The organism is Acinetobacter johnsonii CIP 64.6 (assembly GCF_000368045.1).
GTDB classification, from domain to species: Bacteria; Pseudomonadota; Gammaproteobacteria; order Pseudomonadales; family Moraxellaceae; genus Acinetobacter; species Acinetobacter johnsonii.
The window spans coordinates 144204-244843 of sequence record NZ_KB849234.1 but is presented as its reverse complement, the minus strand read 5'-3'; the positions used below and the strand labels follow the sequence as shown (position 1 = coordinate 244843).

95 protein-coding genes, 1 tRNA gene and 2 pseudogenes are annotated in these 100640 nt (G+C 42.4%); 43 read left to right on the top strand and 55 right to left on the bottom strand.

What is annotated here, in order from left to right; all coding sequences use genetic code 11:
* Position 1: 1 nt before the first annotated feature.
* The 3 genes from F986_RS04550 to F986_RS04540 form a co-directional block, all read right to left on the bottom strand.
* Positions 2–77, bottom strand: a tRNA-Lys gene (locus tag F986_RS04550).
* Between the two features lie 130 nt (positions 78–207).
* Positions 208–2049, bottom strand: coding sequence for a long-chain-acyl-CoA synthetase (locus F986_RS04545; protein WP_004692579.1), 1842 nt, complete (start codon positions 2047–2049; stop codon positions 208–210).
* A 170-nt stretch (positions 2050–2219) separates the two neighbouring features.
* Positions 2220–5702 carry an Rne/Rng family ribonuclease gene (locus F986_RS04540; RefSeq protein WP_004692577.1) on the bottom strand — a complete coding sequence of 1161 codons (3483 nt, stop codon included), beginning with the start codon at positions 5700–5702 and terminating at the stop codon, positions 2220–2222.
* 757 nt (positions 5703–6459) lie between these two features.
* Between F986_RS04540 and F986_RS04535 the strand changes: the two genes are divergently transcribed.
* Both F986_RS04535 and F986_RS04530 read left to right on the top strand, forming a co-directional pair.
* On the top strand, positions 6460–7398 hold the full coding sequence (locus tag F986_RS04535; RefSeq protein ID WP_004692575.1) for an RluA family pseudouridine synthase: 939 nt from the start codon (positions 6460–6462) through the stop codon (positions 7396–7398).
* Between the two features lie 270 nt (positions 7399–7668).
* A complete protein-coding gene (locus F986_RS04530) occupies positions 7669–8337 on the top strand; it encodes an HAD-IA family hydrolase (protein ID WP_004692574.1) in 669 nt (222 codons plus the stop codon).
* Between the two features lie 258 nt (positions 8338–8595).
* Here F986_RS04530 and F986_RS04525 read toward each other — a convergent pair whose 3' ends face one another.
* Entirely contained in the window at positions 8596–9273 is a 678-nt protein-coding gene (locus F986_RS04525) for a DUF1345 domain-containing protein (protein WP_004692572.1), read from the bottom strand.
* A 325-nt stretch (positions 9274–9598) separates the two neighbouring features.
* A complete protein-coding gene (gene hcaR, locus F986_RS04520) occupies positions 9599–10498 on the bottom strand; it encodes a DNA-binding transcriptional regulator HcaR (protein WP_004692570.1) in 900 nt (299 codons plus the stop codon).
* Between the two features lie 319 nt (positions 10499–10817).
* Between hcaR and F986_RS04515 the strand changes: the two genes are divergently transcribed.
* The 3 genes from F986_RS04515 to katG all read left to right on the top strand — a co-directional run bounded on the left by F986_RS04515 (position 10818) and on the right by katG (position 15508).
* On the top strand, positions 10818–11756 hold the full coding sequence (locus tag F986_RS04515; RefSeq protein WP_004692568.1) for a cation diffusion facilitator family transporter: 939 nt from the start codon (positions 10818–10820) through the stop codon (positions 11754–11756).
* A 70-nt stretch (positions 11757–11826) separates the two neighbouring features.
* A complete protein-coding gene (locus tag F986_RS04510) occupies positions 11827–12882 on the top strand; it encodes an MBL fold metallo-hydrolase (RefSeq protein ID WP_004692567.1) in 1056 nt (351 codons plus the stop codon).
* Between the two features lie 433 nt (positions 12883–13315).
* Complete coding sequence (katG, locus tag F986_RS04505) at positions 13316–15508, top strand: catalase/peroxidase HPI (RefSeq protein ID WP_004692564.1); 2193 nt, start codon at positions 13316–13318, stop codon at positions 15506–15508.
* Between the two features lie 119 nt (positions 15509–15627).
* Here the strand turns inward: katG and F986_RS04500 are convergent, their stop codons facing one another.
* From F986_RS04500 to F986_RS04485, 4 genes are all read right to left on the bottom strand, one after another.
* The gene (locus tag F986_RS04500) at positions 15628–16029 is read right to left on the bottom strand and encodes an NF045616 family extracytoplasmic (lipo)protein (RefSeq protein WP_335343051.1); all 402 of its coding nucleotides are present in this window, start codon (positions 16027–16029) and stop codon (positions 15628–15630) included.
* Complete coding sequence (locus F986_RS04495) at positions 16026–16724, bottom strand: hypothetical protein (RefSeq protein ID WP_004692561.1); 699 nt, start codon at positions 16722–16724, stop codon at positions 16026–16028. Before F986_RS04495 ends, F986_RS04500 begins: the two co-directional genes overlap by 4 nt.
* Positions 16714–17238 carry a PAAR domain-containing protein gene (locus tag F986_RS04490; RefSeq protein WP_004692559.1) on the bottom strand — a complete coding sequence of 175 codons (525 nt, stop codon included), beginning with the start codon at positions 17236–17238 and terminating at the stop codon, positions 16714–16716. Before F986_RS04490 ends, F986_RS04495 begins: the two co-directional genes overlap by 11 nt.
* Before the next feature lie 194 nt (positions 17239–17432).
* The gene (locus tag F986_RS04485; RefSeq protein ID WP_004692557.1) at positions 17433–18053 is read right to left on the bottom strand and encodes a TetR/AcrR family transcriptional regulator; all 621 of its coding nucleotides are present in this window, start codon (positions 18051–18053) and stop codon (positions 17433–17435) included.
* A 78-nt stretch (positions 18054–18131) separates the two neighbouring features.
* Here F986_RS04485 and F986_RS04480 point away from each other — a divergent pair, with 78 nt between their 5' ends.
* Positions 18132–19784 (top strand): acyl-CoA dehydrogenase family protein, encoded by a 1653-nt coding sequence (locus F986_RS04480; RefSeq protein ID WP_004692556.1) that lies wholly within the window; start codon positions 18132–18134, stop codon positions 19782–19784.
* Positions 19785–19790: 6 nt separating this feature from the next.
* Here F986_RS04480 and F986_RS04475 read toward each other — a convergent pair whose 3' ends face one another.
* Both F986_RS04475 and F986_RS04470 read right to left on the bottom strand, forming a co-directional pair.
* Complete coding sequence (locus F986_RS04475; RefSeq protein ID WP_004692555.1) at positions 19791–20927, bottom strand: DUF389 domain-containing protein; 1137 nt, start codon at positions 20925–20927, stop codon at positions 19791–19793.
* 282 nt (positions 20928–21209) lie between these two features.
* Positions 21210–21662 carry an Lrp/AsnC family transcriptional regulator gene (locus F986_RS04470; protein WP_004692552.1) on the bottom strand — a complete coding sequence of 151 codons (453 nt, stop codon included), beginning with the start codon at positions 21660–21662 and terminating at the stop codon, positions 21210–21212.
* Between the two features lie 150 nt (positions 21663–21812).
* Between F986_RS04470 and F986_RS04465 the strand changes: the two genes are divergently transcribed.
* Entirely contained in the window at positions 21813–22427 is a 615-nt protein-coding gene (locus tag F986_RS04465) for a LysE family translocator (protein WP_004692551.1), read from the top strand.
* A gap of 189 nt (positions 22428–22616) precedes the next feature.
* Positions 22617–22805, top strand: a complete 189-nt coding sequence (locus F986_RS04460) for a DUF7230 family protein (RefSeq protein ID WP_004649914.1) — start codon at positions 22617–22619, stop codon at positions 22803–22805.
* A gap of 6 nt (positions 22806–22811) precedes the next feature.
* On the opposite strand, the gene ptsP is transcribed toward F986_RS04460, so the two are convergent.
* Positions 22812–25109 (bottom strand): phosphoenolpyruvate--protein phosphotransferase, encoded by a 2298-nt coding sequence (gene ptsP, locus F986_RS04455; protein WP_004692549.1) that lies wholly within the window; start codon positions 25107–25109, stop codon positions 22812–22814.
* Between the two features lie 81 nt (positions 25110–25190).
* The gene (locus F986_RS04450) at positions 25191–25673 is read right to left on the bottom strand and encodes an RNA pyrophosphohydrolase (RefSeq protein WP_004692547.1); all 483 of its coding nucleotides are present in this window, start codon (positions 25671–25673) and stop codon (positions 25191–25193) included.
* Positions 25674–25855: 182 nt separating this feature from the next.
* Between F986_RS04450 and F986_RS04445 the strand changes: the two genes are divergently transcribed.
* The 3 genes from F986_RS04445 to F986_RS04435 all read left to right on the top strand — a co-directional run bounded on the left by F986_RS04445 (position 25856) and on the right by F986_RS04435 (position 27542).
* Complete coding sequence (locus F986_RS04445) at positions 25856–26506, top strand: HAD family hydrolase (protein ID WP_004692545.1); 651 nt, start codon at positions 25856–25858, stop codon at positions 26504–26506.
* Positions 26507–26719: 213 nt separating this feature from the next.
* Positions 26720–26965, top strand: coding sequence for a DUF2789 family protein (locus tag F986_RS04440; protein WP_004692544.1), 246 nt, complete (start codon positions 26720–26722; stop codon positions 26963–26965).
* Between the two features lie 70 nt (positions 26966–27035).
* On the top strand, positions 27036–27542 hold the full coding sequence (locus tag F986_RS04435; protein WP_004692543.1) for a DUF2628 domain-containing protein: 507 nt from the start codon (positions 27036–27038) through the stop codon (positions 27540–27542).
* Positions 27543–27598: 56 nt separating this feature from the next.
* On the opposite strand, the gene F986_RS04430 is transcribed toward F986_RS04435, so the two are convergent.
* The gene (locus F986_RS04430; RefSeq protein ID WP_004692542.1) at positions 27599–28456 is read right to left on the bottom strand and encodes a LysR family transcriptional regulator; all 858 of its coding nucleotides are present in this window, start codon (positions 28454–28456) and stop codon (positions 27599–27601) included.
* Between the two features lie 159 nt (positions 28457–28615).
* Positions 28616–28852, bottom strand: coding sequence for a DUF2061 domain-containing protein (locus F986_RS04425; RefSeq protein ID WP_004692541.1), 237 nt, complete (start codon positions 28850–28852; stop codon positions 28616–28618).
* A 498-nt stretch (positions 28853–29350) separates the two neighbouring features.
* On the opposite strand from F986_RS04425, the gene leuC reads away from it, so the two are divergent.
* The 4 genes from leuC to leuB all read left to right on the top strand — a co-directional run bounded on the left by leuC (position 29351) and on the right by leuB (position 33233).
* On the top strand, positions 29351–30784 hold the full coding sequence (leuC, locus tag F986_RS04420) for a 3-isopropylmalate dehydratase large subunit (RefSeq protein WP_004692540.1): 1434 nt from the start codon (positions 29351–29353) through the stop codon (positions 30782–30784).
* A 21-nt stretch (positions 30785–30805) separates the two neighbouring features.
* Positions 30806–31456, top strand: a complete 651-nt coding sequence (leuD, locus tag F986_RS04415; RefSeq protein WP_004692538.1) for a 3-isopropylmalate dehydratase small subunit — start codon at positions 30806–30808, stop codon at positions 31454–31456.
* A 99-nt stretch (positions 31457–31555) separates the two neighbouring features.
* Positions 31556–32116: a hypothetical protein gene (locus F986_RS04410; RefSeq protein ID WP_004692537.1), complete on the top strand. Its 561-nt coding sequence runs from the start codon at positions 31556–31558 to the stop codon at positions 32114–32116.
* A gap of 37 nt (positions 32117–32153) precedes the next feature.
* A complete protein-coding gene (gene leuB / locus F986_RS04405) occupies positions 32154–33233 on the top strand; it encodes a 3-isopropylmalate dehydrogenase (RefSeq protein WP_004692535.1) in 1080 nt (359 codons plus the stop codon).
* A gap of 53 nt (positions 33234–33286) precedes the next feature.
* Here the strand turns inward: leuB and F986_RS04400 are convergent, their stop codons facing one another.
* The 3 genes from F986_RS04400 to infA all read right to left on the bottom strand — a co-directional run bounded on the left by F986_RS04400 (position 33287) and on the right by infA (position 34586).
* On the bottom strand, positions 33287–33643 hold the full coding sequence (locus F986_RS04400) for a hypothetical protein (protein WP_227555143.1): 357 nt from the start codon (positions 33641–33643) through the stop codon (positions 33287–33289).
* Between the two features lie 372 nt (positions 33644–34015).
* A complete protein-coding gene (locus F986_RS04395) occupies positions 34016–34222 on the bottom strand; it encodes a hypothetical protein (RefSeq protein WP_004692531.1) in 207 nt (68 codons plus the stop codon).
* Positions 34223–34364: 142 nt separating this feature from the next.
* Positions 34365–34586, bottom strand: coding sequence for a translation initiation factor IF-1 (gene infA / locus F986_RS04390; protein WP_004692529.1), 222 nt, complete (start codon positions 34584–34586; stop codon positions 34365–34367).
* Between the two features lie 230 nt (positions 34587–34816).
* On the opposite strand from infA, the gene F986_RS04385 reads away from it, so the two are divergent.
* Positions 34817–35824: an AraC family transcriptional regulator gene (locus F986_RS04385; RefSeq protein WP_004692528.1), complete on the top strand. Its 1008-nt coding sequence runs from the start codon at positions 34817–34819 to the stop codon at positions 35822–35824.
* Positions 35825–35911: 87 nt separating this feature from the next.
* On the opposite strand, the gene truA is transcribed toward F986_RS04385, so the two are convergent.
* The 5 genes from truA to asd form a co-directional block, all read right to left on the bottom strand.
* Entirely contained in the window at positions 35912–36709 is a 798-nt protein-coding gene (gene truA, locus F986_RS04380) for a tRNA pseudouridine(38-40) synthase TruA (RefSeq protein WP_004692527.1), read from the bottom strand.
* A gap of 12 nt (positions 36710–36721) precedes the next feature.
* Positions 36722–37690 (bottom strand): asparaginase, encoded by a 969-nt coding sequence (locus F986_RS04375; RefSeq protein ID WP_004692526.1) that lies wholly within the window; start codon positions 37688–37690, stop codon positions 36722–36724.
* Between the two features lie 49 nt (positions 37691–37739).
* Positions 37740–39044, bottom strand: coding sequence for a hypothetical protein (locus F986_RS04370; RefSeq protein ID WP_004692525.1), 1305 nt, complete (start codon positions 39042–39044; stop codon positions 37740–37742).
* Between the two features lie 65 nt (positions 39045–39109).
* Positions 39110–40477 (bottom strand): type IV pilus assembly protein FimV, encoded by a 1368-nt coding sequence (locus F986_RS04365; RefSeq protein WP_004692523.1) that lies wholly within the window; start codon positions 40475–40477, stop codon positions 39110–39112.
* 142 nt (positions 40478–40619) lie between these two features.
* Positions 40620–41738 (bottom strand): aspartate-semialdehyde dehydrogenase, encoded by a 1119-nt coding sequence (gene asd / locus F986_RS04360; protein ID WP_004692521.1) that lies wholly within the window; start codon positions 41736–41738, stop codon positions 40620–40622.
* Between the two features lie 185 nt (positions 41739–41923).
* Between asd and F986_RS04355 the strand changes: the two genes are divergently transcribed.
* On the top strand, positions 41924–43033 hold the full coding sequence (locus F986_RS04355) for an endonuclease/exonuclease/phosphatase family protein (RefSeq protein ID WP_004692519.1): 1110 nt from the start codon (positions 41924–41926) through the stop codon (positions 43031–43033).
* Positions 43034–43323: 290 nt separating this feature from the next.
* Here the strand turns inward: F986_RS04355 and F986_RS04350 are convergent, their stop codons facing one another.
* Positions 43324–44262: an LpxL/LpxP family acyltransferase gene (locus tag F986_RS04350; RefSeq protein ID WP_026056504.1), complete on the bottom strand. Its 939-nt coding sequence runs from the start codon at positions 44260–44262 to the stop codon at positions 43324–43326.
* Between the two features lie 249 nt (positions 44263–44511).
* Between F986_RS04350 and F986_RS04345 the strand changes: the two genes are divergently transcribed.
* Complete coding sequence (locus F986_RS04345) at positions 44512–44862, top strand: hypothetical protein (protein WP_004692516.1); 351 nt, start codon at positions 44512–44514, stop codon at positions 44860–44862.
* 52 nt (positions 44863–44914) lie between these two features.
* On the opposite strand, the gene F986_RS04340 is transcribed toward F986_RS04345, so the two are convergent.
* A complete protein-coding gene (locus tag F986_RS04340) occupies positions 44915–46810 on the bottom strand; it encodes an ATP-binding cassette domain-containing protein (RefSeq protein ID WP_004692515.1) in 1896 nt (631 codons plus the stop codon).
* Positions 46811–46845: 35 nt separating this feature from the next.
* On the opposite strand from F986_RS04340, the gene F986_RS04335 reads away from it, so the two are divergent.
* The 7 genes from F986_RS04335 to F986_RS04305 all read left to right on the top strand — a co-directional run bounded on the left by F986_RS04335 (position 46846) and on the right by F986_RS04305 (position 53495).
* Positions 46846–47091: a SlyX family protein gene (locus F986_RS04335; RefSeq protein WP_004692513.1), complete on the top strand. Its 246-nt coding sequence runs from the start codon at positions 46846–46848 to the stop codon at positions 47089–47091.
* A 177-nt stretch (positions 47092–47268) separates the two neighbouring features.
* Entirely contained in the window at positions 47269–48258 is a 990-nt protein-coding gene (locus F986_RS04330; RefSeq protein WP_004692511.1) for a hypothetical protein, read from the top strand.
* Between the two features lie 70 nt (positions 48259–48328).
* Positions 48329–48778 carry an ammonium transporter gene (locus F986_RS04325; protein WP_004692510.1) on the top strand — a complete coding sequence of 150 codons (450 nt, stop codon included), beginning with the start codon at positions 48329–48331 and terminating at the stop codon, positions 48776–48778.
* A gap of 36 nt (positions 48779–48814) precedes the next feature.
* Complete coding sequence (gene topA, locus F986_RS04320; protein WP_004692508.1) at positions 48815–51457, top strand: type I DNA topoisomerase; 2643 nt, start codon at positions 48815–48817, stop codon at positions 51455–51457.
* Positions 51458–51553: 96 nt separating this feature from the next.
* Positions 51554–52000, top strand: coding sequence for an NUDIX hydrolase (locus F986_RS04315; RefSeq protein ID WP_004692506.1), 447 nt, complete (start codon positions 51554–51556; stop codon positions 51998–52000).
* Between the two features lie 47 nt (positions 52001–52047).
* Positions 52048–52806, top strand: coding sequence for a hypothetical protein (locus F986_RS04310; protein WP_004692504.1), 759 nt, complete (start codon positions 52048–52050; stop codon positions 52804–52806).
* Positions 52807–52925: 119 nt separating this feature from the next.
* Positions 52926–53495: an HdeD family acid-resistance protein gene (locus F986_RS04305; RefSeq protein WP_004692502.1), complete on the top strand. Its 570-nt coding sequence runs from the start codon at positions 52926–52928 to the stop codon at positions 53493–53495.
* Positions 53496–53577: 82 nt separating this feature from the next.
* Here the strand turns inward: F986_RS04305 and F986_RS04300 are convergent, their stop codons facing one another.
* Complete coding sequence (locus tag F986_RS04300) at positions 53578–54027, bottom strand: carboxymuconolactone decarboxylase family protein (protein ID WP_004692501.1); 450 nt, start codon at positions 54025–54027, stop codon at positions 53578–53580.
* Between the two features lie 286 nt (positions 54028–54313).
* Positions 54314–55404, bottom strand: a protein-coding gene (locus F986_RS18205; RefSeq protein ID WP_100222788.1) for an IS4-like element ISAba1 family transposase whose coding sequence is annotated in 2 segments (ribosomal slippage) — positions 54314–54864 and positions 54864–55404 — 1092 coding nt in all. Because the reading frame shifts where the segments join, the coding sequence is not laid out codon by codon here.
* A 118-nt stretch (positions 55405–55522) separates the two neighbouring features.
* Here F986_RS18205 and F986_RS04285 point away from each other — a divergent pair.
* From F986_RS04285 to F986_RS04260, 6 genes and pseudogenes are all read left to right on the top strand, one after another.
* On the top strand, positions 55523–56668 hold the full coding sequence (locus F986_RS04285) for a glycerate kinase (RefSeq protein ID WP_004692497.1): 1146 nt from the start codon (positions 55523–55525) through the stop codon (positions 56666–56668).
* Positions 56669–56829: 161 nt separating this feature from the next.
* Entirely contained in the window at positions 56830–58818 is a 1989-nt protein-coding gene (locus F986_RS04280) for an ATP-dependent helicase (protein WP_004692491.1), read from the top strand.
* A 98-nt stretch (positions 58819–58916) separates the two neighbouring features.
* Positions 58917–59177 carry an RNA recognition motif domain-containing protein gene (locus tag F986_RS04275; RefSeq protein WP_004692489.1) on the top strand — a complete coding sequence of 87 codons (261 nt, stop codon included), beginning with the start codon at positions 58917–58919 and terminating at the stop codon, positions 59175–59177.
* Between the two features lie 78 nt (positions 59178–59255).
* Positions 59256–59579 (top strand): annotated as a pseudogene (locus tag F986_RS04270) (ASCH domain-containing protein).
* Between the two features lie 75 nt (positions 59580–59654).
* On the top strand, positions 59655–60158 hold the full coding sequence (locus F986_RS04265; RefSeq protein WP_004692488.1) for a DUF6586 family protein: 504 nt from the start codon (positions 59655–59657) through the stop codon (positions 60156–60158).
* A 105-nt stretch (positions 60159–60263) separates the two neighbouring features.
* Positions 60264–60542 carry a hypothetical protein gene (locus F986_RS04260; protein WP_004692486.1) on the top strand — a complete coding sequence of 93 codons (279 nt, stop codon included), beginning with the start codon at positions 60264–60266 and terminating at the stop codon, positions 60540–60542.
* A 57-nt stretch (positions 60543–60599) separates the two neighbouring features.
* Here the strand turns inward: F986_RS04260 and F986_RS04255 are convergent, their stop codons facing one another.
* From F986_RS04255 to F986_RS04240, 4 genes are all read right to left on the bottom strand, one after another.
* Positions 60600–62315, bottom strand: coding sequence for a cation:proton antiporter (locus F986_RS04255; RefSeq protein WP_004692484.1), 1716 nt, complete (start codon positions 62313–62315; stop codon positions 60600–60602).
* Positions 62316–62460: 145 nt separating this feature from the next.
* Positions 62461–62616, bottom strand: a complete 156-nt coding sequence (gene rpmG, locus F986_RS04250) for a 50S ribosomal protein L33 (RefSeq protein ID WP_003654787.1) — start codon at positions 62614–62616, stop codon at positions 62461–62463.
* A gap of 12 nt (positions 62617–62628) precedes the next feature.
* Entirely contained in the window at positions 62629–62865 is a 237-nt protein-coding gene (rpmB, locus tag F986_RS04245; RefSeq protein WP_000048256.1) for a 50S ribosomal protein L28, read from the bottom strand.
* Between the two features lie 159 nt (positions 62866–63024).
* Entirely contained in the window at positions 63025–64473 is a 1449-nt protein-coding gene (locus F986_RS04240) for a coniferyl aldehyde dehydrogenase (RefSeq protein ID WP_004692482.1), read from the bottom strand.
* A 116-nt stretch (positions 64474–64589) separates the two neighbouring features.
* On the opposite strand from F986_RS04240, the gene F986_RS04235 reads away from it, so the two are divergent.
* The 5 genes from F986_RS04235 to F986_RS04215 all read left to right on the top strand — a co-directional run bounded on the left by F986_RS04235 (position 64590) and on the right by F986_RS04215 (position 68259).
* Complete coding sequence (locus F986_RS04235) at positions 64590–65291, top strand: TetR/AcrR family transcriptional regulator (protein ID WP_017397115.1); 702 nt, start codon at positions 64590–64592, stop codon at positions 65289–65291.
* 71 nt (positions 65292–65362) lie between these two features.
* Positions 65363–66229 (top strand): formyltetrahydrofolate deformylase, encoded by an 867-nt coding sequence (purU, locus tag F986_RS04230; protein ID WP_004692478.1) that lies wholly within the window; start codon positions 65363–65365, stop codon positions 66227–66229.
* Positions 66230–66444: 215 nt separating this feature from the next.
* Positions 66445–67212 carry an energy transducer TonB gene (locus F986_RS04225; protein ID WP_004692476.1) on the top strand — a complete coding sequence of 256 codons (768 nt, stop codon included), beginning with the start codon at positions 66445–66447 and terminating at the stop codon, positions 67210–67212.
* A gap of 19 nt (positions 67213–67231) precedes the next feature.
* On the top strand, positions 67232–67855 hold the full coding sequence (locus F986_RS04220) for a MotA/TolQ/ExbB proton channel family protein (RefSeq protein ID WP_004692475.1): 624 nt from the start codon (positions 67232–67234) through the stop codon (positions 67853–67855).
* Complete coding sequence (locus F986_RS04215; protein ID WP_004692473.1) at positions 67855–68259, top strand: ExbD/TolR family protein; 405 nt, start codon at positions 67855–67857, stop codon at positions 68257–68259. The genes F986_RS04220 and F986_RS04215 overlap by 1 nt, the downstream gene beginning before the upstream one ends.
* A 57-nt stretch (positions 68260–68316) precedes the next feature.
* Here F986_RS04215 and msrA read toward each other — a convergent pair whose 3' ends face one another.
* The 5 genes from msrA to thyA all read right to left on the bottom strand — a co-directional run bounded on the left by msrA (position 68317) and on the right by thyA (position 72063).
* Positions 68317–68844 (bottom strand): peptide-methionine (S)-S-oxide reductase MsrA, encoded by a 528-nt coding sequence (gene msrA, locus F986_RS04210; protein WP_004692472.1) that lies wholly within the window; start codon positions 68842–68844, stop codon positions 68317–68319.
* Positions 68845–68958: 114 nt separating this feature from the next.
* Positions 68959–69417 carry an META domain-containing protein gene (locus tag F986_RS04205; RefSeq protein WP_004692470.1) on the bottom strand — a complete coding sequence of 153 codons (459 nt, stop codon included), beginning with the start codon at positions 69415–69417 and terminating at the stop codon, positions 68959–68961.
* A 95-nt stretch (positions 69418–69512) separates the two neighbouring features.
* Positions 69513–70565: an Lnb N-terminal periplasmic domain-containing protein gene (locus tag F986_RS04200; protein WP_017397118.1), complete on the bottom strand. Its 1053-nt coding sequence runs from the start codon at positions 70563–70565 to the stop codon at positions 69513–69515.
* Between the two features lie 26 nt (positions 70566–70591).
* Positions 70592–71104 carry a dihydrofolate reductase gene (locus tag F986_RS04195; protein ID WP_004692466.1) on the bottom strand — a complete coding sequence of 171 codons (513 nt, stop codon included), beginning with the start codon at positions 71102–71104 and terminating at the stop codon, positions 70592–70594.
* Positions 71105–71220: 116 nt separating this feature from the next.
* A complete protein-coding gene (gene thyA, locus F986_RS04190) occupies positions 71221–72063 on the bottom strand; it encodes a thymidylate synthase (RefSeq protein ID WP_004692464.1) in 843 nt (280 codons plus the stop codon).
* 526 nt (positions 72064–72589) lie between these two features.
* Here thyA and F986_RS04185 point away from each other — a divergent pair.
* Positions 72590–73099, top strand: a complete 510-nt coding sequence (locus F986_RS04185; RefSeq protein WP_004692463.1) for a hypothetical protein — start codon at positions 72590–72592, stop codon at positions 73097–73099.
* Positions 73100–73138: 39 nt separating this feature from the next.
* Here F986_RS04185 and F986_RS04180 read toward each other — a convergent pair whose 3' ends face one another.
* From F986_RS04180 to lgt, 3 genes are all read right to left on the bottom strand, one after another.
* On the bottom strand, positions 73139–73507 hold the full coding sequence (locus F986_RS04180) for a hypothetical protein (protein WP_004692461.1): 369 nt from the start codon (positions 73505–73507) through the stop codon (positions 73139–73141).
* A gap of 3 nt (positions 73508–73510) precedes the next feature.
* Entirely contained in the window at positions 73511–73894 is a 384-nt protein-coding gene (locus tag F986_RS04175) for an AzlD domain-containing protein (protein WP_004692459.1), read from the bottom strand.
* A 100-nt stretch (positions 73895–73994) separates the two neighbouring features.
* Complete coding sequence (gene lgt / locus F986_RS04170) at positions 73995–74807, bottom strand: prolipoprotein diacylglyceryl transferase (RefSeq protein ID WP_004692458.1); 813 nt, start codon at positions 74805–74807, stop codon at positions 73995–73997.
* A 93-nt stretch (positions 74808–74900) separates the two neighbouring features.
* Here lgt and F986_RS04165 point away from each other — a divergent pair, with 93 nt between their 5' ends.
* Positions 74901–75683, top strand: coding sequence for an NRDE family protein (locus F986_RS04165; protein WP_004692452.1), 783 nt, complete (start codon positions 74901–74903; stop codon positions 75681–75683).
* Positions 75684–75721: 38 nt separating this feature from the next.
* Here the strand turns inward: F986_RS04165 and F986_RS04160 are convergent, their stop codons facing one another.
* The 4 genes from F986_RS04160 to tatA form a co-directional block, all read right to left on the bottom strand.
* Positions 75722–77698 carry a PhoX family protein gene (locus F986_RS04160; RefSeq protein ID WP_004692450.1) on the bottom strand — a complete coding sequence of 659 codons (1977 nt, stop codon included), beginning with the start codon at positions 77696–77698 and terminating at the stop codon, positions 75722–75724.
* Positions 77699–77883: 185 nt separating this feature from the next.
* Complete coding sequence (gene tatC / locus F986_RS04155; RefSeq protein WP_004692449.1) at positions 77884–78660, bottom strand: twin-arginine translocase subunit TatC; 777 nt, start codon at positions 78658–78660, stop codon at positions 77884–77886.
* On the bottom strand, positions 78657–79079 hold the full coding sequence (gene tatB / locus F986_RS04150; RefSeq protein WP_004692447.1) for a Sec-independent protein translocase protein TatB: 423 nt from the start codon (positions 79077–79079) through the stop codon (positions 78657–78659). The genes tatC and tatB overlap by 4 nt, the downstream gene beginning before the upstream one ends.
* A 12-nt stretch (positions 79080–79091) precedes the next feature.
* Entirely contained in the window at positions 79092–79310 is a 219-nt protein-coding gene (tatA, locus tag F986_RS04145; protein WP_004692445.1) for a Sec-independent protein translocase subunit TatA, read from the bottom strand.
* A 159-nt stretch (positions 79311–79469) separates the two neighbouring features.
* Here tatA and F986_RS04140 point away from each other — a divergent pair, with 159 nt between their 5' ends.
* On the top strand, positions 79470–80354 hold the full coding sequence (locus F986_RS04140; protein ID WP_004692443.1) for an AEC family transporter: 885 nt from the start codon (positions 79470–79472) through the stop codon (positions 80352–80354).
* A 121-nt stretch (positions 80355–80475) separates the two neighbouring features.
* On the opposite strand, the gene rdgB is transcribed toward F986_RS04140, so the two are convergent.
* The 10 genes and pseudogenes from rdgB to F986_RS04090 all read right to left on the bottom strand — a co-directional run bounded on the left by rdgB (position 80476) and on the right by F986_RS04090 (position 93361).
* On the bottom strand, positions 80476–81102 hold the full coding sequence (gene rdgB, locus F986_RS04135) for an RdgB/HAM1 family non-canonical purine NTP pyrophosphatase (protein WP_004692441.1): 627 nt from the start codon (positions 81100–81102) through the stop codon (positions 80476–80478).
* Between the two features lie 104 nt (positions 81103–81206).
* Positions 81207–81797 carry a tetratricopeptide repeat protein gene (locus tag F986_RS04130; protein WP_004692440.1) on the bottom strand — a complete coding sequence of 197 codons (591 nt, stop codon included), beginning with the start codon at positions 81795–81797 and terminating at the stop codon, positions 81207–81209.
* Positions 81794–82387, bottom strand: coding sequence for a methionine biosynthesis protein MetW (metW, locus tag F986_RS04125; protein ID WP_004692438.1), 594 nt, complete (start codon positions 82385–82387; stop codon positions 81794–81796). The genes F986_RS04130 and metW overlap by 4 nt, the downstream gene beginning before the upstream one ends.
* Positions 82387–83544, bottom strand: coding sequence for a homoserine O-succinyltransferase MetX (gene metX / locus F986_RS04120; protein ID WP_004692437.1), 1158 nt, complete (start codon positions 83542–83544; stop codon positions 82387–82389). Before metX ends, metW begins: the two co-directional genes overlap by 1 nt.
* A 101-nt stretch (positions 83545–83645) precedes the next feature.
* Entirely contained in the window at positions 83646–85343 is a 1698-nt protein-coding gene (gene leuA / locus F986_RS04115; protein ID WP_004692435.1) for a 2-isopropylmalate synthase, read from the bottom strand.
* Between the two features lie 318 nt (positions 85344–85661).
* A pseudogene (locus F986_RS04110) lies at positions 85662–86427 on the bottom strand (IS5-like element ISAba31 family transposase).
* A 134-nt stretch (positions 86428–86561) separates the two neighbouring features.
* Positions 86562–87668, bottom strand: coding sequence for an alpha-hydroxy acid oxidase (locus tag F986_RS04105; RefSeq protein WP_004692434.1), 1107 nt, complete (start codon positions 87666–87668; stop codon positions 86562–86564).
* 49 nt (positions 87669–87717) lie between these two features.
* On the bottom strand, positions 87718–88401 hold the full coding sequence (locus F986_RS04100; RefSeq protein WP_004692433.1) for a Fe2+-dependent dioxygenase: 684 nt from the start codon (positions 88399–88401) through the stop codon (positions 87718–87720).
* Between the two features lie 115 nt (positions 88402–88516).
* Positions 88517–90847 carry a TonB-dependent receptor gene (locus F986_RS04095; RefSeq protein WP_004692431.1) on the bottom strand — a complete coding sequence of 777 codons (2331 nt, stop codon included), beginning with the start codon at positions 90845–90847 and terminating at the stop codon, positions 88517–88519.
* Positions 90848–91177: 330 nt separating this feature from the next.
* On the bottom strand, positions 91178–93361 hold the full coding sequence (locus tag F986_RS04090; protein ID WP_004692430.1) for a TonB-dependent receptor domain-containing protein: 2184 nt from the start codon (positions 93359–93361) through the stop codon (positions 91178–91180).
* Between the two features lie 273 nt (positions 93362–93634).
* Between F986_RS04090 and tig the strand changes: the two genes are divergently transcribed.
* From tig to F986_RS04070, 4 genes are all read left to right on the top strand, one after another.
* Positions 93635–94966, top strand: coding sequence for a trigger factor (tig, locus tag F986_RS04085; RefSeq protein WP_004692429.1), 1332 nt, complete (start codon positions 93635–93637; stop codon positions 94964–94966).
* Positions 94967–95159: 193 nt separating this feature from the next.
* Entirely contained in the window at positions 95160–95765 is a 606-nt protein-coding gene (clpP, locus tag F986_RS04080) for an ATP-dependent Clp endopeptidase proteolytic subunit ClpP (RefSeq protein ID WP_004692427.1), read from the top strand.
* A 28-nt stretch (positions 95766–95793) separates the two neighbouring features.
* Entirely contained in the window at positions 95794–97104 is a 1311-nt protein-coding gene (gene clpX / locus F986_RS04075) for an ATP-dependent protease ATP-binding subunit ClpX (RefSeq protein ID WP_004692425.1), read from the top strand.
* 158 nt (positions 97105–97262) lie between these two features.
* Positions 97263–97979 (top strand): DUF2846 domain-containing protein, encoded by a 717-nt coding sequence (locus F986_RS04070; RefSeq protein WP_004692424.1) that lies wholly within the window; start codon positions 97263–97265, stop codon positions 97977–97979.
* A gap of 5 nt (positions 97980–97984) precedes the next feature.
* Here the strand turns inward: F986_RS04070 and F986_RS04065 are convergent, their stop codons facing one another.
* Entirely contained in the window at positions 97985–98533 is a 549-nt protein-coding gene (locus F986_RS04065) for a DUF2059 domain-containing protein (protein WP_004692422.1), read from the bottom strand.
* A gap of 103 nt (positions 98534–98636) precedes the next feature.
* Positions 98637–100163, bottom strand: coding sequence for a fumarate hydratase (locus tag F986_RS04060; protein ID WP_004692421.1), 1527 nt, complete (start codon positions 100161–100163; stop codon positions 98637–98639).
* Positions 100164–100640 lie beyond the last annotated feature (477 nt).

Below are 100640 nucleotides of genomic sequence, written 5' to 3'. Positions count from 1 at the left end.
ATGGTGGGTCGTCCGCGATTCGAACGCGGGACCAACGGATTAAAAGTCCGCTGCTCTACCAGCTGAGCTAACGACCCATATCATTTGATGGAGCGTATTGTAGCAAGATATGCATCGAGCGCAAGTAAAAAATCGCAAACTTGTTGATGTTTGATTATAAATACAACAAATTTGCGATTAGGTAGCTAAAAAACAAGCAATTCGAGTTTAGAAGCGATATTGATAGGCTTGAATGTTATCAAAGACTTGTTGCGTTAAATCTGCATAGGCACTGCTGTTGGGTAACAGGACCAGCAAGCGTTCATCCGTTTTTTTCGGGTCAAAGGCTTGTTCTTTGAGCTTGTTCTTTTGGTATTTAAACGTTCCCGTAGTTTCAACTTGCTTTTGTACGCGTAAGAAAACGGGTACAGCATAGGCAGGCAGACATTTTTTAAAGCTCACGAGCATTTGAGCTAAATCCTGCTCATTCAGTTCAGCGCCATCTGCCAGTGTAATCGCAGCCATCCCCACACGACCATTGGTGTTTGGAATTTCAACCCCATAAACCACAGCTTCGGTGATTTTGTCATATTCACTAACCATGTTTTCAACTTCAGTCGTGGACACATTTTCGCCTTTCCAGCGGAAGGTATCGCCTAAGCGGTCGACGAATTGGGCATGACGGAAACCAATGTCGCGGACTAAGTCCCCTGTGTTGAAATAAGCATCGCCGGACTTGAAGACATCTTTAAGAATCACCGATTTATTTTTTTCAGGATCGGTATAGCCATCAAATGGAGAACGGCGAGTAATTTTACCAATCAATAAACCAACTTCGCCTTTTTTGACCTTGATACAGCCACCTTTGGCATCATAAACAGGCGCATTTTTTTCTTTATCAAACTGGATAATGGCATAAGGCGTAGGTGAAAAGCCGACAGTGTTGTCAAAGTTGAATACATTGCTAAAGCCGACATTGCCTTCACTCGATGCATAAAGCTCTAAAATTTCTTCAATACCAAACCGCTGTTTGAATTTGTCCCAAATATTCGGACGCATGCCATTGCCAATCATTTTGGTGACACGGTGGCCTTTTTCTAACGCTGAAGGTGATGCATCCATGAGGTAGCGACATAATTCACCGACATAGCCAATAGCTGAGGCATCAAACTTTTGCACATCTTTCCAAAAAGCAGAGGTGGAGTATTTACGGCGCAAAGCCAAGGTGCCCGCACCCGCAATCACGCCACACCAACACACCACAATGCCCGTTGCATGGTACAGCGGCAGGGTGACATACATCACATCGTCTTTGCCGAGGTTGAGTACGTGCCCGTAGGTTCCATAAGCCAACGTCCAGCGGCTATGTGTGAAAATAACGGCTTTAGGTAAACCGGTTGTGCCTGAGGTATAAATATAAAACAAGCCATCTTTACCCAGCACACTGTGTGTGGTTGGGGTATTGAACTTGGCAAAGGCATCAATTTTTTCAGCAAGATTACTGAAACCTTGTGGTGCAAGGCCTGCAACTTTTTGGGTTTCTTGGTCGGCAAACCAATAGAAACGATCCGCAGTGAGATTTAGATCATGGCGGATTTCATCAACTGCGGCACGACATTCTTCACCCACGATGACTGCGATGGGTTTGACCAGATTAATACTATGCGCCAGCACTTTACCGACTTGCGAGGTATTGACTAAAGCCGCAGTAACGCCAATTTTGGCAAGTGCAATCACGGTTGCAACCAATTCAGGACGGTTTTCAATCATCACTGTGATGACATCACCCTTTTTTGCCCCGATGGATAAAAAATAATGCCCGATTTGGTTTGCCCATTCGTTGAGGGCTTGGTAACTAAATTTTTGCTCTTCAAAAAGCAAGGCCATACCGTGAGGGTTGCGCTTCACTGCTTTTTCAAAAGCAATTCCGAGGCCTGCTGGAGTGTTTGGGGTACGTAAATATGCTTGCTTTAATCCACTGAGTAAGTTGGGAACTTTACTGATGAATTGAGGAAGTTTTGCTGCAACGTCAGTAATACCAATGAGGTCATGTGATGGGTGTTGGCTCATATGAATCCTAATTATTTTATGCAATCCAATGCGTTTGAATAGTGCTCAGTTTCTACACTTGTTCTTTTAATCGTTTCGGTCTAGTGCAATCAACCTAATCTGACGAAAATAACAAAAAAACCTAGCCACTGACATGACTAGGTTTTTAAAATTTACAACTCTAGGGTGAATTACGACTCAGTCGGGCTCGCTTTTTTCGGTGGACGACCACGTGGACGACGTGGGCGAACTGGCTTGTCCGAGTCTGATTTGTCTGACTCATCCGCAGCTATTTCCGCTACAGTTTCAGTTGCTTCTACTTTTTCAGCTTGCTTTGACGCTCTAGGTGCTTTGGCTTGAACTGGAGCAACAACAACTTTCACTTCTTCAACCGCAGCTACATCAGCCGAGCTTTTCACTTCACTGCTTTCAACGGCAATAAGTGCTTCGCTTTTTGTTACAAGAGCAGGCTCGTTTTCCTCTGGAGTTACAGCAGGCGCAGCTTCAGCAGCAGGTGTTTCTGCAACAATCGCTGTTTCAGGCGCTGACGACTCAGCAACAGGCGCTGTTTCGCGTGCTTGTTTGGCTTGTTCAGCAGCAAGTTTAGCTAAACGACGACGCTCACGCGGGTCATTTGCAACACGTTGTTCAGACACAGGTGCAGGCGGTGTCAGGTCCAGTACTGGAACTGGCTCTGCTTCAGGCTGAGCTTTTGTGATTTCAACATCACGCGTGACAGGTTTTTTCTCTGCTTCAACAGCAGGCGTTGTCACAGTTTTGCTTAACGTTGCTGCATACTCTTCAGTAAATTTCTGAAGGGCACGGTTGAAGGTTGGAATTAAACCAAACTGTTCAATCAGCACTGAACAGTCTTCACCATAGACATGGCGAATTAAGCTGCTGATGGTGTACTGACCTAAAGTTGGCACCTGTGAAGGCGTGAGTTTAGGTGCTTCAGTTTGCTGTGTGTGTGTAGCGCGTTGTTGGCGACGGCGTTGACGTGGGTCATTGCTGGCACGTTTTACGCTTTCACGTGGTTTTTGCTCTGCTTCTTGTTCAGCAGGTGCTGCTACAACTTCAGTTGCTTTCTCCTGCACCACTTTCTCAGCTTTTACTTCAACTTCTGGTTTCGCAACAGCCGCTTGCTGAGGCTTGGTTTCGGTTACAGTGTGTGTAGGCGGAGTTAATGCCACGATTTCACTTTGTGCTTGATCGACATTGACCACATGGGCTGTTGTGATCATTTCTTGACGCGGTGCTTCAATCAACTCAACTTTAACTTGAGGTTCTTGAACCACAACTGGCGCTGCTTCAGTCGCTTGCTCATTCAGTACGCTTGGGTCGCGGTGGCGATTTGGGCGTTCTGGACGAGGTTGGTTGCGACGGTCACGACGTGGCATTGCATTTTGCTGTTCGTTTTGAACATCAGTGTTTTGCTGTTGCTCACCGTGTTGGCGACGTGATGAACGCTTGTTATCACGTGGTTCCTGACGTTGCTGTTCACTGCGCTCTGGACGGTCTTGACGTTGTTGTTCAATGCGCTCAGAACGTTGTTCATGACGGTCTTGGCGTTGTGGTTCATTGCGTTCAGGACGTTGTTCATAACGATCTTGGCGCTGTTGATCTTGACGAGAGACCTGCACAATTTCTTCATGAACTTGGTTGTTATGTTGCGCATTTTGCTCACGTGACTCTTTGTGCTTATTAGGGCGCTTTTTGTTGTGGCGTGTGCCGCGTTCTTCTTTCTCTACATGCTTATCTTCACGGTGTTCAGATTTTGCATGAACAGGTGCAGAGCTCATGTAGACATTATTGCTTGGTGCAACTGGTGCCGCAGCAGGCGTACCAACTTGACCAAACTGACCACGGCTCACTGCACCACCATTCACCATTTGCTCAATGGCAGCAGCAGCATTATTTGCAGAACGTGATTGATCGACAGTCACAGCTTGTTTTTGTACAAACAAGTTTTCTAACCATGCACATGGGCTGCTTGAAGGAGCCGTTTGGGCAGGGGTTTGTTGCGCAACTTGTTGTTGTGGCGCGTTGTTACGAGGTTTTTTGTTGCCTTTTTCTTGTTGTGCAGGCGCAGGAGCGGCATGTTGATGCACATGATCTGCGCCATCTAAATGCCATTCTGATGACTCGTAACCCAACTCTTTTTCGCTTGAACGTGTTGCTTCTGTACGTTCATAGCTGGTTGGTGCAAAGCCTTCAGGGTTATACGAAATTTCGTAATGTGGGGTTTCTAAGTGTGGGTGCGGAAGCACAGTCACACGAACACCTGAGGTTTGTTCAAGGTAAACCAGCGTGTGACGCTTTTCATTCAATAAGAATGCTGCAATTTCAACAGGAACCTGTACTTGAACTTCACCATGACGTTCACGCAGCGCAATTTCTTCTACTTTACGCATGATTGAAAGCGATAATGAACGTAAGTCACGAACCATACCTGTGCCATGACAGCGCGGGCAGACATAACCTGTTGCTTCTTCAAGTGAAGGGCGTAGACGTTGACGGCTCATTTCCATCAAGCCAAAACGAGACAATTGACCGAATTGGATACGGGCACGGTCGCTTTGTGTTGCTTCGCGAAGTTTCGCCTCAACCATACGTTGGTTGCGGTCTTTGGTCATGTCGATAAAATCGATCACGACCAAACCACCAATGTCACGTAAACGTAGTTGACGTGCAATTTCTTCCGCTGCTTCAAGGTTGGTATTGAGCGCTGTATCTTCAACGTCGCTACCACGGGTTGATTTTGCAGAGTTGATGTCGATTGATACTAATGCTTCGGTTTGGTCAATAACGATTGAACCACCTGCAGGAAGTTTAACTTCACGTTCATAAGCTGTTTGAATTTGGCTTTCAATACCAAAATGCGCAAATAACGGTTCATTTAGCGTATAGGTTTTTAACTTGTCGATTTGACGAGGCATGACTGCTTTTACGAAGTTATAGGCTTCGTTATAGGCTTGCTCTGAATCAATTAAGATTTCAGCGACATCATCACGTAAATAATCGCGAATCGCACGCGTCACTACACCCGCTTCTTGATGCACCAACATTGGTGATGGACCAGAACTTGCTGTGTTTTGGATTTGAGCCCAAAGATCAAGTAAGTGCTGTAGGTCGAGTTGTAATTCTTCTTGAGAACGGCCAATACCTGCAGTACGTACAATCACGCTCATGCCACGAGGTACATTTAACGACGCCAACATTTCTTTCAATTCTTCACGTACTGAACCTGAAATTTGACGGCTAATACCACCACCTTTCGGGTTATTTGGCATAAGCACCAAATAGCGACCAGCTAAAGAAATGAAGGTAGAAAGGGCAGCGCCTTTGTTACCACGTTCTTCTTTTTCAACTTGAACCAAAAGCTCTGTGCCTTCAGTAATCAATTCGCGAATGTTTGAAGTTTGGCGTGGGTCTGCTTGGTAATATGAATTTGCGATTTCACGCATAGACAAGAAGCCTTGACGTCCCGCACCATATTCAACAAAGACGGCTTCTAAAGAAGGCTCAACGCGAGTCACGTGACCTTTATAGATATTAGATTTTTTTTGTTCACGGGTACGATTCTCTAAGTCAAAATCGTAAAGACGCTGCCCAGTGACAAGTGCAACGCGAATCTCTTCTGCATGTGTTGCATTAATCAACATACGTTTCATGGGTGTAACACCTAATAGTGATACACAGCAAACTATCGCTAAACACGTAGCGAACATCAAACATCACGGACCAATTTTGCTCAGATCTCAAATAAACCGATTGTGGTCTGAGTTTTATTACCTGCCTTTTTGATCGGCTTCGGTTTTGATTCACATATTGATGATGGCAATACGGCTTCAATCTTTAAACGATTAAAGTCTCCTGCGCGTTTCACTGGCGGACAAGCGGTGCATTGGATGTAAGTAACTTTCACTGTCACATTTGCTCGAAGAGCAACCCTTCTTTTTGGATAGGGTGTCTTGATACGGAATTATCATCGTACCTTTACAACTGAACAGATCCATATGCATCAACGCTGTGGCCTGAATACGACATCAGGGAGCGACTAATCTGATGTATATCAGTTTACGTTTAAAAACCAACCTTCGTTGGTCACATATTTTTTTGGGGCAAACTGATTTATGTGCAGATGCACAATTAAACCTAACAGTTTGCTGTTTTGCCGATATAATAAGCCTTCGGCGTCGGCATAATTCTTTTGGGACCGTTCCAAGCTGAGTTGAGTTATTTTCTTAACTATTCAATTTAAAATTGAAATGATTAAGCTTTTGACTCACTTATGGTGGTATCCGTGCGCTGACTATATCAAACCTTGTACCATCTGCCTATGGGCTAAGCTAGTCTTTCTTGTGTAAAGCACAGCCTAAATGGTCATTTTTTATTCAAATTACGTATTTTTTAGGTCGCAGTAACTGTATGAATTCTACCCAACAATGGCAAAACGTGACGTGGTTTGAAGTGGACGAGCATCAAGCAGGGCAACGGATTGATAACTTTTTATTTAGCCGTTTAAAAGGTGTGCCTAAAAGTCGTATTTATCGCCTGATTCGTGAAGGTCAGGTTCGCGTGAATAAAAAGCGTATAAAAGCAGAAACTAAGTTGTCTATTGGTGATCAGATTCGTGTGGCTCCGATTCGCTATGAACAAAAAGATGAGAATGCGGCACCTGTTTCTGACAAAGTAGCACAGAGTTTACTCAGCCGTGTGGTGTATGAAGATGAGGGCTTGATGGTCGTCAATAAACCATCTGGCATTGCCGTGCATGGCGGCAGTGGTGTGGCTTATGGTCTGATTGAAGGCTTACGTGCCGCGACAGGTAAAAAATACTTAGAACTGATTCATCGTATTGACCGTGATACCTCAGGTTTGGTGATGATTTCTAAAAAACGTAGTGTCTTAAAAAGTTTGCAAGACATGCTACGTGAACACAAAATTAAGAAAACTTACGCTGCTGTAGTCAAAGGTGTGGTGAGTTTAGACAAGCAGTTAATTGATGCGCCTTTGCACCGTTATGAACTGGCCAATGGTGAGCGTCGTGTGCGTGTGTCGAGTGAAGGTAAAGAGTCTAAAACACAGTGGAATGTGGCTGAGCGTTTTATGCATGCAACCTTAGTCTATGCATCGCCGCTTTCAGGGCGTACCCATCAAATTCGTGTGCATGGTTTAAGCATTGGTCATCCATTGGTAGGTGATGATAAGTATGGTCATGAAACAGAATATAAAGGGCCGAAGCCACGTCGTTTATGTCTACATGCAATGCGTTTAGACATCCCAGGTTATGCACCGATTGAAGCGCCTTTGCCTGAAGATATGCAGAGTATTGTGGCGCAGCTAAGAGCACAGAAGAAGGACTAAGTCTTTTCCCTTCCATTTTGGGAGAAGTGATAAAACCATGACTTTTATTGGTTGTGATTAATTTAAAAGGATGCTGTATTGGTCATCTTTGCTTTTCAAAGATGAAAAGTAACAAAAATCTTTTGTTGAGCTGATGGAAGTCCTGAACGCGCTTTAAGCACTGCTTTAAAGCGAAGTGCAAGTCAGCTCAACGGCGACATCCTTTTCGCCATCGTGTAGCAAATGCATCGTGTAAATTGACTTTATAAAAGTAAATATTGGAACCCCAGCATGAACAAACCTGTAGAACTGATTATCTTTGATTGGGATGGGACTTTATTTGATTCTGTGGGGCAGATTGTGGCGAGTTTATTGTTTGCCGCGCAGCAATTTGCACAACCTTTAACTGCTGATGCAGCAAAAAGTATTATTGGTTTAGGTTTGCCAGAAGTCGCGCAGCGATTATTTCCTCAAGTGCCTGAGTTACATACTGAGATTTTGCAATGCTATGCCGAGCATTATGTGGCGAACTCGAAAGGTGATGTCTGGTTCGACGGCGTAGCCGATATGTTGAATGGCTTACGTGAAACGGGTTTACAGTTGGCGGTGGCGACAGGTAAAAGTCGTAAAGGCTTAGATCGAGTATTAGCGCAAACACAGAGCCAAGCACTATTTGTGACAACGCGTGCTGCCAGTGAGACCAAATCTAAACCGCATCCTTTGATGTTGGAAGAGATTTTAGCTGAAACGGGTGTGTCTGCGGAAAGCGCGATTATGGTCGGTGATACCAGTTATGACCTAGAAATGGCGCGTAATATTGCCATGCCGAGAATCGGGGTGAGCTATGGGGTGCACACACCTGAAACGCTCAGACAATATCAACCTTTAGCCATCGCAGATGATGTGCCGAGCTTGCAGCAGCATTTATTACAATATGTTGACCTGAAACAAGTGATTTAACTTGAGTGGTCTAAATATATAACCTGTGGAAGATGGTCAGAGTGAGCCTGCCTGTTTTGGGTCGATCATCTTTAAAGCTTTTGTCTTTAGTATGTTTTAAGGCTGATGAACGGTTCATTTAATTGTTGGGTTTGTGATTTGAAAAAGCTCTTTGATGGGGCTTTTTTTTGTGATGTTGTCGCAGAAAGAACTTCAATCATCGCCTTTATATTGGATAGTTGTCATTTGTGAGGATGACCAAGAAATGAAAAAAAACGTTTAAAGCGTGATAAAACCCGCCGCGACATTGATGCTAATGGCGAGAATAGAGGTATTAAAACCATAAGCTAAAATAATGTGCAGAATATTGAGAATACGCATCGAACGTGAGGTAATGGAAACATCCGCGGTTTGCGCAGAAGTGCCAATCACATAACTAAAATATAAAAAGTCGGGATAGGTCGGTTGAGCCGTTTTGGGAAAGTCTAAGCCTGCATCTTGTTGGTCTGCGAGAGCCAGATAATAGTCATGTGCATAATGAATGGCAAACACGGTATGCATAAAGAACCATGCACTAATAATAGTGAGTAAGGACAGCGCCAAGTGCCCATATTTGATGGTTGGGTCATTCGGAAGATGAGTCAATTCTAATACAATCGCAATTAAGCACATGAGCAAAGTCAGGATGACCAACAGTAGAATGATCCATTTACTGGCATCTTGCTGTTGTGCATGTTGCAGAATGTGTCGATGGTCAACAGACCACAGGGTGGTCATAGTTTTGACTAAATAACTTGAGACGGCAATATTCCAACTGATCAATAAATTGGTCGACCAAGACCAGTCGGTAAATGTATTCAGCAGCGTATAAAAAACAGCAGTCAGCAAAAAACTAATGAAAAAGAAGGGGCGAAATTTCATTGCTGTTTTTAAACGCTGCAAAGTGGGCATCGGCATAATTTTCTCCTTCTGTGTTTTATTATTTTTTTTCGTGCAGCTAAAATCGCAGTGCCTATTTAAGTAAGAGTACCTACGTCTTTAGGATTAGTCTGTGTTCGGACTTCAGTTGTAGGGAACCTGACAAAAGCCTGTTTTTCTTAGCCTATCCTAGCTTAAAAAGAATGCAAAAGGAAAAAGCGAGAAGGCATCGACATCGCTTAAAAAAAGATGAAAATCTGCTTGTCATACAGCGTGTAGTTCTGTGAGAAAGGCGCGTAGCTATTTATTATTCAGAAAATAGTAGCGCGCCGAATAAGATGAGTAATGAGGACTCACTGCAGATTTATTCGCGGTTAATATCCAAATAAAATACCCGAGTCAGTAATTCTAAAAATCTAGTTACTGCTAGTGAGCTGTTATTTTTACGATAGTTCACATACAGATCCAAATACGGCAGCTCAACCTCAAGTGGACGAATTACCGTGTTATTCATGCTAAGTGGCGCAACATAACCAGGTAAAATTGTACAGCCGAGACCCAAGCCAATGGCGTTGATATTGAATAGGATGTTGTCAGCTTTTTGCACAATGTTAAATTCAATATTGTGGGCTTTGGCAAATTCCAAAATGGTCTGGTGCAAAGTCTGTGACTGCTCGGCTACGGGAATAATAAAATCAATGCCATTTAACGCTTTAACAGGAATTCGCTCGTATTGGGCCAAAGGATGGTCTTTCGGCAACAGGAAAATGAGTGGTTCACGCAGTACAAACTGGCTTTCGATTTCATCACTATGAACATTATTTCGTGTAAAGCTAATGTCCAACTCCCCTTTTTTCAGCAAACGCAGTTGCTCAGTATTGTTCATACTGAACAACTCAATTTTTAATTCTGGGTTTTGTACTCTTAAATTGGGCAGCACATAAGGAAAGATTTTCATTTCCGCAACAGGGACAAAACCAATGCGGAGCATCTGCTGTTTGGCCTGTGACACTTGGCGTGCCATAGCGACCGCTTTGTCTGCCTGAGCCAAGGTGAGACGTGCTTGTTCAAGGAAAACAGCACCTTCTTCCGTGAGTTCAACTTTTCGCTTGGTTCGATACAGTAACTGTACGCCGACATCTTCTTCAAGGTCTTTGATTTGCTGACTTAATGAGGGTTGAGCGGTATAAAGTTTCAGTGCTGCTTTACTAAAGTTCAGTTCTTCAGCAACAGTAATGAAATAGCGAAGGTGTCTAAGTTCCATATAAATAACCCACTGACTAATCCAAAAAATGTCTTACCATGACTGCGGTGAAGTATAATCGATAAACAATGATGCCGTGAAGATGATTCAATTATTTAGAAAATAAATGATCTTGGGTTGATTTTTGAGATTTTCGTATATGAAATAACAGGTTTAATAATTGCTAAAAGGTATTAGTTAAATATTGAAAATAGTTCATTCCAATCAACTGAAAATCGGGGGAGGTGAACTACATAAAAATACAGTTGCGTTTTGCCGAAATTGGATATGATAAAAAACATAAATATAATTTAATTGAACATACGGGCTAAAAATCGATATGGCAGATTCAAATAAACTGGTGGTCTATGCCGCGCTGTTGGGGAATTTAGCCATTGCGCTAGTAAAGTTTATTGCGGCTTATCTGACCAATAGCTCTGCTATGTTGAGTGAAGCGATTCACTCTGTTGTGGATACCTTAAACGAAATTTTACTGTTATATGGATTGAAGAAGTCAAATAAACCTGCCAATTTTAATCATCCTTTTGGCTACGGGCGAGAGCTATATTTTTGGGCCTTTATTGTATCTCTTATGGTCTTTGCCTTAGGGGCATTGGTGTCTATGTACAATGGGATCATGCACATTTTGCATCCTGAACCCATTTTAAACCCGACCATCAATTATGTTGTACTTGGCTTTGCATTTGTAAGTGAGGGGACTTCATGGTGTGTTGCTCTGAAAGTGTTTCGTAAGGCGAAAGGTCAGCAAGGTTATTTTGAGGCCTTTCGTCGCAGTAAAGACCCCACCACGTTTACAGTTTTGTTTGAAGACTCTGCTGCATTAATTGGTCTGTTGATTGCTTTTCTTGGTATTTATTTGGCACATCGTTTAAATATGCCTGCACTGGATGGGGTGGCATCTATTCTGATTGGGCTGGTTCTGGCGGTATCTGCTTTTCTACTGGCACGAGAAACCAAAGGTTTGCTTCTCGGGGAAACCGCAGACCTGCATGTACGGCAAAATATTTTAAAAATTGCCCAAGAGGATGAAGGTGTATTGTCGGCCAACGGTTTACTGACCGAGCAAATGGGCGCCAAACAGGTTTTAGCCTCATTGAGCGTGGAGTTTGAAGATCACCTCACTACCGATGAGATAGAAGCGTGCGTCAATCGCATTGAAGCAAAAATTAAACAAAATCATCCTGAGATTGTGGCACTCTTTGTTAAGCCGCAATCAAAAAAAGTGTGGTTAGAGCGAATGCAAGGACGCTTGGAATAGGTTAAGGTAGAGGTCAGTTTTCAAAACTGGTCCTGTTACTGGTGTATTGCAATAAAGATAACGACGTTAAATGAAGCCAAAATCAACTGAACTCCATTATCAAATTCCGACTGAAAATACCATGTCTCATACATGGCGGCAGCCCGAATTTCAGTTCCTACACTCCGACCATTATAACGGGACTCGCTTTGTCAATTCGGTTCATCGACCTGAGGGCCGTAGCCGAGGCGACTTGCTGAAATGGTTGATTAAGCGTAAATCCTCGACATGGAATGTGGATGTGGCGCAAGAGTATGCGCACTTTCATGCCGATAAAAAAAGCCTGCCGCAAGATCGGCCTCATGCCGATTTAAATGATTGGCAGGTGTGGTTTGTGGGGCATGCCACGGTATTACTGCAGATTGGACCCTATAACTTATTGACCGATCCTGTGTGGGCGGAACATGTCAGTCCGAAGCAAGGGCGGGGACCTCGCCGTGTTATGCCTGCTGGCATTGCCTTGGAAGATTTACCGACCATCCATGCAGTGCTTTTGAGCCACAACCACTATGACCATATGGATATTGCCAGTCTGAACTGGTTGTATGAGCGTTTCGCCATGCCCATTTATACAGGTTTGGGCAATGGATGGTATTTACCCAAGCACTTACAAGTATTGGAAATGGATTGGTGGCAGTCGGCGCGTCTGCATAATTTAAAACTGGTCTATACCCCAGCACAGCATGGTTCTGGCCGTGGGCTGCGTGATCAAAACCGTGCGTTATGGGGTGGGTTTAGTATTCACTGTGGCGCTGACTATGCTTATTTTGCAGGGGATACAGGTTATTCACCGCATTTTAAAGAGCTGCATCAACGTTTTGGCGCACCGCGAATTGCATTACTGCCCATCGGGGCGTATGAACCGCGTGAGCTGATGCGCTATATGCATATGAATCCGCAAGATGCCTTTCAAGCGCATAAAGACCTGCATGCCAAATGCTCGATGGCTATTCACTATCGCACTTTTCAGCTGACTGATGAAAGCCGAGAACAGCCTGAAATTGACTTAAAAGTGGCAATGAAAAATAGCTCGAAGCTGATGAATCCGTTTGTCTGTTTAAGAGAAGGTCGACGTTTATGCGTGTAGTTGATGCTTTATATGTAAGATCAGGTGATGGCTGGAAAAACAGTCATCACCAAGACCATAACGACATCACAAAATATCTTTCAAATAAAATCTAAAAACCGAAAGTACGCTTCTTTTGTTGTTTGATTTTACTCAATTTGAGCCGCGTTCATTACTTATGGGGGCGTCTCAGTTTTAATCGATGAACTCAATTGAAAATGCCCATCAACCTCGCATAAAAAGCCTTTCTTTTTGCTGTGTTTTCCTCGGATCTTATCTTGTTGAAAAATTAAAATTCTTTTTTTTTCTTAAATATTTACATGGAAGAATCCGATTATTTTTATTCGTAAAACTCGCTTTAGATTGTCATCAAAAGAGGCTATGTTAGAACAGTAATAATTACTTTAAACGGTTCATGATAATCATAATTTGATGATCAAATTTGGAGCTCGACATGACACAGAATATGCAAGCATCAGGCTGTCCATTTCACCAGAAAGATGGTGGACAAACGAGTTTAGCCAGCACCAATAATTCTGATTGGTGGCCGAATGCGCTCAATCTCGACATCCTGTCGCAACATGATAAAAAAACCAACCCGATGGATCCTGATTTTGACTATGCAGCTGCATTCAAATCATTGGATTTAGAAGCGGTGAAACAAGATCTCCGTGAACTCATCAACAGCAGCCAAGAATGGTGGCCATCTGACTATGGTAGTTACATTGGAATGTTTGTACGTACCGCATGGCACTTGGCGGGTTCTTACCGTAAACAAGATGGACGTGGCGGCGCTAACACAGGGAACCAACGTTTTGCACCCCTCAACAGTTGGCCTGATAACGTCAACACCGATAAAGGCCGTCGCCTACTATGGCCAATCAAACGTAAATATGGCAACAAAATTTCATGGGGCGATTTAATCGTTCTTGCTGGGACTGTAGCTTATGAAGAAGCGGGTCTGAAAACCTTTGGCTTTGGTGGTGGTCGTCTAGATATTTGGGCACCCGAAAAAGACATTTACTGGGGTGAAGAGCGTCAATGGCTGGCACCAACGGCAAACCGTTATGCCAATGACCAAGACCGTAAATCGCTTGAAAATCCATTAGCTGCGGTACAAATGGGCTTAATTTACGTCAATCCAGAAGGGGTTGATGGCGTCCAAGATCCCCTTCGTACTGCACAAGACATGCGTGTCACTTTTGACCGTATGGGAATGAATGATGAAGAAACCGTTGCACTCACTGCGGGTGGTCACACCGTAGGGAAAGCGCACGGGAATGGTAAAGCTCAAAACTTAGGGGCAGATGTCGAAAGCGCTGACGTAGAGTTTCAAGGTCTCGGTTGGCATAACTCTGAAGGTACAGGCAATGGCGCGAACACCATGGTCAGTGGTTTAGAAGGGGCTTGGACCACACACCCGACCAAATGGGATAACGAATTTTTCTATCTACTGTTCACTTATGAATGGGAAAAAACGACCAGTCCAGCGGGTGCGAAACAATGGGAACCGATTAACATCAAAGAGGAAGACAAACCTGTTGATGCACATAACCCGAATGTACGCCGCAACCCAATGATGACCGATGCTGATATGGCGCTGAAAATGGACCCTGAATACCGCAAAATTTCAGAGCGTTTTTATGCAGATCCAGCTTACTTGTCTGAAGTGTTTGCGCGTGCTTGGTACAAGCTCACTCACCGTGACATGGGACCAAAATCCCGCTACTTAGGTGCAGATGTACCGAATGATGATCTGATTTGGCAAGACCCAATTCCATCGGTCGATTATGTTTTGTCTGAAGCTGAAATTGAAGACTTAAAAGCGAAGTTGCTAAATAGCGGTTTAACTTCGGTTGAATTGATTAATACTGCTTGGGATAGTGCGCGGACTTTCCGTGGTTCCGACTACCGTGGTGGCGCCAATGGGGCGCGTATTCGTCTTGCACCACAAAAAGACTGGGTGGGCAATGAGCCTGAGCGTTTAGCCAAAGTTTTGGCGAAGCTTGAAGAAATTCAGGCGAGTCTGGCGAAAAAAGTCAGCATTGCAGACTTGATTGTATTGGGCGGTACGGCAGCTGTTGAAAAAGCGGCGCATGCTGCGGGTGTGAATATCAAAGTGCCATTTACAGCAGGGCGAGGCGATGCGACTCAAGAGCAAACAGATGTGTATTCTTTTGAGGATTTACTCCCTAAGCATGATGGTTTCCGTAATTGGGTCAAAGAAGATTACAGCATACAACCTGAAGAAATGTTGTTAGACCGTGCACAATTACTCGGTTTAACTGCACCAGAAATGACGGTTTTAGTCGGTGGTATGCGTGTGCTTGGTACTAACTATGCTGGGACAGCAGAAGGTGTGTTGACGGCTCGCGTGGGGGTATTGAGCAATGACTTCTTTGTGAACTTAACGGATATGAAATATAACTGGAAACCCGTGGGTAAAAACCGTTATGAAATTGTAGACCGTGCGACAGGGGCAACCCAATGGACGGCGACACGTGCCGACTTAGTTTTTGGTTCGAACTCGATTTTACGTTCATATGCAGAAGTTTATGCGCAAGATGACAACAAAGAGAAGTTTGTAAAAGACTTTGTTGCAGCTTGGGTGAAAGTAATGAATGCTGACCGTTTTGACGTCAAGTAGTTTAATTGAAATAAAAAACCGTCCTTTAGGACGGTTTTTTAGATTGCAATATATTGATATTATTAAATTTTGTATGGCGTGAATTATGTTAATTTTAAAGTGGATTAATGCGATAGGAGTTATTCACATGTGCTTTTTCCAGCCTCTACCTGTTTAATACTAATACCGCTGTTATTTTCTAAAATACAAATTTGAGAGTTAAATGACTTATTAATAGTGCTTAAAGTAATTGTATAAGCTAAATTTTTTTCTAACTTATCTAATGGGATAGCTATACAATTTTTTTCACTAATAGGTAAGTCTGTTTTTGAGTAAGATTTTTCATATTCACTTTGATATTCTTTAGAAAAGTCAATTTTTGCAAAATGAACTAGAAAATTATCTTTTCCATAATCTTTAGATTCATTCGTGAAAAGACATAAATTATCATTAATAATTTTTGTATTAAGATCTCGACTCTGCTGATTACAACCTATAAGCACCATTGCTACAAAACTATATATTATTTTTTTCATAATCACGATTTCGGTAATAAATTTTTATTTGAGGGGTTAAGTAAAAAATCTCTTAATATTTTCTCAACATAGCCTAATAATTGTAAACTTTTTTGATGATGATCCCGTTTGGGATTAACTTTTTGTAAATAACAAGCATCAAACCAAAACTCAATAATTCTACCTTGTTGTTCAAAGTTAAAATCTTGAAATTTTTTATTTAAATCTCGACCTCCTAAGTCCGTGTCATAGGCTTCTAACTCATTGTCCGAGTCAACAGAATTGACCTCCGAAGTATATCCTCCTTTACATAATTGTTTTATCCCAAGCCAACCAGTTGATGTCCCCATTTGATATTGCCAAACATGTACCATTTCATGAATAAACCAATGACGGTTTTCACCTGTAGCTTTGCTATAGTCAGGTGTTTTTAAGTAATCATCTTTCGGTAAATAGATTTCCCCAGCAGGCGTCATGGCATTACCTGTTTTTGTATGTATTAAGCCACCTAAATGTATCCAGACCTTAGAGTAATCAATTGCATCTTTAAAAATCAGGCGAGACATAGCTATTTCACCAGAAGTTAACTGTCTTTTACTTCCGACTTTAATAATAGTAGCAGCTTGATTTTTCATCTCTGCATCTATTTTTTGTAATTTAGAAGTTATACTCTTTAAAACAGTATTTTTAGGATTTCCTCTGCCTGTTACTCTATTCGCCATGTTCATGATCCTCTAAAATTATTCTTATTTCTAGTTCTTCTTCTGTTTCACTAGTAATAAAATGAGTAAACCCTTCTTTATCCGTTTTACCGTGGAAAGTTTCACCATTCATGTATATTTCATAACATACATTAGCTAAAGGTTCTCCTGTTAACTCATCCTGTAGTACAAATTTTTGTCCGTATTTAAAATTAGGTTCAGCTACAAAACTATTAGTATTATTAGATACAATTTTTGGACTACTAGCCCCACTACTCATCACAGCTAAATCAGAAATTTTTAAATATTTTGATCCACAACTAGAGGTATCACCAACAGCAACAATGCTTTTTCCACCCACGATCATAAAACCTTGATTAGAAGCTATTGCACGTGATTGAACTTTACATTTAGGGCAAAAATGAGTCATACCATCAAGATGTACTGCCTTACCTTCGACTAAAAAAGATGAGTCACCTAAAACAATGATTCCACCATGATCTGTTTTACAACCTACTGTGATTAATGCTTTCATTTATTTTTTATAATTTTTTAACGATATTGTTATTAAACCATAAGAATTAAATGATACAAAATTCCAAGGAATACCCTGAAATATTGATTCCATTTTAGATTATAGGGCTTACACGATCCTAATTTTAATATTGTTATATATATCAATTATTTAAAACTTAAATGTAAGCGCGAAAATGAATAGAACGCCTATTTTTATTCAAACTTAAGTTTTCCTAAACTTTGAACAATATCCTTTTCAAGTTCCTTCCACTCCTCAAACTCAGGCTCAACCAGCAAAGTCTGCGACACAAAGCCATAACACACTCGTTGCATATTTAAAGCCATATGCTTGAGCTGTTCATCATCTTGTATAGACGGCTCTAAAATGCTGCGCCACATTTGTACCATCATGGCATAGCTTTTACGGTAACTTTCAATATTTGAAATCTGCCGTTCCAGCAAAAAAGTCTGTGCCCAAAGAAACTGTCGAGCCTGAATCTGCTCAAGCTGAAAGTGAATAATCTGTTGTAAATAGCCCTCAAAACTCAATTTTGTGGATAACTCCATCAGGCTTTGTGCATAACTTTTTAGCTGCTCCGCATTAGTTTTCACATGCTGATGAATGGTCAATGCAACCAAATCTTCCTTCTTGGAAAAGTACTCATAAAAAGTACCTAAACCGACTCCGGCCACATCGGTAATTTCCCGAATGGTAATTTCGTGCGCATGGCGCTCATGCAAAAGCCGAACAAAACTTTCTTGCAAAGCCTCTTGGGTGAGTTTAGCTCTGGATTGGCGTGGCCTACGGCGGACTTGGATCTCAGGATTCTTCATAGCACAAAGCTGAACATGGCAGACTCAATTTTTCTCTATACTGAAATGAAAAGTACAGCATAACAAGAGCAAAGTGACATGAATACCGCATGGATGACCCATCAAATCAGTAATCAGTTCGATGAACTGGAAAATTACAACTTGTTTGAAACCGATACCGTTTTAAAAGAAATCCTGACTCGTTATGGCAGTCAGGATCAGGCAAGACTCACAGAGATGGGAAAAGCCGTTGGTTCAGCGGAATATTATGATTATGCCGAGCTCGCCAATAGGCATACGCCCATATTACATGCCTTTGATGCCCGTGGACGCCGTAAAGACTCTATCGAGTTTCATCCCGCATGGCATCAATGGATGGGATTAAATCGTCAGTTCGATACCCACGCACATCCGTTTAATCAGCCCAATTCACCCTCAAAATGGGTCGAATGGGCAGCGCGTTTTTATTTGGCAGGGCAGGTGGAGTGTGGGAATTTGTGCCCAAATTCGATGACCTTAGGCAGTATTCCACTGATTCAACGCGAACCTGAACTGTGGGCTAAAATCGGCGATAAGTTACTTTCGACAGAATACGATGAACGTGATGTACCGATTAGCCAGAAAAAATCGATTTGGCTAGGCATGGGCATGACTGAAAAGCAAGGTGGTTCAGATGTCCGTGCCAATGAAACCATTGCTGTACCAGTCGCTGAGTCGGGACGCGGTCAAGCCTATTTGCTCACAGGGCATAAATGGTTTTTCTCTGCACCGATGTGTGATGCGCATTTGGTGGTGGCAAAGACGGAACAAGATGGTTTGGCCTGTTTCTTTGTACCGCGCTGGCTGGAGGATGGCACCAAGAATCCGATCCATATCCAACGGCTAAAAGACAAAGTAGGCAATCGTAGTAACTCCAGCTCGGAAGTCGAATTTAAAGAGGCGTGGGGCATCATGATTGGGGAAGCTGGACGCGGTATTCCCACCATCATTGAAATGGCGAACTATACCCGTTTGACCTGTTCGGTGGGCAGTACTGCCATGCTTAGACAAGCCTTGGTGCAATGCATTGCCTATACCCATCAGCGTAAAGCCTTTGGTAAGCATTTGGCTGAACAACCACTGATGCGCGCTGTATTGGCAGATTTAGCCTTAGAAACGGAAGCAGCAACGCAACTCAGTTTTCATTTGGCACACTGCTATGAAACGGATGATGCACAGTCCGTGGCCTGGAGGCGCATTATGACCCCAGCATCAAAATTTTGGATATGTAAACGTGCGGTTGAGCTGACAGGGGAAATGATGGAGGTTTTTGGCGGCAATGGCTATGTCGACAACGGCATCATGGCGCGTATTTTTAAAGAAGCGCCAGTCAATACCATTTGGGAAGGCTCAGGCAATGTCATGTGTTTGGATGTGCTGCGTGCTATCAGCCGTGATGTAGAGTCGATTGAAATCCTGTTTCAAGATTTGGCCACCGCGGCTATGCAAGATGAACAGTTGAAACAAGAGCTGCAAAATCTATTTCAGTTGTTCCAGCAGACACCTGATGAACTACAATTTATGGGGCGCAGCTTGGTTAGTCGTTTAGTGATTTTGGCACAAGCAGTCCTGCTAAAACGGCATGCACCAAACTATGTGGCTGATGGCTTTATTCAAAGCCGTTATAGTCCATTTCATGGTCGTGTTGTCGGGATGCTTGAGATGAAACAACCCGACGTAGAACGACTGCTGCATAGAGCATTTGCAGCTTAAAGCTCATTATTGTACTGAAAGCTTCTGCGCTTCATCTTGTTCGAGTTTGACGTTGGGGCTGTCTTCAGCCTGAATAATATCAATCGGAATAAAGCGGACTTGAACAATGCTTGAGTTATCGTTCAAGTCTGGCAATAGCTTTTGATTGAGTGCTGCAATTTGCACTGGGCTAGGCGGAATATCTCCATGGATAGAGACACGGACTAAAGTGAAACCCTCTTTTTTATCGTATTGGATGGTATCAATAATATTATTATCGTGATTTAACGCCGTACTGATGATATTTTCATTGCCGCTCTCATACAGGCGAGCATGGAGCATAGAATAAAAGTTAAAGGAGAGATAAATCCCTAAAAATGCCAAGAACATTAGGCTAACAGCATTACGTTTGAGAAACTCTTTGACATTACTCTGCACTTCTTCGGTGGAACCCCGTCTAAAGCCTGCAATCCACAGGACTAAAGATGAGCTAATCTGAATGGCGAATATGTTGGTCACTGCCAGTAAAAATGCATTGGCTGAGTTTTTCCATTCCATATGCGCGAATAAAATCCCGCTGGCCACCAAGGGCGGAACTAAGGCCGTCGCAACGGCGACACCCACCACGGCCACAGATAGGCGAGGGGATACTGAGGCAAAAGCACCTGCGGCCCCCCCTGCTAAAGCGATCATCAAATCCAAAATGGTTGGCTGCGTGCGCGATAAAATTTCATTGGTCATAGGTAGGTCATAGTTCACCAGCCCTAAAATGATCCCAATGCTATAAATCATTGCAACGCCAAGTAACAAGGTCGACAACGCGGTTTTAAACAGCAGCCATCGGTTATCAATTAAAGCCAAGGCAATGCCTGAAATCGGCCCCAGCATCATGGCAACCAACATCGCGCCAATCACCACCGCAGCAGAGTTGGACAGCAGTCCATAGCCTGCAATAACGGCAGCCAAGGCATTCATAATAAAAAAGGTTTTGCTTGGCAGTGCATCCGCTTGGATGTTTAATCGGACTTTTTGGTGGTCAATTTTTTTGGAGTTTTCGCGCAAGGCCTGCTTATAACGAATTTTTTCTTTTAGAAACTCATACTTTTCTTGGTCTGGCGTATCTTTGACCACAATGGTTGCATCTTTGTCTTTTCCGAGTGGCATGGCGATGCTCTTATTTTGTCTGTGATTAAGATTTAATCTAGCGCTTTTATCAAGGGAAGCAAACAAAAAAATGGTGAGAAATAATATGATTCACGCTTCAATTTAAAATATGTTCTAGCCACTTTCTTTTTATTGAAGCGAGGCTTCTCGATTTTGTTGAACATCATTCATTAACAAGGACTTTTTAGCACCGAGCAGGACAGATTTTCTTGAAATCGCGAGGCCATTCAGAAAAAGACAGATCAATTACAGGTATTTAGCTGACCCTAGAGCATATTCTTGTTAGAACAAGACGCTACGATTGGAAATAATATTTTTCATCACCATGGTAGAGATGAGACGTTGCACATTTGGCAGTGCTGACAAGTGCTCATCATAGAGTTTTTGATAACTTTCTAAGTCATAGGTCACGACATGCAGCAAATAGTCGGGGTCACCAAAAAGTCGCTGCGCTTTCACAATTTGAGGAACCTTAAGAATCGCGTCTTCAAGACTTTGTACCGAATCTTTATCGCCATTTTTGAGCGTCACAAAAACAATGGTGGAGAAATTCAAGCCAAGCTGGGAGATATCCAACTGTGCGCGATAGCCTTTGATAATACCCGCATCTTCTAAAGCTTTGACTCTGCGGTGACAGGGAGAGAGGCTAAGCCCTACCTTATGCGCCAACTCCGTAACAGATAAACGACCATCAGCTTGTAGTTCAGCAAGAATCTTCTTATCAATTTTATCCATGTGGAAGAATCTCCCCTTTTTAGGCGTTATTGCACAAATATTTGAAAGCACATTTTAGAGCCTAAAGGATATCCTTTCAAAATTATTTGATACAGATCATGTTTTGATTGGATTAAACCCCAAAACGGTGATGGATAAGAGAGGAAAGGGATGTCATTGAATATTTTGATTGCATTTTGGGGTGTTTCGATCCTGTTTGTGATGACACCAGGTATCGATTGGGCTTATGCCATTTCGTCGGGGATACAGGGCAAAAGAGTTTTGTCTGCAGTGACCGGTTTATTAACAGGGCATTTGATGGCGGCACTGATTGTTGCTGCGGGTGTGGGCACATTGGTGACCAGTCAGCCCGTATTGCTTCAAGTGCTCACGGGTGTTGGGGCTGTTTATTTGCTGTGGATGGGGCTGAGCCTATCGATGCGTCCTGCAAGTATTAGCAGTGATCAGGTTGTCATTGCATCTTCAAAGTCATGGTACATTCGAGGCGTTTATTTAAGTGGCTTAAATCCAAAAGTCCTGCTGCTATTTTTAGCTTTATTGCCGCCCTTTATCGACCCGCAAGCGGCTTTGTCACCCACCTCTCAAATTGTTTTATTGGCGGGGATTCACCTCATGAGTTGTGCGGTCGTTTATTTCTTGGTTGGATTTAGTGCGCAAAAAGTTTTGGGCACACGTCCGCAGGCAGCTAGAGTGGTCAGTCGAGTGTCAGGGGCATTGATGATGTTGATGGCGATGATTTTATTGTTAGAACAGTTTTATGTCTAAGCGATATTTTAAGCATATGGATCAAAGGCAGTGCAAAATAAAGCATTGCTTTGACCTGAAACTGAATTGAAAAATAGCGCATGAGTTGGGGGACATAGGCCTAGCCAAAATCGCTTGTAATACGTTCAAAAAGGCGTAAAATTTCTACTGCATCATAAGCGAGATGATCACATCAATAAGGTGAAAAAAATGGCAAAGAAGAAAGCTGAGCCAAAAGTTGTGATTCACAACTTCGTGGCTAAACACATGCATGAAGTCAACCAAAGCCAAGTCTTTGTAGACCGAAAGAAAAATGCAAAACGAGGCTATGACAAGCACAAAAAAGGGAGGTATTCAGATGATTATCTCCCTTTTTTAATGCCTCTTCTTTGGGTTTAAAGACCTTTAAGCCGTCACAATACGTGTTGCGGATTTGACCATATCGGCCAAACCATGGGTTTTAAAATAATATTCCATCTGACTTTTCACAATGAGTGGATTACTCATTTTCAAGGCACGCTCTAACAATTCGACCGCATCTGGCATTGGGACATGACAAATGGCTTTGCGTACGCGCAGAATGTTGCTTGAGCTCATTGATAGGGTATTGAAGCCCATTGCCATCAGTAAGATCGCAGACAAAGGATCGCCCGCCATTTCCCCACAAATACTGACTGGTTTGTTGTACTTATGACACTCTTTGACTAAGCGGGTGAGTGCACGTAAAACCGCAGGGTGGAAATGTGAATAGACATTGGCAACCCGTGGATTATTACGGTCAACGGCCAGTAAGTATTGTGTCAAGTCGTTTGAACCCACCGAGAAAAAGTCAACCAACTCGGCAAATTCTTCAATCTGCAATAAGACACTTGGTACTTCGACCATGATCCCGATTTTCGGCTTGGTGATTTTAACCTGTTCTTCTTCTTGTACCGCGACCCAGTCACGCTCCAGTAAATACAACGCTTCTTCTACTTCGCTGACACTGGTTACCATCGGCAGTAAAATATGTAGGTTGTTGAGACCAATACTGGCTTTGAGCATGGCACGAATTTGTGAAGAAAAAATTTCAGGATGGTCAAGCGTAAAGCGAATGCCACGCCAGCCCAGCGCTGAGTTTTCTTCCTCAATTGAAAAATAAGGCAAGTCTTTATCGGCACCGATATCGAGGGTACGCATCACCACAGGTTTGTTGGCGAAGTGACTCAACTGTTGACGATAAATCGCACGCTGTTCTTCTTCACCTGGAAAGCGATCACGTAGCATGAACGGAATTTCAGAGCGATATAGACCAACGCCTTTGGCACCGCGTTGTACACCACGGACTACATCAATCATCAAGCCAGTATTGACGAACAGTTTGACTGCGACACCATCAGGGGTGATGGCATCTTTGGTTTCATACTGTTTTAAATCTTTGGCAATCAGGTCTTCTTCTTTTTGAATTTCTTTATAGCGACTACGTAAACGGCGAGGTGGATTAATAAACACACGCCCTTGGTGCGCATCGACGATCATTTCCACATCATCGAGGGTATTAATTGGCAGTTCAGTGACACCAACCACGGTTGGAATACCGAGTGCGCGCGCCACAATCACCATATGCGAGTTCATGGCGCCTTCGGTAGTGACGATGGCTGCAATTTTATCGACTGGCAGTTCAACCAAGGCTGCGGTTGAGATTTCTTCTCCAATCAGAATACTTTCATCAGTAAGTTCACGGTGGCTGGAGTCGGCTTCTTGCAAATAGGCCAAAATCCGTCGTCCGAGATCTTTTAAGTCAGCGGCACGTTCACGGAGATAGTCATCTTCCATCTGTTCAAACAGATCAATATGATTATCGATGACGATACGCACTGCACCTTGTGCCCAGTTCCCATCACGAATTTGTTCTTTAATTTCTGCTGGCAGCGCATTTTCATCCAACATACGTAAGAACACGCTAAACAGTGCACGCTCTTCCGCCATGAGGGCATCTTGCATTTTGTCATCAAGCGATTTGATTTCATCACGTACTGAGGTGAGGGCACGATCTAGCAGCTCTAATTCTTCACTGATGTCATCGGCTTCACGGTCAGGGACAGCGGCCAAATCCGCAGGGGGATAGAGAATGACGGCACGGCCTAAGGCAATCCCGCCTGAACCAGGTACCCCTTGGAAGGTTTTGTAGGCAGGTAAATTACTCGGTTTACGAAATACATCGATATTGCCCACTGCATGCGCATGCGCAATGACCCCTGAAAGCTGAGCGCAGAGCGTGACGAGGAAAGATTCCGCAGCTTCACTAAAGTCTTGCGACTCTTTGTTTTGCACCACGAGCACGCCCATCACTTTACGGCGGTACATGACTGGTACACCGAGGAACGAGTTATAAATTTCCTCACCTGTTTCAGGTAAGTACATAAAACGTTCATGTTTCGGTGCATTGTCAAGGTTGACGATTTCTTCACGTTGTCCCACCAGACCGACCAAGCCTTCACTGGTATGCAGTGAAACATGGCCGACCGAATCGGGGTTCAAACCTTTCGATGCCATCAATAAATAACGTTGATTGCGTTCGTCTAGTAAATAGATGGAACAAACGTCAACATGCATGGCTTCCGCCACATGGTTGACCATAATGTCGAGTGATTCATGCAAACTGGTGGACGCATTGATTTCTTGTACAATGCGTCGAAGGGTATCCAGTTGCATATTCGACATCGCGTCTACTCCAAAAATAATGTGCGTCCAACTTATTTATAACAAGAGATCCTTAAAAAATCTGTAGGACGTCTAGATTTTTTAAGGCTTTTTTTGAGGGAGCTGATTGCACAGCTCCACCATCGCTTTGCGGTATACATCGCGTTTAAAATTTACAACTTGTCCCAGCGGGTACCAATAACTGACCCACTGCCATTGGTCAAACTCAGGCGGATCAGACAAATTCAAACGAATGTTCTGAGCGGGAGCAGTGAGTTTGAGTAAAAACCACTTTTGTTTTTGTCCAATACATACGGGATCGGAATCTGTACGAATGTATCGGTGCGGCAAACGATAACGCAGCCAACCTTTAGTTTGCGCTACAATTTGGACGTGTTCGGGCAGTAAGCCAACTTCTTCTCTCAGCTCACGATAAAGTGCCTGTTCAGGGGTTTCTCCATATTGGATACCTCCTTGTGGAAATTGCCAAGCATTGTGTCCAATGCGTTTTGCCCATAAAACTTGTCCAAACTCGTTTGCCAAAATGATCCCGACATTGGGTCGGAAACCTTCCGAATCGATCATTTGGCTACCTAAATATTGTGTAATTTATGACTTTGCGATCGGGGATTTTTATTTCTGTATCCAACTCGAAAAAAGCAAAGTTTAAAAATGTTAAAATTGCTATGATCTTAACGAATTTCTATCGACTAGCGGAGATAGATTTACAAATTTTTTCTTAAATTTCAGTTTTTACGAGTATTTTCATGAAATTGGCGCTATTTGATCTCGATCACACCTTGTTAAACACCGATTCAGATCATTCTTGGGGAGAGTTTTTGGTGAATGAAGGCTTGGTCGACCCAGTTCGCCATCGCGCCATGAACGATAAATTTTATGAAGACTACAAAGCAGGGCAGCTCGACCCGATTGCCTATAATGAATTTGTGTTTGAATTTTTGACTCAACATGACAATGCCTACCTCACTGAACTGCATGAGCTGTTCATGCACAAAGTGATTCGCCCGCAAATGCGTCCTGAAGGTTTTGCAGCCATTGAAAAACACCGCGATGCTGGGCATGCTTTGGTCGGCATTACTGCAACCTCTGATTTTATTACGGCACCGATTTTCCGTGAGTTTGGGATTAGTGAAATTATTGCGACCAATGCTGAAGTGGTTGAGGGTAAATACACAGGCAAAGTGATCAATACACCATGCTATCAAAAAGGCAAATTGACGCGTTTAGATCAATGGCTTGCAGGGCGTGATGTCAGCGAGTCTTGGGCTTATTCGGATTCCATCAATGATCGCTTTTTACTTGAATATGCTGACCATGCCATTGCCGTCAATCCAGATGACCGCCTAGAAGCATTGGCTAAAGAGCAGGCATGGGAAATTCAAGACTGGTCGATTTAAGTATCTGTCGTTCGATATTGAAAAGGCTGCTTTCGTGCAGTCTTTTTTCTTTGAAAGTCATTGAGTCCGTAAAAATGGAAAGAGATCACAGCGATAATAAAATATCGGGCTATAGGTGGGCTGATCTTGGAAAATTAACTAAATATGCTATGTTGAATCTTAGCTAAAGCTATTTTGACTATGAAAAATTAGAACATCATCGTGGAGAAAAATATGAGTGTACGACCAAGAATGACCCATCTGTTTGAGCAACTCGGTTTAGACGCGAGTGAAGAGGCCATCGCCTTGTTTATTGTAACGCATCAGCTCAACGCACAAACCACGATTGTTGACGCAGAGTATTGGACTGAAGGGCAACGTCAGTTTTTGGCAGAAAAAATTAAATCGGATGGTGAATGGGCGATTATTGTAGATCAGCTGAATGAATCCCTGCATGAAGATTCACTCATCCAAAAATAAGTAGAACTCAAAGAGGCTGAGCGTCGAAGCTTTGCCTCTGTTTATAAAAATAAGATAAAAGTAGAAATTTATGTCTCTCGATCATCAAGCTTTTCCTGACTCTACGTCTTTAGAACATGTCGCTTCAGTTAATCAACTAGAACAAGATCGAGCCCTGTTTGTCGGTGCGAAATATGCGTCTTACTATCAAGCTCAATTTGAAAAAATCACACCAAAGAAACAATATGCAGGCTTTAATATTGCCGCCTTTTTATTAGGTGTGGTCTGGTTATTTTATCGAAAAATGTACAGTTATGGCTTTATGGCCATTGGTTTGATTGTGGTCATAGGAATGGTTGAAATACTTTTGGGGATTGAAAGTTCTGGTGCAAATATTGGCTTGGCCGTAGCCTTTGGAATGTTTGGGAATACCTTGTACAAGCATCATGTCGATCAGCAGATTGCCAAAGTTCGCCAATTTGGAAATAGCAACGTCAATACGGAATTAGAAAATCGTGGGGGTACAAATATCGTAGCAGGTTCGATCTTGCTGGTGATTTGGCTTGGGCTGGTTGCATTGGCTATAAGTGCTTCTTAATTCGCTCGCGCAAAATAAAAAATCATCCTTGTGGATGGTTTTTTATTTTGCAAAGCTTAGTTCATCATTGCAATCAGCTCTTGCACCGCACGAGATTGGGTTCTGCCCGGATGCCAAACCATACCGAGTTGACGGTTCATTTCGAACTTCACATTCAACTGCTGTAGGTCTTGGTTAATCATCGTTTTTGGAAGCACTGACCAACCCAGTCCAATCGATGCCAACATACGAATCGATTCGAGTGGATTATTACTCATGGTGATTTTAGGTTTCAGCCCTTGTTTTTCAAACTCTGCCAAGGTGATTTGGCTGGTATAGGTTTGTGATGCAGGCAATAAACTTGGGTATTGAATCAGGTCTTCGAGTTGTAGGTTTTGCATTTGTGCTAGCGGATGAAACGGCGCTGCTACAAAAACTAAAGGATCTTCCCAAATGGTGACGTACTGCAAACGTTCATCGAGTTTGGGTGGAAGCGTCAAAAAAGCCAATTCTAAGTCGCCAGCCAGTACTTTTTCATGCGCTTGCTCGGAGTCGACAAAGTGTACATCTAAGGTGACATTTGGAAAGCTTTGCACATAGCTACGCAAATGGCTCGGCAAGTGATGCAAACCAATATGGTGACTGGTGCCAATTTTGAGTTTGCCTTGGACCATGCCTTGTTCATGACTCAAGGTATGGTGAATGTCACCCAGTTCATTGAGCCAGTTTTTAACTTTAGGCAGCAGTGAATGCGCGGCATGTGTGGCTTGTACACCACGACCCGCAGACTCAAACAGTTTCACACCAAAATATTCTTCTAAACTATGAATACGTTTGGTTACAGCAGGTTGCGTAATGAAGAGCTGATCTGCGGCTAAAGAAATAGAGCCGGTTTCCATGACTTTTACAAAAGCTTCGAAGGCTGCAAGATTCATAAGGATAATCTAGTTATGAAAGTATAATTAAATTATAAAATAATTTTATATGAATTGCGATCTTTAAAATGAACGGGAGCTTATTGGATCTGGACTGAAATAAAAAAAGATCACTTGATGTGATCTTTTGAGAGTTGAGAGGGTGCTTGATATACAGGCTTAAGCGGGAATATTTTCTTCGGTGGTACGGTTCTTTTTCTCCCAAATACGTTCATGGAAAAAGAATGCAAAGGCTTGCACGGTTGGTTCTAATAAGCTGAGTGTGACCGCCATCCATAAGTTACCTGTGACAAAATAAGCCACAATCATGGCCACGGTAATGTGCATGATGTAATAGCTTAGGGTTTTTTTGAATATGCGCTGATTGTTCGCTACAAATTTCTGAATGTTCGCCATGATAAATACCCTCTCAATAATGCCTTTCATTTGTAAATAGTAATTATTATCATTAGTAAAGTCAAAATGAAATTTTGATTGCTCGTGATTGGGTTTTTGAATGAAAGGCTACGCAGTGATTTTTTGGGATGTTTGACTTGAGAAAACAAACTTCTGTAGATTTTACTCTTTAGTCTATGCATAGGTCGCTGTCTTATTGTTCACATCAATGAAGCGAGCCTTAAAAAGTATTGGTCTAACTAGGGAAGATAAACCTTGCATGGCTGAGCAGGGAAATATACTGCGAGGCCTACAATAGGTTGATAAATAGGCTATAACGCTTGAATTAAAACCAACGGTGAGGGCTTGTAATCAAAGGGATTGAAACAAAGAGGTATGAATTTAAAATAATTCCAAAAAGTTTTTAAATTAATAAAAATGATAAATTAGATTTATGTGAAATCGTCGCTATAATCGATTTTAATGAAAGAATTACCCAGTCCAGTGGAGTCAATCGACATGGCAGGCGAAAACCAACAAGCAAAAACATTGTATGACAAATTGTGGGATGACCACTTAGTAAAACAACGCGACGATGGCTCGGCTTTACTCTATATCGACCGTCATTTATTACATGAAGTGACTTCTCCGCAAGCCTTTGAAGGTTTACAACTTGCGGGTCGTAAACCATGGCGTTTAAGTGCGAATGTAGCAACTCCCGATCATAACGTTCCAACATCGACCAAAGAGCGTTCAGAGGGAATAGCAGGTATTGAAGATGATACTTCACGTATCCAAGTTCAAACCTTAGACGACAACTGTAAAACCTTTAATGTGGTGCAGTTCGACATTAATGATGTCCGTCAAGGTATTGCTCACGTGGTCGGGCCTGAGCAAGGTTTGACTTTACCGGGTATGACTGTGGTCTGTGGAGACTCTCATACGGCAACACATGGTGCATTCGGCTGTTTGGCGCACGGGATTGGTACATCTGAAGTGGAGCATGTATTGGCAACCCAGTGCTTGGTTCAAAAGAAGATGAAAAACATGTTGGTACGTGTTGATGGTCAATTGGGTCATGGTGTAACACCGAAAGATGTAGTTTTAGCCATCATCGGTAAAATTGGTACTGCGGGTGGTACAGGTCACGCGATCGAGTTTGGTGGTCAAGTGTTCCGTGATATGTCGATCGAAGGTCGTATGACGGTGTGTAATATGGCGATTGAAGGCGGCGCACGTGTGGGTATGGTCGCTGTCGATGACAAAACCATTGCCTATGTCAAAGACCGTCCATATGCACCACAGGGCGCACAGTGGGATGCAGCAGTGGCTTACTGGAACACTTTACATTCGGACGCAGACGCACATTTTGACACCGTGGTGGTGTTGCAAGGTGAAGAGATTGAGCCGCAAGTGTCTTGGGGCACATCGCCTGAAATGGTGATTCCAGTTTCTCAAGCGGTACCGACTTTAGAACAAGCCAAAGATGAAGTGCAACGCAATGATTGGACGCGTGCTTATAACTACATGGGTTTAACCGCAGGTCAGGCGTTGGCAGATATTCAGTTAGACCGTGTCTTTATTGGTTCATGTACCAACTCGCGCATTGAAGATATTCGTGCCGCAGCTGAAGTGGCTAAAGGCAAAAAAGTGGCAAGTACCATTAAACAAGCCATGGTGGTTCCAGGGTCTGGTTTAGTCAAAGCGCAAGCAGAAGCTGAAGGCTTAGACAAAGTTTTGATTGAAGCGGGCTTTGAATGGCGTGAGCCAGGTTGTTCAATGTGTTTAGCCATGAATGCAGACAAATTACAACCCGGTGAGCACTGTGCATCGACCTCTAACCGTAACTTCGAAGGTCGTCAGGGCAATGGTGGGCGTACGCATTTGGTGAGTCCAGCAATGGCAGCCGCAGCAGCGATTGCAGGTCACTTTGTCGATGTGCGTTCATTTTAATTCGGGCTTGGGAGCATAGACATGAAAAAATATACTGTTGAACAGGGTATCGTTGCACCTTTAGACCGTGCCAATGTCGATACAGACTTGATCATTCCAAAACAGTTTTTGAAATCCATTAAACGCACGGGTTTTGGTGAAAACTTATTTGATGAATTACGTTATTTAGATGAAGGTTTTTTGGGACAAGATAATTCAAAACGTCCTAAGAACCCTGATTTTGCATTGAATCAGCCACGTTACCAAGGTGCGAGCATCTTAATTTCTCGTGCGAACTTTGGTTGTGGTTCAAGCCGCGAACATGCGCCATGGGCATTGGAAGAATATGGTTTCCGTACTGTGATTGCGCCCAGCTATGCCGACATTTTCTTCAATAATAGTTTCAAAAATGGCATGTTACCTGTGATTTTGTCTGAAGAAATTGTTGATCAACTTTTCAAAGAATGTGCAGCAACAGAAGGCTATCAGCTGACGATTGATTTGGATGCGCAAGAAGTGCGTACACCATCGGGTGAAGCCTTCACATTTGAAGTCGATCCGTTTCGTAAGCACTGTTTGTTAAATGGTTTGGATGATATCGGTTTAACTTTACAGGTTGCAGATGACATCAAAGCCTATGAAGAAAAGACCAAAGCATCACGTCCGTGGGTGTTTGCTGAAATTCATGCTTAATTGAAAATTCGATGCATCTAGTGCTTGGGTCCATCTCTTGTTAATATCGAGCAAAAGAATTTTAAACGTTTTGCTACTGGTAAAGGTTGGGCTTGAACAATGTTGACGAGTTACAGTCGTATCGCTCTACTGGCTTTGGTGGGAACATTAACTGCCTGCCAAAGCATGAATACGGCAAGCATAAAGCGGATTCAGGATACCCCAGCGAGTAAAAATAATGCGCAGCTTTACTGTACTGGTACGGTGAACTGCGAATTTGAGCGATGGAATCAGATCAAAATTGTGGATGCAGACAATCATCGTGTCAGCCGTGAGGCCATTCGAGAGAAGGTCGTGCGTCTAAAACGAGATGATTTGAATGAAGCGAATGCCTTGTTTCTGTCAGTGCCAGCGGGGCAACATGAACTGGTGATTCGCTTCTATCCCGTTTCGGTCGATCGCGCTGAAACGCTGCATGTCATTCATCGTTTTAAGCCTGCGGAACGCTACACCTTTAGGATGTTCCGTGCGCGCAGTCGACATCAGGGAAGTTTGTTGAATATGTCTGCACCTGACCCTTTATGTGTCGATTTAAAGCAAAACCAAAGAACAATTCGTCGTTTTTGCAAACCTTACAATGTCTTAAATGGCTTGGGCGAGTTTGTAGAACAAAAACTTTAATCGTGTGAGTCAGAACTCACCAACAATGGAATATTTCATGTCTAAACATATTTTGATTTTGGCTGGTGACGGCATTGGTCCTGAAATTGTAAAAGCCGCAGAGCAGGTACTTACACGAGTCAATGATCAATTCAATTTAGGTTTAACGTGGGAACAGGGCCTACTCGGTGGGGCTGCCATTGATGCACACGGTTCACCTTATCCAGATGTGACCGCAGTACAAGCCAAAAATGCAGACGCGATTTTACTTGGTGCGGTGGGTGGTCCGAAGTGGGACAACATTGAGCGTTCGATTCGTCCAGAGCGTGGTTTGTTAAAAATTCGTAGTGAATTAAACTTATTCGCGAACTTACGTCCAGCTATTTTGTATCCGCAATTGGCAGATGCATCAAGCTTAAAGCCTGAAATTGTAGCGGGTCTTGATATTCTCATCGTTCGTGAATTAACTGGCGGGATTTACTTCGGTCAGCCACGGGGTATTCGTGAACTTGAGAATGGTGAAAAACAAGGTTTTAACACCGACGTTTATGCTGAGTCTGAAATTAAGCGTATTGCGAAAGTGGCTTTTGAAATGGCCAGTTTACGTGGTGGTAAAGTTTGTTCTGTTGATAAAGCCAACGTCCTTGAAGTGACTGAACTGTGGAAGCAAACCGTAACGGCAATGAAAGAAGCTGACTATCCAAACATTAACTTATCGCATATGTATGTCGATAATGCTGCAATGCAGTTGGTGCGTGCGCCTAAACAGTTTGACGTGATTGTGACAGGTAACTTATTTGGTGACATCTTGTCTGATGAAGCCGCGATGTTGACAGGTTCAATTGGGATGTTGCCATCAGCATCCTTAGATGAAAATGCGAAAGGGATGTATGAGCCATGTCATGGTTCGGCACCCGATATCGCAGGACAAAATATTGCCAATCCATTAGCCACTATTCTTTCGGTGGCGATGATGTTGCGTTATACCTTCCGTGAAGAAGCTGCTGCTCAAGCGATTGAAGATGCAGTAGGCAATGTCCTAGATCAAGGCTTACGTACCGCTGATATCATGTCTGAAGGCATGAGCAAAGTGGGTACTGCGGAAATGGGGCAGGCGGTTGTGGCTGCACTGAACTAAGCCAAAACAATTTGAAAACGCAGCTATTCGCTGCGTTTTTTTATGCCCAAAATTTAATAACCTTTACAGGCTTTACCTCGATATTGAATTGATTGCGCAATATTATCTTTTAACAAGAAGTGGACTTGGCACTCTAACTGAACATCATAAAATGGGGTATGTGTGGGAATAGGAATTGCGCCGACACTGCTGTCGCTACGCATAGTGGGCATAGGGGTTGGAATTTGAATCCGCCTGACAATGGTGTAACTCAGTTGGTTTGGTGTTTGAATCGGCGCACCTAAAGTTTCATAACCGAGTTGACGTAAGTCGAGTTCGCGCCGAATGCTCGATACATCTTGGCCGATATAATGTTCTAAATAGTCGGGGAGCGCAATTTTAGCGGGTGAAACGACGGTCTGGTGTTGCATTGGAGAGCTGCTGCAAGCTTGAAGCAGTAGAAAGCAGATGGAACTAAAAAAACTGACAATAAAGGGCTTCATGATCATCCCCTAAGCAGAGAAAGACCCTTTTAGTATTGTATATCTGAACGTTCGTTTGAGTATGTTTCGAGTAATTTGAGATAAACGGTATGTAGGTGACTCAACATAACGCAGCCGCTAACACGCTTTGCCGATGTAGTGAATAGATTCCACAAGATCATCATGCAGTCTGAACTCAATGTTGCATTTCATTTCAATATTCAGGCTACCGCTGGAAGGTGTCGGAATGGGCATACCCATACTGACACTGGTTCCAAGATTGGGGGTTACCATCGGAATAGGCATATTACGTAACAGAGTTTAGGTCAGTTTCTCTGGGGTATATACAGGAGCACCGAGCACTTTATAGCCCATGCTATTGAGGTTGAGTTGATTTTGAACTTGATGTGACGATTGTCCGATATAGTGTTGTAAGGTTTGCTTGAGCTGCGTTTGGCTTGTTGTGGCACAAGCAACACATAGCATTGGGAACAGTAAAATAGCGAGCTTCGTTGAAGTCGTCTTCATTATTGTTTTGGCGTATTAGGTTGTTATCTCATTTAATTATAGTTTGATTTTTGCTTGGAATATAGTTGATTCATAACGTTTTAGTCTAAGCGCAGACATTAAAAAAGCCACTTAAAAAGTGGCTTTTTCGCTTCGCTAAAACTTAGCGCGCACGATAAGTGATACGACCCTTAGACAAATCATAAGGTGTCATTTCTACTTTAACACTGTCGCCAGTCAAAATACGAATATAGTGTTTACGCATTTTACCAGAGATGTGAGCAATCACTTCATGACCGTTTTCTAAACGTACACGAAACATAGTATTAGGAAGCGTCTCGGTGACAACGCCTTCGAACTCGATGAGTTCCTCTTTATTGGCCATAGCCTACCTGAATGAATAAATTGGAAAGGCGCAAATTATAGTCAATTTTTTTGCATAAAACAAGACGGAATGGGCGGTTGCCTGATCATCTGTCAGTAAAATAAGCGAACAAGCGGAATAAATATTTTCAACAAAAAAACTGTATAAGTTGTTGTCAGTTCGGTCAATCGCAGTTAATCTAATTTTAATGTTTTATGTATAAATGAAGAACATACAAGGAAGGTTCTAGCGTGGGTCAGCTAACGGATGCATCGGTTGTATTGCGATTAGGCTACCAAGCGATTCGTCGTTCAGGGTTGCCAACAGAAGAAATTTTAACAAAGGCTGGTGTTGCATTAAATCAGATGGAAACCAATGAGCGTACGCCTTTGAGCGCACAATACGCTTTTTGGGTGGCGGCAGAAGAGGTGAGCCGCGATCCAGACATCGGCTTACATTTGGGTGAAAATCTACCTTTATACCGTGGCCAAGTGATTGAGCATTTATTTATTTCATCCGAAAACTTTGGTGAGGGTTTGAAACGCGCTTTGGCTTATCAGCGATTGATCAGTGATGCCTTTCATGCCAAGTTGGTGGTTGAAGATGACCGGTGTTATTTGACCAATGGGGAACAACCTTGGGCTGAAAATTTGGTCAATCGACATTTTTCTGAATGTGCAATGTCCGGTATTTTACGGTTCTTTAAATTTATTACTGAAGGGCGCTTTGAACCGATCTATATTGATTTTAACTTCAGTAAAGGCGCGTTTGATGATGAGTATTTCCGCGTATATGAGTGCCCGGTTAGTCTAGGGCAAAAAGAAACCCGCTTATATTTTGACCCAAGTATTTTGGCTTATCCGTTGTGGCAGGCGGAACCTGAATTATTACAACTGCATGAGCAGTTAGCGATTGAAAAACTTCAAGAATTAGCCCGCTATGATTTGGTGGGTGAAGTGCGTCGCGCGATAGGTTCAACCCTAGAAAGTGGCGAAACCACACTTGAAACAGTGGCTTCACAGCTCAGTATTACCCCAAGGCGTTTACGTACACAACTTAGTGAGGCGAATACCAGCTTCCAGCAAATTTTGTCCGATTATCGCTGCCGTTTGGCGAAAAAACTTTTGGCCAATACTGCTGAAAGTGTAGAGCGTATCGTGTATTTGACCGGCTTTTCTGAGCCAAGTACCTTCTATCGTGCATTTAAACGCTGGACCAATGAAACCCCAGTGGAATATCGCAAGCGTAAGCAGCGTTAAGAAATCCCTCCTAACCTCCCTTTATAAAAGGGAGGAATTTCTCCCCTCCTTTGAAAAAGCCGGTTAGGTGGAGGATCTAAAAATAAATTATTCAGGCATATTGAGCCAGTGCGGCCCAAGCGGCTGCTTAGGTAGCTCAAACTGCGCTGGATAGTCGGCATGAATGAAATATAGCCCATCAGGAGGGGCAGTAATACCTGCGGCTTTACGGTCTTCTGCTGCGAAAATAGCCTCAATATGCTCGACTTCATACATACCTTGACCAATTTCCAGTAAGCAGCCCATGATATTACGGACCATATGGTGCAAGAAGCCATCGGCCTGAATGTCGAGTACCAAATATGGTCCATGTTGAATTAAGCGACAATGGCTGACATGGCGCACAGGTTGATTGGATTGGCATGCGGCTGCACGGAAGCTTTCAAAATTATGCGTACCTTCGAACTTTTGCGCAGCTTGCATCATCTTTGCCACATCTAGTGCGTAATAAGCGTGTGTGACTTGTTTATGCATAAGAGCAGGACGTTGCGGGTAGTTATAGACCACATAGCGATAACGACGTGCCTGCGCTTTGAAACGTGCATGAAAGTCTTGATCCATCGCTTTGATCCACTGGATCGAGATATCTTTTGGCAGTTGGCTATTGCTACCCATCAACCAACCGCGCTCTGAACGAAGTGCCGAGCTATCAAAATGCGCCACCATATTGGTGGCATGGACGCCTGCATCGGTACGACCTGCACCATGTAAGCTAATCGGCTCATTGGCAATTTTAGAGAGTACTTGTTCAATCGTCTCTTGTACGCTGATCACACCTGTTTGTTGGGTTTGCCAACCACGATAGTGTGTTCCACAAAACTCAATGCCGATTGCAAAACGTTGCATATGTACCTCAAATTAACCCAAATCATGCCAATGGCTGAAGCGTGCTTCAGCGCTGGGGTATTGTAAATACATTTTGAGGGCTTTGGCATACAGATCTGCATGCCCGAGGCAATCACTAACAATTATTTTGGCCTGAGTTGTCCACGCGGCAACTGCATAGCGCTGATCAGTACGGCCGAAAGGAACTTGGGTGCTTAAGATAACAACACAGCCTTGTGCGTAAAATTCATCGAAAAGTGCTATCAACTCGGCATTCACAGCTAAATTACCCGTTCCAAAACCTTGCAAAATGAGGAAATGTGGTGGGGCTGTAAGCAGGTTTTTCAAATTCTGCAATTGTTGCGCTAAGGCAACAGGTTGCATCATCAGATTGAGGCAATTGAACTGGTGGGATTGTTCTACATCACCTGTTTGTACTATGTGTGTTTTTAAGCTATGTGGAATCGGCTGTTCAGCCATGACGCCTGTAAAAGCATCCAGTTCTGTGGTATGTCGTTTTAACGCGGTTTGCGCATGCAATACCTGTTGATGAAAAGCCAGATACACTCCGACAGGATGTTTCATCACCGCATCTAAGGCAAAATTCAAATTACTAATCGCATCGCTAAATTCACGCGTATCTGTACCTTGTACATTCAGCAATGGATATTGGCTACCCGTGAAAACCACACGTGCGGAGTCTGCGATAAAGTGTGCGGCGACAGCACTGGCATAGCTTAAGGTATCTGTGCCATGAATCACGACAAAATGCTGGAATTGTTGCAGTTGTAATTGTTGAATCTGCTGAATCAGCAATAACCAGTCTGCAGCCGTACAGGCGCTACTGTCTTTAATGACGGGTGCAATAAAACATTCAATGTCGAGATGAATCGGCAAGACATGTGTGAGCTTGGGAATAAAGTCTTCGGCAGGCATTGGTTGTAAGGGTTCGCCAATACAGCCAAAGGTTCCACCCATATAGATAAGCGCAATTTTTTTCATTATAAAAAAAGCAGTCGGTGATGACTGCTTTAGTTTAAAACGAAATGGCTTAGTATGCTATGCGACTCAGTAACTGTTCTACTTGCTGACGTTGTTCCGTAGAGTAACTTGGTTCTTGTTCAACCAAAATTTCACGTGCAGCTTCGAAAGCGCCGAGTTGAATGTATTGTTCAGCCAATTCAATGTTTAAGTGTATTTCATTGACTTCGTTCAGTTGAGGGAAAGACTGTACCAGAGGATCGCTTTGATCCACCGTATTGGCAGGTGCAGTAGACTCTAGACTAAAACTGAGGCTTGGCGTAACAACTGCTGGTGTTTCTTCTACTATCGCTTCACTTGAGCTAACCGTATCAAAAGAAAAAGCAGGGATGTCTTTTACTGCTTCAGCTGTGGATTCGCTTGAAAAATCAAATGTAAATTCAGGACGCTCATCTACAGCAGCCGGCGAAGTTTCTGCTTCTGGCGCTGTTGTAGGCGCTGTGTCGAGATTGAACGAAAAATCTAAAGGTTGGATGTCGGCTGCAGCAGTTTCTGCTGGTTGAGCCGGCGTGCTTTCTAAAGAGAGTGAACCGAAATCGAGCGGTTTAAGTTCTTCAGCAGGTTTGGCTGGTTCTGCCGTTGGCGTATTTAAACTAGAAATATCAAAATCTAAGCTTTGAACTTCGATGCTCGGTTCAGGTTGAGCTGTTGTTGTGGTGGTAAATGCTGAGGTATCAAAATCAAGCGGTTTAATGTCTTGAACCGGTTCAACAACAGAAGCCTGCACAGGAGCGGGCGCAGGATTATTTGATGACATCAGGGCATCAAAGTCCGCAGTATTGGTTGCTTCTACAGGTTTTGGTGCAGATGGCGTAATTTCAGTTGGTTTAAACTCAATCGTGTCACGGCTATTTTGATGTAATTGGTCGTAATCCGATTTTTTGGCTTCTGCTTGCGCCAAAATATCATCCAGTTCTAAAGAACGTAAATGATTCAGCAATTGGCTAATGGCAAACTCATCTTTTTGGAGCAAGTGAATATCGAGCAGCAGTAAATATAATTCGTGTTGTGAATTGTCTTTATTTAGGGCTTGGTTGATTTGTGCTTCAGCTGAGAAGAAATTGCGGTCGCGAATTTGACCTTCAATTCTATTACGTAGATCTGTGGCGAGTGGTGTCGTGGCTTTTTTAGCAACAACATCTTCAACGACTTGAGTTTGTTGCGGGGATTTTTTAGACGAACTGGTTTTTTTGGCTTTGTTTTTTGCAACAACCGCTTTTTGAGTTTTTGGTTCTGCTTCTTTACTCGCCTCACGCTTTTTTAAGACTATGGCAACAACCAATAGTAAGATAAATGGAATCACATAAATAAGCATGTTTTACCCCTTTTGAACTTGTCTTTGTGCAAGTTCATCCAAAATCAAATAATCAAAATAACACTTTAGTGTGTTGGCTTTTTCTCAGTTTGTTGTGCTTTCAATTGTTGTTGCAATTGTGCAAGACGAGCGTTTAGTAATTGAATTCTCTGATCTTTCTGATTAAGTGCCACTTCTAATTGTGTTACGTTTCTCTGTAATTTAACGGTTTTTTCACGGGATGTCATAACTTTTAATGACAACTCGTTTGATGTTTGATTCTTTTCTGTCGACTTCTTGGCAGAACCGTGGCTTGAATCTTGCTCTTTCTCTGCAACCAAACTCATCTCGGCTTGATTGAGGCGGTATTTCGCCTTGCCGGATTGCTGTGAACTTTGTTTTGGAAGTGATGAAACGGAGACTTTTTGTTCTGATTTTGCTGTTTGTAGACCCGTTAAATTGAGGTTAGCACCACGACGTAAGCGGTTTACGTCCCCTTGAATAAAGGCATGTTCATTCTTGGCTTTAATTTGTTGCATGACTTCACCGACAGGACGGTTTTCTTCAGCAGCAATACGCGATGCAATGCCCCATAGAGATTCATTCGACCGAACTACATGGGCACTTTGAGGTGCGGCTTGGCGTGCAGTAGTTGCAGGGGCAGCAGGTGCTGTTTTTGCTGTCGATGGACTAGTTTGTGGGCTGGCCTGTGCAGAAATGGGTGCATCTGATTTTTGAACTGAATCGGCATACTTTTGCACTAACGGATCTGCCGATTTTTTCGCTTGAGTAATCGGTTCAGCACGTGGAGTTGATGTTTGAGCAGCTGCTGCAATTTGTGTAGACGCTACTGAAATAACTTGCGTTGGCGCTGTAATAGCGGTCGCACTCATGCTTGGTGGGGTATGGTTATTGAGTTTGAGTGGTGTCGTGTTTGTCGTCGGCGCAGCTGTTGTTTTTAAGCTATTGAATTGTGTGCTAACAGGTAAGTTCAGCGCAATATCTTTTTCGTTGACAATCACCACCGGTTTTAAGGCTTTTTCATTATTATTCGTACGGGCTTGAAGTGCTGCCGAGCGTTTATTGGCTGTTTTAATATGTTGTAGCCGTGCCGCATTGCCTTCTTTGATTTTGACGACAATGTTCAGTTCCGCTTCAGTTAAAGGGCGTGAAGAAGTAATCGTAATCACACCTGTACTGGCGCTGGTACGACGGGTAAAAAAGTTCAGATTACTGGGCGGCTGATGCATGACACCAAGAGACATTAAATCTTCTGCGCTGGCTAGACTGGCTTGAATCGGAGCATTCGGATCGGCATCGTGAAAGTTCAATTCTGCATACAACAGTTCCCCAGGTGCAGATTGAATTTGAATAGGATCAACAGTGATCGCATTCACATTTTGCGAAGCAATAATGGCTAAAATGGCTATCTTTAATTTGTTATTTACGGTCATCTTAATCTTTAGCTCGGTCACAGATCGCAAAGCGAAAATTATAGATTAGCGAGTTGTGTGTTATTTGTAAAACGTTAACATTGAGGTTACAAAAAAAAAGCCGATCAAGTGTGATCGGCTTAATACTTTAGCGGGTAAATGCTTAAGTATTTTTGTAGTCAATCAGGATACGGAGCATACGACGTAAGGGTTCCGCAGCACCCCAAAGCAATTGATCACCGACAGTGAAAGCACCTAAGTACTCTTTGCCCATATTCAATTTGCGTAGACGACCAACAGGAACTGTTAATGTGCCTGTTACAGCCACAGGTGTTAAGTCCGTCATAGACGCTTCACGGGTATTTGGAACCACTTTTGCCCATTGGTTTGCGCTACGTAACATATCTTCGATTTCATCGAGAGGCACGTCTTTCTTCAGCTTTAATGTTAAAGCTTGAGAGTGACAACGCATCGCACCAATACGCACACAATGACCGTCAATCGGAACGATTTGCTGGTTGCCCAAGATCTTGTTGGTTTCAACTTGACCTTTCCATTCTTCTTTCGACTGACCGCTGTCTAATTGTTTGTCGATATAAGGAATGAGTGAGCCTGCTAATGGCACGCCAAAGTTTGCTGAAGGGAAACCTTCGCCACGTTGTAATTCCGCAATTTTAGAGTCGATATCTAGAATTGGAGAGCGTGGGTCATCTAACAAATCTTTGGTGTTGTTGTACAAATAGCCCATACCAGAGATGAGTTCACGCATATTTTGCGCACCAGCACCCGATGCTGCTTGATAAGTCATCGAGGTTGCCCATTCCACTAAATTGTTTTGGAATAAACCACCTAAGCCCATCAGCATCAGTGAAACTGTACAGTTACCGCCCACGAATGTTTTGGTGCCATTCACTAAACCATCTTTAATCACGTTCATGTTGACAGGGTCAAGCACGATAATGGCTTCATCTTCCATACGAAGTGTAGATGCCGCATCAATCCAATAGCCTGTCCAGTTTTCTGCTTTGAGCTTCGGGAAAACTTCTGAGGTATAGTCGCCACCTTGGCAGGTAATAATGACATCCATTTGCTTCAGACTGTTAATGTCTGATGCATCCATAAGTGCTGGGGCAGTTTTACCGCCAAACGCAGGCGCTTCACCGCCTGCATTACTGGTAGAGAAATAAAATGGCTCAAAATGAGCAAAATCATTCTCTTCAACCATACGTTGCATAAGGACGGAACCAACCATCCCGCGCCAACCGACCAGACCTACTTTCATGTCACTTTGCCTCGGTGCGTTAAAAATTAAAAGGGGATTCGAGTGTATCAAAAGAGCGCTTAACTGCAAGCACTACACAATGAAAACAGCAATTATATTGTGCAATATATCTTGTTTATGTTACATGCAAAATTGATATTAATTTATGAATCTACAAAAAATTAAGAATATAAGAGTGGGTATCTATGATCCGGGTTGAGTTGCTGGCATGTGTTGTGATTTGGTTAAGCTTCTGGTCACTGATTCCACGAGATGAATGGTGGTTTCGAGGCGCAGATTTTCCACGCTTACAGATTTTGGCATTGGGGTTGATTGCATTTATCTTGATGTTAGTTTGGGATGCTCCTTGGAATTGGGTGCGTGAAGTCATTTTGCTGGGGTTGATTGCGGCAGTGGCGTACCAACTCAAAATGGTGTTGCCTTATACCTTTATGTGGAAAAAGCAGGTCAAAACGGTTGCCAAAACAGAGTTACAGCCAGAATGCCAGATTTCTTTAATTGTGTCGAATGTACTAACGCCCAATACTCAATATCACTTATTGCTGCAACAGATTCATCAGCATCAACCGGATTTGATTTTGACTTTAGAGTCGGATGCACATTGGGAACAAGCCTTGAGTGTATTAGAAGATGACTATCCCTATCGGGTTGCAGTGCCTTTGGATAATCTGTATGGCATGCATTTGTACAGTCGTTTAGCGCTTAAAGATATTGACGTTAAGTTTATTTTGAGCGATGAAATTCCTTCGATTCATGCCACAGTCATCTTAAGGTCAGGACAGCCAGTGCAACTGTACTGCTTACACCCGAAACCGCCAAGTCCGACCGAAGCCAAAGACTCTACTTTACGTGATGCTGAATTATTGATAGTCGGGGATCAGATTAAAGATTTGGATGAAAGTTGCATTGTGATGGGGGATTTGAATGATGTGGCATGGTCGCGCACGACACGGCTTTTTCAACGGATCAGTGGGCTGCTAGACCCGCGAGTCGGACGACATTTTGTCAATACTTTTCATGCCGACTATCCTTTGTTGCGCTGGTCACTGGATCATGTTTTTCACAGTACGGATTTTGCCTTAGTGCAGATGCAGCGTTTACCACATATTGGTTCAGATCATTTCCCTGTATATGTGGTGCTACAAACAGGTCGGGTGTTTGAGCTGGCACAAGAAGAGCTGGAACAAACCGAAGCCGATGAGCAAGAAGCGCAAGAGGCGATTGAAGATGGAATTGAGAAAGCGGAACGAGAAGGTAAGCAGGTTACAGATAAAATTGCCAAAGATTACCAGTAAACATACGGGGTGCTCGGATTTCATCAGTGTAGGATATGGCTTACAGGGATTTGGGAATCTGACGAATGGTTAGTCATTTAGTATCCCCGTATTCTAGTCTCATCAGCAGATGGAGCGGGAATGGATCATCCCAGTATGGAAGTTGAAGCTGATGGAAATCATCATGGATATGATGTAGGTATGGAATGCCACCGAATAAAACAAGAATAACGTTGAAAGCACAACCTCATGTACCCGAGTTTTGCAGGACGCAGAACTCGGGTTCAACTTTTTAAGCAGCCCTTTTTTTGTTAAGAATAAATCTTGTCATAGCCTGCAGGGCGAGTTTTAAAGCGACGGTGGAACCACATATATTGAGTTGGAGCAATACGGAGTTGATTTTCAATAATTTGATTTACTCGTGTCGCATCATCGACTTCATCTTCACTGGGTAAGTTTTCCACCGCAGGTTCAATCAACACTTTGTATTGTGGGTTTTTAATATCCCCATCACGATAAAAATACAGAGGGATGGCTGCGGCTTTGGTCATTTTCAATAAGCGACGATGTGCTGTAACAGTCGCTGCGGGAACGCCAAAAAAAGGTGCCATAACACCTTGTTTTAAACCAAAGTCTTGATCTGGACTATACCAAATGGCATGGCCATTTTTTAAGTTGCGGACCAAACCACGCATGTCATCATGATCGATTTGATGTGCATAAATGGTGGAACGACAGCGGTAGATGAGCATATCCAGCAGTGTATTATTTTGTGGGCGATACACCACATCTGGTTCAAAATACTGCGCGCATAGATAACCACCCGCATCGAGCAAAGTAGAGTGGGTTCCTAAAAGCAGTGCACCTTTACCTTCTGCTTGTGCTTTTTGAATATGTTCTAAACCTTCAATACTGACACGGCCAGTAAACCACTTTGGGTTATACCACGCATTCAGCGTTTCAAAGACCCCCAGCATTTGATCGACAAAAACCAGACGCGCATTTTCAAGGACCTCTTGGGCCGACCATTCAGGGAAACACACTTCCAGATTACGAATGGTGGTTTTACGCCGCGACTTCAAATATTTAAAACTGAGGTTGCCTAAGAGGGTTGCCAGTCGGTGTTGAATTGCCCATGGGAGAATCGCCAATATCATGAGAAAGACGATACCAATCCAAACGCCCCAATATTTGGGATGCAGAAAAGACCACTGAAATTCACCGGGTTGATAGTCTGGCTTCGAACTCATAAATTGCGATAAAGGCTGAAAAGAGAATGTTTCGAGTTTAGCATGAAGCAAGAATGAAGATGCAATCTTCACCATGAACCTGTTGTACAGGACCTTCTCATATCAAGTTGTGATGGTTTTTATGAGGTGGGTGAAACTGTATTCATGCTCAGTGGAGAACGGGGTCTAAATATCTCGCAACATTTGTTTTGTTTTAATTTGGGTGAAATTCACAATACTAAGAAGAAAGATAAGAACAGAGGGATAAAAATGCTAAAAAACATTATCAGTTGCGGTGTGCTATTTATTGCTTTAACGGGCTGTGTCTATAGTCCATATGATGATTATAATCATTATTATCACGGGTTTGGTTGGACTGGGTATGCACCCTTTCCACTAGAAGACCATCGTCCACCACCTAATGGTCATGGCGGTGGACATCCAGAAGGGCAACATCCTGATCATATCCATCCAGGAGGAGGGCAGCCTGGTGGAGGTGGGTTGCATCCAGGAGGTAGTCATTCAGGTGGTGGCGGAACTCATCCTGGCGGGGGCGGGATACATTCAGGTGGAGGTGCTGGCGTACATCCTAGCGGAGGTGGGCATCGTCAGCCGCGTTAAATATAAAAAAACTCCGCATTGTGCGGAGTTTTTTTATGGAGTTTACGAAAAATTATTTGGTTAAATTTTCCAGTTCTTCCCAACGTTCCAGTTTTTCCAGCAATAGCTCATCAATTTCAGTCAAACGATTTGACAACGTCATCGCCTTGTCTGCATCTGAAATAAATAATGAACCATCTGCAAGTGAGGCATTGATTTCCGCTTGCTCTTTTTCCAGTGCTTCCATTTCGGCAGGCAGTTGTTCAAGTGCACGTTGATCTTTATAGCTGAGTTTGACTTTTTTAGCAGGTGCTGCGTTCGCTTCAGCTTTTGCCGCTGCTTTTTTCACAGCACTTTTTTGATCAACCGCAGTTTGGTCTGGTCGCTGTTGTAAGTAATCTTGGTAACCACCAATGTATTCATCGATATTGCCTTTACCATCGAACACCCAAGTTGAGGTTACTACGTTATCCATAAAGGCACGGTCATGCGAAATAAGCAGTAAAGTGCCTTTGTAGTCAGACAACATTTCTTCTAGCAGCTCTAGTGTCACCATATCCAAGTCATTGGTGGGTTCGTCCATCACGATTAAGTTCGATGGCTTAAGTAGTAACTTAGCTAAAAGAATACGGTTGCGCTCACCGCCTGAAAGGGCTTTGACTGGTGTACGCGCACGTTCTGGTGAGAACAAGAAATCTTGCAAATAGCTGTAAATGTGACGACGGTTACCATTCACATCGACATGGTCAGAACCTTCTGAAACGTTATCTTTGACAGATTTTTCAAGGTCGAGAGCATTACGTAATTGGTCGAAGTAAGCTACTTCCAATTGTGTGCCAGTTTTCACCGTACCCGTATGTTCTTGTTCGCCTAAAATGGCTTTAATGAGGGTGGTTTTACCGACACCGTTGTCACCAACAAGACCAATACGGTCACCACGTAACACTAATGCAGAGAAGTCTTTGATGATCGGCGCATCATGACCAAAGCGAACGCTTAAGTTCTCAATTTCAAAGACCACTTTACCTGAACGGCTAGCGTCTTGTGTCGCCATGCTGACTTTGCCTTGTTGTGAGCGACGGGCTTTTGATTGTTCACGTAGTTCTTTTAAGGCACGTACACGACCTTCGTTACGCGTACGACGCGCTTTAATGCCTTGGCGAATCCACACTTCTTCTTCAGCTAAACGTTTGTCAAACAGTGCATTCTGCTTTTCCTCGGCTTCCATTTGCTGTGCTTTCAGCTCGAGGTAACGTGAGTAGTTACCTTCATAGCTGCGTAGAGTGCCACGGTCGAGCTCTACAATACGAGTTGCAATACTGTCTACAAATGAACGGTCATGCGAGATGAACAGTAAAGTTAAATTATTTTGATCAAGTAAAAACTTCTCGAGCCATTCAATACTTTCAACGTCCAAATGGTTGGTTGGTTCGTCTAGCAATAGTACATCGGGTTGGGTAAGAAGCGCACGAGCAAGCAGCACACGACGCTTACGACCACCCGATAAATCGGCCAAATCGGCATCTGGGTCTAGGCCCATTTTACTTAAAATAGAATTGACTTTGGTTTCTAAAGCCCAGCCATCTAACTGATCTAGTTTGTGTTGCAAGTTACCCATGCGGTCACACGCTTCCATGTCTCCAAGTACACAAGCATCACTGGCTTCATGATAGGCTCTGAGTACATCCGCGGCTTCACCTGCGCCGTCTGCCACGATATCCGCCACTTTGCCTGAGTCCATCGGCACGTCTTGCGCCAACATGGAAATGGTGATGCCATTTTGTAGAGAAACTTCACCAGAATCGGGTAATAAACTTCCCTCGATCAGTTTAAGTAAAGTAGACTTACCTTCACCATTACGACCAATTAAACACACTCGTTCACCGCGCTCCAATGAAAAGTTCGCGCCGTCGAGCAAGGCAGGTCCACCAAACGCAAGTTGGACATCCCTTAAAGTAATATAGGCCATAATGTTTCCTGAAAAATCTCAAATGAGGACTTGAAGTGTCTAAACAACAAAATATTGATAATCAAGCGCCATTGTCCGCACCCATTGAAGATTTGCAAGTCCGAATTGCATTTTTAGATGATTTAGTTGAACAACTCAATGAGCAATTGGTGATTCAAGGGCTGGAAATTGCTGATTTAAAAAAACAAATGCAAATTTTGTATCAACGTGTTGAATCTTCAGATTTGTCCGATGGAATTGCGACATTTGACCCGATGGCTGATCGCCCGCCACATTATTAAGTTCATTTGCTGTCTGGGGCTAAAAAGCTGTGATGTGGGTTGTGGATATTGCTGAGTCGTGTCTCTTTTTTTGTTTTACCCAACTCAAAGCCCAATTTGACTGACGAAATCATTTGACCTTTGATGCAGTTCCTACTCTAATACCCGCTTTCTGGTGCATCCCATAAAAACTGTCCTATGACTCAAAAAGTTGTTCTTCTTGACCTTGAAAATAATGTTCCAACGGCTAAATTGTTGCGCGAGATTGTGGAGCATTATCCGACTTTGTATTTGTTTCATTGCCAAGGTCAATTTGAGTATGCATTGCAAGATTTGACGGAACTGGCTGCTTGGATCAGTAGTGGTCAAGTGGTGATTTTAGACACGCCCAAAGCCGAGCAAAAAGAGTTCGAATATGCCGTGGTGGTGGGGCAGTTAATGGCTTTGCTTGAGCCAGAGACGCAGGTTGAAATTATCTCTGCGGTCAATACAGCAGAAATACTTTTGGACTTAATGCAATCTTCGGATATTCAGAGCAATTTGATCCTCATTCAGTCTGAAGCTGTACCAAGTCAACGTCATCTTCCCAGTTTAGACAGCATCAAAAATCAGCCTTATTTAAAAATGGTCAAAAAATATTGTGATGCTTTGGGGAAAATGTCAGGTAAGCCGAACACATTGGACGGTCTAAAAAATTCAATAAGTAATATTTTGCAACTCGTGCCTGAAAAGACGCAGCGGGTGTTGGGGATGTTGATTAATCTCAAAATCATCAAACGCTATGATGAGCAGATTCGCTTTCGTAAAAAAGTGTTGAAGCAGTGGTTGGCACTGAATTTAGATGAACAAGACCCAATTTCACAGCCGCAAAGCATGCAGCAAGCGCTACAGCAACTGCAAAAAGACAGTGTCGCGGATAAGCTTGAACCAACTGTAGATACGCAGTCCGCGCAACAAGAGTTGTTTAAAAACTTTGCACAGATTGACCCTGTACAGCTTGAGGTCGCACGAAAACTGCGCGAGTTAAAAACCAATAAACCCAAAGATATCTATGCGCTCCGTGATTTGCTTGAGCAAATGTTTCCGAAGTCAGATGTGCGTATGTTACTGAAAGAGTTACTCGATAAAGGCTATATTTACTGGAATGGACATGAAGTTCTATATAGTCATGAAATGTTCTTAAATTAATTTTATCGTTCAAACTTGCGTTTTATATTGTGCTTATGCAACTCTAATAAAGGAATAAAAAGGTTGTGCTATGGAAAATACTGGAATTTGGGTTGTCGGATTTATCATCTTATTCATCCTCGGCTCGATTTTTGGACTTCGTGTAAGTCCAAGAGAAAAAGCTTTAGGTGAAATGCGTGATAAAGCGCGCAAGATGGGTTTACACCCGCGTTTAGTCGCAGCACCTGACTGGACGAAAATACCAATGGCTTCGGAAAACCGTGCCAGCATGGTGGCGTACTACAGCGTTCTGATTCCAGAAGCACGCCTACCTTTAATGCGTGCTCGCGTTGTTGATCAGCAGCTTGAGCTCATTACAGGTGATGACAAGTTTAAACATTTACCCATTGAATTAAAGGGTATTTATGCTATTGATATGCAAGCAAACTGCGTGGGACTCTATTGGGATGAGCATTCTGACTTAAGAGCAACCCAGTTAGATGCCATGAAAGCATATTTACAGTCTTTGGCTGAACTTTAATTTTACAGACCCATTGAAACAGGATTAACGGTTAATATGGCGAAAGCTCCTCGGTCCACATCCAAAAGTACTACAGCAGATTCTCCTGAGGCTGGGAAAAAGCGTGCTTTAGTGATTGTGGAGTCGCCTGCAAAAGCGAAAACAATCAATAAATATTTAGGCTCGAATTACATTGTGAAGTCGTCTGTGGGTCACGTGCGTGATTTACCTACAGGTGGTTCTAGTAAGACCGCAGAAAAGAAGCCAGCAACACGAACCAAACTGACCGATGCTCAGAAAGCTGAAAAAGCACAAAATGCACTGGTCAATCGTATGGGGGTTGATCCTGAGCATGACTGGAAAGCACATTATGAAGTGCTTCCAGGCAAAGAGCATGTGGTTGCTGAACTGAAAAAGCTTGCTTCGCAAGTTGACGAGGTCTATCTCGCAACGGACTTGGACCGTGAAGGGGAAGCGATTGCTTGGCATTTAAAAGAAGTGATTGGTGGGGATGACTCACGTTATCAACGTGTGGTGTTCAACGAAATTACCAAAAATGCCATCCAAGATGCATTCAAGCATCCAGCACGCCTTGATATCGATAAAGTTAATGCGCAACAAGCACGCCGCTTTTTAGACCGCGTCGTCGGCTTTATGATTTCGCCATTACTTTGGGAAAAAATTGCCCGTGGTTTATCGGCAGGTCGTGTTCAGTCTGTCGCAGTTAAACTGGTGGTTGAGCGTGAGCGTGAAATTCGTGCCTTTATTCCCGAAGAATACTGGCAAGTTTTTGCAGACACTAAGTCACAGACCGATGAGATTCGTTTAGAAGCCGTCAAACAAGCGGGTAAAGCCTTAAAGCTACGTAATAAAGCTGATACTGATGCTTTACTGAAGCTCATTAAAGACGCAGATTACAAAGTTTCAGCACGTGAAGATAAACCAACCAAGGTGAATCCGAGCGCGCCGTATATCACTTCGACTTTACAACAAGCGGCTAGCACACGTTTGGGTTTCTCTGTGAAGAAAACCATGATGTTGGCGCAGCGTTTGTATGAAGCGGGTTTTATTACCTATATGCGTACCGACTCGACCTTTTTGAGTGACGATGCGGTGAATATGGTACGTCATCATATTGAGACCGAGTTTGGTGCGAAATATCTGCCTGCTAAGCCGAACCGCTATGGTAACAAAGCGGGTGCACAAGAAGCCCACGAAGCGATTCGTCCATCGAATGTGGCGTTAAAAGGCGACAGCTTGGTGGGTGTGGAACGTGATGCACAACGTTTGTATGATTTGATCTGGCGTCAATTCGTCGCGTGTCAAATGACACCAGCCGAATACTTGTCATCGACTATTTTAGTGGATGCCAACGGTGTTGAGCTTAAAGCCAAAGGTCGTACCTTAGTCTTTGACGGTTTCACTAAAGTCCGTGGTCAAAACAAGTCAGATGATGATGTGTTATTGCCTGCCGTGAAAGTGGGTGAAATTCTGAAGCTTGAAAAATTAGATCCATCGCAACACTTTACCAAGCCACCTGCACGTTTTACTGAAGCATCTTTAGTGAAAGAGCTTGAGAAAAAGGGCATTGGTCGACCATCGACCTATGCGGCGATTATTTCGACCATTCAAGACCGTGGTTATGTCAAACTCGAGAACCGCCGTCTGTATGCAGAAAAAATGGGTGAGATTGTTACTGATCGTTTAGATGAAAGTTTCAATAACCTCATGAACTATGACTTTACCGCGGACTTAGAAGGTCAGCTCGATAAAGTGGCTGATGGCGAACGCAATTGGAAAGAGTTGCTCGACAGCTTCTATGGCGACTTTAAAAAACGCCTGACCAATGCGCAAGGTGAAGGCGGTATGCGCCGCAATCAACCAGTAGAGGTGGAAGCGGTTCACTGTAAAGAATGTGACCGTCCAATGCAGATTCGTACGGGAACCACAGGTGTCTTCTTAGGGTGCTCTGGCTATAACTTACCGCCGAAAGAGCGTTGTAAAGGCACTTTGAACTTAACGCCAGTTGAATCACTTGCTGCACTTTCTGATGATGACGCAGCAGAAACGGCAGATTTGATGTCGAAAAAACGCTGTCCAATCTGTGAAACTGCGATGGACAGTTATGTGATCGATGGTGGTCGTAAGCTACATGTCTGTGGTAATAACCCAGACTGTGCTGGTTTTGAACTTGAAGAAGGTGAGTTCAAAATCAAAGGTTATGATGGTCCAACCATTCCATGTGATAAGTGTGATGGGGAAATGCAGCTGAAGACGGGTCGTTTTGGACCTTATTTTGCTTGCTCAAGCTGCGATAACACACGTAAAGTCTTAAAAAGTGGTCAACCTGCACCTCCGCGTGTAGACCCGATTAAGATGGAACATTTACGCTCGACCAAGCATGATGACTTTTTTGTATTACGCGATGGGGCCGCTGGTTTATTTTTGGCGGCAAGTAAGTTCCCGAAAGTACGTGAAACACGTGCACCAAAAGTTTCGGAACTTCGTAGTGTTGCCGATCAGCTCGATCCGAAGTATCAGTTTATTTTGCAAGCACCTGATGTTGACCCTGAAGGGAATCCAACTTTGGTGAAATTTAGCCGTAAGAATCAAGCGCAATATATTGGTTCTGAAACGCCTGAAGGTAAGCAAACCAAATGGTCATTGGTGTTCAATGAGGGAAAATGGGTTGAAGCTTAAGTTTTAATTGCTTAGAAATAATCAAGAAATGCTCACTTTGGTGGGCATTTTTTATATGATGCACATCTATAAATAAAAAAAGATTCTGGTTAATGTATGATTCCTATTCGCTCTGTTGTTGTATCCGCAGTTTTACTGTCAAAAATTGAGAGTGAAATTAAACTGTTATTGATGAAGCGTGTTAAAGGTGATTATTGGTGCCATGTCGCAGGAAAGGTTGAAGAAAATGAGACCGCCAGCCAAGCGATACTTCGCGAAATCAAAGAAGAAACAGCCATTCAGCCTCAACGTTTATTTAGTGCAGATTACATCGAGCAGTTTTATGAGCCAAGCTTGAATGTGATTGAAATGATTCCCGCATTTGTTGGCTTCTGTGCTGAAAACCAATCTGTTCTATTGAATCATGAGCATACTGAATATCGGTGGTGCAGCTTATCTGAAGCTAAAACTTTGGCTATATTTTCAAATCAAAGAAAATTATACGACTTTATTTGGGAAAACTTTGTATTACAACAACCTATAATACATTTAGAAATTACGTAATGTGCTGATCATTGTGATAAAAAATTATTAAAAATTGGGGATCAAAGATGTGGAAAAAACTTCGTATTTTAATCTTACTGCTGATTTTATTGGTGGTCGCTTTGAATGCTTATCGGGATCAGAACCAAGATTGGAGCAAGCCTATTATTGTATTACTCCATCCAGTTAATGCTGATGGACAAGGTACAACTCAGCAATATATACAGCAATTGACGCCTGCAAACTTAAAAGGGGTACAGGGTTATTTAGAGCAGATGTCGGCGACATATCGCGGCCAACCGATTGCGATTTATTTCCAACTTGGGCGCGAACTCAAACAGCTACCGCCGAAAGTGCCTGAGCAGGCAAGTTTATTGGATACGGTCTTGTGGAGCTTAAAGTTCCGTTATTATGCATGGAAAAACCATCAAGGTTCAGATGGTGCACCAACTGTTACTTTGTATTTGAACTATTATGACCCAGCACTGACCAAAGAGCTTAAACACTCGACAGCTTTGCAAAAAGGTCGCATCGGTTCAGTGAATTTATTTGCTTCGACCAAGCAAACCGAGCAAAACAAAGTCGTGCTTGCACATGAGCTTTTACATGCCTTTGGTGCCAGTGATAAATACGACTTAGCCACAGGACAGCCGATGTATCCTGCGGGTTATGCTTATCCAAATCAACAACCGCTGTTCCCTCAAGCCAAGGCTGAATTAATGGCCGGGCACATTCCAACCTCACAAACACAGAGTAAAATGCCTGAGTCGATTGATGAAACATTGGTGAATGAGATCACTGCGATTGAAATTGGGTGGAAAAAGTAACTGTGGATAATGTTGAGTTTATCCACAGCATGGATTGATTGTGTGGATAAGCTCAAACCTACAAGTTCGCTGCAAAACATGTTAAAACTAAGTGAACGAAAATCAAACTTGAGAAGAAGATGAAAACAGTCGGTAATGATTTAGTTCGCCATCAACTCCATGAAAATCGTAAATGGTATTTGGGTTTAGGGATTTTATTGGTGTTGTTTGGTTTCGTCCTTTTGGCCGCTTTGCCTTTTGCCACCTTATCTGTGGTGTTTATCTTTGGCGTGCTCATGATGATAGGTGGTGTTCTACACTTCATCGCCGCTTTTAAGATTTTTGAGGGTGGCTTCCGCTGGCTATGGGCACTGTTTGGTGTGTTGTATTTGGTCGCGGGCTATTATGCATTTAGCACACCTGTGAAAACAGCCATTGTCTTGACCAGTGTTTTAGCGGTTTTCCTGATTATTGCAGGGGTCATTCGTATCTTTAATGCAATCTTATTTCGAGCATTCCAAGGTTGGGGCTGGACACTTTTCTCTGGTGTTTTAACCCTACTGGCAGGTATTATGATTTTAACCACACCAGATGCTCCATTTTGGGTGCTGGGCTTATTCCTTGCTTTTGATATTTTATTCCAAGGGATTAATTATCTGACTCTGGCGGCAGCCATTAAGCAGATTCCACCAGCAAGCCAATCTGAATAAAGCATGATTAAAAAAAGGGGAGCCTCATGCAGGCTCCCTTTTTTTGTGTGCTTTATATCATGTGCAAAACTGAATGGCAGGTTTACGGATTGACGGCATATTGACTTGAAATCGCAATACGATTCCACGTATTAATCACAATTGCGATCCATTCAATAGCGGAAACTTCTGCATCGGATAATATTTTTGTTGCCTTTTGATACGCCGAGTCGGGGAAATGTTGCTGGGCAATGAGTGTAATTTCTTCAATTAAAATCAGCGCGGCGCGTTCTTTTTCGGAAAAATATCCACTTTCTTGCCATACACTGATGAGGGCAATCCGTTCCATTGATTCACCTGCTTTCATGGCATCTTGTGTATGCATACGCACACAGAACGCGCATTGGTTAATCTGTGAGGCTCTTAGTTTCAGCAAGTGTGAAAACCCAATCTCAAGACCTGCTTGTTGGACTTTTTGCATGGATAAATTTTCGAGTTCTAATACTGTTTTATACAGTTCAGGTGCGGCTTTTCCCAAGTTGATTCGTTGCATACATCACCTATTTTTTTAAAGAGCGTTGAATGTTTAGTGATGATTTTATCGGCTAATTGATTCGCACTTTGTTTAATTTATGCATTAAAACCAAATGGACTATGGTGGCCATTTTGGTGACGCGTACAGTAAAATTCAGAGATGGCTAAAATTAAAAAATTATTGAGGCTATTTTGTCTTTATCGAGATGTATTCAGTTTCAATCACAAAGAACTGTGCCAAGGACAATGAAAAGAGAAAAATGCGGGCGGGAAATTTATAAATCGTGCTCTGTACACGACAAATTTCACAGAACCCTTATCCTATCAGGATTCTGCTTTCTTAAAATTGCCAAAATTTCCTTAAACTCTTCTTTTTTCCCAAAACCAATTAAACGCTGAATCGCCATTTGAACATAGTCTAAACCATAGCGAAATAAACTCATTGAGAGTCGTCCATGCTTCTTTATTTTTATCGCTTTTTTTTGATTATGTTGCCATTCACCCGTTAAGTAACACCAACAGAAGCTTATAGCTAACACCGCAATCAATTTTTTCACTCGTCTAGGGTCTGTCAAGCGCGTATTTTCAAGATTAAACCCGCGTCCTTTGAGACAACTGAATAAGGTTTCAATTTCCCAGCGTAATGCATAATCCTGAATAGCATTGGCATTAAACTGAGGAGAAACGACGAGTAAAAGCTCTCCATTTTCTAACTGTAGTGCACTTATATATAGTTTCACCCGACCAACCAAAATCCGTCGTTTACGACATTCAATTTGACCAACTTTAAGATGGCGAAATAAATCACTAATTTTATGATTCTTTCCTAAATGATTGGTGACAATGAAGTTTTTTTAACACGAATGCAGAAGTTGATGTCTTGTTCAATTAACCATGTAAACCACTGCTCACCGATAAACTCTCTGTCTGCGAACACATTCACAACACGGTCTTTACCAAAAATGGCTATAAAGCGTTGAATCAAAGCAATACGCTCTTTCGTATCTGAATTTCCACGTTTATTAAGCAATGTCCAAAGGATAGGTATCGCTATTCCACGATAAACGATTGCGAGCATCAGGATATTAATATTTCGTTTTCCCCATTTCCAATTGGTTCTATCTAAAGTCAGTTTCACTTGGTCGAATGAAAACATATTGAAAATCAACTGAGAAATTTGACGATAATCAAAATACTGACCTGCAAAGAAGCGCTGCATACGTCGATAAAATGATTGTGGTAAGCACTTGATGGGCAAGGCTTTAGATGCAGAAGAAAGATTACATGTTTGCTTTAAAATAATCACAAGCATGATGAGCGCAAAGCACTTTAAATGTGACTTGTTCCATTTTAGAGATTTGTTTAAGATAAGATATAACTCATTGAGATGTGTCATAGTATTCGTCGTTAGAAAACAATTATTGTGACATTATTTCAATGAGTTATCTATTTTTGTCGTGTACAGAGTAAATCGTGTTATTAATAAATTAAATTTTCTAAAAAAATTATGGATGATGACAACTTTTATTTTAGCGCCCGATTCATTCAAAGAAAGTATGACTGCAGAGCAGGTCTGTGCGGCGATGCAGCGCGGAATTCAAAACATAATCCCTGATGCTGTATGTATACATGTACCCATGGCAGATGGCGGCGAAGGCACAGTCGATGCTTTATTAACATCTTTAGCTGGCCAAAAAGTCGAATGTGAGGTGACAGGGCCCTTGCCATCACAACGAGTGAAAACGTATTGGGGCTTATTTGATGGCGGGCAAACGGCTGTTATTGAAATGGCCAAAGCTAATGGTATTCATCTGCTTGAGCCCGCACAGCGAAATCCATTGCTGACCACAACTTTGGGAACGGGGCAAATGATTCGGCATGCATTGGATCTAGGCGTGTCCAAAATTATTTTGGCACTTGGAGGCAGTGTCACCAATGATGCAGGCAGTGGCATGGCACAAGCACTTGGAATAAGGTTTTTAGATGCACAAGGGCGGGACGTGCCCGTTGGTGGTGGTCATTTACGAGATATTGAACAGATCGATATGCAGGCTTTAGACCCACGCTTGCAAAGGATTCAAGTTTTAATTGCCTCCGATGTCACTAATCCGCTGTGTGGAGCACAGGGTGCATCGCATGTGTTTGGCTCGCAAAAAGGGGCGAGCGCAGAGATGATTGAGAAGTTGGATCGAAATTTGAGTCATTTTGCCGATGTGGTGGAAACACAGCTTAATCTACAGATACGTAATGTTGCAGGGGCAGGCGCCGCAGGTGGGCTAGGTTTTGGTTTAATGGCCTTTACGGGCGCTATGCTTCAGTCTGGCGCGACGTGGGTGATTGAGCAAACTCAACTGGCGGAGAAAATAAAGCAAGCCGATTATGTCTTTACTGGTGAAGGAAGTATCGACTTCCAAACCAAGTTAGGCAAAACGCCGTGGGCAGTGGCTCAGTTAGCCAAGCAGTTGAATAAACTAGTGATTGCCTTTGCTGGACGTGTCGGAGAGGATGTTGAGGCATTATTTGATGAAGGGTTTAGTCAAATTGTTTCGATCAATGAACCTGACTGTGATTTAGCAACAGCATTGAAAAACGCAGAGCAGAATTTGCAAAATAGTTGTGAGGACATCACTCGACTTTTGCTTTTAAAGCATACTGAGTAAGCTTAATTTTAAATTTTTGAGGCAGTAAGCGGTTCGAGCATAAGGTCTGGGTCATAGATCTGAAGGTGTATTTCAGACAGAAATGGATAATCATTGCTGGAGCCTCATATTGACGTCATAGATTTGTTAGACTAGCAGCATCCACGAATTGATGAGTGATTATGAGTTTAGCCAGCCTAATTGATGAATTAAACCCGCAACAAAAACAAGCTGCCAGGACTGAGTCGCAACACAGTCTGGTGCTCGCAGGGGCTGGCTGTGGCAAGACGAAAACCATTGTGGCACGAGCTGCATACTTGATTGATCAAGGGATTCCTGCCAACCAAATTCAAATTTTAACCTTTACTCGTCGTTCAGCCAGTGAAATTGTGGCGCGAGTGGAGTTGGCTTTAGGTGAGCAAGCCAAAGGGCTGCGTGCATCAACTTTTCATACTTTTTGTATGTATCTGCTGCGCCGTGTACCGAAAGCCTTTGGTTTAGAGCAGTTTTCAATTATTGATCGTGATGATCAACTGATGATGTTCCGTCTGATTCGTGGGAAAGATGACAAGAAAAATCCCAATCAGCTGCCTAAACCGCAAGAACTCTGTGACCTATATTCTTTTGCACGAAATACGCGTCAAAAGTTGAGTGATGCCTTAGAAAAACAGCATCCTGAGCATCTGGCTTTTAAAGATCAAATTGCGGAAATCATGAAAGAGTACGAGACACGAAAACGTGCGCGTAGTTTTTTAGATTATGACGATATTCTGGCGATCGTGGCCTCAGCACTCGACCAGTCAGAAGGTTTAGCCGACTATGTGGCATCGCTCTGCAAACACATGCTGGTCGATGAAATGCAGGACACCAATCCTTTGCAGTGGGCCTTGCTTGAACCGCTTAAAGACAAAGTAAGCTTGTTCTGTGTCGGTGATGATGCACAGTCGATTTATGGTTTCCGTGGGGCAGATTTTGAAAATATTCACCATTTTAAAGACCGTGTGCCGAATGCTCAGGTGTTTAAATTGGAGCAAAACTATCGTTCAACCCAAGAAATTTTAGACCTCTCCAATTGGCTGCTCGATCAATCTGAGATTCAATATAACAAACGCCTAGATGCTCATCGGGGTGAGGGCTTGAAGCCTCGCATGCACATTTTCCCAAATGAGTTTGATGAAGCAAAATGGATTGCGATCGACATTAAAGAGCGCCATTACTTACAAGGCAGTAAATGGTCGGATCATATGGTTTTGGTGCGTTCCAGCTTTGCAGCACGGCATATTGAGGCAGCATGTATTACGGCCAATGTACCCTATCGCTTTATTGGGGGCATGAAACTGCTTGAAACCGCACATGTGAAAGATTTACTGAGCTTGCTACGCGTGATTGCCAATCCTCTCGATGATATTGCATGGATGCGTTTTCTTACCTTGTGGAATGGGGTGGGAGATGTTGGTGCAAGTCGTCTCGCTCAGCAACTTTTACTAGAGCCTGAGTTTGATTTGATCTTTGATAAATTAGAGAAATTTGGGCGGATTCCAGCTGAAACTGTGTTGATCATGAAGCAAATGACGGTGCTGAAACAGGAAGTACAGGCTTGCGTCAGTTTGGGTATTCAGGCGATTGAAGTACAATTGGCGGAAAATTATAAAAAAGACTGGAACCGCCGCCAAGGGGACTTTGAGCTGATCAAACAATTGGCGTCTAAACATACCCAGTTGAGTGAGTTCCTTGAGGAATATGTGCTTGATCCTGTGTCGATTTCTGAAATTGAACGCCAGTCCGATAGCGATGTCGTCACTCTGATTACCATTCACTCGGCCAAAGGTACAGAGCAAAAGGTCTGTTATGTGGTCAATGTCACTCCGGGGCAATATCCGCATGCCCGTGCCCAAGGTGATTTTAATGATGTCGAAGAAGAGCGTCGGGTCTTGTATGTGGCGCTGACCCGTGCGCAGAATGAGCTGATTTTAACCAAGCAAAATTTAAGTCTGTGGGCGCGAGACGTGATTGATGAGCAAGGGCGCAAAGTCGAAAGTTATTTTTTGAATGATCTGACGCGAAATTTGTGTAGCATGGAAACCCACCATAAGCCTCGTCAGCAAACCGTAAAGAGTGCTTTAATTGAGCGCCAATCGATTAATTTAGATTTTGGGATTAATCTCGATTAAACTAAACAGATTACATTGTGGTATTTGTTGTGCAATGTTCAGAAAGTAGCGTAGGCGATTGCTTTTTGATGATTTTGCCTATTTTTGAAGGTTGTAAGATGAAAATTTTAGTTCGTAATTTAGAGCGTACAGTGGCTGAAGCTGAACTGCTTGAATTATTTAAGCAATATGGCACAGTTGCATCATGTAATTTAATCCTTGATGCAGCAACAGGTAAATCGAAAGGTTTTGCTTTTGTTGAAATGCCACACGCACGTGAAGCGATTAAAGCCATTAAAGGTCTTAATACACTACGTTTGCATGGCACTGGTATTCGCGTCAAACAGGCGGAAGATAAGCCTGAGAAGCCAGAAGCATAAATAAAAAGGAGCAATTGATGCTCCTTTTTTATGGGATAAAATGAAAAAATCTATCCAGCTTTATCGATTGTTGCGCCGATGGGACGACAAATCTCTCAAGGAAATAAAACCTTAGAGATCCGTTTTTGGCGACCAGAGCAATGGTCACTCAAAGATTTGATTATTGTGGAAAATAAGCACTATTTAATCCACGAGGACGATTAAGAGTTGGGGTATGCTGTTGCTATGGTTGATGTTGAGTCGATTCACTCATGGAGAGAAGATGAGCTTGATTCGGCGATGGCATCGTATTGGGAAGAGGGATATTGGGCTTGGGTACTCACAAATGTGCGTCCAATCCATATTTCGATGCCTGTCATAGAAAAAAGAAAGATTTATTTTATTGAAATAGATCATGCATAATTTTTATTATGCACTGCTGTATAGAAAGATTACTCTTAGAATTGTTATAAACGCCAAAACTTAGGAACACCCTTCATGACTCGTGTTGCCCGTTACCATGCTGATCGCACTAACCAAAAACTCTACTTTGCTCGACTTTCATGTCAACAAGCAGAACAAATTGATCATGTGCAACAAGCTCAGGCTTACCGTGAGGCTGCTGTGTTTCACTTGCATGGCGCGGTGCTTGCGTTTCTACAAGAGTTGGTCCGTTACTACCGCTTAAATGACTTAAACCCAACGTTGAAGTCCATAGAAGAGCATATGGCAGCTAAGGGCCAAGTCTCGCCTGAAGTGACTGTAATGCAACAACTGTCGAAAGAAGGTTTCATTGCCGAGTTAAAACGTGCTTATCGCTTGTGTCAGTATGCGCCAGAGCCGAGTACACCTGAACCTGAGTCAGAAACTTCATCGAATCTGATCATCAAAGTAACTCAAACCCCTCAGGCATGGTTACCCGATACCAAAATTTTACGTGAGTGGCATCGAGACTTAACGGCGTTGATCGATGGCTTTCGGAATGAGATGGTTGAATTCTAAAAGCGATGACCAGCGCTTGAAGTTTGAAAATTTGTCCTTATATCAATAAGTCTAAGCGAAGCAAAGTGCAACTGCCTTTGCCACCATGTTGAACATGGAGGAAATATGTCTATAGAACAATTGAAAGAATTATTTGGAAATCAAGAAGCCATTTTAGAATTGGTTCAACTTGAAGGTGGTGAGCTCGCACTACGTAACGCAGGTTCGGAGAGTGCACCTTTAGTCACGATCCAGTTTAATGAAGAGCTCAAAGCATTATTGGGCGACCAGACAACAGTCGTTGCTCAGCAGATGGTGCAAGCGGCTTTATACGGCTTACTTGAAAAACAAGTGGGCGAATGGCAGGCTGAAGTGGTGGACGAAAAGCCACAGTTCTTCAGCTAAGTCGAATAAGAAAAAACGCACTGAACAGTGCGTTTTTTTGTATCCAGTGTTTGTTCCTTAGTGGGTGGGTGCTTGATGATGTGCAATTTGAATTTGATTTAAAATATGATTGCTCATATTTTTCGCCATTTCCTCTTTTGCAAAATAAACTTCACCAATTTGATCGCGGCGAATCACTTCGGCTTCTTCTTTGCTTTCAGCACATACTAAGACCTGAATCTCAGGATTGAGGGTTTTGGCAATATCCACGATTTTATGAATATCTAAAATATCCATCGGGGAAAGTACCAACAGGCGCGCATGTTGAATATGGGCTTGAATCAGTACGCCAGGGTCTGTCGCCATCCCAGAAACAGCCGCAATGCCTTTTTCACGCAGGTTTTCTACAATTTCACGGTTTTCTTCCGCAATCACCACTTTAATGTCTTCGGCCATCAATTGTTTGGTAATTCGACGCCCCACTTCACCATGCCCAACTATTACCACTTGATCACGTAAGTAGTCTTGTGAAACTTCATCCGGCAGCATTGCCAGTGGGTCACCACTACGCTCCAGTAAGCGTGCTAGATGCGAGCGCTCACGAATCCAGCGTTGTACAGGCTCAATTGCGGAGAACACAAAGCTGTTTAAGGTGATGGAGATGAGTGCTCCTGCCAAAATTAGGTTTTGCCCTTCTAGGGACAAGAGTTTAAGTGAAACCCCGAGAGTGGCTAAGATGAAGGAAAACTCACCAATTTGTGCCAGTGAAGCACCGACGGTGAGTGCCGTATTGATGGGGTAGCGGAAAAAGAGCACCAGTGCCATAGCGGCAATGGTTTTGCCGACCATAATAATTGCAACGACTGCAAGCACATGCACAGGTTGTTCCACTAAGATGCGTGGGTCAAATAACATGCCAACTGCAACAAAGAACAAAATGGCAAAAATTTCACGTAGAGGGAGAGTCTCTTCTTCGGCTCGATGGCTAAAGTCAGACTCTTTAACGACCATCCCGGCAAAGAAAGCGCCCAGTGCCATGGAAACACCGAAAATTTTGTACGCGCCAAAGGCGATTGAGACCGCAGCAGCCACCACGGTTAAGGTAAATAGTTCACGCGAACCAAGGCGAGCGACAAATTGCATGATCATTGGAACGAGACGTTTCCCGATGATCAGCATAAAAGCGATGAAGCCTACGACTTTAAGTAAGGTGATGCCTAAGGTAAGCCAAATGTTGTCATCAGTACTGCCTGTAAGGGCTTCTCCACCGAGTAGAGCTGCTGTTGCGGGTAAGAGTACCAGTACCAAGACCATGACCAGATCTTCAACTAAGAGCCAACCTACGGCAATTTTACCGTTGACTGAATTGAGTAGACCACGGTCTCCCAGTGCTTTGAGTAATACCACTGTACTGGCACAAGACAGGCTTAAGCCGAAGACCAAGGCAGAGCCAAAACTCCATCCCCAGATCATACTGACGCCTATTCCGAGCAGGGTCGCGACAGCAATTTGTAAAATAGCACCAGGCAATGCGATGCGTCGAACTTGTAATAAGTCATTGAGGGAAAAATGCATGCCCACACCAAACATGAGGAACATGACCCCAAGTTCAGCCAATTGGTTCGCCAGATGAATGTCCGCGACAATACCAGGGGTATTGGGACTAATAATGATACCCGCAATCAGATAACCAATGAGTGGGGGAAGGCGTAAGCGTACGGCAAGATAGCCGAAAATGAGCGCAAGCCCAAAACCGACAGCAAGTAATATAATGAGATCTACGTCATGAGGCACTAAAAACTCCTTAAGCAAAAGTTAAGGGTGAAAAAGAAGCAAAGCACAAATGGTGCCAAAAGAGATTAAAAGTTTAACAAGTCGAACGAAAAAAAAGCAAAAAAAAAACGACCTAAAGCAGGTCGTTTTTTCCAAAAAACTAAAATTATTTAATTTTAGCTTCTTTGAAGATTACGTGTTGACGGATTTTTGGATCAAATTTTTTGATTTCCATTTTTTCCGGCATAGTACGTTTGTTCTTAGTTGTGGTATAGAAATAACCTGTACCAGCAGTAGAAACTAGGCGAATTTTATCACGCATGGTTCAGACTCCTTAGATCTTTTGACCTTGAGCACGTAGGTCAGCAACAACCTTCTCGATGCCCAATTTGTCGATAATACGCATACCTTTTGTAGTTAGACGAAGACGTACGAAACGTTTTTCGCTTTCTAACCAGAAACGGTGGTGATGCAGGTTCGGCTCGAACCGGCGTTTGGTTTTGTTATTGGCGTGCGAGACGTTGTTGCCAACGACTGGACGCTTGCCGGTAACTTGGCAAACCTTAGACATGGTGAACTCCATTGCTAGACAGCACCGATTGTGCGCTAGTTATTAAGTAAACGGATGAAATCATTCAAGGGGCGTTTTATACCAAAAATGCGCTTAAAAGACAAGCGATTTTCATTAAAACTAGGCATGAACCCGTGCGATAGGTCATGCCTTGATCATTTAGCGAAGAAGGGTCTTTGAAATCAACTTGTGAATTGGTTTGTTAAACGGTGGGAGAATGAATTTCAAGCTATATAACTTGGGATTCGACATCACTGACCGTTCATGCGACAAACTGAAGAAACCTTCTGGACCATGATATTTCCCCATACCTGATGCACCAACGCCACCAAATGGTAAATCGTCTTGTGCGACATGGGTCAAAACCGTGTTTTGTCCGAAATGCCCTGAATGAGTACGCTGTGCAACATAATCTGCACGCGCCTGATCAAAGTCGAAGTAGTATAATGCAAGTGGACGCGGACGGCTATTAATAAACTCGATAACATCGTCTATTTGATCATATTCCATGATCGGTAGCAGTGGCCCAAAGATTTCCTCTTGCATAATACGCATGTCAGGTGTGACCCCAGTTAACAGTGTAGGGGGCACTTTGCGTGTATCGGAGAAGGTTTCATGGGCTGGGTTGATTTCAACTACCTGCGCTCCATGCTCGCGTGCATTTTCAAGATAACCTTGTAAGCGGTTGTATTGGCGGTCATTAATAATCGAGGTGTAGTCTGGATTATGCAGAATGTCGGGATACATCTCTTCCACACACTCGCGGAAGTGCTCAATGAACTCGGCAGTTTTACCTTTGGGCAAGAACATATAGTCGGGTGCCACACAGGTTTGACCTGCATTCCACAGTTTTCCTGCAGCAATCCGCTGCGCAACATCCCGTAAATGAATAGAAGGATGTACTAATACTGGTGATTTTCCGCCAAGTTCGAGGATCAATGGAACGAGGTTCTCTGCCGCAGCAGACATGACGGTTTTACCGACATTGGTTGAACCTGTGAAAATCAGTTTGTCAAAAGCCAGACGACAAAAGGCATCCGAGATCGCGCCACCGCCATTGGTCACGGAAACTAATTCTTGAGGAAAGGCTTCGGAGAGCGCTTTTTCAAGGATGCGACCAAAGTTGCTCGATGAACTGGAAATTTTGATCATGGCATGGTTACCTGCCGCCAAAGCACAAATTAAGGGTCCAATCGAGAGTAATAAAGGATAGTTCCATGGGGTAATAATGCCGATCACACCTAAAGGTTGATATTGCACCCATGCTTTAGCCGGTTGGTGAATGATTGAAACGTGACGTTTCGAGGGTTTCATCCACGTGGTTAAATGCTTGCTATAATATTTAATGTGTTCAAGGCAGGTGAGTAATTCCCCAATTTTGGTTTCACTGGTGGAACGGTTGCCGTAGTCTTGATTAATTGCCTCTGCAAATTGATCTTGATACTTAACTAAGATACGCTTAAGTCGTGCCAAACGGTCAATACGCTCTTTTGCGGTTGGCAATGGATAGCGTAAATAAGCGTGCTTTTGCTGTTCAAGCACATCATGTAGGTGCTGAATATCATAAGAATGTGGTGTCAATGAAGTTGTTTTTGTTTGACTGTTCATGCCGCACTACCATTTCAAATTTCAATTTATGTTTAATTTTTAGAGTAATTGCTCTAATTAGTCAAGTTACTTTATGTGTTAGTCTTCTAATGCACTGAATGAATGGTTATTTTAGGATGTCTCAAACTAAAACGTTGAAAACCAAAGAACGTATTTTGCAACTCAGTTTGCAGCTTTTTAACGAGCGTGGAGAACGTTCTGTTACGACCAATCATATTGCCGCTGAATTGAATATGAGTCCGGGCAATTTGTATTATCACTTTCGCAATAAAAGTGAAATTATCAAACAGCTCATGGAACAGTATCAAGGCGAAACGCTACAGATGCTGGCTTTGCCGGATGACCGTCTGTTAGATGCCAATGATAAAATTCGTTATTTTCAGGTGCTGAGCAGCCAGTTGTGGGCTTATCGCTTTTTACACCGTGATGTCTATCATTTGGTTGAAAACAATGAAGACTTCCGCAAGATGTATCCGCGTTTTGCAGGGCAAGTGATGCAGCAAGGGCAAAAGATCTATCAGGCCTTTGTTGATGCCGGTCTGATGCAAATGACGTCGTCAGAAATTGAAGCCCTGATTATCAATTTATGGATTGTACTGACCAACTGGACCAACTTCCTTTATATGTCGGGTCATATCACTGACTCCAATACATTAGAAGAAAAGTGGGTTTGGCAGGCTCTCCGTCAAATGGTGTTCTTAGAAGGGGCCTATTTGCGTGGTGAAAGTCGTGAGACGTATGAGCGCTTGTTGGATACGATGGGGCCATCTGAACTGTTTTCGAGCTTGGCGTCATTTAAATCGGATGATAAGCCATAAGGTGTTTTGACAGCTGAGTAAAAAGCGCTAGAATACTCGGCTTGATTTTCATTTTACTGATTTAAACTGACATGAATATGACAACTGCTAACACGGCACGTTTACTGATTACTTGTGAAGATAAGCCAGGGATCGTGCAAGCTGTATCGAGCTTTTTGTATCATCAAGGCGCGAATATTACTGCGCTTGATCAATACGCGACTGAAGCTCAGGGCGGACGTTACTTTATGCGTGTTGAGTTTGAACTAGACAATTTACAGTCTCGTAAAGAAAGCATCACTCAAACTTTTGCTGCAAATGTAGCAGAGCGTTATGAAATGCAATGGCGTTTGGCGCTGGTCAGCGACGTGAAAAAAGTCGGGATTCTAGTGTCTAAAGTAGACCACGCCTTACTTGAGCTGTTATGGCGTCATGCGCGTGGTGGTTTGCCGTGCGAAATTACCAAAGTGATTTCTAACCATGAAACTTTACGTGAAGCGGTTGAGAACTTTGGCATTCCGTTTGAAGTTGTCCCTGTAACGAAGGACAACAAACGCGAAGCTTATGCTGAAATTGATGAATTAATGCAAGGCAATGATTTATTGGTACTTGCGCGTTATATGCAAATTCTAGATGAAGCATTTGTCGAGAAGTGGGAAATGAAAGTGATTAACATTCACCATTCTTTCTTACCTGCTTTTGTTGGCGCAAACCCATATAAGCAAGCGCATGAAAAAGGTGTAAAACTCATTGGTGCAACTGCGCACTATGTCACTGCGGATCTGGATCAAGGTCCGATCATTGAGCAGGATGTAGAGCGTGTGAACCATGACTTTACGGTTGATCAATTACGTGAATTGGGTCAGGATGTTGAACGTAATGTCTTGGCACGTGCAGTGAAGTGGCACTTAGAAGACCGTATTATTGTTGATGGTAACAAAACAGTCGTTTTCCAATAAAAAATTGGTTGCAAGCAAGATTGAAAAAGGCATACATTAAGTATGCCTTTTTTGTTTGGGTATGATTAGAAAAAACCATAAAAAGTGACAAATTAATAGTTGCAAATGAAAACACTTCTCATTTATCATTGCGCTACTTTATTGTACTAACCGATAAGCGTTATAGTGGAAACCAACCCAGTGGCCACTCCGCTTAAATTAGGTCACCGATTTTAATGAGTTCAACAGTTATTTCTCCTATGCAGACTCCCAACCCGATGAAAAAGAAAGTTCTTGCTGCTTTGATCGCGGTTGTCGTGGGCCATATGGGCGTATTGTGGGCAGTGAACCACATGAAAGCTCCTGAACTCAAACCGATTGAAAAAGAACCCTTGAAGGTTCGTTTCGTTAAAATTCAAGAACCACCAAAACCGCTACCGCCTAAGCCGAAAGAAGAACCGAAAAAGGAACCGACTAAGCCGAAGGAAGTGAAGATTGTGGAAAAACCACAACCGACTCCACCGAAAAAGGTAGAAAAGGTTCAACAAGTTAAAAAAGCAGAAGTGGTTAAACCGGTTGTTAAACCAACCGAAACTCCAGTAAAACCGACAGTCACCACGACGATTACAGAGAAAAAAGTCGAAAAACCTGTCGTGCAACCAGAGCAAGCGAAACCTGTTACTCAGGCTGCACCAGCTGATACTTCACCGAAGTCGGTGTCGATTGGTGGTTCAGGTGTGCAATGGAGCCGCTCTCCAAAACCAGTTTATAGTAATCAAGATTTACAAGGTGAAAACCGTCGAGTCGTGGTGCTGATTGAGGCGAATGAAAAAGGGTCGATTGTGAATGCCCGTATTACGCGCTCAAGTGGTGTGCCTGCTTTAGATGAAAAGATTTTAAGAGCTGTCAAAGGCGCTAAATTTAAACCTTATAAAGAAAATGGTGTGGCTTATCCAATTCGGGCTGAGCAACCATTTGATTTAGAATTGAATACAAAACGCTAACTTTATCAGGAGTTCGAGTATGAACTTTTCAGTTTATTGGCAACATGCTGATGCAGTCAGTAAAACACTGTATTTCATCTTGTTGGCAATGTCGATTGCAACGTGGACCATCTTTGTTTTACGTATCATGGGTACACGTCAATTGAAACAACAAGCTTATGCTCAACTTTCACAAGCTTTAGCTAAGTTAAAATCAAAGTTTGCTGTCTTGAACTTTGAACAACGTAAAGCCGTTGCAGAACAAGCACTCCTTCGTCAAATTTCTGCTGAAAAAGCGAATGCTGAGAAAGGTGTTTCAGTTCTAGGCACGATTGCATCGCTTGCACCGTTCGTTGGTTTGTTCGGTACAGTATGGGGAATTTTCCATGCCCTTGTTGCTGTTGGTAAAAGTGGTCAAGCAGGCTTAGCGCAAGTTGCAACTCCTGTGGGTGAAGCATTGATCATGACGGGTTTAGGTTTGGCTGTCGCGATTCCTGCGGTGTTAGCGTATAACATCTGTGCACGTGTAAACCGTACTTTGGCACATGAGCTTCAAGACCAAGCACACGGCTTGCTCATTGATACCATGTTGCAACAAGACTCAGCACCTGCTGCAGTAGAAAGTAAAGCGACTCAACAAGGTTTAGTTGGAGGTCAAGCTTAATGGCTTTTCAATTGGGTGACGATAACGATGCTGGCATGAATGAGATGAACCTCATTCCGCTGATCGATATTATGCTGGTTTTGATGATCATCTTCTTGGTGACAGCGACCGTTGCCAACCCATCAATTCCATTAACTTTACCAAAAACGACGGCTGATATTGTAGATCCTCCACCTAAAGCCATTACGGTGAGCATTAATGCAAAAGGCGAAGTGGCTTGGGATAATCAAGTGATTAGCTTGGAAGAACTACAAACGCGTTTTAATGAAGCGGGTGAGTTGGAAACCAAGCCAACGGTTCAACTTCGTGCAGATAAAGAATCTCGTTACGATATGGTCGCACAAGTCATGTCTCGTGCGAGTGAAGCTGGACTGGCGGATATTGCTTTCGTAAGCGATAACTAAGTTGATGTTAAAAAAAAGCGACTCTTGAAGTCGCTTTTTTTATGGTGAATTATTGAGTTATTTACTGTCTTTCAATAAAGCCTGAAACTTAGAGCGCAGCTTCATCAGTTTTGGCGGAATGGCAAAGTTGCAATAGCCTTGAGATGGGTTGCGAGCGTAAAAGTTTTGGTGATAGTTTTCAGCCGAATAGAACGTTGGTACAGGACTGAGTTCGGTCACAATATCGAGACCTTCTGCTTTTAAGTCGGCAATGGCTTGTTCTGCGTCAGCACGTTGCGCATCATTAAAATAGTAAATGACTGAACGATACTGGGTGCCGACATCATTGCCTTGACGGTTGAGTGTCGTCGGATCATGAGTGGCAAAAAACACATCGAGCAGCTGAGCATAGCTAATTTGAGTTTCATCAAAATCAACTAAAATAACTTCGGCGTGGTTGGTATCGCCACGACAAATATCTTCATACGTCGGGTTATCGGTATCTCCACCTGCATAACCACTGGTCACTTTATGTATGCCCTGAAGCTCTAAATAAACCGCTTCTACACACCAAAAACATCCACCACCAAAGAGTGCTTGTTGCATTTTAAAATCCTAATTGTGTTTATATCTGTTTATATAAGGGCTGATTGGTTCAGTACAATGTTGTCTGTTACAGATTAAAAAAGCCTGTGATTACAGGCTTTTTATAGAAACAATTTAACGTGGTTGAATGGCAGAGCCAAACTGTAGCAGCAAGTTGCCATGTCGATCGAGTAGTTTCAGAGTTTTACCAAACACTTGGTAATGCGTCACTTTTGCCAGCGCTTCTTGGAACTGTTGCGGAACAGCACTGTTATTGATACAGGCCATTCGGGTGGTTGCGAGCTGGCTTAAGGTGAGCGTATCGCGTCCGACGGTATAGCTGCCCATAATGCGGTTACAGCCATCTGCACCACTGATGCGGTTATCGGCTGAAAACTGAAGGCTTGGAATATTACGTTCATTGGATGCTGTTTTAATTTCGGTATTGCCCATTTGCGTCAATATCCAAGTCCGCTGCTGGAGCTGTTGAATGTTGGCCATTTCAATGGTATCAGATGGAGGTGGTGTCGTTTGGCAGCCAGTCATGATTAAGCTACTCGCTAAAAGACTGCTTGCAATCAGTTTTTTTAACATGGGATCAGACTCTTATTGTGATGTATCATCTGAACTATCAAAGCAAATTTTGTCGTTGATTGCCAGTTTTAACTTGCAGCTTTTCGTTGCAGACCTTAGCGTGTTTGGTCAACGGTTAAACCCTGACGAATAAGCTGTGAATACTCACGACTGGTTAACTCTGTTTCTTTGCTTACGCGTGGGTTGATATAAGCTTTTTGATACCATGTTTTCATATCCCACTGCGGACTAATCGCGCCTAAGTCATACAGATAGTTCGGCAAATATCCTGAAGCTAAAATACGATAGTCAGTCGGTAAAGCGTCATGTGAAACGGCTTGAACCATATCAAACACCAAGGTGGTGCAATTACTGGTGAGGGTGTTATACCACTTAGGATGCTTGGCGAGCTCGTCTGCCTTATGTAAATACTCTACAAACAGTGCTTTACTTTCAGCCTGTCCGAGGCGAACAGGAAAGAAATAGACTTGTTCATGACGAATATTACTACGGGTATACACAATATCATGTTCGTCTGAGGCCACTAAACTCAGCTCATATTTTCTGAAAAAACCACCAATCGCTGAAAATTCTTCATTTTTCTCTTTGCGAATTTCAATGGAAAAGGTCAGCGGTGCAGTATTGGCAAAATCAAAACTGACCAAAGTATGCGCGATTTGTGGCCCCATCCAGTATGAGGTAATGATATTGACCCCAGTGATTTGATTTAGATCGAAAGAGCGGGTATCCCAATGTTCAGTATAGGAGCCGTCAGGGTGCCATGTGAAATTGCGGACATTATGAAGGGTGACATGGTCGCCTTGTTTTTCATAATGCAAGATTTTTGCTACTTCAGGTTGCCAGTCGCGGTCTTGGCGAGCATCTAAACTAAAATACCAAGACAATGCCAGTAAAAAGCCAAGGAGATAAAGGATGATATCGAGGCGACGACCAAAAAAGCTTTGGGTGATATAGATACCCAAAATGCTGAGTGCAAAAGCAATCCAGATCCCAATAAAAATACGGCTGACCAACCAGCCCAAAGGCTCTTGAATCCACAATGCAAAACACAGCCAAATTGAACTGAACAAGACAAAAATACTAAACAGGGTGTGGAGTAATCCAAAGCCCAGTGTCCGCCAAAATTCTATTTTGATCATGTTGTGCATCGTGCTTTTAGCAAAAAAAATATGCTTTATTTTTGATAGGTTGCGAACTCAAAAGCAATTCCAGTTTTGTCATCAATATGTTGTTCTGACGCGACTTTTTTGAATGCTGTTGGTATGGCAGGGTAATGCGCATCACCTTGCACATCGAGTGCAACATGCGTGAGTTCTAAACGGTCCGCAATGTCGATGGTCTGTTTAAAAATTTCACCGCCACCAATGATAAAAATACTGTCTGGTTTTTCTGAAGCTTGAACATCGGCAACAGCTTGCGCTAAAGCCTCTTCGATGCTGTAAGCCACCTTTGTGCCTTCAAAAGCCCAAGAAGTGTCGCGAGTAATGACCCAATTGACACGCTTGGGTAACGTACGGCCCATCGATTCCAGCGTTTTACGGCCCATAATGACCACACCACCTTGGGTGATGGCTTTGAAGTGTTTTAGATCGGCTGAAATATGCCAAGGTAGGTCATTGCCTTTACCAATACAGCGTTGCTGATCCATTGCGACTACATGTACAACTTCTAAGTTTTGAAAGGCCATAACGCGCTCAAATGTTGGGTCATATTTCTTATTCTTCCTCAAGGAGAGGAAGAACATCTATGGGTAAATCTCAATCCCGCTGATTCAAGGCGAGATTGTATTGGGCTTGATCTGCTTTAAACAGCGACAGGTGCTTTAATCCCGGGATGTGATTCATAACCCACGATTTCGATATCTTCAAATTTAAAGTCGAAAATATCATTAACCGCTGGATTGAGTTTCAGTTGGCACAGCCCTAAAGGTTCACGGCTTAACTGAAGCTTCGCTTGTTCAAAATGGTTGGCATATAAATGCGTATCACCACCCGTCCAGACAAAGTCACCCACGCCTAAACCGCAGACTTGCGCGATCATATGGGTGAGTAGCGCATAACTGGCAATATTAAAAGGCACACCTAGAAAAACATCGGCACTGCGCTGATAGAGCTGACAAGACAGTTTGCCGTTATGAACAAAAAACTGGAAGAGGGTGTGGCACGGAGGAAGGGCGACTTGCCCCGCTTCTTGTGGATTCCAACCCGATACAATCAGACGGCGTGAGTTTGGATTGGTTTTAATTTCATTGACTAACCAAGCAATTTGGTCAAAACCATCTTTTTCATACAAACCGTCGGCTTTTTTGGTTGCACCGAAATTACGCCATTGATGACCATACACAGGCCCCAGTTCACCTTCTGGGCGACCAAAACGCGCAGTTTGTTCTGCGGTTGACCATTCGTCCCAAATACTGACTTTGTTGTCCTGTAAATATTGCACATTGGTATCGCCTTTTAAAAACCACAACAGTTCAATCACGATTGAACGAAAGTGAACTTTTTTAGTGGTTAATAAAGGGAAGCCTTGAGAAAGATCAAAGCGCATTTGATGACCAAATACCGAGCGCGTACCTGTACCAGTACGGTCGCCTTTATCACCGCCGTGATCGAGGATGTGTTGTAGCAGGTCTAAATACGTTTTCATAAAACTCTCAAATAAACACTTTGGGGGAACAGACCTCTTAATAGATGTGCCTGTTCTTTCCACTTTAAATTATAAAATCTGCGGATGATTATACTGAAATGTGCAGTATAACGCACCCAAGATTAATGGCTCAGGTAAGATGATTGATCATATAAAAGTTATGTGAAAGCTATTACAGAGAACCAGATTAAAGTGGTTTTGTGCAGGATTTAAACTGAAATAATTTAATTGTATTGGATCTAAATAAGCAGCCGTTTAGAGGGGCAATCCATTCCATATTTAAGGACTTCGTTAGCCGATGGTGAAACATTTTGGCTTGAGGCGAAAAGCACTTGGATGAAGATTAAATTTTTTTAGTTAATTTAGGTTTCAAAAAGTACTGAGAAAAGAAAACTTTAGAAAGGTTGTGTTGCATTTTGAAAAAAAATATTACATTTACGACATGAAAGTTCAATGCTGAGCGGTTAGTATTTCGAACTCGAAAAGTTGCACACCCCTAATGATTGGGAGGAGAGTCGGTTTTAGTATGCCTTATGATCAAAACGTAAATATGAATGACGTCTATGCGCCTGCGCAAACCAATATCATAATACGTTCTCAGTCAGCGCGAAATGTCACCGCTGCGGATATTTTAAGCTCGAAGCAGGCACGAGAAAGGGCTATTAGCAACCATCAGCGTGTGGATCTTGAAAAATTTACAGGTTTCTTAAGAAATATTACCCGTCAAACCAGCACCCAAAAATGTGCTAAAAGTATTCGCATTGGCTTAGAGTCCGCGGGTGCGCGCTTCAAAAACCATCCTGTGGCTGCGGCGGATTGGGGTAAGACCTTAACTAGCATTGGTTATCGTAAAATCAATTTATCTTTTGATCAGCCTAAAAAAGGCGATATTTATATTATCGACCGTACTGCAAAAAACCGTTATGGACATATTGCCGCTTATTCAGGCAATGGCTGGGTTTCTGATTTTAAACAAAGTGGTTATGCGGTTTACCGTAACCAAAATGTGAACTACAGCTATTATCGAATGGATTAAGCAGATGTTGACGGGATGTAGAGCAATTCCACATCCTAATTAAACTCTTTTTTCACGCTGTGCGTGAATCGATACTAAAAATAAACCAATTCCACTAAAGCCGATACACTGAAGTGCAAGCGCAATTTTATCTTGAGCGGGTAGATAGCCCAGCAAACAAATCAGGGCAATTAGGGGCAGAAAAATAACCAAACGAGAAAAACCTTCCCGATACGGATTGTCCTGAGCAATCTTCAATTGCACACCGCGTAGCAGATGCGTTGCAATGCCAATCACTAGACTCAAACCAATAAAAATCGCGCCAAGTTGTTGAACTTGTGCTGCCATAAAAATCATCACGCAAGTGGCAATACAAATGATGAGTTTAATTTGACGGCTACAGCGTTCAGAATACCAAAAGTTCAACATGGTTTATTTGGACTCAGGCTGAGTATTGTTATGCAAAAGAGATAGGGGGGAAAATAGGCAAATCCCCAGCGCCATAAAACCAATCCCTTGTGCACCTGGAATCAGCAGCTCACCATCTTTAATATTCATAAAAATCAGCGCCAAGAGTAGGGCAATAGGAATCCAAGTCAGTAGACGATATAGAAAGCCTGTAGGGTTCTTGGCCGCAAAATGAATTTTGCAGTAACGACAAATCAGAAAAACAATTCCAGTACCCAAGAACATTAAAATGGCATTGAGGCTCAGGGGATCCATCCAATACAACACACCTGTTACAACAGCAATTGAGATAAAAATAAGTAATTTTTTTAGAATAGAAATTGAGGGATTAAACCAAAATTCGAGCATGGGAGTGATGTATTTAAAAACCAAACATATGTCACTTTAGCATAATTTGGCCCTAAAAAAGGGGGCAATGAAGCCCCCAATATTTTATCCGCTCATCGGATTAGCCATTATTCTTTTGTGGACCCCAATCATAGATTTTCTTTTGATAGGCATACCACATCATCCACGTACCAACCAAAATCATTGGCAGACTGAGGAATTGACCTTTACTCATCCATGCGATGAATAGTTGCCCATTGTCAGGCTCACGGAAGAATTCTACGATGAAGCGGGCCATACCATAACCGATCAAGAATAATGCTGAAACCGCCATACGAGGCCGTGGCTTTGAACTGAACCACCACAGTACGATGAATAACAATAACCCTTCAAAAAAGGCCTGATAGAGCTGAGACGGATGGCGAATTAGCTGTAGCGGATCCGTTGGGAAAATCATACCCAGTGCAAAGTTTGGATCTGCAACTGGGCGACCGTAAAGCTCTCCGCCAATGAAGTTACCAATACGGCCAAACATGAGCCCTGTAGGGACACATGGCGCAATAAAGTCGAGGGTTTGGAACCAAGTCATTTTGTATTTCTTACACCAGAACAGCATGGCAAGCATTACACCCAAGAAGCCGCCGTGGAAACTCATACCGCCTGTCCAGACTTGGAACAACCAGATTGGGTTGGCAAGGAATTGCTCAAAGCCATAAAAGAAGACGTAACCGACACGACCACCAATAACCACACCTAGAGCGCCATAAAAGATCAAATCGGAGATCATATCTGGTGTCCAACCACGTTCTTTCGCGCGGTAGCTTGCAAGTCCCCAAGCAAACAAAAAGGCCAATAAATACATCAGGCCGTACCAATGAACTTGTAAAGGGCCAAGTGCTATTGCGACGGGGTCAATATTTGGATAGGTCAGCATGCATATTCCTAGTCATTATGTTTTGAACAGATTTTAGCTGAAAGAGATGAAAAATGTTGTACATTCAATGTGTAAAGATGATGAGTATCGTTTATGTGTATTGTGGCAATAGCATGGCAGGTCTTGGATGAGATGCCATTGTGTTTGATTTCAAATCGAGATGAGTTCTATCAGCGCCCTTCAAGCCATTTAAAGCAGTGGGAAAATAGCCCGATTATTGCAGGGCAAGATTTGCAGTCTGGCGGCACATGGATGGGTATAACGCCAACAGGACGTTGGGCCGTTTTAACCAACTTTCGCGATGGAAAGGATCAAACTAGCTATCCAACGTCTCGTGGACATTTGATTCAATCCTTTTTAGAGTCTGAACAAACCCCGATTCGTTTTGCTCAAGACTTAGAGAAAAAACAATGTGACTATGCGGGCTTTAATCTTTTTATGGGGGATCGGCATCAGGCGGTCTATATGAGCAATCGCGGTGAAGCACCACAGGTTCTTCCGAAAAGCGTGTATGTGGTGTCAAATGGTTTGATGACGGAACATTGGGAAAAAACCAAACATTTACGCAAGCGCTTTACCCAAGAGTTCCTACCGATGTTGCAACAATCTAACATCTTAAAAAGCGAGTTAGAGACAACGGCTTGGGATATTTTGGAGGATGAACGCAAGATTATTTCAGACCTGTTGCCACAAACTGGAATCAGTCAGGATATGGAAGAATTACTGTCTTCGACCTTTATTCAAAACCCTATTTATGGGACACGCTGTTCTAACTTCCTGCGCATGACCCATGAACAATGGTCTTGGCTGGAAAAGCAGCAGCAGGGTGAGTTCAAAGGAAAAATCACGGAACAGGCTGTACTCTTTAAATCATAAAAAATGCCGACATAAGTCGGCATTTTTTTTGGAATGACTTAAGAAGCTTTGGTTTCAGTCTTTTTCTTTTCTACTGATGGCATCAAGTCTGCTGTTAAATAACCGACACTTGCACTATAGCCATTGTTGTAATTGGCTAAAGTTGCTGCTTTTAAGTCCTCAGATAAGCTCTTCATGTCACCCGCATGTTGGAAGTTACTCATGATATAAGTCCAACCATTTACTGAGTCTACTGCATGTAAACCAGTCGATTCTGCTCCTGCAGGGGTTGAGAGTAAACGTACAGGATCTGCTTTGGTATCCACGTTATAAGCCCATAAGAAGTTATTTGGATGGTTACCACTGTCTTCACCAATGAATAAGGTGCGTAGTGTTTCAGAGAACTTCAAATTGTCAGGGCTTGCAATTTTATCTGGATTTGCTGTGTTACCTAAGCTATCCACTGTGATGTCCTCACCCATCAATAGCATTTTCGATTGATACGGAATCCATTCACTGTTGATAGGCTGCCCATCGGTTGTGTTCTGTCCTGCTGTTAAATCATGTGCCAGTACGCCACCCGCAGTGATTTTCTTCGTGAATGAAACATTGTGTGCGGCAACCCAAGCTGCATTGTCTTTGATCATTGAATTTTGAATATTTGCTAAAGCAGAATACGCAACTTTGTCTTTAATGTTGATGGTGGTCCCTTCCATCTTCGTGAAGGCCATGCTGCCACCTTTGAGTGCTGCGTAGCGGTGGGTTTCAAGGAAGGCTGCTGCTTTTTCCATACCTGGTTTTACTTTTACCCAAAGCTTCTTCTTGGCTAAAATAATTTTGGTATATGATGCGTCATTTGGATTAGTTGTTAAACTTTCCATGATGTCGCTAGGTTGGATATTGTCAACATTAACCATTTTTTCAATTTCTTGACTAGTTGCATGACCTAGCTCAATCCATTTAATTTGTCCTGTACTGCTCTCTGTCAGTTCAGATACATATTTAGCGACATAAAGTTTACCTGCTGACAAATCTTTTGCGACATCGGCAATGAACATAAAGAAGCCACCGTTGGTGTAGTCATCACCCATAATTACGGTACGGTTATCGGGCATGACATGTACCAGTTCATGCGAAATACGGCCCATACAGAAGTGTTTAACAATACTACCACTGCCGTCTTTATTTACGATCACTTCAGGTAAATGACCATAGTTATATGGTTTAGCTGCGGCCTCATCACCAAAGAAGTTTTTGCTGATTCCTTTTGGACTTGGTCCACCAATGCCTTGTTCAAATGCATCAGGTTCATATTCTTCACTAGATAAATGTGTGTTCCACGGTGACATGCTTGCACCACAAGTAATCCATAAACCATGAACTGCAGAGGTATCGACATTAAAGTATTTTTTAAGCTCTAAATGACCTGTTGTTTGGTTCTGGTCTAATGTCAAAATTGCAATTGGGGAGGGTAAGTTGCCATACTCGCTCGCGCCTGCTAGGTTTTGTGAGGCATATTCAAATTGCACCACATGGAATACTGGGTTATTCACACCTTCGACTTGAGCACCGTCTAAATGAATAAGCGAGGAGCCATCTGGGCAGTCTGAAAAGAATTGGCGTGGCGACGCTGGAACAGATGTATCCATAATTGGGTCGCCGTTGGCGTTAAAATATCCCCCAGCAATAATTTCACCACCGCCCCATTTAGGCACAGTATTGCCTGTTTCAAAAAAGCTTTTATAGCCAAGTTGATACTCTGAACTGGTTGAGTCATCCCAGTCGATTTTGAGTTTCGAACTGACTGATGTTTTAGCACGGTCTGCAATTGCAATAGGCGCTGCCATCGCTGTAAATGTTGCAGCTTTTAGATTTGCAGGTTTTGTCACAGGTGGTGTTACCGCTGTGTCATTGTCACTATCATTACAACCGCTCAATGCTGCTGCAGTAGTCATTGCCCCAAGCGGTAAAAAAGGGATTCCCGCAAACCATTTTAGAAGATCACGACGACTTGGCTGATTTGTTGTGGCTGTCATAGTAAGTCCATATCAATAATTGTAAGTAAGTCGAGCTAGATTGTATGAAGCAGAAGTGACGTTTTATTTACAGTTTAGGGTCAATTTGAAGACAGTATTTGATAGGGCAATAGATACAACATGAAATAAAAAATCCTCCAGACAGTGTTGGAGGAAATAAGATGGAAGTTTGTAATTCTCAAGTTTTAGTGGCTTGTTGTTTTTCTTTTCTCTAATAATTTTCCGAAAAATAAACCAATTTCAAATAACAGCCACATGGGTACCGCAAGCATAATCATCGAAAGTGCATCAGGTGGAGTGACAAACATCGCAATGAAAAAGCATCCCACGACAATGAAACGACGCTTTTCAGCGAGACTCTGTGTGCTAACGACACCAATTAAAATTAGCACTAAAGTAATAATTGGGATTTCAAAAGTGAGTCCAAAAACCAAAAAGAGTTTCAAACAAAAACTGAGATAACTATTGATATCCGTCATTGGAGCGACGCTTTCAGGCGAGACACTGATAAAAAAATGTAAAATTGCTGGAAGCGTAATGAAGTAGGCAAACGCGATCCCGATATAAAACAGTGCGATACTACCCACAAGCAGTGGAACCGCCAAGAAGCGCTCTTTCTCATATAGTGCAGGTCGCACAAAAGACCATATTAAGTAAATGATGACTGGCATTGCTAACACTAGAGCAACAAATAGATTTAATTTAAACGGTGCCATAAATGTTGCTGTGACATCTGTCGCAATCATGGTTGAGTTGACTGGCAGTTGTTGGCGTAGTGGCTCAGATAACAGTTGATAAGTCGTATTTCGAAAAGGCAATAAACAAAAGAACAGCAACAGGGTAATGCCGACGATTTTAAATAAATACTTGCGCAGTGTAATTAAGTGCTGCATGACAGGCATTTGTTCTAATTCTTCATCTTGGCCTGTGTTTGAGTCTGGCCTTGTTGACACTTGATTCATACGGCTATCTTCAATTGGGGCTGAATAGGTATATTTGCTGCAGTAAACAAAGGTGTACCATGTTGTTTAAGATGGTTGATTGAAAATGGTGTTAATGGAGAGGGTGTGAGCCACTGATATTCATATGCAGCCGTATTTTCAGTCTTTGTTGTTGGAGCTGATTTACTGAGATGATCGAGTTGTTTTTGTAAGCGTTGTTCTATTTCGGTCATACGCTCAATTTCTTTTTGAATTTCCTGACGAAACTCAGAAAGCTTTAGCTCACGATCTACCTCAGTTTGAACGTTATTCATAAAACGTTTGGCTTTGCCATACCATTTGGCTGCAAAGCGTGCTGCTTCAGGTAGTTTCTCAGGACCTAGAACTAATAATGCAACGATAGCAAAGCATAAGAGTTCCGTCATACCTACATTTAGCATGGCAGTGCTCGCTTAGCTTTTAATAGAACTTTCGGTGCTTTTGACATGAGCATCAATCGTTCGTGGCTCATTGAGTTGAGCTGCTTCAGCTTCCTCATCACGGATCGACTTTTTAAAGTCTTTCACCGCACCACCGACATCTTTACCTAAGTTCTTAAGTTTGGCTGTACCAAAAAGAAGAATAACCACAATTGCAAAAATTAGTACATGCCAAATTGATAGTCCCGCCATGGGTAGATCCTCATCATTTTTCGTTTTCCCTATATCAACAGGCTTGTGTGACATTGCGGTGACGATGATGTTTCAATTTCAAGACAAAACGATCGCTTCGCACAGATTTTGAGAAAAAGCAGTGTTATGATGATTCGGTGAAATTTCAAGGATATTGAAGTGACGTTGCTGCTCCCTCTGTTGGCCTTTCTTAGTGGTTTATTCCTTGCATCCACCCCATTGGCAACACGGTTGAAAACAGGCTTTTCAAGTCTTTTAGCACGTTGCTTTATTCCGATTGTTATTGTCTACAACATGGTGTTTTATCAGGCTGGTAGCTTTAGTCTGATGTTATTCAGTTTTGTCGTGGCAGTGCTCTTATTTTACTTTTTCCTATATTTTTCAAAGAATAAATTAAGCGCCCTGTGTTTTAGTTATGTCAATATGGCATGGTTAGGCTTTCCTTTTGCAATTGCGTTGTTTAGCACAGAAATTAGTCCAGCAATGGTGGCTTTATATATCGGTGGCTCTATTTTTGGCAATCTCTGGGCAGTGACAGCTGTGAGCCAAACACCGTTAGCTTTTTCGTTTATTTTTAAAAAAGTGCTCTGTGCTCCACCCATGATTGCTTTGATTTTAGCCCTTATTTTTCGTTTCGTTGGCGTGCAACATTGGTCACAGCATGATCTGATTGATGTGATTTATAGTGCAGCCAAATTTTGTATGAGCTTCTCTGGCATGTGTGTATTGGGTATGTGGTTGAGGCACACCAAAGTTGAGAAAGCGGACCTGTGGCAAAGTAGTCAGACAGCTTTATTAAAATTGGCATGCGGCGTGGTGCTGTGTGGGCTGAGTTATCGTTACTTCGCTATTCCTAATATTGAACAATATATTGGGGTCATGTTCTTATTGTTCTGTTTACCGCCAGCAGCCAATATTGTGGCTTTGGAAACGCATTATCAGGGTACAGGCACGTCGGCAAAATACATTGCTTCAGGTACGATCATCAGCTGTGCCGTGGTGAGTATTTATGGTTTATTGCTGCATGTATTTGCTGTGATCTAAGCACTCACTTTAGCTAGAAATGCATAGTACTGCTGCGCAAGGGCGATAGAGGAGAATATAGAAAATTTTTCGCCACCTTCCTCCCCAAGGGGAGAAGGGGCAACATTACACAGCTTAGTTTTTATTGTTCTAAACTGGCTTTAAACAGTTGCATAGCCTGACCACGATGGCTGATTTTATTTTTTTCTTCTTTGCTCATTTCTGCACTTGAAAGCCCTAACTCGGGTAACCAGAACAGCGGGTCATAACCAAAACCATTTTCACCACGTGCAGCCTCCAGTACTTCACCTTTCCAAATGCCTTGGAAAATTTGTGGAAGAGGATCATCAGCATGTTGCACTAACACTAAAACGCATACAAACATGCCTTCAATCGCTTGAGCGTCTTTACGCAGTGGCTTGAGTTCAGCTAAGAGCTTTTGGTTATTGGCCGCATCATCGCCGTGTTCACCTGCATAACGCGCAGAGTAAATCCCTGGAGCACCATCTAAAACTGGGACACAAATCCCAGAGTCATCTGCAATGGCTGGTTTTCCTGAAATTTTAGAAGCATGGCGTGCTTTAATAATCGCATTTTCGACAAAGCTCAAACCATCTTCAATGGCATCTTCAATATTCAATTTACCTTGAGCAATCACTTCAACAGGTAAGTTCAGCTCTGCAAATAATTTTTCAAATTCCGCAATTTTGCCTTTGTTATTGCTTGCGAGGACTAAGGTACCTTGAGATAACCAATCAGTTGATGCCATGTGAAAGATCCGTGCTTTAAAAATTATGCGGTTATTTTAACAAGTCCGACTCATGGATAGGCAATAAAAAAGCACCCGAAGGTGCTGAGTATGGAAATAAAAGCTTATTGAGCTTGAATCCACTTGTCTGCACGGTCACGTGCTTGACGAATTTGATCTTGTGTTAAGTTTGCCGCTAAGGCTGTTTTCTTGCCTTCAGAAAGCGTAATCACTTTATTGTCGAGCATGCCATCACGGGTTGAAAGCTCATACCATTGATAAGCACCCATGTAGTTTTTCTTTTGCTCTTCCATCATCGCCAAGTTAAAGCTTGCGCGGTTATCACCACGGCTGGCTGCTTTTTCAAAGTATTGACGTGCTAAAGATTCATCTTTTTTGGTGCCTAGGCCATCTGCAAGCATACGACCAACATTTAGCTGAGCAGCCGAAAGACCTTGATCTGCAGCGGCTTTGTACCAAGCAAAGGCCTGTCGTTCATCTGCAGAGATATCTTTACCTTGTTGATACTTGGTTGCAAGATAGAACTGCGCAGCAGGCTGACCTGCTTTTGCCGCTTTAATTAAGCTATTGATATCCATAACAGAATACTGTGCAGCTTGACTCGCAACAGACGTGGTTGGGGAAACATAATCTGCATGAGCTTGAATGCTCAAAAGTCCAACCAGTAGTGTCGTGCTTAAGAATAGTTTTTTCATAGAGCGCTCACTCGATAAATTGCGACTTCACCAAACAAATTCGGGAGACGTTTACTGAGTAAACTATCTTGTTGATCCCCATTTACAGCGAGTCGATTAATAATTCTGATGTTATTTTCCGCACAAAGTGCTTCAAAATCACGGAAAGTACATAAGTGGATATTGGGTGTGTTATACCACATGTACGGCAAAACTTCAGAAACGGGCATCATTCCTTTCAGTGCCAAGAAAGAACGGGTCTTCCAATGGGCAAAGTTAGGAAAAGTAATGATCGCCTGTTTCCCTACGCGCACCATATCACGTAATAAAACATCTGGTGCATCTACCGCTTGCAAGGCTTGTGCCATAACGACATAGTCAAAAGACTGGTCTGCAAAGCGGCTTAAACCCAAGTTTAAGTCTTGTTGGATAATATTTAACCCGCGACCGACTGCAATTGCAATCTTTTCTTGATCAATTTCCAGTCCATATGCGCGAATATTGTGCTTTTTGCTCATATGAGCCAGTAATTCACCGTCACCACAACCTAAATCGAGTACGCTAGAATCAGGTTTGATCCATTTTTCTGCCAGTTGATGATCAATACGCATTACACAGCCTCCTGGGTTGCTTGAAGGTGTTCAGAACCACCCAAAAATGCACGTAATGCTTTTACATACAAAGGAATCGGGAACAGGAACGAGTCATGGCCTTGTTCAGCGTCGATATCTAAATAGCTCACTGGTTTGTGGTTGGTGATCAACGCATCCACAATTTCTTGTGAACGTTGCGGGGTAAAACGCCAGTCGGTGGTAAAGGACACCACAAGGAACTGACATTTGGTCTGTGACATGGCTTTAACTAAAGACTGTTCATACTCACGCGAAGGATCAAAATAATCCAAAGCTTTGGTCATAATCAGATAAGTGTTGGCGTCAAAGTTACGGCTAAATTGCTCACCTTGATAGCGCAAATAGCTTTCGACTTGGAATTCGACATCGAAACCATACATAAATTTGCCTGACTTTAAGTCGCGGCCAAACTTTTGTTTCATGGCTTCTTCAGATAGATAGGTAATATGACCGACCATACGTGCCAAAATTAGGCCACGTTTTGGATAGCTATCATTTTCAAGATAGCGACCATCATGGAAGTCTGGATCAGACAAAATTGACTGTCGTGCGACTTCGTTAAAGGCAATATTCTGAGCAGACAGTTTCGGCGCACTGGCAATAATCACGCATTTTTGCAAACGATCAGGATAATCAACCGACCATTGCAAGGCTTGCATACCACCCAGCGAACCACCAATCACCGCACTCCAGACTTGAATACCCAGATGATCGGATAAAATAGCTTGGGTTTTAACCCAGTCACGGACGGTGACTAAAGGAAAGTCAGGACCATAAGGACGGTTATCATTTTCAGGGTTTGGCGAAGTTGGCCCTGTTGAACCGTTACAGCCCCCAATATTGTTCAGTGCAACCACGAAAAACTTTGAAGTATCAATCGCTTTACCTGGGCCAATACAGGCATCCCACCAACCTGGTTTTTTATCGTCAGCATGATGGTAACCCGCAGCATGATGATGACCCGATAGCGCATGGCAAATTAAAATCGCATTGGATTTATCTGCATTGAGTTCACCATAGGTTTCAACCATCAGTTCATAACGAGGGAGAATACGACCGCATTCGAGCTCTAAGGGCTCTTCAAAAGTAAACTTTTGTGGACTAACGATACCCACGGAGTCAGCAGGAAAAGACACAGGAATAATACGCCTTAAATCTTTGGGGTTAATAAACAAAAGGATACCACTTGAGGGTATCCTTCTAAAGTCATTTTAGTGCTAATTATTATTGCTAATACTTATACCGCAGCAGCAATCACTTGATCTGTGCTTAACACACCTTGATCAATTAAGCGGTTGGTACACGCAATAATAGCTTCAATCGATGAGGTCACAATGTTGTCGTGAATACCCGCACCGAAGGCTGATTTACCTGTACCTTTGACTTGTAATTCAACCAAAGCCAAGGCTTTTGCATTTGCCCCAGAGCTAATACCGCGCTCTTCGTAGCTCAACACGTCGATTGGTAACTGTAAAGCATCCAACATTGCAGAGATTGGACCATTGCCTTCGCCACGTAATTGCTGCGTTTCACCATTTACTTCAATTTCAAGCTCAACCACTTGTTTGCCGTTGTTGTCATACAAACGGTAGTTCTTAGTCGAGTAATGCGTATCTTTGGTGTCCACATAAGTTTCTTTGAATAATTTCCAAATTTCTTGTGCGGTAATTTCAGTGCCTTCTTCATCGGTACGTTTTTGTACGGTTTGAGAGAATTCAATTTGGATACGACGTGGCAATACCACGTTGTAATTTGCTTCTAACAAGTAAGCAATACCGCCTTTACCTGACTGTGAGTTGACGCGAATTACAGCATCATAGTCGCGGCCCAAGTCTTTCGGGTCGATTGGCAAGTATGGCATATCCCAAATTTCTTCGTTCTTTTGGAACTCGAAACCTTTCTTAATGGCATCTTGATGTGAACCAGAAAATGCGGTGAAGACCAAATCACCTGCATATGGGTGACGAGGGTGAACAGGCAAACCTGTACATTCTTCTACCGTTGCAATGATTTCATTGATATTTGAAAAATCTAAGTTTGGCGCAACACCTTGAGAGTACATATTCAAAGCAATTGCAGCGACGTCGACGTTACCTGTACGTTCGCCATTACCAAACACACAACCTTCGACACGATCTGCACCGGCCATAATCGCCAATTCTGATGCAGCAATCCCACAGCCACGGTCGTTGTGACAGTGCACAGAAATAATCACGCCATCACGACGAGCAATGTTGCGGTGCATCCATTCGACTTGGTCTGCATAAACATTCGGTGTCGAAACTTCAACCGTAGCAGGTAGGTTTAAAATCACTTTATTGCTTGGTGATGCTTCCCAAATTTCGGTAACTGCATCACACACGTCTTTTGCAACTTCTAATTCGGTTGCAGAGAAACACTCTGGGCTGTACTGGAACACCCATTCCGTTTCCGGATATTGCGCTGCATATTCTTTAACTTTGCTGGCTGCATTGACTGCTAATTGCTTCGCACCTGCAACATCGACATTTAAGACTTTTTGGCGGAAAGTTGGAGCATTTGAATTATAAATATGTACGATGGCACGTTTTGCGCCCGCTAAAGACTCAAAAGTACGCTGGATCAAATGATCACGTGCTTGAACTAAAACTTCGATATACACATCATCTGGAATGTGATTTTCTTCGATTAATTTACGGGTAAAGTCAAAGTCAATTTGAGATGCTGAAGGGAAACCGATTTCAATATTCTTGAATCCAATTTTCACCAACATTTGGAACATTTTAAATTTTTGTTCCATGTCCATCGGTTCAAAAATTGCTTGGTTACCATCACGCAGGTCAGTACTCATCCAAATAGGCGCTTTTGTAATTTCGTTGTTTGGCCATTGACGGTCTGGCAAGTCAACACGTTGATACATGCGACGATATTTTTTACTTGGATCAGCCAACATCATGAGGTAACTCCTTACATAGTACGGGTTGCATTTGAGTGGGTAATAAAAAGCAACCTACTACTGAATATAGATTGTGTCTATGGTCTCTATTTACAAGGGAGTCTTCAGGGTGTTTGTAAACGTAAATATTTGATACGACTTAGATTTACCGTGAGTAACCTTGTAACGTTATATTTAAGAGTTTAATCCAGTTCGGTCGAAAAGATTTTTCTTTTTTTATGGCTTTTAGTCGTATCTGAAAAAATATTTCCCTTTAATTTGATATATAGGGGAAATATTTCCGTGTATTTTTGAGATGAGTTTAGGGTCTGTTGACATTTACTGTTCATAATTAACCCTATAAAGGTAGCCATAAAAATATACAGGCTAAAGCAACAGAACTTTGATAATTTCTTTTGAGCTTGTCATATCGAGTAGCTATTCCTCTAAATTGCTTTAATCTACAAAACATATTTTCAACTAAATGCCTGATTTTATATAAATACCAGTCCATATGGTCATTGTTAGATTGGCTATTTGTTTTCTTTGGTATATTCGCTTTAGTCCCTGTTTTCCTGATCTGTTCACGCAGTGGTTCTGAATCATAGCCTTTATCTGCACATACCACTTTTGTCTCTTTTAAATCTAATGTTGATATTAAATCAGGTGCAACTTTAACATCATGTGTGGTTCCATCGGTAATCATGAAATCAATAGGATTGCCATGTGCATCAACAATCAAATGTATTTTTGAGGAGTTTCCTCCTACACTTTTAGAAATAGATTGATTCGCTATGCCGGCAGAATGTTGATGAGCACGTACATGAGAGCCATCAATAAAAATCCACTCCATATCGGGGCATGAGGCTAATAATTTGAATAATCTAAGTAACTAACCGCTGCTTGACCAACGATTAAAACGTTTGAAAATAGAGTTTGAATGACCAAAACAACAAGGAATATCTCGCCACGGACAGCCTGTTCTAATTCTATAGAGAATAGCTTCAATAAAATTGCGTAAATTTGAGTTGTGGTGAATGGATAAATTACGCAGAATAACTTTCAACTTTTGCCAGTGTTGATCTGTCAGCATGGTAAGAGGCATAGCGAATAGTAAAATTGGGTTTGGCGATTTGATTTTACTACTTCGCTATTTTTTTAAGCTAAAAGTGTCAACACACCCTAATCTTTTTCTTCATTTTACGAATTTGGTTTATTTCATTCGCATTTTTGAAAAGATTATGAGAACTCTATGACCATATCTGGCTGTATATCTGCCAGAGTTGCAGTGCCCATCAACGCCATGGTGATCTCAAATTCTTCTTTTATGATTTTAAGCACATGGGCAACGCCTAAGGCACCCGCAGTGGCAAGACCATAAATACATGGTCGCCCAACTAAGACCGCGGAAGCCCCTAAGGCAATGGCCTTAAACACATCTGAGCCGCGACGAATACCGCCATCATATAAAAGAGGGAAGTCATTTGGCACAGTTTTCTTGATGAGTTGTAAGGCTTTCAGTGGCGGAATACAGGTATCTAAAACACGACCGCCGTGGTTAGACACAATTAAGCCTTGTATGCCATGTTGAATGGCCAGTTGTGCATCGAGTGGACTGACGATGCCTTTTAACAGGATGGGTAAATCAGTCTGTTGAACCATCCATGCGATGTCGTCCCACGTCGGAGCAATTTTCATTAGCCCATTAAACACGGGATGATCGCCTTCTTGCAGTTCAGGCAGTGGAATATGGGCAGGAGTGTGCGGATGCTGCATGTTTTCAGGGAGGTGAAAGAAAGCACGACGTTCACGATCACGGATGCCTGTATGTGGTGAGTCCACAGTGATCACAATGGCTGTGAAGTTTTGTGCCTCAGCGAGCTTAAGCAAAGCCAAAGACTTATCGCGGTCACCTTGCCAATACAGTTGGAACCATTTGAAGGGATTCTCTGGTTTGAATGTGCGCATATCGGTATTGGTAAAGGTACTCAAAATCATATTACTGCCGAGTACTTCTGCTGCCAGTGCAGTTGCAGCTTCTGCTTCAGGATGAAACTGCTGTTGATGACCAATCGGTGCCACAAAAATAGGATGTGGAAAGCTTTGTCCTAAGATTTCACAGCTTGTATTGCCTTGAGTGAGATCTCTTAACATGCGTGGTATCAAGTGCAGGTTTTGGAACTGAGCGAGGTTATTTCGAACACTGATTTCATCCATAGCACCACCTTGCAAATAGTGCCAGACCATCTCAGGCAGATGCTTTTCTGCCTCAATTTCATAGTCTGCAATCGTTTGTAATGAGGCAGGAATTTGGGTGAGGGGTGGCAAAATAGTTTTTGATGTCATGTAACGGTCCAGTTGCTACAGTAGTTAACGTTGAGCTGGGATTATTGTTTTACAGTTCAGCCCATTTGCGCATCAGGTTATGATACAGACTAGTGAGCTTGACCACTTCTTGATGTTGATCACCGAGTTGCACACGTAGGTTCTGAATAGTTTGATCAAGATTAAATAAGATATGGCGGTCAGTATCATCTCGAATCATGCTTTGAACCCAAAAGAACGAAGCGACACGGCAGCCTGAGGTCACTGGTGTTACCTCATGCACGCTAGTAGATGGATATAAAATCATATCACCCGCAGGTAGTTTCACTTCATGATAGCCATAGGTGTCTTCTACCACCAAATCACCACCCTCATATTCTTCAGGTTCGCTTAGGAAAATAGTGCAGGATACATCGGTACGAATCCGATCTTTGCTTCCGGCTACCCAGCGAATGGCATTGTCCACATGAAAGCCAAAAGTTTCGCCCTGTTCATAGCGGTTAAAATAAGGTGGCAAAATATCTAAAGGTAGGGCAGCGGACATAAAGAGTGGATGTTGTCCAAGTGCTTCTAAGATGATATGGCCTAAGTGTTGCGTGAGAGGGTGATCTTCGGGGAGCTGTTGATTTTGTTTTACATGTTTTGAGAGTGATCCTGTGGTTTTTTTACCATCAACCCACTCGACTTTTGCCATTTCACTACGAAAGTATTGTACCTGTTCTTTGCTTAATACGTTGGGAATATGATGGATCACAACATGGCCTGCTGAAAATGAAAGATCTATTTAGTCTTTAAGCATATATAAAAATAGCCTCAATGAGAGGCTATTTTTATCAAATCTCAGGATGAAAAAGATTTTAGTTATAAACTTAGTATTTGAAGTTTAGAGACAGTACTGCGCTACGACCTTCAGCTTCAGTTGCATAGTGAGATGAATATGCTTTAGTGAAGTAGCGTGTATCAGCCAAGTTGTTGACATTTAACTGTAGATCAACATTTTTGTTGACGTTGTAACGCGCCATAGCATCGTAGCGAACGTAACCTGGTACATATTTTGTGTTTGCTAAGTCACCATAAACTTTGTCCATCGCAATTGCGCCAGCACCTAAAGTTAACTGTGGCACAATTTGGTAAGTTGTCCATAGCGTAGCACTGTTTTTAGGAACGTTAGGCATTTGGTTGCCATTAAATATAGATTGGTCTGTACATGTTGTACCACGGCAACTTACACCATTTTTGGTCGCTTTACTGTCTAAATAAGTATAACCAGCACTAATATCCCACTTATCAGTAATCTTACCGTTTAAACCAAGTTCAAGACCATCCACTTTACTTTCACCGATATTGCTATAGGTTGTAGGAGACAGTTGAATACGAGCATTTTGTTTTTCAGTACGGAAAATAGCAGCTGTTAAATTTAGGCGATCTTGTAGCAAGTCCCATTTTGTACCGATTTCAAAAGTACGACTTTCTTCAGGATCTAGGTTGCTATAAGCCGCTCCAATGCCTTCTGAACCGTCACCAGCATCTATACCAACAGGGTTTGCAGAAGTGGCATAACTTGCATAAATAGCCCCATTTTCAACAGGTTTAAAAGTAATACCTGCTTGATATGTGAAAAAGTCGGTATCACTTTCAGTTTTTACTTTATCGCCGGCTTTTGCTGTAGCAGGATTAGCAATCACAGCACTGTTAAGAGCTCCATAAGTCATGGTCTGTTCAGTATCAAACTTATCCCAGCGTAAGCCCAAATCTAAAATCCACTGAGGGCTAAATTCAATGTTGTCTAGTAAGTAAATAGAAGTAGATTTTGTTTGAGTGTTGTATTGGTCAGCACCTTCGGTACTGATGCTGCCTGTCCATTGTCCGCGATTAGGATTCTGAACCGAGGTGCACCAACCAGAGCTCACATTTTCAGACTTGCTACAATCCGAGTAGGCACTTCCCGTAGTATTTTCGCCATTGATAATATATTGGGTACGGTCTGTTTCTTGGTCTGAGTACTCAGCACCTAGGTTAAAGCTGTGCTTTAAGCGACCTGTATTAAATTTACCTGTTAAAGCCAATTGGTCTGTAAAGGTATCAGTATCAGCTACACGTGAGTTTGCACGCGCCCAAACATTGCCTACTAATTGATTAGTGAATTCAGGTTTATTGTAAAAGTTACCTTGTGAATCATCCGGATTCGTCCAAAGATAGTCATTTTTAGATTTGTTGTATACAGCGGTATTGCTAAGGGTTAAATTATCAGTAAGATCATGCTCAAGCTTGATCGTTCCTGATTGATTTTCCTGTTTTTGGAAATCGCGATCTTTCCAGCCGTAATACATACCTTGTTTAACATCGATAGGCTTACCATTGCCATTTAATGGTCGGTAATCAATTGCTCCAGTTCTTGGAGCACCAAATGGGTTGTTGTATGGAATGCCTGAATCAGGGGTATCATCAGTTTTGAGGTAGTAGTAGCTTAAAGTTGCACGCGTGTCGCTGTCTAGACCAAAAGTAATACTTGGTGCAATACCTGCACGTGCATATTCAGTACCATCTTCTTGACCTGCTTTGTCGTTGTGGTGACCCATTACGGCAACACGAGCAGCAATACCATTACCAAAATCTTTGTTACCGTCTAAAGTAATACGTTGGTAATCATCCGTTCCTGCACCCACAGAACCTTCTAAAAAGTCACCTTTTTTTGCAACTTTAGAAATCATGTTGATGCTACCACCAGTTGTACCTGCACCGCCCATAGCAGATGCAGAACCTTTAGTAATTTCAACTTGCTCAATCGCAAACATTTCACGGTTTTGAGAAGTAGAGTTACGTACACCGTCTACATACATTGAACTTTCAGAGTTATAACCACGGATAAATGGACGGTCACCATTTGGGTTACCACCTTCACCTGCACCAAGTGTGATCCCAGGTACTGTGCGTAAAGCATCGCTTAAAGTTGTAACTTGAGTGTCTTCAATCAACTGTTTAGAAATAACAGATACTGACTTTGGTGTGTCGAGTAGGGGAGCAACGAACTTGCTGTTTGCAGATTTGTCTACTTTCAAACTTTGTTCTGCTGCCGCTTCCGTGTGAATTGTTTCTAATTGCGCGATTTGATCTTGCGCAACAGCATTGACTGCAACCACAGAGAGTGTTGAAGCGATTGCTGAAGAAACCAGCTTTTTACGTGTTTTGATGAAGGCCATAACGAATCTAGTTCTAGCGTTGTAAATTAGTATGCGAATAATAATGATTCTTATTTTTTGTAGCATAACTATTACATTGAAATTGTCGATGCTTAGATATATTTGTGTAGAAAAAATAAATGTAATAATGTAATGAATTTGATATAAGTTTTTGATTTTTATTTGGATTGGAAAATTAGATTATATTTTTATAATATTATTGGAATTTAGAATCCATTATTTTTAGGCTAAGTTTGAAGGTGTTTCTCAAGTGAGTATGTATAAATTATGTTAGATCTATATTTGGTATGTATGAAGAAAACCCTGCCGGCGCAGGGTTTTGCATGTAGCTTAGAACTTAAAGGCCGTACTTAGCTGAACGCGTCGTCCTTCTTGGGTGTTACTATAACGATTGTAATAGCCTGTCCCTATTTTTTCATAATCATTGAAGTCTTTGTCAAAGACATTGTATAAAGCCACACCAACGTCCCAGTTATCATTAACGATAAAGTTTGAACCAATATGGAACAGTGTATAAGCCTTATAATCTCCTAACGCATCATAAACAGCTTGGTTAGCTACGGTTAGATTCTCGTAATTTGACGTAAAACGTGCACGTTCACTACGATATTCACCACGTGCCCATAAATTGACGAAATCGGCAGCTTGCCATTTCAAAGAGGCGTTTGCCATATGCTTTGGTGTATCATTTAGAACAGGGTTATTAAGTTGTTTATCCTTAATTTCCGTCTCGGTCCAAGTATAATTGAGGCCTAGTTTCCAGTTTTCTGCAAACTCCCAATTTAGACCAGTTTCAATACCATAAACTTCAGCTTCTTCGGCATTGATTGGACGCGTAACGTTCCACGTATCTGGAGCACCTCGGTTATAGTCCATTGTCCAAGGCGTTCCAACGGAAAGCATATAGTCTTCACATTGCTGTTTATTCGTATCAGTATTACAACGTAACTCAGCATTACCCGTCATAATTTTGTCTTCAATTTCACTAAAAAAACCTGTGATATTAAAGTCAAAGTTAGAGTTATTCGTAAAATACGTACCTAGTTCTAAATTTTTACTGGTTTCAGGTTTTAAATCAGGATTACCGAAAACAGGTGTGCGGCCTTGACCACTAACATTATAAATACCTGTGGTTAGGCGTTCTAATCGAGGCGCTTTGTAGCCTTCAGAGTAGCCACCTTTAAATGTCCAGTTTTCATTTGCATTCCAGACTAAATAAGCGCGCGGCGTCCAAAAATCCCCAAAAGTATCATGATTGTCATAACGTAAACCCAAGGTTAATGCCAAACTATCATTAAGTGACCATGTATCTTCAGCGAATAGTCCTAATTGCTCAAAAGAAACTTCTTTTTGAACACGAAGTCCATCACGAATGCTTGCATCCCACCATTGCCCACCTAAAGTAATGTTATGACCATTAATATAATTAGTCGTAAACTTGGTATCGAAAATAGTATCTTCGCTTTCAAGCAAACGTGGTGTTATTGCCTGAGACATATTTTGCGCGCGAGCCGGAATTAAGCGACCTACAGTTTCTGTTTGAGTATTTGCAAGACTAGACTCAAGAGTGCCGATATTACTGCGCCATGTATGCGAAAGAATCATTTTTTCACGATTATATTCTTGGGACTTATCATAACCGCCGTTTGCACCTAAAGTGCCTAATTGTCCTTTAGAGTTGTCATACCATTGATCTGTCTGCTCATATTCCGCAGAAATATCATGTTGATCCGTTGGTGTTAAAGTTAAGCGAACACCAATATTTTCTAAGTCTGACTTGGTTGGGTTTTGTCCCTGAGTTAGTTCTGTTTCAGTACCTTCATCATCGCTACGAATTACGTTTGATTGATCTCGTTCAGCTTTGCGGCCCCTTAATTGAATACCAAGGAGGTTTGGAATAAGTGGGCCAGTAACATATGCATCTACAGAGCGTTGATTCCCGAAATCAGAACTATTAGGGAGTAATGTTCCTTCTAAAGTGACTGCTCCAGTCCATTCATTTGAAACTTTTTTAGTAATAATATTGACTACACCACCGATGGCGTCAGAGCCATATAATGTTGATGCAGGGCCGCGTATGACTTCAATACGTTCAATCGCAGATATTGGAGGGATAAAACTGTTGTTTGATTCGCCAAATCCATTTGGAGTAATGTCACCAGTGCTGTTTTGACGGCGACCATCAATTAGGACGAGTGTATATTCTGAATCCATTCCACGAATACGAATATTCAGACCACCTGTTTTTCCTGCTGTGGGACTAATATCAACGCCTTCTATATCGCTTAAGGCATCGGCAATCGAATTAATACGTTTATTTTTTAAATCTTCTGCTGTAATGACCGTCATTGTAGCTGGTGCATTTTTAATATCTTGTTCAAAACCTGCAGCTGAAACCACAATGGTGGAAAGCTGATGGGTAGATGAATCTTCAGTTGCTGTTTCTGCGAAAACAGGAGTGGTGATTGCCCCAAGCAATGCTAATGAAAGAGGGTGTAGATTAAACTTACTCATAACTAGAGTTCCAATGATGGACGAGAAAAAAATTGAAAAAAACGATCAAAGTTGACGCAAATATTAATGTTAATATTTATCATTTGCAACAAAAAGCCATAAAAAATATAATACTTTGCGCTTAATCAGTAGCGATTTAAAAATATTCAAAATAAAAAACGATAAATGAAGAAAAAAATATGTGGTTTCAATCGGGTGTTTTGTATATCGTTCAATGTTGTCATATAATGTGGCACTTTTTAAAATTGTTCTTACCAAAAGATTGAGGAAGCCATGCAAGTAACTTCTGAAGCGGTTTCGGGTGTTACCCGTCGTTTAAATGTATCTGTACCGACGAGCCGTGTTAACGAGCAGTTCGAAGCTCGCTTAAAACGCACTGCTAAAACTGTGAAGATCAACGGCTTCCGTCCAGGTAAAGTGCCAGTAAATGTTGTTCGTCGTGAATATGGCGCGGGTATCTACCAAGAAGTCGTAAGCGACATTATTCGTGACACAGTATTTGAAGCGATCCAACAAGAAAAAATCAATGCTGTTGGCATGCCAAACATTGAAAAATCTGAATTAAAAGACGACGCGCTTGTATACGAAGCGACTGTTGAAGTTTATCCAGAAGTTAACGTGAAATTTGATGGTTTAGAAGTTGAACGTAAAGCATCTGAAGTAAACGACAAAGATGTTGATCAAATGATCGAAAACCTTCAGAAGCAACGTGCTTCTTGGGCTGAAACGAAAGGCATGGCTAAAAAAGACATGCAAGTAACTTTTGACTTTGAAGGTTCAGTAGACGGTGAAAAGTTTGAAGGCGGTTCTGCAGAAGACTTTAAACTTGTTTTAGGTTCAGGTCGTATGATCCCTGGCTTCGAAGACGGCATCGTTGGTATGAAGAAAGGCGAAGAGAAAGTTATCGATGTAACTTTCCCTGAAGACTACCAAGCTGAAAACCTTGCTGGTAAATCAGCTCAATTCAAAATCACTGTGAAGCTTGTTGAAAAGCAAAAACTTCCAGAAGTTGATGCTGAATTCCTTAAAATCTTTGGTCTAACTGAAGAAGAAGGCATTGAGAAGTTAAAAGCTGACGTTCGTAAAAACATGGAACGTGAAGTGAAAAATGGTTTGCGTAATCAAGTGAAAGGTGCAGCTTTTGATGCACTTGTAGCTGCAAACGAAGTTGAACTTCCTGCGTCTATGGTTGCTCAAGAAGTTGACCGTCAACGTCAACAAATGATCCAACAGTTCACTCAGCAGTTTGGTGCTCAAGGTGCGAAAGCATTTGACTCAAGCATGCTTCCAGATGAATTGTTCAAAGAACAAGCTGAAAAATCTGTAAAATTAGGCGTATTGGTAAGCAAAGTTTTAGCTGATGCTAAAATTGAAGTAGATCAAGCACGTGTTGATGCTTACATCGAAGACATGGCTTCTTCTTATGAAGATCCAGCTGAAGTGATCGAATACTTCAAAAATGACAAGCAACAACGTTCGCAAATCGAAGCTGTTGTGTTAGAAGACCAAGTGGTTGATCACATCTTAGCGTCTGCTAAAGTAACAGATACTGTTGTAAGCTACGAAGACTTATTGAAAGAGCAACAAGCTCGTCAACAAGGCTAAGTTTAGCTAAAGTAAAAAAGGCGCTTTGAGCGCCTTTTTTATTATGATCTGGTTTTTTTAAAAGGCCTTGCGTTCATAAAGCTTATGCAAAAAATATCTGTTATTTACTTGAGAATATTTTGCATTTTCAGCAATTATCCCTCATATTGTGACTATGAGTTGAGTAACAAAAAATTTAGGAATAAGTAAACGTATGTATATTCCAACTATCGATAATGCCTTAGTTCCAATGGTTGTAGAACAGTCATCTCGCGGTGAACGTTCATTTGACATTTATTCACGTCTTTTACGTGAACGCGTCATTTTTATGACTGGTGAAGTTGAAGACAACATGGCCAATTTAATTGTGGCTCAGATGTTGTTTTTAGAAGCGGAAAATCCAGATAAAGATATTCACCTTTACATTAACTCACCAGGTGGTTCAGTGACTGCGGGTATGGCGATTTACGACACCATGCAATTTATTAAACCCGATGTTGTGACCTATTGTATGGGTCAAGCAGCATCAATGGGTGCATTCTTGTTGAATGCAGGTGCGAAAGGTAAACGTTATTGCCTTGAAAATGCACGTGTCATGATCCACCAACCGTTAGGTGGTTTCCGTGGTCAGGCATCTGATATTGAAATTCATGCACGTGAAATTCTGTTCATTAAAGAACGTTTAAACCGTTTAATGGCAGAGCACAGTGGTCAAGACTATGAAACTGTGGCACGTGATACTGACCGTGATAACTTTATGACAGCGCAAGCTGCAAAAGAATATGGTCTCGTGGACGAAGTGTTATCTAAACGTCCATAAGTTTTAAAAGTTTAGAATTGGAGTGAATATGTCCGAACATCCTCAAGGACAAAAGCATTGTTCATTTTGCGGTAAAACGCAGTCTGAAGTTGGGAAACTGATTGCAGGCGAGGACGCGTACATCTGTAATGAATGTGTGGACGTATGCTTAGACTTGGTGCAAACCAGTCAACAAGTTGAGTCGGGTGACTGGGCTGCAAAACCATTGCCTAAACCTCACGAAATTCGTGCGGCACTAGATCAATATGTCATTGGTCAAGATGTGGCAAAGAAAACCTTGTCAGTTGCTGTCTATAACCACTATAAACGCCTTAAAGCGACACATGGTGGACATAAACACGATGATGCTGTTGAAATTGCGAAAAGTAATATCTTATTAGTAGGACCAACAGGTTCGGGTAAAACCTTGCTTGCACAAACCATGGCACGTCTTCTCGATGTTCCATTCGCTATGGCTGATGCAACGACACTTACCGAAGCCGGTTATGTCGGTGAAGATGTTGAAAACATTGTACAAAAGCTTCTACAAAAAGCAGACTACGATGTAGAAAAAGCGCAAAAAGGTATCATCTATATCGACGAAATCGACAAGATTACCCGTAAGTCTGAAAACCCATCGATCACGCGTGATGTGTCGGGTGAAGGTGTACAACAAGCTTTACTGAAAATGATCGAAGGTACGGTTGCCTCTATCCCACCTCAAGGTGGTCGTAAGCACCCGCAGCAAGAATTCATTCAAATTGATACCTCAAATATCTTGTTCATCTGTGGTGGGGCATTCTCGGGTCTTGAGAAAATCGTGCAACAGCGTCAAGAAAAAGGTGGAATCGGCTTCACGGCTGAAGTGAAGAAGAAAGATGAAGGCAAGAAATTGTCTGATTTGTTCCGTCAAGTTGAAGCGACAGATTTGGTGAAATTTGGTCTGATTCCAGAGTTTATTGGTCGTTTGCCTGTAATTGCGACTTTGGAAGAGTTAGACGAAGACGCCTTGATGCAAATTCTGACTGAACCGAAAAATGCATTGACCCGTCAATATCAACATTTGTTTGATATGGAAAATGTTGATCTTGTTTTTGAAGATTCAGCACTGCGCGCTGTGGCGAAAAAAGCCTTAGACCGTAATACGGGTGCACGTGGCTTACGTTCTATTTTGGAAAATACGCTGCTTGAAACCATGTATGATTTACCAAGTCGTACCGATGTTGGCACAGTTGTGGTGAATGAAGACGTGATTAACGGCACGGCTGCACCATTATTTAAGCCAGAACGTTTACCAAGAATCGAACAGAAAGATGCAGCCAAAGTTGATTTAAAAGTGATTAATTCAAAGTCCGCTTAAGTTGTTATTCATCTGAAACGTGTGAAAATCGAGTGTTTTCACACGTTTTTTTATATTCAAAAAAAAGAGGGAATGCTACTCTGCATCAATAGGTTGGGATGCCTAGATTAAAACTAAAAATTCAGTATCAAAATAAGAATACGCCGTGAGGAATAGTCATGCGTGCAATGACGATTACGCTTTTAAGCAGTTTAATTTTATTGGGTTGTCATGGAAAAGCGACAGTTGAACAACCTGAATTAACATCAACTCTCAGCCATGAGGTCGATTTTGAACATGACCCAGGCATGATTGAGCAGTATCGCATTGGGGTGTTTAGCGTAGGTGGGTGGGTCAATCAAAAATTAGGACAGCGTTTTCAGCGTGTCCAACCCCAGCATGAACAAGCGGCGATGGTTTATCTGTATCGTCCAGACTCAAAATGGAACCGTCAAGAAATTGTGGCGTCGAGTTTATTTATCAATAAAGAACGCATTCCAAGCCTGCTTAACAATCATTATTATTGGGTCGAATTGCCCCCAGGGACTTATCGTTTATCGAGTAGTCGGCCTTTGGGCATTAACCATTTTCAAAAGCCGAAATATATCGATTTTAGCGTAGAAGCGGGGCAGTCTTATTTCATCAAGTATGATGAAGAGAACTTGTCCACACGCCGTGATACTTCGGGGCCTTTGGCGGTCATACCTGAAAAAATTGCGATTCAAGAAATTGCATTTACCCAGTTAAAGTCCAATAGCTACAACTTTGTAGCGGAAGATCAACACACGGGTGAGCTACGAAAGAAAGCGCAAAAACTTAAACCTGCCAAATATGACCCAAGTGAAGATGTTCAGCTGATGAAACCCTTTAAGCTGTGGAATCCTTTAACCTGGTAAGTGAGCTATTGTGCTTTTTTGGCTTGTTCAAATAATGGTGTCAGGGTCTTTTCAATTTGACGATTCATTTCCAGCTGAATAGCTGGATCTTGCATCATTTCAGCAGACATGGCGATGCTATTACGCATGATTTCACTCATCATTTTGCTGCTTTTTTTATTGATAGACTGGCCTAAAGGCGTTTCGAGGAACTGAATGTTGGCCAATACTTCCTCTTCGGTAAAGGTCTGCATATAGACATTTTTAAGCATTTGCATAAATTTTGGATCTGAAATCAATTTACTGCTAAATGATGCCGTGATTTCAGCGATTTGCTTGGCTGCTTTTTGTTGTTCAGCATTGAGTGTTGAGGTTTTAAAAATATTTTTAATAATTTCTTCGGCTTGTTGGTCATAGACGGGGCGCATTTCTTGCTGTGATTGCGCTAAAGTGCCTTTAATATCGCCCAGTTTGAGCGCTTTTTCTACCGATGCTTCGGTCGCGGGTTTTGCAAAAGACGCTGTGCTGAGGACGCATAAGGTAATACCGCAAAGGATGTGATTTAATTTTTTCATTGTTGGTCTATATCTTTTGATTAAGTCTATAAAAGTAGGTAAAAAAATACCCTTAACATGACCTTAGCATGTTAAGGGTATCCAAAAAAGTAAAACTTAAGTTTTAGCCCGCTGCAGCATCGACTACTGGAATTTTACCAATTTTGGCTTGCCAGATTTTTGGTGCTGTTGCGTGAATAGAGGTACCGTTTACATCAACTGCTACCGATACAGGCATGTCTTTCACTACAAATTTGTAAATCGCTTCCATACCTAAGTCAGCAAAAGCAACCACTTCAGCTTCACGAATTGCTTTAGACACAAGGTAAGCTGCGCCGCCCACTGCCATCAAGTAAGTTGCTTTGTTGTCTTTGATTGCTTCAACCGCTGCAGGACCACGGTCCGCTTTACCGATCATGCCGAACATACCAGTTGCTTCAAGTACTTGGCGTGTGAACTTGTCCATACGTGTTGCTGTTGTTGGGCCAGCAGGACCAACCACTTCATCACCGACTGGATCTACAGGGCCCACGTAGTAAATGAATTTACCTTTTAAGTCGACAGGAAGCTCTTCACCATTGTTTAGCATGTCGACCATGCGTTTGTGTGCAGCATCACGACCGGTATAAATTGTACCGTTTAGAAGCAAGGTGTCGCCTGGTTGCCAAGCATTCATTTCTTCTTGGGTAATGGTGTCGAGGTCAACGCGCTTAGAGGTTGATGAATCCCAAGTAACTGATGGATAGTCTTCAAGTTTAGGTGCTTGAATGTGTGCAACACCTGTACCATCAAGTTGGAAGTGCGCGTGACGAGTCGCTGCACAGTTTGGAATCATGCCCACTGGTTTGCCCGCAGCGTGACATGGGTAATCTTTAATTTTAATGTCTAAAACTGTGGTTAAGCCGCCTAGGCCTTGCGCGCCAATACCCAACGCATTTACTTTTTCGAAGATTTCCATACGAAGTTCTTCGATTTTATTTTCAGGGCCACGACGAAGTAATTCATCCATGTTGATTTCTTCCATGAGCGATTCTTTTGCAAGCATCATGGCTTTTTCAGCAGTACCACCAATACCAATACCCAACATACCTGGTGGACACCAGCCTGCACCCATGGTTGGAACAGTTTTTAGTACCCAATCCACGATTGAGTCTGATGGGTTTAACATAGCCAGTTTAGATTTGTTTTCTGAACCGCCACCTTTTGCCGCAACGGTAATATCCACTTTGTTGCCTGGAACAAGTTTGTGGTAGATCACAGCAGGGGTGTTGTCTTTGGTATTTTTACGACCAAAAGCTGGGTCAGCCAATACAGAAGCACGCAGTACGTTGGAGTTTTCTAAGTAACCTTGACGTACGCCTTCATTGATTGCATCGTCTAAGCTCATAGTTAAATCAAATTTAACATCCATGCCCACTTCAACGAATACGTTGACGATACCTGTATCTTGACAGATTGGGCGGTGACCCTCTGCGCACATACGCGAGTTAATTAAGATTTGTGCGATCGCATCCTTCGCAGCTTTGTTCTCTTCACGATCATACGCACGGCTCATCGCTTGGATGAAGTCTTGTGGGTGATAGTAAGAAATGAACTGAAGCGCGTCTTTGACCGATGTGATCAAATCATCTTGCTTGATAATAGTGGTCATACAAATATCTCTTGAGCGGGCTGATAGCTAGCGGGCTAAATTATAAGACAAAATGCCGAGGTTGTGGATGTTTTGCGAAGGCTTTGGGCGAAAGTTTAATAGTTGAACGAAATTGATGAGAAAATGGGGTTATAAATGGTGGTAAATATGACAAAAAAGCCTGAATTTAATGAAATATTTCACGTTTAAATTCGGTTTGTGAATATGATCTATTATTTAAGATTTTGAATATATTAGAAAAATAATAATATTTTAAATATGACAACTCTGTCATAAAGTTGTCATAAAACTTTCGCATAATGCATTCATCAAACAATAGGACATCGAACATGTTGACAGGTTTAGTGATGGCTGCAGGCTTTTGTGTATATATCGCAGCGACTTGGATGTACGGTCAAAAAGAAGATCAGGCTTAAGCTTTATCTTCTTTTTTTTGTTTTAAGCTTTCTTCAAATCTTCAAATCTTCAAATCTTCAA

Excerpts from the sequence above, each read along its gene's own strand:
- tig (WP_004692429.1), top strand. The coding sequence starts at position 93,635 with ATGCAAGTAACTTCTGAAGCGGTTTCGGGTGTTACCCGTCGTTTAAAT.
- purU (WP_004692478.1), top strand. The coding sequence starts at position 65,363 with ATGAATATGACAACTGCTAACACGGCACGTTTACTGATTACTTGTGAA.
- lgt (WP_004692458.1), bottom strand. The coding sequence starts at position 74,807 with ATGCTGACCTATCCAAATATTGACCCCGTCGCAATAGCACTTGGCCCT.
- F986_RS04525 (WP_004692572.1), bottom strand. The coding sequence starts at position 9,273 with ATGCCGATGCCCACTTTGCAGCGTTTAAAAACAGCAATGAAATTTCGC.
- F986_RS04435 (WP_004692543.1), top strand. The coding sequence starts at position 27,036 with ATGTCTCTCGATCATCAAGCTTTTCCTGACTCTACGTCTTTAGAACAT.
- F986_RS04165 (WP_004692452.1), top strand. The coding sequence starts at position 74,901 with ATGTGTATTGTGGCAATAGCATGGCAGGTCTTGGATGAGATGCCATTG.
- msrA (WP_004692472.1), bottom strand. The coding sequence starts at position 68,844 with ATGCAACAAGCACTCTTTGGTGGTGGATGTTTTTGGTGTGTAGAAGCG.
- F986_RS04470 (WP_004692552.1), bottom strand. The coding sequence starts at position 21,662 with ATGGATAAAATTGATAAGAAGATTCTTGCTGAACTACAAGCTGATGGT.
- F986_RS04305 (WP_004692502.1), top strand. The coding sequence starts at position 52,926 with ATGAAAACAGTCGGTAATGATTTAGTTCGCCATCAACTCCATGAAAAT.
- F986_RS04365 (WP_004692523.1), bottom strand. The coding sequence starts at position 40,477 with ATGACCGTAAATAACAAATTAAAGATAGCCATTTTAGCCATTATTGCT.
- F986_RS04510 (WP_004692567.1), top strand. The coding sequence starts at position 11,827 with ATGAAGCCAAAATCAACTGAACTCCATTATCAAATTCCGACTGAAAAT.
- F986_RS04430 (WP_004692542.1), bottom strand. The coding sequence starts at position 28,456 with ATGAATCTTGCAGCCTTCGAAGCTTTTGTAAAAGTCATGGAAACCGGC.
- F986_RS04345 (WP_004692516.1), top strand. The coding sequence starts at position 44,512 with ATGCTAAAAAACATTATCAGTTGCGGTGTGCTATTTATTGCTTTAACG.
- F986_RS04185 (WP_004692463.1), top strand. The coding sequence starts at position 72,590 with ATGCCTTATGATCAAAACGTAAATATGAATGACGTCTATGCGCCTGCG.
- F986_RS04175 (WP_004692459.1), bottom strand. The coding sequence starts at position 73,894 with ATGCTCGAATTTTGGTTTAATCCCTCAATTTCTATTCTAAAAAAATTA.
- F986_RS04535 (WP_004692575.1), top strand. The coding sequence starts at position 6,460 with ATGAATTCTACCCAACAATGGCAAAACGTGACGTGGTTTGAAGTGGAC.
- F986_RS04370 (WP_004692525.1), bottom strand. The coding sequence starts at position 39,044 with ATGCTTATTTATGTGATTCCATTTATCTTACTATTGGTTGTTGCCATA.
- F986_RS04350 (WP_026056504.1), bottom strand. The coding sequence starts at position 44,262 with ATGAGTTCGAAGCCAGACTATCAACCCGGTGAATTTCAGTGGTCTTTT.
- F986_RS04215 (WP_004692473.1), top strand. The coding sequence starts at position 67,855 with ATGGCTTTTCAATTGGGTGACGATAACGATGCTGGCATGAATGAGATG.
- asd (WP_004692521.1), bottom strand. The coding sequence starts at position 41,738 with ATGAAAGTAGGTCTGGTCGGTTGGCGCGGGATGGTTGGTTCCGTCCTT.
- F986_RS04180 (WP_004692461.1), bottom strand. The coding sequence starts at position 73,507 with ATGTTGAACTTTTGGTATTCTGAACGCTGTAGCCGTCAAATTAAACTC.
- F986_RS04480 (WP_004692556.1), top strand. The coding sequence starts at position 18,132 with ATGAATACCGCATGGATGACCCATCAAATCAGTAATCAGTTCGATGAA.
- F986_RS04220 (WP_004692475.1), top strand. The coding sequence starts at position 67,232 with ATGAACTTTTCAGTTTATTGGCAACATGCTGATGCAGTCAGTAAAACA.
- F986_RS04375 (WP_004692526.1), bottom strand. The coding sequence starts at position 37,690 with ATGAAAAAAATTGCGCTTATCTATATGGGTGGAACCTTTGGCTGTATT.
- F986_RS04060 (WP_004692421.1), bottom strand. The coding sequence starts at position 100,163 with ATGACCACTATTATCAAGCAAGATGATTTGATCACATCGGTCAAAGAC.
- rpmG (WP_003654787.1), bottom strand. The coding sequence starts at position 62,616 with ATGCGTGATAAAATTCGCCTAGTTTCTACTGCTGGTACAGGTTATTTC.
- F986_RS04090 (WP_004692430.1), bottom strand. The coding sequence starts at position 93,361 with ATGAGTAAGTTTAATCTACACCCTCTTTCATTAGCATTGCTTGGGGCA.
- F986_RS04260 (WP_004692486.1), top strand. The coding sequence starts at position 60,264 with ATGTCTATAGAACAATTGAAAGAATTATTTGGAAATCAAGAAGCCATT.
- F986_RS04410 (WP_004692537.1), top strand. The coding sequence starts at position 31,556 with ATGTTGACGAGTTACAGTCGTATCGCTCTACTGGCTTTGGTGGGAACA.
- F986_RS04425 (WP_004692541.1), bottom strand. The coding sequence starts at position 28,852 with ATGGCGAACATTCAGAAATTTGTAGCGAACAATCAGCGCATATTCAAA.
- topA (WP_004692508.1), top strand. The coding sequence starts at position 48,815 with ATGGCGAAAGCTCCTCGGTCCACATCCAAAAGTACTACAGCAGATTCT.
- F986_RS04400 (WP_227555143.1), bottom strand. The coding sequence starts at position 33,643 with ATGCAACACCAGACCGTCGTTTCACCCGCTAAAATTGCGCTCCCCGAC.
- katG (WP_004692564.1), top strand. The coding sequence starts at position 13,316 with ATGACACAGAATATGCAAGCATCAGGCTGTCCATTTCACCAGAAAGAT.
- tatA (WP_004692445.1), bottom strand. The coding sequence starts at position 79,310 with ATGGCGGGACTATCAATTTGGCATGTACTAATTTTTGCAATTGTGGTT.
- leuD (WP_004692538.1), top strand. The coding sequence starts at position 30,806 with ATGAAAAAATATACTGTTGAACAGGGTATCGTTGCACCTTTAGACCGT.
- F986_RS04065 (WP_004692422.1), bottom strand. The coding sequence starts at position 98,533 with ATGAAAAAATTAAATCACATCCTTTGCGGTATTACCTTATGCGTCCTC.
- F986_RS04095 (WP_004692431.1), bottom strand. The coding sequence starts at position 90,847 with ATGGCCTTCATCAAAACACGTAAAAAGCTGGTTTCTTCAGCAATCGCT.
- clpP (WP_004692427.1), top strand. The coding sequence starts at position 95,160 with ATGTATATTCCAACTATCGATAATGCCTTAGTTCCAATGGTTGTAGAA.
- F986_RS04160 (WP_004692450.1), bottom strand. The coding sequence starts at position 77,698 with ATGACAGCCACAACAAATCAGCCAAGTCGTCGTGATCTTCTAAAATGG.
- leuA (WP_004692435.1), bottom strand. The coding sequence starts at position 85,343 with ATGATGTTGGCTGATCCAAGTAAAAAATATCGTCGCATGTATCAACGT.
- F986_RS04340 (WP_004692515.1), bottom strand. The coding sequence starts at position 46,810 with ATGGCCTATATTACTTTAAGGGATGTCCAACTTGCGTTTGGTGGACCT.
- ptsP (WP_004692549.1), bottom strand. The coding sequence starts at position 25,109 with ATGTCGAATATGCAACTGGATACCCTTCGACGCATTGTACAAGAAATC.
- F986_RS04485 (WP_004692557.1), bottom strand. The coding sequence starts at position 18,053 with ATGAAGAATCCTGAGATCCAAGTCCGCCGTAGGCCACGCCAATCCAGA.
- F986_RS04105 (WP_004692434.1), bottom strand. The coding sequence starts at position 87,668 with ATGACATCAAAAACTATTTTGCCACCCCTCACCCAAATTCCTGCCTCA.
- metW (WP_004692438.1), bottom strand. The coding sequence starts at position 82,387 with ATGCGTATTGATCATCAACTGGCAGAAAAATGGATCAAACCTGATTCT.
- F986_RS04395 (WP_004692531.1), bottom strand. The coding sequence starts at position 34,222 with ATGAAGACGACTTCAACGAAGCTCGCTATTTTACTGTTCCCAATGCTA.
- rpmB (WP_000048256.1), bottom strand. The coding sequence starts at position 62,865 with ATGTCTAAGGTTTGCCAAGTTACCGGCAAGCGTCCAGTCGTTGGCAAC.
- F986_RS04540 (WP_004692577.1), bottom strand. The coding sequence starts at position 5,702 with ATGAAACGTATGTTGATTAATGCAACACATGCAGAAGAGATTCGCGTT.
- leuC (WP_004692540.1), top strand. The coding sequence starts at position 29,351 with ATGGCAGGCGAAAACCAACAAGCAAAAACATTGTATGACAAATTGTGG.
- F986_RS04200 (WP_017397118.1), bottom strand. The coding sequence starts at position 70,565 with ATGCACAACATGATCAAAATAGAATTTTGGCGGACACTGGGCTTTGGA.
- F986_RS04495 (WP_004692561.1), bottom strand. The coding sequence starts at position 16,724 with ATGGCGAATAGAGTAACAGGCAGAGGAAATCCTAAAAATACTGTTTTA.
- F986_RS04240 (WP_004692482.1), bottom strand. The coding sequence starts at position 64,473 with ATGAACAGTCAAACAAAAACAACTTCATTGACACCACATTCTTATGAT.
- F986_RS04330 (WP_004692511.1), top strand. The coding sequence starts at position 47,269 with ATGACTCAAAAAGTTGTTCTTCTTGACCTTGAAAATAATGTTCCAACG.
- F986_RS04475 (WP_004692555.1), bottom strand. The coding sequence starts at position 20,927 with ATGCCACTCGGAAAAGACAAAGATGCAACCATTGTGGTCAAAGATACG.
- clpX (WP_004692425.1), top strand. The coding sequence starts at position 95,794 with ATGTCCGAACATCCTCAAGGACAAAAGCATTGTTCATTTTGCGGTAAA.
- F986_RS04130 (WP_004692440.1), bottom strand. The coding sequence starts at position 81,797 with ATGAAAAAACTATTCTTAAGCACGACACTACTGGTTGGACTTTTGAGC.
- tatC (WP_004692449.1), bottom strand. The coding sequence starts at position 78,660 with ATGAATCAAGTGTCAACAAGGCCAGACTCAAACACAGGCCAAGATGAA.
- F986_RS04355 (WP_004692519.1), top strand. The coding sequence starts at position 41,924 with ATGATCCGGGTTGAGTTGCTGGCATGTGTTGTGATTTGGTTAAGCTTC.
- F986_RS04325 (WP_004692510.1), top strand. The coding sequence starts at position 48,329 with ATGGAAAATACTGGAATTTGGGTTGTCGGATTTATCATCTTATTCATC.
- F986_RS04450 (WP_004692547.1), bottom strand. The coding sequence starts at position 25,673 with ATGATCGATTCGGAAGGTTTCCGACCCAATGTCGGGATCATTTTGGCA.
- F986_RS04205 (WP_004692470.1), bottom strand. The coding sequence starts at position 69,417 with ATGTTAAAAAAACTGATTGCAAGCAGTCTTTTAGCGAGTAGCTTAATC.
- F986_RS04285 (WP_004692497.1), top strand. The coding sequence starts at position 55,523 with ATGACAACTTTTATTTTAGCGCCCGATTCATTCAAAGAAAGTATGACT.
- F986_RS04280 (WP_004692491.1), top strand. The coding sequence starts at position 56,830 with ATGAGTTTAGCCAGCCTAATTGATGAATTAAACCCGCAACAAAAACAA.
- F986_RS04460 (WP_004649914.1), top strand. The coding sequence starts at position 22,617 with ATGGCAAAGAAGAAAGCTGAGCCAAAAGTTGTGATTCACAACTTCGTG.
- F986_RS04070 (WP_004692424.1), top strand. The coding sequence starts at position 97,263 with ATGCGTGCAATGACGATTACGCTTTTAAGCAGTTTAATTTTATTGGGT.
- F986_RS04465 (WP_004692551.1), top strand. The coding sequence starts at position 21,813 with ATGTCATTGAATATTTTGATTGCATTTTGGGGTGTTTCGATCCTGTTT.
- F986_RS04315 (WP_004692506.1), top strand. The coding sequence starts at position 51,554 with ATGATTCCTATTCGCTCTGTTGTTGTATCCGCAGTTTTACTGTCAAAA.
- rdgB (WP_004692441.1), bottom strand. The coding sequence starts at position 81,102 with ATGGCATCAACTGATTGGTTATCTCAAGGTACCTTAGTCCTCGCAAGC.
- F986_RS04300 (WP_004692501.1), bottom strand. The coding sequence starts at position 54,027 with ATGCAACGAATCAACTTGGGAAAAGCCGCACCTGAACTGTATAAAACA.
- thyA (WP_004692464.1), bottom strand. The coding sequence starts at position 72,063 with ATGAAAACGTATTTAGACCTGCTACAACACATCCTCGATCACGGCGGT.
- F986_RS04545 (WP_004692579.1), bottom strand. The coding sequence starts at position 2,049 with ATGAGCCAACACCCATCACATGACCTCATTGGTATTACTGACGTTGCA.
- F986_RS04275 (WP_004692489.1), top strand. The coding sequence starts at position 58,917 with ATGAAAATTTTAGTTCGTAATTTAGAGCGTACAGTGGCTGAAGCTGAA.
- F986_RS04225 (WP_004692476.1), top strand. The coding sequence starts at position 66,445 with ATGAGTTCAACAGTTATTTCTCCTATGCAGACTCCCAACCCGATGAAA.
- leuB (WP_004692535.1), top strand. The coding sequence starts at position 32,154 with ATGTCTAAACATATTTTGATTTTGGCTGGTGACGGCATTGGTCCTGAA.
- F986_RS04515 (WP_004692568.1), top strand. The coding sequence starts at position 10,818 with ATGGCAGATTCAAATAAACTGGTGGTCTATGCCGCGCTGTTGGGGAAT.
- hcaR (WP_004692570.1), bottom strand. The coding sequence starts at position 10,498 with ATGGAACTTAGACACCTTCGCTATTTCATTACTGTTGCTGAAGAACTG.
- F986_RS04530 (WP_004692574.1), top strand. The coding sequence starts at position 7,669 with ATGAACAAACCTGTAGAACTGATTATCTTTGATTGGGATGGGACTTTA.
- F986_RS04265 (WP_004692488.1), top strand. The coding sequence starts at position 59,655 with ATGACTCGTGTTGCCCGTTACCATGCTGATCGCACTAACCAAAAACTC.
- infA (WP_004692529.1), bottom strand. The coding sequence starts at position 34,586 with ATGGCCAATAAAGAGGAACTCATCGAGTTCGAAGGCGTTGTCACCGAG.
- F986_RS04445 (WP_004692545.1), top strand. The coding sequence starts at position 25,856 with ATGAAATTGGCGCTATTTGATCTCGATCACACCTTGTTAAACACCGAT.
- F986_RS04195 (WP_004692466.1), bottom strand. The coding sequence starts at position 71,104 with ATGGCCTTTCAAAACTTAGAAGTTGTACATGTAGTCGCAATGGATCAG.
- F986_RS04235 (WP_017397115.1), top strand. The coding sequence starts at position 64,590 with ATGTCTCAAACTAAAACGTTGAAAACCAAAGAACGTATTTTGCAACTC.
- F986_RS04310 (WP_004692504.1), top strand. The coding sequence starts at position 52,048 with ATGTGGAAAAAACTTCGTATTTTAATCTTACTGCTGATTTTATTGGTG.
- F986_RS04440 (WP_004692544.1), top strand. The coding sequence starts at position 26,720 with ATGAGTGTACGACCAAGAATGACCCATCTGTTTGAGCAACTCGGTTTA.
- truA (WP_004692527.1), bottom strand. The coding sequence starts at position 36,709 with ATGCAACGTTTTGCAATCGGCATTGAGTTTTGTGGAACACACTATCGT.
- F986_RS04490 (WP_004692559.1), bottom strand. The coding sequence starts at position 17,238 with ATGAAAGCATTAATCACAGTAGGTTGTAAAACAGATCATGGTGGAATC.
- tatB (WP_004692447.1), bottom strand. The coding sequence starts at position 79,079 with ATGCTAAATGTAGGTATGACGGAACTCTTATGCTTTGCTATCGTTGCA.